Below are 113,786 nucleotides of genomic sequence, written 5' to 3' on the forward strand. Positions count from 1 at the left end.
GAACTGGTGTACGGCCGCGCGCGCATCCAGGATCGTGTGACCCTGGAGCCGCATACCCGCGTGACGTACACCACGGCTGCCACGGGCGAGCACGCCGGCGGCTCCCTGACCATGACCATCGAAACCGGCGACAACAACGCGGCGTTCATCCGGTTCGTCTACGACACCACGCTGCCCAACGCGGACGAGAGCGGCGATACGCGCTATGCCGAGATCGTCAAGTCGGCCTACCGCGAATCCGATATCGACACCGTACGCCGCATCCGCGAGATCGCCGCCACCGGCCGCCTCGGCTGACCTGCCACCCCGGCCCTGCATGGAGGATGTGCAGGTCGGGCTGATCCCTTCCTGGTCGTCTCATAGAGCATCAGAACGAGACCATGACGACATTCACGCCCACGCTCGAGGCCCTGCGCGCGCGCCACGGGGAGCACTTCAAGTGGCTCGTGCTGTTCACGCTGATGGTGGGGGCGGTGTCGTCGGTCATCTCGGCCACCATCGTCAACGTGGCCATTCCCGACCTGAGCCGTCATTTCGTGCTGGGGCAGGAGCGGGCGCAGTGGGTGTCGGCGAGCTTCATGGTTGCGATGACCTTGTCGATGCTGCTCACGCCCTGGCTGCTGCTGCGCTTCGGGTTGCGGCGCACGTTCATCGGCGCGCTGGTGCTGCTCGGTGTGGGCGGGCTGGCGGGCGGGCTGTCGCCGAACTACGGCGTGATGATCGCCATGCGTGTCGTCGAGGGGGTTGCCGCCGGCATCATGCAGCCGCTGCCCAACATCCTGATCCTGCGCGTGTTTCCGGAGCGGGAGCAGGGCAAGGCGTTCGGCCTGTTCGGTTTTGGCGTGGTGCTCGCGCCTGCGGTCGGCCCCAGCGTGGGCGGCTTTCTGGTGGAGCTGTTTGGCTGGCGCTCGATCTTCTTCGTGGTGGTGCCGTTCACGCTGCTCGGCTGGGCGATGGCGCGTCGCTTCATGGCCATCAATTCATCCATGGCGGGCGACCCGAAGCCGCTGGACTGGCGCGGCCTGCTGCTGATTGGCGCGGCGACGGTCTCGCTGCTGAACGGGCTGGTGGCACTGCACGGCGATGTGGTGCACGGCGCGGTGCTGATGCTCGTGTCGGGCGTGTGCGTGGCGGGCTTCGTGTCCTGGCAGCGGCGGGTGGAGTCGCCGTTGCTGGACCTGCGCCTCTTCAGCTACCGGCAGTTTGCGATGGGCGCGGTGGTGGCGTTCATCTACGGCGCCGGGCTGTATGGATCGACATACCTGGTGCCCGTGTACATGCAGGTGGCGCTCGCGTATGCGCCGTCGCGCGCGGGCCTCGTGCTGCTGCCCGCCGGGCTGGTGCTGGCCGTGACGATCATGCTGGCGGGGCGGCTGACCAACCGCATCGAGCCGTTCCGGCTGGTGTCGTTCGGGCTGGCAGCGCTGGCGCTGTCGTTCTTTCTCATGGCGACGAACACGCGCGACACCAGTTATCTGCTGCTGATCGCCATTGCCGTCGTCGGGCGCGTCGGGCTCGGTTTCGTGCTGCCGTCGCTGAGCCTGGGCGCGATGCGCGGCGTCGATTTCACATTGATCGCCCAAGGTTCGAGTGCGGTCAACTTTCTGCGTCAACTCGGCGGGGCGATCGGCGTGTCGGCCACGGGCATCTTCCTGCAATGGCGGCTCGCCACGCGCGGCATCGAGACCGTGCACGGCGCCGCAGTCGACCCACAGGCGCGGCTCGTCGCTTTCGACGAGACCTTCGTCCTCCTCGGTGCGCTGTGCGCACTTGCGGTGGCGGCGGCGTGGCGCATGCGCCGCAGCGGGCCGGCGGTCGCCATGTCGTCTGCGCAATGAAAAACCGGGCGCGGGGCCCGGTCCGTGCATGGCGCAGTGCCGATCACGTCGTCGCGCCGCTCTTCAGTTCTTCGACGAGGTCGATGTACTTCTGCTTGGCCTCATCCTGCGACGTGCCTTTCAGGCCTTCCCACGCCTCAAACTTGTAGCGGCCGACGATGTCGGTGAAGCCAGGCTTGTCGCCGTGCGCGTCGCCTTCGGCGCCTTGCTTGTAGAGGGCATACAGGCGCAGCAGCGTCATGTTGCTGGGGCGCTCGGAGAGGCCCTTGACGTCGATCTGGGCTTGCTCGAAACGGGCTTGCAGGTCGCTCATGATGATTCCCGGCTGAAAGACAATGGTCTGGCGATGATAGCGTCCGGGGGGCGCTCCCACGCCGTTTGAATTCGAGGATGGCTTCGGTTTCCGGCGTGCGCCGCCGCCGGTTCGCGCGTTCATGCGACACACCAGCCGTTACAATGCCGGGATGCCCTGGATTCTCGCTTTCGACACTTCCACCGAGTTCTGTTCCGTCGCCCTCGGTGACGGCACGCGCACACTGTTCCGCCACGAACACACGGGGGCGCGATCGAGCAGTCGCGTGCTGCCCGCCGCCGCCGAGTTGCTGGCCGAGGCCGGTATCGCCCTGGCCGATTGTGCGGCCATCGCGTTCGGCGCGGGGCCGGGTTCCTTTACCGGCCTGCGTACGTCGTGCGGGGTCGCGCAGGGCCTGGCCTTCGGCGCGGACCTGCCGGTCGTGCCGGTCAACTCGCTGGTGGCCTGCGCAGAACAGACGCGGGCGTCCCTGCCCGCTGGCACCGCTGTGACGGTGGCGCTGGATGCCCGCATGGACGAGTGCTACTGGGCCAGCTTCATGCCCGCCGACACGGCGCAGGAGGCCTCCGGGTGGCACGCGCTTTCCGCCATCCAGGTGAGCAGCCCGGACAGCGTGGTGGCGCCATCGCAGCCGTACTGGCTGGCCGGCAACGCCGTGACGGTGTTCGGCGACCGGTTGGCCGTGGCCTCAGGGGCTGCTGCGGTGCTGCCTGAGGTTGCGCCACACGCGCGTGAGGTTGTTGCGGTCGGCTTGCGCCTCCTGGCGGCTGGGCATACGGTCCGGCCCGAAGAGGCGGCGCCGCTCTATGTGCGTGACAAGGTCGCGCTCACCATTGAAGAACGCCAGGCTGTGCAGTTGGCCAAGGCTGCGGCAGCAGGTGCCGGCGCATGAGCCTCATCGACACCGCGCTCGCAGGCGTTGCCGCACAGACGCCGCTGCCCGCCGGGTGGCGCGCCGAGCGCATGACTGCGCTCGATGTGGCAGGCGTTGCCGCCGTCGAACAGACCGCGTTTGCGTTCCCCTGGTCGCGCGGCAATTTCGAGGATTCGCTCAAGTCTGGCCACCTTGGCATCGTGCTGCGCGACGGGGGCAACGAGGTCGCGGGCTACCTGATCCTCATGCCGGTGGTCGACGAGATGCACCTGCTCAACGTGACAGTGGCGCCGGTGTGGCAGCGCCAGGGCCTGGGCCGCTGGCTGCTTCGGCTGGCGGTGGCGCTCACACTCGCGCACGGTTTCGGCAGCCTGCTGCTGGAGGTGCGTCCGTCCAACACGGGGGCCATTGCGCTGTATCGCCGCGCCGGGTTTGCCGAGATTGGTCGTCGCAAGCGCTATTACCCGGCAGAGAACAACACGCGGGAGGATGCCCTCGTCATGCGCATCAGCTGCGAGGCAAGCGGCGTGGAGGCAGCATGAATCGTCGATCCCGGATGCTGGAAGCGCTGGGCGTTTCCACGGAATGGACCTTGCGCGGTGCGCAGCCGCCCGCCGAGCAGGTCGAGGACATTGCCGTCGTCGAGCCGCCGCTCGAGGCCGAAGCCTTTGCCGCTGCGGTGGCTGCCGAGCCCGCACCCGGGCGAGTCGAAATGCCGCCGGCCGAGATCGGGATTCCGGTGGGCGGGGGCGGGGCAGAGGCGGCGATTCCGCGCGCGCAGCGCATCGCGGCATTCGGCTGGGCCGAGCTTGAGGCCGCTGTCTCGAATTGCACGTCCTGCAAGCTGTGCGAACGGCGCACGAATACGGTGTTCGGCGTGGGCGACCGTCAGGCCGACTGGATGCTGATCGGCGAGGCGCCCGGCGAAAACGAAGACAAGCAGGGCGAACCGTTCGTCGGCCAGGCCGGCAAGCTGCTGGACAGCATGCTGCGCGCCGTCGGCCTGTCGCGTCAGCCGGGTGAGGGCAAAGGCGTGTTCATCGCCAACGTTCTCAAGTGTCGCCCGCCGGGCAACCGCGACCCGGAGCCGGACGAGGTCGCGATGTGCGACCCGTATCTCAAGCGCCAGATTGCCTTGGTCAAGCCACGCATCATCGTCGTGTTGGGGCGCGTGGCCGCACAGAACCTGCTGCAGACGCAGACGCCTGTAAGCAAGCTGCGGGGCAAGGTGCACGAGGTGGAAGGCGTGCCGGTGGTCGTGACCTACCACCCGGCGTATCTGTTGCGCACCCTGGGCGACAAGGCCCGCGCGTGGGAAGACCTGTGCCTGGCGCGCAAGGTCTACGCGGAGCACGGCGGCCACTGATGGACCGCCGCGGCGTGTGGCTTCAGTGGTGCTTGTCCTCGCCGATGAGGGCGGCGGAGTGGTACAGCTTTTCGTTGAGGCGATGCCGGCGCATGACCAGGGCCATCGTCGCGCAGACAAACAGGCCAAACGAGACGATCACCACGCCCACCGAGACGTTCAGCTTGATGAGCAGGGCGTAGAGGCACAGCATCAGCAGTACCGAAACGTTCTCGTTGAAGTTCTGCACCGCGATGGAGTGGCCGGCCGAGAGCAGCACGTGCCCCCGATGCTGCAGCAGCGCATTCATCGGCACCACGAAGAAGCCCGACATGGCGCCCACCAGCATCAGGAACAGGTAGGCGATCAGCATGTACAGCGGCAGCTTCATCGTGCCGATCTGGAAGGTGACTTCCGGAATCGTGTGCTTGGTGTAGAAGGCCATGAGCATGACGACCACGCCCATCGCCACACCCACCGGCAGCACGTCGAGCGAGCGGCGCAGCGGGATCTTCACGGCGGCGGCCATCGCGCCAGCGGCCACGCCCACGGCCACCACGGCCTGCAGGATGGCGCCCTGCGAGAGGTTCAGTTCCAGCGATTGCTCCGCCCACTTGAGCACGATGAACTGCAGCGTGGCGCCCGCGCCCCAGAACAGCGTCGTCACGGCCAGCGAGATCTGCCCGAGCTTGTCGCGCCACAGGGCGTTGAAGCAGTCGGCAAATTCGGAGATCAGGCGGACCGGGTTCTTTTCCTGCTGCGGATACCGTGCCCCGGTGTCGGGAATGCGCGTATTGAACAGGGCCGCAACGAGGTAGATCACCATGATCACCAGCATGGCCGCCTCAGCGGGGGTGTCGATGGCTTCCAGCCCGGGAATATCGAACGACAGCAGCCACGACGACACATGCTTGGAGATCAACGCCCCGCCAAGCACCGTCCCCAGGATGATGGAACCCACCGTCAGCCCTTCGATCCAGCCGTTGGCGGCGACGAGCTTCTCGGCGGGGAGCAGCTCGGTGAGGATGCCGTACTTGGCAGGCGAGTAGGCCGCCGCCCCAAAGCCGACCACGCCGTACGCGAGCAAAGGATGGATGCCGGTGAGCATGACGCCGCAGCCCACGAGTTTGATCGCATTGGTGATGAGCATCACCTTGCCCTTGGGCATGGAGTCTGCGAACGCACCCACGAAGGCGGCAAGCAGAACGTAAGAGAGCACGAAGAACAGCTTGAGCAGCGGGGTCATCCACTGCGGTGCATGCATCTCCGTCAGAAGGGCGATGGCCGCGATGAGCAGCGCATTGTCAGCCAGCGACGAGAAGAACTGCGCCGCCATGATGGTGTAAAAACCCTTCTTCATACCTTCGAATTCGTCCCCGTAGAGCGCGGTGGCATTCCGGTCTTCACGACTTGCCGGCAGCGTGCCGGCAGGCCGAAGTGTTCCCGGGGGTGACCGGCCAGGCGGTGCTCCGGCTGACCGGCCAGAGCAACGTGCAGCTGCGCGCTTGCGGCACGGGTGTCGTCACGCGCGCGGGCTCCCCAGATCGTGGCTCCCTTGGGCATGGCCGGCACGCATCGCCGGGTTGCCGCGGGAATCTTCACAGACAGGCGTCCGGGGCGTGTGTTCCGCCCGGTGCGGGTTTTCTTCTCGCCTGCGTGCATGGTCAAACCGAATGTGGCGCCATCGCGCAAAAAGAAGTGGCTATTGCCCAACTTTCCGTATGCAGCGAGCGCATCACGACTGTTTTCCCATGCCTAAATTGAACGGCTTTATATCACGAAACTTGCGGGCTTCCGGTGACGATCGGGCACTTTCTTTTCTCCCGCTCGGCCGGTGGGGGCGAACCAGTGGGCGTCCTGTGGTCAAATAGAACGCTCATCATGCAGGGCCGGGTACATCGGTCCGGTCTGCTATACAGACATATTGCAGTGCAACACCGACGCCGCGCCACGAGCGCCCATCGTCCCAACGTTTTGCAGGTTTGCCGTCATGCCTAGACCCATCCACGCCGTCATTCACGGTCCCGCACTCGCCAATAATCTCCAGGTTGCCCGTCGACACGCGCCCAACTCGCGCGTGTGGGCCGTCGTCAAGGCCAACGCCTACGGGCACGGTATCGAGCGCGTGTACGAGGGGTTGCGACAGACCGACGGCTTTGGCCTGCTCGACCTGAACGAGGCGATCCGCCTGCGGGAGCTGGGCTGGCAGGGACCCGTGCTGCTGCTCGAGGGCTTCTTCAAACCGGAGGATCTGGCGATCGTCGAGCAGTACCGCCTGACGACGACCGTCCACAACGAAGAGCAGTTGCGTATGCTGGAACTGGCCCGCCCCAAGGGGCCGATCAGCGTGCAGCTCAAGATCAACACGGGCATGAGCCGCCTCGGCTTTGCCCCGGCCGCGTATCGGGCGGCATGGGAGCGCGCCCGCGCCATCTCGGGTGTCGGCACCATCGTGCACATGACGCATTTTTCCGATGCCGACGGCCCGCGCGGGATCGAGCACCAGCTCGCGGCGTTCGAGCAGGCCACGCAGGGCTTGCCTGGGGAGGCATCGCTCTCCAACTCCGCCGCCACGCTGTGGCACCCGAAGGCGCATCGCGACTGGGTGCGCCCCGGCGTGATCATGTACGGCGCATCGCCCACCGGCGTGGCAGCCGACATCGAGGGTACGGGCCTGCTGCCCGCCATGTCGCTCAAGAGCGAGCTGATTGCCATCCAGGATCTGCAGCCCGGCGCGACCGTCGGTTACGGGTCGCGCTTTACCGCCGAGCAGCCGATGCGCATCGGCATCGTGGCGTGCGGTTATGCCGACGGCTACCCGCGCCATGCGCCGGGCTGGGGTGGCAACCACACGCCGGTGCTCGTTGACGGCGTGCGCACGCGGCTCGTGGGCCGCGTGTCGATGGACATGATCACCGTGGACCTGACCGGCGTCCCGGACGCGCGCGTCGGCACGCCGGTGACGCTTTGGGGCGAAGGCTTGCCGATCGACGATGTCGCGCACGCCGCGGGCACCGTCGGCTATGAGCTGATGTGCGCGCTGGCGCCCCGCGTGCCGGTGCTCGTCGAGCCGGTTGGCACAGCGGACACGGGCGACACGCTCGGCAAGGCGGCCTGAGGGCGGTTGCCCGCCGGTGTCATCGTCGGCATCGACATCACATCAAGATCAAGCGGCCGCCGCCCGAGCGCAGCGGCCGTCAGCAGGGGGTTGCTTGGCCAAGAGCAAGACGGTCTATACGTGCACCGAGTGCGGGGGCACGTCGCCGAAATGGGCGGGGCAGTGCCCCAATTGCCAGCAGTGGAACACGCTGGTCGAGACAGTGGCGCAGCCGGCGACCGGCGCCGGCGCGCGTTTCCAGTCGCTGGCGTCCAGTGCCACGGTACGCAAGCTGTCGGACATCGACGCGGTGGACGTGCCGCGCTTCTCCAGCGGTATCGACGAGTTCGACCGCGTGCTGGGCGGCGGCTTGGTGAGCGGCGGCGTGGTGCTGATCGGCGGCGATCCGGGCATCGGCAAATCGACGCTGCTGCTGCAGGCGCTGTCGAACCTGTCGGCCGACCGCCGTGTGCTGTATGTGAGCGGCGAAGAGTCCGGCGCGCAGATCGCATTGCGGGCGCGGCGCCTGGGCATCGAAAGCCCGAACCTCGCGCTGCTGGCGGAAATCCAGCTCGAGCGCATCCAGGCGACCATCGAGGCGGAGAAACCCGAGGTCGTCGTCATCGATTCCATCCAGACGCTGTATTCGGAGGCGCTGACCTCGGCGCCGGGCTCCGTGGCGCAGGTGCGCGAATGTGCGGCGCAACTGACGCGCATCGCCAAGCGGCTGGATGTGACGACGATCCTCGTCGGCCATGTCACCAAGGAGGGCGCACTGGCCGGGCCGCGCGTGCTCGAGCACATCGTCGACACGGTGCTGTATTTCGAGGGCGATACGCATTCGGCCTATCGGCTGGTGCGCGCCTTCAAGAACCGCTTCGGCGCCGTGAACGAGCTCGGCGTGTTCGCGATGACGGAGCGCGGCCTGCGCGGCGTGGCCAATCCGTCGGCGCTGTTTCTGTCGCAGCATGAACAGGTGGTGCCGGGCTCGTGCGTGCTCGTCACGCAGGAAGGGACGCGGCCGCTGCTGGTGGAGATCCAGGCGCTGGTGGACACGGCCAATGTGCCCAACCCGCGCCGCCTGGCGGTAGGCCTGGAGCAGAACCGGCTGGCGATGCTGCTGGCGGTGCTGCATCGCCATGCCGGCATCGCCTGCTTTGACCAGGACGTCTTCCTCAACGCCGTGGGCGGGGTGAAGATCACCGAGCCGGCGGCGGACCTGGCGGTGCTGCTGGCCATTCATTCGTCGATGCGCAACAAGCCGCTGCCGCGCGGGCTCGTGGTCTTCGGCGAGATCGGCCTGGCCGGGGAAATCCGCCCGACGCCGCGCGGGCAGGAGCGCCTGAAGGAAGCGGCCAAGCTGGGTTTCTCGATCGCCGTGATCCCCAAATCGAACGCACCGAAGCAGCCCATCGACGGGCTGGACGTGATTGCGGTCGAGCGCATCGAGCAGGCCATCGACCGCGTGCGTGCGCTCGAGGCCTGATCGTTCAACAACTTGCAACGGTCTCGGCGGGCGATCTGAAAATGCCGATGCCGTTGCAATGCGATAATCCGCCAACTTTTCCCGCTGAATCTTTCTGTCCAGACGCCGCCATGCAAGCCAATTCGCGCGCCTTTTTCCTGCTGATTGCCGTGATCGCCTTCGGGCTCGTCGGCTATGCGCTGTATCTGCAGCACGCCGAGGGGCTGCAGCCGTGTCCGCTGTGCATTCTGCAGCGGTTTGCGCTGCTCGGGATCGGGGTGTTTTCGCTGCTGGCGGCGCTGTCGTCCGCCACGCGGCTGTTGTGGCACGGTCTTGGCATGCTGTCGGGCCTGGCCGGCATTTGCGTGGCGGGGTATCACGTGTCGCTGCTGCTGAACCCGAAGTCCACGTGCGGTATCGACCCGATCGAGAACTGGGTCAACGCGCTGCCGACAGCCAAATGGCTGCCGCAGGTATTCGAGTCCGATGGCCTGTGCACGGCGCCGACGCCGCCCATTCTGGGCGTGTCAATCCCGGCATGGTCGCTGATCTGGATGGTCATCCTTGCGCTGACACTGGTGGTGGCGATGATCCGCCGCGAGCGCCGCTGAGGGAGCCAAGCGGGCCATGCAGCGCGTACTGGTCAGCGCCTGCCTGCTGGGCCAGCCTGTGCGCTACGACGGCGGTACGGTCGTCACGGAGGGCGGCATCCTCGCGCGCTGGCAGATGGAAGGCCGGGTGATCCCGGTCTGCCCGGAGATGGCAGGCGGCTTGCCGGTGCCGCGCCCGCCGGCGGAAATCCATGGCGAAGGCGGCGGCGCCGCTGTGTTGCGCGGCGCAGCCCGCGTGTTCGAGCACCACGGTCGCGATGTCACCGGCGCATTTGTTCGGGGCGCGCAACGCGCCCTGGCGGCAGCGCAGGAGGCCGGCGCGCAGGTGGCCGTGCTCACCGAGCGCAGCCCCTCCTGTGGTTCGGCGTTTCTTTACGACGGAACATTCTCCGGTCAGCTGCAGCCGGGCCAGGGCGTGACGGCGGCGCTACTGCGCCAGCACGGGATTCGCGTCTTCAGCCAGCATCAGCTGGAAGACGCGGCGCATCTGCTGGCCATACTCGATCGCGACGGTTCAGTCGGCAAACCGTAACGGCAGGGCGAGCTGTACCGGCGCGCCGTTCTCGTTGACCACGCTGTTGCGCTCGGTAAAGAGCGGATGCCGCATGGCCTCTTCCATGCGCAGCACGGGCGTAACGCAGCAGTCGGCATGGGCAAAGCGCGCTGTCCACTCGGCTTGCGTGGCGGTGCGGAACAGCGTGGCCAGTTCATCATGGATGCCGCGGGCGTCTTCACCGCCAATCGGCTGGCCGAGCGACCAATGCCGGTCTTTCCACTCCGGCCTGCCGATGACGTCGCACATCGTCTGCCAGAACTTCAATTCGAGCGCGCCCACCGCCATGAAGCGATCGTCTGCCGTGCGGTACACGCCGTAGCACGGAACCCCGCCGTTGAGCAGGTCGGTGCCGGCCGGGCTCGCCTTGCCACGGGTGCCCACCGCAAAGAACGCCATCAGGTTGTGCGCGAAGACCGAGTCGGTCATCGATACGTCGATGTAGCGGCCGCGGCCGGTGGCGCGCGCATCCACCAACGCGGCCAGGATGCCGACCACCGCCGTGAGGGCACCGCCGAGCAAGTCGCCGATCTGCACGTTGGGGACGATGGGCGCGCCGTCGGCGCCGGCGAGCTGATCGAGCATGCCCGCATAGCCCACGTAGTTGATGTCGTGGCCGGCCGCGTGCGCGAGCGGGCCGTCCTGGCCGTAACCGGTGATGGAGCACATCACCAGGGCCGGGTTGGCGGCGCGCAGCGTATCCCAGCCGAGGCCGAGGCGCGCCATCACGCCGGGGCGGAAGCTCTCGATCAGCACGTCGGCATGGCGCACGTGCTCGATGAGCGCTTCACGGCCTTCGGGGGGCTTGAGGTCGAGCCGCACCTCGGTCTTGCCGCGATTGAGCGAGCGGAAGAACAGGCTGGGGCGGCCGGTTTCGCGATCGGCGGACGAGCGCAGCATGTCGCGCGCGTAATCGCCCGGACCAGGGTCTTCGATCTTGATGACGTCCGCGCCAAGGTCGGCCAGATGGCGAGTGGCGGCCGGGCCCGGCAAGAGCCGCGTGAGGTCGAGCACGCGCACGCCGGCCAGTGGGTGCTGCGTGGCGGTGGGGGCGTCCGGCGACGAAGCGGAAACGGTCATCTGCAAGTCTCCCTGGCCGGACGTGCCGGCGTTATCCGATCTGTTCGAGTTGTTCGTGCAGTTCGAGCCAGCGTTCTTCCAGCGCGCCGAGTTCGGTGTTGATCTCGGCCTGGCGGCGCAGGCTTTCCATCATGCGTGCCTTGTTGGCTTCCTCATAGGCGGCGCTGTCGGCCAGGAACGCCTCCAGCTCGGCCTTTTCCTTCTGCAGCGGGGCCATGCGCTTTTCGATGGCGTCCACGTCCTTTTGCAGCGGCTTGCGCAGGGCGGCCAGGCGCTGGCGCTGCTCGGCTTCTTCGCGCTTCTGGTCGCGGCGATTGGCTGCGGGCGCGGCGCCGGCCTCGGTGGCCGGCGCGCTTGCCGCGGCGCGTTTGGCGGCCGCCTGCTTGAGCAGCCAGTCGCGGTAGTCGTCCAGGTCGCCGTCGAACGGTGCGACGGTGCCCTGGCCGACCAGCAGGAACTGGTCGGTCGTGGCGCGCAGCAGGTGCCGGTCGTGCGAGACGAGGATCAGCGTGCCATCGAACTGGGCGAGCGCCATCGTCAGCGCTTCACGCGTGTCGAGGTCCAGGTGGTTTGTCGGCTCGTCGAGCAGCAGCAGGTTGGGGCGCTGCCAGACGATGAGCGCGAGCGCCAGGCGCGCCTTTTCGCCGCCGGAGAATGGGGCGATGGGCGCAGTCGCCATGTCGCCGCGGAAGTTGAAGCTGCCGAGAAAGTCGCGCAGCTCCTGCTCGCGCACGTCGGGGGCCAGGCGCGCCAGGTGCAGCAGCGGCGAGGCGTTGTCGTCCAGCGTCTCAAGCTGGTGCTGGGCAAAGTAGCCGATCTGCAGGCCCTTGCCGCGACGGATCGTGCCCGACAGCGGCGCGAGCGTATCGGCCAGCGTTTTCACGAGCGTCGACTTGCCCTGGCCGTTGGCGCCCAGCAGGCCGATGCGCTGGCCGGTCTGGATCGAGAACGTCAGGTGTTTGAGGATGGTGATGGGCTCATCAACGCTCGGGCCGGGATAGCCGCAATCGACCGCCTCGAACGTCAGCATCGGGTTGGGCGCGGCATCGGGTTCGCGGAATTCGAACGAGAAGCCCGCCGCCGCATGCACGGGCGCGAGGCGCTCCATGCGCTCGAGCGCCTTGACGCGGCTTTGCGCCTGCTTGGCCTTGGTGGCCTTGGCCTTGAAGCGGGTGATGAACGATTCGAGATGCGCGATCTGCTTCTGCTGCCGTGCGTAGGCGGCTTCCTGCTGCGCCATCTGCTGCAGGCGCTGCGTCTCGAACTGCGTGTAGTTGCCGCCGTAGCGCTTGAGTTTCTGCTGCTCGATGTGCAGCGTGACGTTGCACACGGCGTCGAGGAATTCCCGGTCGTGCGAGATCGTCACCAGCGTGCCGGGATACCGCGAAAGCCAGTCTTCCAGCCAGACCACGGCGTCCAGATCCAGGTGGTTCGTCGGTTCGTCGAGCAGAAGCAGGTCGGACGGACACATCAGCGCCTGCGCGAGGTTCAGCCGCATGCGCCAGCCGCCGGAGAAGCTCGCCACCGGCTGTGTGGTCTGCGCCATCGTGAAACCGAGACCGAGCAGCAGCGCCTGCGCACGCGCCGGTGCGGTGTAGCCGTCGGCATCGGCGAAGGCGGCGTGGGCTTCGGCCTGGGCGTGGCCGTCGTGCGCAGCTTCGGCGGCGGCCAGGCGGCGTTCGATGTCGCGCAGGCGGGTGTCGCCGTCGAGCGTGTAGTCCAGCGCGCTGCGGTCAACCGCGGGCGTTTCCTGCGCCACGTGGGCAATCCGCCAGGTGGGCGGGATGGCGACCTCGCCGCCGTCGGCATGCAAGTCGCCGCGCAGCAGCGCAAACAGCGTGGATTTGCCGCTGCCGTTCACGCCGACGAGGCCCACGCGCTCACCAGGGTTGAGGGTGGCGGTGGCGTGGTCGAACAGCACCTTGGTGCCGCGCTGGAGGACGAGGTCGTCGAATCGGATCACGAAGAACTGCGCTTTTGGACAATCGGAGAAGGGTGCGATTGTAGCCTGCCGCCGCGCACGATCCTGGCGCGCCGGGAGCGGCCGATGTGGTGCATTGCACCGTTGAAGCGCGCCGCGCGCCCGGCATCTGTGCGGACGCTTTTGACCTAGGGAAAACCATAGGTCTGCATGAAAGTTTTTTTCTTTACATGCGCCATTCGTGAAAATACATTTACACAAAATTTTCACAGCCCAGGAACATGGCGAAACCCACCAGCAAGCGTACGGATGTGTCCAAGGGCGCATTCGCGGCCGATGCCTCGGTCTCCGAGCGCATCGGAGCGGCGCTTGCCACGCTCACGCCGGCGCACCAGCGCATGGCCGAATACGTGCTGGCGAACCCGTTTCGCGCCGCCACCATGCGCATCGACGAGTTTGCCGCCGCGGTGGACATGTCGATTGCCACGGCCAACCGTTTTGCGCTGGCGCTGGGCTTTGACGGCTATCCGCAGTTTCGCGCGGAGCTGCTGCGCGGCTTCGAGGCGACGCTCGCGCCGGTCGAGAAGCTGCGTCACGAGCTGGCCCGGCCGGCCACCAGCGCCGAGATTTTCGCCGCCTCGCTCAACGAAGACATTGCCAACCTCGATGCCACCCGCCGCATGGTCGATGCCGCCGCCTGCGAGCGCGCGGTGGATGCCATCCTCGGTGCGCAGCGCATCTACGTGATGGGCTTTGGCGCCAGCGGCTACCTCGCCGGGCTGCTGCGCCACGGGCTGGATCTGTACTGCAACACGGTGATTTCCGTCTCGCAGGCGGGCGGCGCATCGGACGCGGCCCGCCAGCTGCGCAAGATCGGCCCGAAGGACCTGCTGATCGCCATCGCGTTTCCGCGCTATGCCGCCGACACCATCACCCTGGCCAGGCAAGCCGGCGAGCAGGGCTGCCAGGTGCTGGCCTTGACCGATGGCCCGACTTCGCCGCTCGCGCCGCTGGCCGGCATCGCGCTGTATGCGCGCACCGAGCGGCAGTTCTCCGCGACGTCGGACACGGCCGCCGTGGCGCTGTTCGAGGCGCTCTGCGGCGCGGTGGCGCATCGCTCTGCGCATTCGCTCGAGTCTGCCGAGCGCCTGACTGCCTTCGTGCTGCCCTGGCTGCATACCGGCCAGGCATCGCGCCCAGGCACATCGGGCGCCGACGCTTCCGGCGCGTCCACCACCTCTCGCCGCGGCCGCAAGCGCGCCGCTGAAAACTGATTTTCATAGAGCCACGCATGACCACGCCCATTCTCGCCATCCATGGCGGCGCCGGCACCATCACCCGTTCGGACATGAGCGCCGACAAGGAAGCCGCCTACCAGCAGGCGCTCAACGACATCCTGGCTGCCGGCCAGCGCATCCTGGTGGACGGCGGCAGCGCCCTCGATGCAGTGACCGAGGCCGTGCGCCTGCTCGAAGAATGCCCGCTGTTCAATGCCGGCAAGGGTGCGGTGCTCACGAGCGCCGGCACGTACGAACTCGATGCGTCGATCATGGATGGCACCACGCTGGCCGCCGGCGCGGTGACGTGCGTCAAACGGCTGCGCAACCCCATCCTCGCGGCCCGTGCCGTGATGGAACACAGCGAACACGTGCTGTTCACCTCGGAGGGCGCCGAGGCATTCGCCCAGGCACAGGGCCTGGAGTTCGTCGAGCCCGGCTATTACTACACCGAGGCCCGCTACGCCCAGTGGCAGCGTGCCCGCCAGAAAGACGGCATGGCGATGTTCCTCGACCACGACGCCGCATCACTCATGGCCAAGCCGGCCGAACCCATCGACCCGGACAGCAAGTTCGGCACCGTGGGTGCCGTGGCGTGCGATGCGCAAGGCCGGCTGGCGGCGGCCACGTCCACGGGCGGCGTCACCAACAAGGAGGTCGGCCGCGTGGGCGATACGCCGATCGTCGGGGCAGGGTGTTTCGCCAACAACGTGGCGGCGGTGTCGTGCACGGGCACGGGCGAGATGTTCATCCGCGCCGTCGCGGCCTACGACGTGGCCGCGCAGATGCAGTACGCCGGCAAGTCGCTGGCCGACGCGGCGGACGATGTGGTGATGCGCAAGCTCGTCGCCATCGAGGGCCGCGGCGGGATGATCGCCGTCGACGCGCAGGGCAACGTTGCGTTGCCGTTCAACACCGAAGGGATGTACCGCGGGTTTGCGCGCGGGGCCGAAGCGCCCGTCGTGTCGATCTACCGGTAAGCACGAGCCCAGCAGAGAAGCGAGCAGGACAGCAGGAGATTTGTCGTGACAGCAAACAAACAGCCCAGTGCCAGCAGCGTCATTGCCATGCCCGATCAGCGCGTCGTGCAGGTGCAGGACCTGAGCGTGCGCTTTGCCACGTCCGAACGTGTGGTCGACGCGGTGCGCAACCTGTCGTTCCATGTCGACCGCGGCGAGACGCTGGCCGTGGTGGGCGAATCGGGGTCGGGCAAGTCGGTGACGTCGCTGGCGCTGATGCGGCTGGTGGAGCACGGCGGCGGCAAGATCGTCGGCGGGCAGATGCATTTGCGCCGCCGCAACGGCGAGGTCCTGGACCTGGCCAACGCTAGCCCGGCGGCCATGCGTGGCGTGCGCGGCGCCGATATCGCGATGATCTTCCAGGAGCCGATGACCTCGCTCAACCCGGTGTTCACCGTGGGCGAGCAGATTGCCGAATCGATCCGCCTGCACCAGGGCAAGCCCGCCAGTGAAGCCAAGGCCGAGGCACTGCGCATGCTCGAGCTGGTGCGCATTCCCGAGGCGCGCAATGTGCTGGGGCGCTATCCGCACCAATTGTCGGGCGGCATGCGCCAGCGCGTGATGATCGCAATGGCGCTGTCATGCAAACCGTCGCTGTTGATTGCGGATGAGCCGACCACCGCGCTGGACGTCACCATCCAGGCCGAAATCCTGCAACTGATCCGCGCGCTGCAGCAGGAGCTGCACATGGCCGTGGTGTTCATCACGCACGACATGGGCGTGGTGGCGGAAGTGGCCGACCGCGTGCTCGTGATGTACAAGGGCGATCGCGTGGAAGAGGGCCCGTCGGCCACGGTCTTCGCACAGCCGGCGCATCCGTATACGCGTGCGCTGCTGTCGGCGGTGCCGCGCCTTGGCTCGATGCAGGGCACCGATGGTCCGGCGCGCTTTCCGCTGTTGCGTGTGGATGGCACGGCCGCCGCGGTCGATACGACACCGCAACCGGCGGCGTCGCACGATGTGCAACCCATTTTGCGTGTGCGTGATCTCGTCACGCGCTTTGACGTGCCCACGGGCATCTTCGGCCGCGTCACGCGCCGGGTGCATGCGGTGGAGCAGGTCAGTTTTGATCTCTACCCTGGTGAGACGCTGGCGCTGGTCGGCGAATCGGGCTGCGGCAAGTCGACGACGGGACGGTCGCTCTTGCGTCTGGTGGAGTGCCAGAGCGGCAGCATCGAATTTGCCGGCCAGAACATCGGCGAGTTGAAGGGGCCCGCGCTCCAGACGCTTCGCCGAAACATCCAGTTCATCTTCCAGGACCCATTCGCCTCGCTGGACCCGCGCGTGCCGGTCGGCTACTCCATCATGGAGCCGCTGCTGGTGCACAAGGTGGCTTCCGGCAAAGAGGCGCAGCAACGCGTGGAATGGCTGCTCGACAAGGTGGGCCTGCAGGCCGCGCATGCGTCGCGCTATCCGCACGAGTTCTCGGGCGGGCAGCGCCAGCGCATCTGCATTGCGCGCGCGCTGGCATTGAACCCGAAAGTGGTGATTGCCGACGAGTCGGTGTCCGCGCTGGACGTGTCGATCCAGGCGCAGATCGTCAACCTGATGCTCGACCTGCAGAAGGAGTTTGGCGTTGCGTTCCTGTTCATCTCGCATGACATGGCGGTGGTGGAGCGCATCAGCCATCGCGTGGCCGTGATGTACCTGGGCCAGATCGTCGAGATCGGCCCGCGCCGCGCGATCTTCGAAAACCCGCAGCACCCCTATACGAAGAAGCTGATGTCGGCCGTGCCGATTGCGGACCCGGCGCGCCGTCACCTGAAGCGTGAACTTTCCACGCACGAAATTCCCAGCCCGATCCGTGCCGTTGGCGACCTGCCGGTGGTGCAGCCGTTGGTGCAAGTGGCGCCAGACCACTTTGTTGCCCGCCATTCGATTGGCGGCGCGTATTAATCGCAATACAGAACGCAGTGAGACGTCATCTTTGATGAGGAGGAAGGAAATGTTCAATCGCTTTGCCCACCGAGTCGCATTCGGCCCGCGCGCAGCCATGGTTGCCAGCGGCCTGGCCCTGGCTGCATTCACCATGCCGGCCTTTGCCGCCAAGGACGCCGTGATGGCGGTCTACTCGACCTTCACCACGATGGATCCGTACGACGCCAACGACACGCTGTCGTTCAGCGCCGCCAAGTCGTTCTATCAAGGCCTGTTCGGCTTCGACAAGGACATGAAGCTGGTCAACGTGCTGTGCGACAGCTACGACGTCAGCAAGGACGGCCTGGTCTACACGTTCAAGCTGCACAAGGGCGTGAAGTTCCACGACGGCACCACGTTTGACGCCACCGCCGTCAAGGCCAACCTGGACCGCGTGACGGACCCGGCCAACAAGCTCAAGCGTTTCGTGCTGTTTAACCGCGTGGCGAAGACCGAAGTGGTGGATCCGTACACCGCGCGCGTGACGCTCAAGGAGCCGTTCTCGCCGTTCATCAACGTGCTGGCGCACCCGTCGGCAGCCATGATTTCGCCCACGGCGCTCAAGAAGTACGGCAAGGACATCGCCTTCCACCCGGTCGGCACCGGCCCGTTCGAGTTTGTCGAATGGAAGCAGACCGACTACCTGAAGGGGAAGAAATTCGACGGCTACTGGAAGCATGGCCTGCCGAAGATCGACACCATCACCTGGAAGCCGGTGGTCGACAACAACACGCGCGCCACCGTCATGCAGACGGGCGAAGCCGACTTTGCGTTCACGATTCCGTTCGAGCAGGCCGCGGTGCTCAAGAGCAGCCCGAAGGTTGACCTGATTGCAGCGCCGTCGATCATTCAGCGCTATGTCAGCTTCAACACCAACGTGAAGCCGTTCGACAACCCCAAGGTGCGTCAGGCAATCAACTACGCCATCAACAAGGATGCGCTGACCAAGGTGGCGTTTGCGGGCTACGCCGTGCCGTCTGAAGGTGTGGTGCCGCCGGGCGTGGACTACGCCGTCAAGCTGGGTCCGTGGCCGTACAACCCGGCCAAGGCGAAAGAGCTGCTGAAGGAAGCAGGCTATCCGAACGGCTTCGAGACGCAACTGTGGTCGGCCTACAACCACACGACGGCGCAGAAGATCATCCAGTTCGTGCAGCAGCAACTGGCACAGGTCGGCATCAAGGCGTCCGTGCTGGCGCTGGAAGCCGGCCAGCGCGTCGAGCGCGTCGAAAGCGTGCCGAAGCCGGAAGACGCCGGCGTGCGCATGTACTACGCAGGCTGGTCGTCGTCGACGGGTGAATCGGATTGGGCGCTGCGTCCGCTGCTGGCATCGGAAGCCATGCCGCCCAAGTCGTTCAACACGGCGTACTACAAGAACGAGCAGGTCGATGCCGACATCGCGGGCGCGCTGCGCACGACCGATCGCGCAGAGAAGTCGAAGCTCTACACCGACGCGCAGAAGCGCATCTGGGAAGACGCACCGTGGGCCTTCCTGGTGACGGAGAAGATCGTCTACGCACGTTCGAAGCGTCTGTCGGGGGCCTACGTGGCGCCGGACGGCTCGTTCAGCTTTGATGACATCGACATCAAGCAGTAAGCCTCAACGTTGTGCCGGCCCGCGCAGGCGTTGTGCGGGCCACTGAATTTCCGCCTGCGGTGGATTTGCCATGCTGAATTACTTCGTAAAACGTGTGCTGGGCGTGATCCCGACGCTGCTGATCGTGGCAGTGCTGGTGTTCCTGTTCGTGCATCTGTTGCCCGGCGACCCGGCGCGTTTGGCCGCCGGCCCCGAAGCGGACGAGACGACGGTCGATCTCGTACGCAAGGACCTGGGCCTGGACAAGCCGATGCACGAGCAGTTCGTGCGTTTCTTCGCCAACGCCGCACGCGGTGAATTCGGCAACTCCATCCGCACCAAGCGCCCGGTGAGCGAAGAGATTGGCGAACGCTTCTGGCCGACGCTCAACCTGACGATCACCAGCATGGTGTGGGCGGTGATCTTCGGCATGGTGATCGGCATCACATCCGCCGTGTGGCGCAACAAGTGGCCCGACCGTCTGGGCATGACGCTCGCCGTGTCGGGCATTTCGTTTCCCGCGTTCGCACTGGGCATGCTGCTGATGGAGGTGTTCTCGGTGCAGCTCGGCTGGCTGCCGTCCATCGGCGCGGATAGCTGGAAGCACTACGTCCTGCCTTCGCTCACGCTGGGCGCGGCCGTGGCCGCCGTGATGGCGCGCTTCACGCGTGCATCGTTCGTGGAAGTGCTGCAGGAAGACTTCGTACGCACCGCCCGTGCCAAGGGCGTGCGCGAGACGGTGGTGGTCATCAAGCATTGCCTGCGCAACGCGATGATCCCGGTGGTGACGATGATGGGTCTGCAGTTCGGCTTTCTGCTGGGCGGCTCGATCGTCGTGGAGAAGGTGTTCAACTGGCCGGGTCTCGGGCGCCTGCTGGTAGATGCGGTGGAGATGCGCGACTACCCGGTCATCCAGGCCGAGGTGCTGCTGTTCTCCCTGGAGTTCATCCTGATCAACCTCGTGGTGGACATGCTGTACACCGTCATCAACCCCACCATCCGCTACAAGAAGTAAGGAGGCCGCCATGACCCAAGCCACAAGCCAGGCGGTCGCACCGCAAGCCGCCACCGAACCCGTCCGCACCCCGTGGACGGAGTTCTGGCGCAAGTTCCGCAAGCAGCATCTGGCGATGGGCGCCGGTGTGTTCGTGATCGCGCTGGTGTTGATCGCCATCCTCGCGCCGCACATCGTGCCGTTCGACCCGGAAAACTATTTCGACTACGACGCGCTCAACGCGGGGCCGTCGGCGCAGCATTGGTTTGGCGTCGACTCGCTGGGCCGCGATATCTTCAGCCGCATCCTGATGGGCACGCGCATCTCGCTGGAAGCGGGCTTCGTGTCGGTCATCATCGGCGCCATCGTGGGCACCATGCTGGGCCTGCTGGCCGGCTACTACGAAGGCTGGTGGGACCGCATCGTCATGCGCATCTCCGACGTGCTGTTCGCCTTCCCGGGCATCCTGCTGGCCATCGGCATCGTCGCCATCCTGGGCAACGGCATGATCAACGTGATCTTTGCCGTGGCGGTGTTCAGCATTCCGGCGTTTGCGCGGCTGGTGCGCGGCAACACGCTCATGCTCAAGCACCTGACGTATGTGGAAGCCGCACGCAGCATCGGCGCATCGGACTGGACGATCATCATGCGGCACATCCTGCCGGGCACGATTTCGTCCATCGTCGTGTACTTCTCGATGCGGATCGGCACCTCGATCATCACCGCTGCCAGCCTTTCGTTCCTGGGCCTGGGCGCACAGCCGCCTACGCCGGAGTGGGGCGCGATGCTCAACGAGGCGCGCGCCGACATGGTGACGGCGCCGCACGTGGCGATCTTCCCGAGCCTGGCCATCTTCCTGACCGTGCTGGCGTTCAACCTGCTGGGCGACGGCCTGCGCGACGCGCTGGATCCGAAGATCGACCGCCGTTGATATGCCGATCCGCCTTCCTGCCATCGGCACGCTGCCGGCCGGCACACGCAACAGCATCACCGACGTGGCCGGCGTCACGGTCGGCCACGCAACGATTGCCGGCGGCGACATCCAGACCGGCGTGACCGTGGTACGCCCGCACGCGGGCGACGTGTTTCTCGACAAGGTGCCCGCCGCCAGCGTCGTGCTCAACGGCTTCGGCAAGAGCATCGGCCTGGTGCAGGTGGACGAACTCGGCGTGCTGGAAACGCCGATTGCGCTGACCAACACGTTTGCCGTGGGCGCGGTGGCGCAGGCGCAGATCCGCCAGGCGGTTGCCGCCAACCCGCAGATCGGCCGCGCATGGTCGACCGTCAATCCGCTCGTCTTCGAATGCAATGACGGCTACCTGAACGACCTGCAGGCGTTTGCCGTGCAGGACGTCCACTACGACGCGGCCTACGCTGCGGCAGCCCAAGCGTTTGAGCAGGGCGCGGTCGGGGCAGGGCGCGGGATGTCGTCGTTTGGCGTGAAGGGCGGCATCGGCTCTGCGTCGCGCGTGGTGGCGCTTGCTGACGGCACGCAACGCACGGTGGGCGCGCTGGTGCTGTCCAACTTTGGCGTGACGGAAAACCTGACGCTTGCCGGGCGCAACGTCGGTGCGGACTTGGCAAAAGCGCTGTCTGCCGGCACACCGGCGCCGGAAAAGGGCTCGATCATCATGCTGCTCGCCACGGATGCACCGCTTGATGCACGCCAGCTGCGCCGCCTTGCCTTGCGCGCTGGCGCCGGGCTGGCGCGCACCGGCTCCGTCTTCGGCCATGGCAGCGGCGACATCGCGCTCGCGTTCTCCACTGCCTACACCGTGCCGCACGAAGGCACACGCGCCATGCCGGCCGTCGCCATGACCCACGAATCGCACCTCGACCCGCTGTTCCAGGCCGCCGCCGACAGCGTCGAACAAGCCATCGTGCACGCGCTGTTCCACGCAACGGCCGTCACCGGCCGCGACGGCAACACGCGCCGCGCACTGACCGAATTGATCTGACCTGACTCCATGCGAATCCTGATTTCCGCCGACATCGAAGGCGTGGCCAACGTGTTCCACCCCGAGCAGACGCGCCCCGGCAACGGCGAATACGAACGCGCCCGCCGCTGGATGACCGCCGAAGCCGACGCCGCCGTGCGCGGTGCCTTCGACGGCGGCGCCACGGACGTGCTCGTCAACGATTCGCACGGAGGTTTCCGCAACCTCATCCCCGATTCCATCGATCGCCGCGCACGCTTCGTCCTCGGCAAGCCGCGCTACCTGAGCATGATGGCCGGCGTGGACGGCTGCGATGCCGTCTGCATGATCGGCTACCACGCGCGCGCCGGCAGCCGTGGCGTGCTGGCACACACCATCAACAGCTTCGCGTTTGCGCGCGTCTGGTTCAACGAACAGGAACTGGGCGAAGCCGGCCTCTACGGCGCCCTGGCCGGCGAGCGCGGTGTGCCGGTGGCCGTGGCCAGCGGCGACGACGTGTTCATCAAGGAAACCAAGCCGCTGCTGCCGCACACCACGTTTGTCGAGACCAAGCAGGCCGAAGGCCAGAACGCCGGCACATCGCTCTCGCCCGAGCAGTCGTGCGAAGCCATCTACGCAGCGGTCAAAGCCACGGTACGGCGCGGCCATTTCAGCATGCCGCTGCGCCTCCAGGCACCGATCGTCTGCCGCCTGCAAACGCAAACGCCCGCATTGGCCGATCTGTTCTGCCAATGGCCCGCCCTGGAGCGCGTCGACGGCACGATGCTGCGCTTCGCCGCCGACTCCGTAGAACATGCCGTGCGCATGCTCAACAGCCTCTCCGCCATGTCCGCGATGCTGCGTTAAGCACCAGCTCGACGCGTCACGGCGGCAGCGCACGCGCCCCGACGGTTTGGCCGTTCATGCCCTAGATGGCGCCTTGAATTTCTGTAAGCAGGCGGAAAAAAGACGGGGAACTGTCTGAGCGCAGCGAGTTTTCCCCGGCTCCGCCCGGTTACAGAAATTCAAGGAGTGGGTCGCCATCTCGGGCGCGCCTGTCTTTGCCTACCTTTCTTTGGCAAGACAAAGAAAGTCGGTCGGCCCCGACAGGGGACGAAACAGGGATGGACCAAAAACGCACATCACAGCGTAAACTTCAGCACATCCAACCCCCGAAGGAGCCCCCCATGACCCGCGCACTCACACTCACCACGTTGCTGTGTGCGCTAGCAGTCGTCACGGTAACCGCCTGCGACCGCCGCCCATCTCCCAATCCGCCCGCGCCCCAAACATCCAAGGCCGAGAAAGAGGCCGCCGCGCTGGCCAAAGCCGCCGCGGAATTCAAGTGCCCGGGGCCTTCCGCCCGATTCATGGTCGACGACGGCACCAACCGCGGCCCGAAGCAGCCCGAGCGCACCAATTGCACCACCGCCTACGCCACGTGCGATGCGCAGTCCCGGGCCGTGCTCGACCGCTGCCCGAGCGGCCAGGTGTTCGACAAGCGTTTTTCCATCTGCGTCGTGAAAGACGCGTGCGATGAGGTGAGGTCCTGACGCTGTTTCGGCAGCGGCGGCCGTTGCAGCCTCGCCTGCGAGTTGCGCTTGGTGCGTCCGGTTCCGAAGCCCGCGCGTGGGCAGAACACTCGGCGCTTAAAGCGCCTCGCGCGTAATCAGGAACACCTGGTCTTCGCCCGCGCTGGTCGGCAGCCAGATGAGGTCGAGATCGGGGAACGCCGCCTCAACGTTTTCACGCTCGTTGCCGATTTCCACCACCAGCACGCCGTGCGGCTTGAGGTGGCGCGGTGCGTCGGCGAGGATGCGGCGCACGACGTCCATGCCGTCGTTGCCGCCGGCCAGCGCCATGTGCGGCTCGGCACGATACTCGGGCGGCAGCGCCTGCATCGACGCTTCGTTTACGTACGGCGGGTTCGTCAGGATCACGTCGTAATGCACGCCCGGCGGCAGCGGCGCATACAGGTCGCCCTCGTGCAGGCGGATGCGGTCTTGCAAGCGGTATTCGTCGACATTGCGATTGGCCACCACCAGTGCATCCGGTGACAGGTCCACCGCGTCGATCGTCGCATTGGGCCATTGCAGCGCCGCCAGGATCGACAGGCAGCCCGAGCCGGTGCACAGCTCCAGCACGTCGGTCGGGCCGTCTTCCTGGTCGATCCACGGTTCCAGCCCGTCTTCGAGCAATTCGCCGATGAAGCTGCGCGGCACGATCACGCGCTCGTCCACGTAGAAGCGCATGCCGTGCATGAACGCCTCGTGCGTGATGTACGCAGCGGGCACACGGTCGACGGCGCGGCGCTCGATCACCTTCAGCACGGCCGCCACTTCTTCGGGCAGCAGGCGCGCGTCCATGAACGGCTCCAGCGTGTCGATCGGCAGGTGCAGCGTGTGCAGGATCAGGTAGGCGGCTTCGTCGTAGGCGTTCTCGCTGCCGTGGCCGAAGACGAGGCCCGCCGCGGTGAAGCGCGACACGGCGTAGCGCAGCAGGTCGCGCACGGTGGTGAACGGGTGGGAAGCGGGGAGGGTAGGCGTGGTCATGGGTGACGTGAGTTGGCTCAGCGTTGGGTGGCAGCGAGCAGGTCGACGTAGGCCACGTCGAGCAGGTCGGATTCGGCAATGCCGAGGGTGCGCATCAGTTGATGGGCGGTCTTCACGCCGTCGTTTTCGGACTGCGTATCGCGCAGCACGACTTCGAGTTCGACGAAATCGCCGAGGTCTTTCACCGCATCGACATGAATGCGCGTCTGGCCGGAGAGATACAGCTGGCGCACCTTGATGACCCGGCCGGCGGTGCCGATGGCGGCGGCCAGCGTGTCGCGCAGGGCATCGGGCGCGCTGGTCGGAACGATGTGGTAGCTGGACACCCGCGGGCCGGTGCTGTCGGCACGGAAGTAGTGGATCAGCTCCCCGCGCTCGGGCGAGAACTGCCGCAGCTTCAGGCGCCCGTTCGCGCAGGCGAAGAACGTGTCGTCCTGCTCGATGCGCTCGGGGCCGGAATCCGCGATGGCGGCCGCGCGTTCAATCAGCGCAGCCACATCGCGCACACGCGCCTTGATCTCGACGTTGCGCGCCATCGGGGCAACCTCAGGCGATCAACGTTTCCAAGACGCGGCGATATACGTTTTTCAGCGGCTCGATAAACGCCACTTCGACGTGTTCGTCGATCTTGTGGATGCTCGCGTTCGGCGGGCCGAACTCGATCACCTGCGGGCAGATCTTGGCGATGAAGCGGCCGTCCGACGTGCCGCCGGTCGTCGATAGCTCGGTGGTGACGCCGCACTCGGCCTGGATGGCGGCGCTGAGCGCTTCGGACAGTTCGCCGCGCGGGGTGAGGAAGGGTTCGCCGCCGAGCGTCCAGTCCAGCGTGTAGTCCAGGCCGTGCGCATCGAGGATGCCGTGCACGCGGGCTTTCAGGCCCTCGGGCGTGCTCGCCGTCGAGAAGCGGAAGTTGAAGTCGACGGTGACGTGGCCCGGGATGATGTTGGTCGCACCCGTGCCGCCGTGGATGTTCGACATCTGCCACGTGGTTGGCGGGAAGTACTCATTGCCGTCGTCCCACTTGGCGGCGGCCAGTTCGGCAAGTGCGGGCGCGGCCAGGTGGATCGGGTTCTTCGCCAGATGCGGATACGCAATGTGACCCTGCACGCCGTTGACCGTGAGCTTGCCCGACAGCGAGCCGCGACGGCCGTTCTTGACCATGTCGCCGAGCGTGGACACCGAGGTCGGTTCCCCGACGACACAGTAATCGAGTCGTTCGCCGCGTGCGCGCAGGAGGTCGCACACCTTGACGGTGCCGTCATGCGCGGGGCCTTCTTCGTCGCTGGTGATCAGGAAGCCGATCGAGCCGGCGTGGTCCGGATGCTTCGCAACGAACTCTTCCGATGCCACCACGAAGGCGGCGATGGAGGTCTTCATGTCGGCCGCGCCGCGGCCGTACAGCTTGCCGTCGCGGTGCGTGGGTTCGAACGGGTCGGAGTGCCATTGCTCGACGGGGCCGGTGGGCACCACGTCGGTGTGGCCTGCGAAGACCAGCAGCTTGCCGCCGGTGCCGGCGCGTCCACGCTTGACCGCCCACAGGTTGGTCACGCGAAAGTGGTCCGGACCGCTGACCACGGTTTCGCATTCGAAGCCGGCGGCGCTCAGGCGTTCGATCAGCACGTCCTGGCAGCCCTTGTCTTCGGGCGTGACGGAGCGGCGGCGGATCAGGTCTTCAGTGAGGGCAAGCGTGGGCGACATGTCGGTCACGATGATGTTGTCTTGGTTAGAACAGGGCGGCGTACTGTTCGGCCGAAAAGCCCACGTTGACGGTCTTGCCGTGCACCAGCACCGGACGCTTGATGAGCGACGGGTTGGCCTGCATCAGCGCGATGGCGCCGGCTTCGTCTTCGGCGCGGGCCTTGTCGGCGTCAGACAGGGCGCGCCACGTGGTGCCCTTGCGGTTGAGCAGCGTGGTGAGCGGCACATGCCTGAGCCAGCCGGCCAGCATGTCGGCGCTCACGCCTTGCTTCTTGAAATCGTGAAACGTGTAGGCAACGCCGTTCGATTCGAGCCACGTGCGGGCTTTCTTCACGGTGTCGCAATTGGGGATGCCGTGCAGGGTCGTCATGGTGGGATTCGCAATCAGTGTCGAGAGGCTTGCAGGGCAAACGCGAGGGCCGCAACGGCCAAGGCAAGACCGATGGACGCCAGCCATGTCATGCGCTTCAGGCGGCGCTCCAGCCGCGCGGCTTCGTCGCGCAGCGCGTCGATGGTGATGGCGTGCTGCTCAGCCAGCAGCTTGACGGATTCAGCCTGCTGCAGGATCGCCGCTTCCAGCTCGGCGATGCGTGTATTCGGATCGGGCGCGGCGCCTTCTGCGCGGGCAGCTTCGGTGCCGGTTTTCTTGCGGTTCTTGAACTTGTCGATGGTCTTGTTCGCCTGCTCCAGGATGGTGGGCAGCAGCGACAGGACAGTCCCGATGGTGTTTGGATCAAGACCCATGATGCGTTGGCGCAGCTTGCCGAAGCGGGAGCCGGTGGCATTGCGTTCGGACATGGCTGCGCTTGAAGTGGTTGGCATGCCCGCAAGACTAGCAGGCATGCCTTGCGCCGGTGCTTAATCGCCGCGCAGCAGTTCGTTCAGGCCAACCTTGGCGCGCGTCTTGGCGTCGACCTTCTTGACGATCACGGCGCAGTACAGGCTGTGCGAGCCGTCCTTCGACGGCAGGTTGCCCGCCACCACCACCGAGCCCGCCGGAATGCGGCCGTAGCTGACTTCTCCGGTTTCGCGGTCGTAGATCTTGGTCGACTGGCCCAGGTACACGCCCATCGAAATCACCGAGTTCTCTTCAACGATCACGCCTTCCACGACTTCCGAGCGTGCGCCGATGAAGCAGTTGTCTTCGATGATGACCGGGTTGGCCTGCAGCGGCTCCAGCACGCCGCCGATGCCCACGCCGCCCGACAGGTGCACGTTCTTGCCGATCTGTGCGCACGAACCGACGGTGGCCCACGTGTCGACCATCGTGCCTTCGTCAACGTAAGCGCCGATGTTCACGTACGACGGCATCAGCACGGCGTTCTTGGCGATGAACGAGCCACGGCGCGCCACGGCCGGCGGCACCACGCGGAAGCCACCCGCCGCGAAGTCTTCTGCCGTGTAGTTGGCGAACTTGCTCGGCACCTTGTCGTAGAACTGCGTGAAGCCGCCGGCAGCCATCGGCGCGTTGTCTTCCAGGCGGAACGACAGCAGCACGGCCTTCTTGATCCACTGATTGACGATCCACTCGCCGTCCTTCTTCTCGGCCACACGCAGCGCGCCGCGATCGAGCTGGCCGATCACGTTGGCGACGGCTTCGCGGACATCGGCCGGAGCGGACTTGGGCGACAGGTTGGCGCGGTCTTCCCACGCTTGGTCGATCAGGGATTGCAGTTGTTGCGTCATGGTCTTGTTGGCTCTCGGAGAGGAAGCAGAAGAGAAAAATCAGGATCAGCGTTGCTGGCAGAACTCGACGATGCGGCGTGCGCCTTCCAGGCATTCGTCCACGCCGGCCACCAGCGCGATGCGCACGTAGTCCTGGCCCGGATTCGTGCCATGCGCCTCGCGCGCGAGATAGCTGCCCGGCAGCACGGCGACGTTCTTGGCGGCCAGCAGCTGGCGTGCGAATTCGGTGTCCGACAGGCCCGTGCGCTTGACGTTGGCCCACAGATAGAAGGCTGCATCGGGCAGGGCCACGTCCAGCACCTCGGCCAGCATCGGCGTGACCTGCTGGAACTTCTTGACGTACTGCGCGCGGTTGTCGCGCACATGGGTCTCGTCGTTCCACGCAGCGATGCTAGCGGATTGCACCGACGGGCTCATCGCGCTGCCGTGATACGTGCGATACAGCAGATATGCCTTGAGCAGCTTGGCGTCGCCGGCCACGAAACCGGAGCGCATGCCCGGCACGTTGGAGCGCTTGGACAGGCTCGAGAACATCACCAGGCGATCAAAGCCGCGGCCCAGCTGGTGCGCGGCCTGCAGCGCGCCGAGCGGCGGATTGGCCTCGTCGAAATAGATCTCGGAATAGCACTCGTCCGACGCGATGATGAAGCCGTATTCGTCCGACAGCGCGAAGAGCTGCTTCCAGTCTTCGAGCGTGAGCACGGCGCCGGTCGGGTTGCCGGGGCTGCATACGAAGACGAGCTGCACGTTGCGCCATTCTTCGGGCGTGATCGCGGCGAAATCGGGCGCATAGTTGCGCGCCGGGTCGCTGTTGGCGAACAGCGGCGTGGCGCCGGCCAGCAGCGCCGAGCCTTCGTAGATCTGATAGAACGGGTTCGGGCACAGCACGCGGGCGCCGGGCTTGCTGCCGTCGATCACGGTCTGCGCGAACGAGAACAGCGCCTCGCGCGAGCCGTTGACGGGAATGACCTCCGTGGCCGGATCGACCCTCGGCAGGCCGTAGCGGCGCTCCAGCCAGCCGGCGATGCACTGTCGCAGTGCATCGGAACCGATGGTCGTGGGATAATTCGCCAGCCCGCCGAGCGCGGCGACGAGCGCATCCTTGATGAGCGCCGGTGTCGGGTGCTTGGGCTCGCCGATGCCGAAGCTGATCGGCGTATGCGCGGGGCTGGGCGTCACGTCCTTGACGAGCGCTTTCAGTTTTTCGAACGGATACGGCTGCAGGGCGGACAGGCGCGGATTCACGGTGCTGGGCTGGGTTGTAGGCCAAGCCGGGCGCTTGGCGGGAAGCCGGAAATTATACGGCCAACGGGTGTTGACGATCCCAAGACATTGCAGGCTGCGGCGGTTTTCCGCCGTTTTTTTATTGGTTCCATGACAGCAATCGTTTCACCGGCAGACGCCACGACCCATCCCGAGCCGCAATGGACGGCCGCGCTCTTCATTCTGCTGGGCGCCTCAGTCTGGGGCATTTCCTGGTATCCGTACCGTCTGCTGGCGGGCTGGGGCCTGGGCAGCATGATCGCCTCGTCGATGACCGGTGCCGCGGCCGCCATACTGGCCGCCGTGTTGCTGCGTCGTCACTTCCATACGTTCCAGTGGTCGTGGCTGATCCCGGCGCTGGGGCTGGCCGCCGGTGTGACCAACGCGGGCTTCGTGTGGGGCACGGTGCATGGCACGGTGATGCGGGTGTTGCTGCTGTTCTATCTCACGCCCGTATGGACGGCGCTGCTCGCACGGCTGTGGCTGCATGAACGCCTGGGCTGGCGTGGCGGCGTGCTGCTTGCCCTGGCGCTGTCCGGCGCGGTGATGATGCTGTGGTCGGGCGACGCCGGCACGCCGTGGCCGGGTTCGGCCGCAGAGTGGGCGGGCCTGATCGCAGGCTTTGCCTTTGCTTGCAACAACGTGCTGTCGCGCCTCGTCGGGCAGCGGCATCCGACCATGCGGCCGGAGATGCGCACGGTGGTGGTGTTTACAGGCTGCGCATGGGTGGGCTTTCCGGCAGCGCTGCTGTTCGATGGCGCGCGTGCGGTGCCTGCCGCGCTGGCGCAGGGCACGACATGGATGCTGGTGGCCGCCATGGCCTGCGTGCTGGTGGGCGGCAACGCGCTGGTGCAGCGCGGCCTGCAGCGCCTGCCGGCCAACCGCGCGGCGCTGCTGATGCTGTTCGAGATCGTGGTGGCGGCGGTGTCGTCGGCGCTGCTGACGTCGGAGACGTTGTCCGCGCAGGAGATCGCCGGCGGTGCCTGCATCATCCTGGCGGGCGCGCTGTCCGGCCTGTCGCGGCGCAAGTAGGCTGCGGTATTTCCCGTATCAACCGGAGGAGCTGCCGATGTTGCTTCGTTCGATGGTCATGACAGTGGCAGTCGCCCTGTCGATGGCGGCCGCCGCCGCGCAGGCCGCGCCCGCTGAAGGCGGCCCCGCGTACGGCCCGCGCCTGGAGGGTTTCGACTATCCCGCACCGGTCAGGCTGTTCAAGTTCGAGTCGCAGGGCAACGCACTGGAAATGGCCTACCTCGATGTCGCCCCGAAGCAGCCCAACGGCCAGGTCGCGGTGCTGCTGCACGGCAAGAACTTCTGCGCGGCCACGTGGGAAGGCACGATCGCCGCGCTGGCGGGCGCCGGCTACCGCGTCATCGCGCCCGACCAGATCGGCTTCTGCAAATCGAGCAAGCCGCGTGCGTATCAGTACTCGTTCCAGCAGTTGGCAGACAACACGCACGCGCTGCTGGCTTCGCTCGGCGTCGGGCAGGCCGTCGTGGTCGGCCATTCGACGGGCGGCATGCTGGCAACCCGCTATGCGCTGATGTATCCGACCGAGGTGTCGCGGCTCGTGATGATCAACCCGATCGGCCTGGAGGACTGGAAGGTCAAGGGCGTGCCGTCGCTGACGGTCGACCAGTGGTTCTCGCGCGAGAAGCAGACCACCGCCGAGCGCATCCGCGCCTATGAGCAGTCGACGTACTACGCCGGGCAGTGGCGGCCCGACTACGAGCGCTGGGTGCAGATGCTGGCCGGCATGTACCGCGGCCCGGGGCGGGAACTGGTGGCCTGGAACTCCGCGCTGCTGTACGACATGATCTACACGCAGCCCGTGGTCTACGAATTCGGCCAGGTGCGCGCGCCGACCCTGCTGCTGATCGGCCAGAAAGACACCACGGCGATCGGCAAGGATCTCGCCCCGGCCGAGTCACGCGCGCAGCTCGGCCGTTATCCCGAACTCGGCCGGGCGACGGCAAAGGCGATTCCGCGCGCCACGCTGGTGGAGTTGCCCGATGCAGGCCATGCGCCGCAGATCCAGGATCCTGATGCGCTGCACAAAGCGCTGCTGGACTGGCTTGCCGGCCCGGAAGCGCCGCGCACGCGCCGGCCCGACTGACACGATTTGTCGAAAGGATGAAACTGCTGACAAATGAGCAGCAATTCGCCGCCGGATGCAGCAAATTTCGTCCATTTTTGTAGCGATTCGGTTGGCTGGACGGAGGGGAGCGAATGGTATGATGGCGCCATCCGCGCCCCTGGCGCGTGCCGTGTCATCCCGCCTCGTACGGCGCTTATGTGATGACGGCGGCGCGTGTCTCGGGCGCCCGCTTTATCACCCTTACTGATCCCTTCGAGACGACTCAACGTGCGCCTCTCTTCGATCAAGCTCGCAGGCTTCAAGTCTTTCGTCGATCCGACCAATTTCCATGTTCCGGGCCAGCTTGTCGGCATCGTCGGCCCGAACGGTTGCGGTAAATCCAACATCATCGACGCCGTGCGCTGGGTGCTCGGTGAATCACGCGCCGCGGAACTGCGCGGCGAGTCGATGCAGGACGTCATCTTCAATGGCTCCACGCAGCGCAAGCCGGCCGGCCGGGCCAGCGTCGAACTCGTGTTCGACAACGCGGAAGGCCGCGCCGCCGGCCAGTGGAGCCAGTACGCCGAGATCGCCGTCAAGCGTGTGCTGAGCCGCGACGGCACCTCTTCGTACTTCATCAACAACCAGCCGGTGCGCCGCCGCGACATCCAGGACATCTTCCTTGGCACGGGCCTGGGCCCGCGCGCGTACGCCATCATCGGGCAGGGGATGATCTCGCGCATCATCGAGGCCAAGCCCGACGACATGCGCATCTTCCTGGAAGAAGCCGCGGGCGTGTCCAAGTACAAGGAGCGCCGCCGCGAAACCGAAAACCGCCTGTCGGACACGCGCGAGAACCTCACCCGTGTGGAAGACATCCTGCGCGAGCTCGGCACCAACCTCGAAAAGCTCGAAGGCCAGGCCGAGGTGGCGCAGCGCTTCCAGGCACTCCAGGCGGAAGGCGAAGAGAAGCAGCACCTGCTGTGGCTGCTGCGCAAGCGTGAAGCGCAAGGCGAGCAGGAACGCCACCAGCGTGCGATCCAGCAGGCGCAGATCGATCTGGATGCGCAGACCGCGCAGCTGCGCCACATCGAGGCCGAACTCGAAACGATGCGCGCCGCACACTATGCGTCGTCCGACGCCATGCACGCGGCTCAGGGCGCGCTGTACGAGGCCAACGCCGAGGTCAGCCGCCTGGAGGCCGAGATCCGCTACGTGGTGGAATCGCGCAACCGTATCCAGCAGCAGATCGCCACGCTCACCGCGCAGCAGGAGCAATGGCACACGCAGGGCGAGCAGGCGCAGGCCGATCTCGCGGCCGCCGAAGAAGAACTGGCGATGGCCGAAGAGCGCGCCGCCCAGGCCGCCGAGGAGGTCGCCCGCAAGTCCGACGAGCTGCCGGCCCTCGAAGCGCAGTGGCGCGACGCGCAGGCCGCCCTGAACGACCAGCGTGCGGCGATCCTGCAGTCCGAACAGGCGCTCAAGCTGGAGGCCGCGCATCAGCGCAATGCCGACCAGGCCCTGCAGCAGCTCGAACAGCGCCGCGAACGCCTCACCCAGGAAGCCAGCGGCCTTGATAAGCCCGACGACACGCAGCTCGAAGCGCTGCGTGCCGAACTTGCGGAGCAGGAAGAGATCCTCGCCGAAGCGCAGGCCGCGCTCGAAGACGCCGAGACGAAACTGCCGCAACTCGACGAGGCTCGCCGCGCCGCGCAAGACCGCGTGCAATCGGAAGCCGCTGCCATTGCCAATCTCGAAGCCCGCCTTGCCGCGCTCCGGCAGTTGCAGGAAAACGTGCAGACCGACGGCAAGGTCCAGCCGTGGCTGGCCAGGCACGAGCTGAGCGAGTTGCCGCGCTTCTGGAAGAAGCTGCAGATCGAACAGGGCTGGGAGCCTGCGCTCGAGGCCGTGCTGCGTGAGAAGCTCGGCGCACTGGAGGTGTCGAACCTCGACTGGATCAGGGCGTTTGCCGCCGACGCCCCGCCCGCCAAGCTCGCCTTCTATACGCCGCCGGCTGCTGCCGTGCCGGCCGAGGCGCCCGCCGGGCTGCGTCCGCTGATGTCGCTCGTGCAGGTGACCGAACCGGGCATCCGCGCCGTGCTGCAAGACTGGCTGGCCGACGTCTACATCGCCGACGACATGCAGGCTGCGTTGAACGCGCGGCAAACGCTGCCCGAGGGTGGCACGTTTGTCGTCAAGGCCGGGCATCTGATCGGTCGATCGTCGGTGCAGCTGTACGCGCCCGATTCCGAGCAGGCCGGCATGCTGGCCCGCGCGCAGGAAATCGAAAACCTGCAGAAGCAGGTGCGTGCGCAGATGCTGCTGGCCGACGAAGCCAAGAGCGCGGCGGTGCGCGCCGAAGCCGCCTACACCCAGGCCAGCCAGACGCTCACCCAGGTGCGCGCCCGCGCCGAGCAGGCCACGCGCCGCGTGCACGTGCTCCAGATGGACGTGCTCAAGCTCTCGCAAGCCATGGAGCGCTACAACGCCCGCAGCGGCCAGATCGACAGCGAGCTCGAAGAGATCCGTGCGCAGATCGAAGAGCAGCGCGCCATCCGTGCCGAATCCGAGGCGACCTTCGAGCAGCACGACGCGGCGCTCGCCGACATGCAGGCCCGTTTCGAAGACAGCCAGCAGGCATTCGAAGCGCTGGAAGCGCGCCTGGGCGACGCCCGCAATGCGCTGCGTGAGCTGGAGCGCGGCGCCCAGGAGGCGCACTTTGCCGAGCGCAACCTGCAGAACCGCATCGCAGAGTTGAAGCGCAACATCCAGGTGGCGAACGACCAGGCGCAGCAGATCGTTCTCACGCTGGAAAATGCACGCGCCGAACTCGAAACGATCAACGAGCAGACCGCCCACACCGGCCTGCAGGAAGCGCTGGAGCGCCGCGCCGAGAAGGAAGAAAAGCTCACGATCGCGCGTACGGAGCTCGATGCGCTGTCGGCGCAACTGCGCGCCTTCGATGAGCAGCGCCTGACCGCCGAGCGTGCCCAGCAGCCGCTGCGCGACCGCATCACCGAGCTGCAATTGAAGGAACAGGCCGCACGCCTGAACCAGGAGCAGTTCTCGGAGCAGCTCGCCGCTGCCAATGTGGACGAAGCGGCGCTGGCCGAACGCCTCACGGGTGACCTCAAGCCGTCCTACCTGCAAGGCGAGGTCACGCGCATCAACAACGCGATCAACGCGCTGGGGCCGGTCAACATGGCTGCGCTGGAAGAACTCGCGGCGGCGCGCGAGCGCAAGGGCTTCCTCGATGCGCAGTCGGCAGATCTGACCGACGCCATCAATACGCTGGAAGACGCCATCCGCAAGATCGACCAGGAAACCCGCGCGCTGCTGCAAGGCACGTTCGACCAGGTCAACCATCACTTTGGCGAGCTGTTCCCGACGCTGTTCGGCGGCGGCCAGGCCAAGCTGATCATGACAGGCGAGGAGATTCTCGACGCGGGCGTCCAGGTGATGGCGCAGCCCCCGGGCAAGAAGAATTCGACCATTCACCTGCTCTCGGGCGGCGAGAAGGCGCTGACCGCCATTGCGCTGGTGTTTGCCATGTTCCAGCTGAACCCGGCGCCGTTCTGTCTGCTTGATGAGGTGGATGCGCCGCTGGACGACGCCAACACCGAGCGCTACGCCAACATGGTCAAGCGCATGTCGGACAAGACCCAATTCGTTTTTATTTCCCACAACAAGATTGCGATGGAAATGGCGCAACAGCTCATCGGTGTGACCATGCAGGAGCAGGGCGTGTCCCGGATCGTGGCGGTGGATATGGACGCCGCACTGACGATGGCGGAGGCCGCTTAAATGCAAGACAACAACCTCGTGATGGCACTGCTGGGCGCTGGCATTGTGTTCGTGCTGGTGATCGTGGCCTACAACCAGTGGCAGATCCGCAAGGCGCGTCGTCCGGAGGCGTACCAGCCGCCCGTTGACGAACCGCCGCGTACCGACGGCTGGACGGAACGCCAGGAGCCCGGCCTCGCCGCCGACCGTGACGACATCGGCCGTGTCGAGCCCCGCCTCGAGCCGGGCTTTGCGCCGCAGCCGCACGCGCATGCGACCGGCAGCGCCGAGACCGAAGCCGGCGTGATCGGCGCCGAACTCGCGCCGTCGGAGGAGCAGGCTGCGCTCGAAACCGTGCCGGCCGGCGACAGCAGCGAGCCGGCGGAACTCGCACCGGGTTCGCTGGAGCCGGCCAGCGGTGTGATCGACCCGCTCATCGATTGCATCGTGCCGCTGCACCCGGAGCGCGAGGTGTCGGGCGACCGGCTGCTGCCTGCACTGGCCAAGCTGCGCCGCGCCGGCACGAAGCAGATCCACGTGGAAGGCCTGAACCCCGCCGCCAACGCATGGGAAGCCATCCGCGCCGGGCAGCGCTACCTCGACGTGCAGGTGGCCGTGCAGCTGGCCAATCGCACGGGCCCGCTGAATGCGCTGGAGTTCTCCGAGTTCATCAACGCGATCGACCCGCTGGCTGAGGCAGCCGATGCCGTGCCGGAGCTGCCGGACATGAACGAGACGATCGCCAACGCGCGCGAGCTCGATGCGTTCGCAGCCGAATGCGACGTCCAGCTTGGCGTGAGCGTGATCTCCGACGGCGCACCGTGGTCGGCCGCCTACGTGCAGACGGTGGCCACGCAGGACGGTCTCGTGCTGTCGCGCGACGGCACGCGCTTCACCCGCTTCCACGCAGGCGCCAACGGCGTCCAGCGCGCGCTGTTCACGCTGCAATTCGGCGACACCAATTTCCTGCGCGACGACCTGACCGTCAAGGCAGGCCGCCAGATCACGTTGCTGCTGGACGTGCCGCTGGCCGAGGAGGCGTCCAAGCCCTTCAAGCTCGTCTGCGAATACGCTTACACCCTGTCGCAGCGCATGGGTGCGCAGGTCGTGGATGACAACCTGCGCCCGCTGACGGAGCAGTCGTTCGTCGCCATTCAGAAGCACTTGCGCGTGCTGTACGACAAGCTCGAATCGCGCGGCATTCCGGCCGGCTCCAGCACGGCGGTGCGCCTGTTCAGCCACTGACGGAACCCCACGATGAGCAAGACCGCAGAACCCGCGTCCGGAGCGACACCCGAGGCGCGGGCGGCCTGGCTGCGCGCCACGCTGAACCGGTACGCCCACGAGTACTACGTGCTCGATCAGCCCAGCGTGCCGGACGCCGAATACGACCGGCTCTACCGCGAACTGGAGGCGCTGGAAGCCGAACATCCCGAACTGAGGACGCCGGACTCGCCCACGCTGCGCGTCGGCGGGGCGATCCTGCCCGAGTTCGCACCGGTGCGACACGTGGTGCCGATGCTGTCGATCCGCACCGAAACGGATACCACGGCCAATGGTGCCCGCGCGTTCGATGCCAGCGTGCGCCGTGAACTGGGCCTCGATGCATCCGACCCGCCCGTCGAATACGCCGCCGAGCTGAAGTTTGACGGCCTCGCCATCAGCCTGCGCTACGAGCGCGGCTACCTGGTGCAGGCCGCCACGCGCGGCGACGGCACCACGGGGGAAGACGTCACGCAGAACATCCGCACGATCCGCCAGATTCCGCTCGGCCTTTCCGCCGTTGGCGGCGTGGTGCCGGAGGTGCTGGAAGTGCGCGGCGAGGTCTACATGCGCCGCGACGACTTCGAAAAGCTCAACGCCCGCCAGCGCGAGCGCGGCGAGAAGACCTTCGTCAACCCGCGCAATACCGCAGCAGGGGCCGTGCGGCAGCTCGACCCGAAGATGGCTGCGGAGCGCCCGCTGTCGTTCTTCGCCTATGGCCTGGGCGAAGTGGCCGGCTGGAAGGACATGCCCGACACGCATTCCGGCGTGCTCGACGCGCTGCAGGATTTCGGCTTTCCCGTCAGCAAGGAGCGCGCGGCCGTGAAGGGCGGCGAAGGGCTGGTGGAGTTTCACGCCGCCATTGGCGCCAAGCGGGACAGCCTGCCGTTCGACATCGACGGTGTGGTCTACAAGGTCAACGCGCTCGCGCTGCAGCGTGAACTGGGCTTCCGCACACGCGAGCCGCGCTGGGCGGTGGCGCACAAGTATCCGGCGCAGGAGGCGCTGACCACGGTGGAGTCGATCGGCGTGCAGGTCGGCCGCACGGGCGCCATCACGCCGGTGGCGCGCCTTGTGCCGGTGTTCGTCGGCGGCGTGACGGTGACCAACGCGACGCTGCACAACGAAGACGAAGTCCGCCGCAAGGATGTGCGCGTGGGCGACACCGTGATCGTGCGCCGCGCCGGCGACGTCATCCCCGAAGTGGTGAGCGTGGTGCTCGAGCGCCGCCCGATGGAAGATGTGCCGGGCACGGACCTGTTCAACGCGGAACAGCGCGCCAAGTATCCGCCGTTCGAGCTGCCGAAGACGTGTCCGGTGTGCGGCTCGCACGTGGTGCGCGAAGCGGGCGAAGCGGTGGCGCGCTGCTCGGGCGGCCTGTTCTGCTCGGCGCAGCGCAAGGAGGCCATCCGCCATTTTGCCGGCCGCCGCATGATGGACATCGAAGGCCTGGGCGAGCGCTACATCGACAACCTCGTCGAGCTCGACTACGTACACGGCATTGCCGACCTGTACAAGCTCACGCTCGACGATTTCCTCGAAATGAAGCGCCGCGCCGAAGAGCGCGATGGTGTCACGCCCGAGACCGTCGCCGCCGGCAAGATCGCCACCAAATGGGCTGAGAACCTGCTCGAAGGCATCCAGGCCAGCAAGACGCCGCCGCTGGCGCGCTTCCTGTTTGCGCTCGGCATTCGCCACGTGGGCGAATCGACCGCCAAGACCCTCGCCGACTGGCTCGGCAGCCTGGACGTGATCCGCCGCGCGCCGGCGCCGCTCCTGCTTGCGCTGCCCGACGTGGGCGGCACCGTGGCCGAGGCCATCGCCGATTTCTTTGCCGAGTCGAAGAACCAGCAGGCCCTGGATGCACTGCTGGAGGCGGGCGTATCGCCGCAGGGTGAACATGCGCCCAACCCCAAGCTGCGCGACAAGCTCGAAGCGGCAGCGCTGTACGCCACGCTCGGCGTGCCCAAGCTGACGGCCACCCGCGCCAGGCAACTGGCCGCGGCCGTGCCGACACTGGGGCAACTCGCAAGCGCTGATGCGGGGCAACTCGCCGGTCTGCCGGCGGACGTGTCCGCATCGCTGCTCGAATGGCTGGACGCACACGACCATCGCGCGCAGTTGGCCAGGCTCGATGCGCTGCGCGAAGAGCTGCTTGCCGCCATGCCGGCCGAGGCCGCCGAGGAGGGCGTGCTCTCCGGCAAGACTGTCGTGCTGACGGGTACGCTGCCCCACCTGACGCGCGAAGAAGCCAAGGCCATGCTCGAGGCCGCAGGGGCCAAGGTCTCGGGTTCGGTGTCGAAGAAAACCGACTACGTGGTCGCCGGTGAAGAGGCCGGCAGCAAGCTCGCCAAGGCCGAAGAGCTCGGCGTGAAGGTTCTGAACGAAGCGGGTATGCTCGCGCTGTTGAACAATCCGGGAGACGAGGCGTGATCCGAAACATTCTGAAGATGGGCGACAGCCGTCTGCTGCGCGTCGCCAAGCCGGTCGAGCGTTTTCACACGCCGGAGCTGACTGCGCTGATCGAGGACATGTTCGACACCATGGACGCGGCGCGCGGTGCCGGGCTGGCCGCGCCGCAGATCGGCGTGGACCTGCAGGTCGTCATCTTCGGGTTCGATCGCAACGAGCGTTATCCGGATGCGCCGGCGGTGCCCAAGACGGTGCTCATCAACCCGAAGCTCGAGCCGCTTTCCGACGAGATGGAAGACGGCTGGGAGGGCTGCCTCTCGGTACCCGGCCTGCGCGGCGTCGTGCCGCGCTACACGCGCCTGCGCTATACCGGTTTCGACCAGCACGGCCACACCATCGACCGCATTGCCGAAGGCTTCCACGCCCGCGTCGTACAGCACGAGTGCGACCACCTCCAGGGCGTGCTGTACCCCATGCGCGTGAAGGATTTCACCCGCTTCGGCTTTACGGAAGTGCTGTTCCCTGAATTGCCCGCCAACCACGACGACTGAGATTGCGGCGGCGGGGTGCCTTCACCCGCGTTGGCGGCGTGGGCAAGTCCATCCACCACCGAGACGATATGGAGCGCATCGTGTTCAAGCAGTGGCGCAGCCTTGTGCTGTGCGTGGCGGCGATGGCCGCGTTGGGCCTGGCGGGCTGCGCCGGTCCGCAAGCATCCGAGACGACGCCCGCCGCGCCCGCCGCCGAGCCGCCGCAAGGGCCGGCCTGGCAGCGCGTGCATCTGGGCAGCGGCGCCGATGGCTACGACTTTCCCGTCTATGCGAACCATCCGCTCGATGGCGATCTGAAGGGCATCCGTGAAGTCGTTTTCGTGCAGCACGGCCTGCAGCGCAACGGCAACGATTACTACGTCGCCGGCGCCGAGCTGCTCAAGAACAGCGGCCGCAATCCCGATGAAGTCCTGCTGATCGCCCCGAATTTTCCGGGCACGCCGGACACCGGCAAGGGTTTTGACGGCATGCCGGTGTGGTCCGTCGACGGCTGGATCGGCGGCTTCAACGCCACCAATGCTCCGTACACCGGCCTAAGCTCGCTCCAGGTGCTGGATGACCTGATCGCCTACATCACCGACCCGACGCGGGCGCCCAACGTGAAGCGCGTGACCGTGGCGGGGCACTCGGGCGGCGGCCAGATCGTGCAGCGTTATGCTGTGCTCAACAACGTGGACGAAGGCATTCGCAAGCGCGGCATCGACCTGCGCTACGTGGTGGCCAACCCGTCGTCGTATCTGTATTTCACGCCCGAGCGCCCGCGGGGAAAGGGCTTTGGACGTTACGACACCAGCGTGTGCCCCGATTACGATCACTACAAATACGGCATGGTCGACATGGTGCCGTACGCAGCCGGCAAAAGCGGGCGGATGCTGTTCAACCGATATGCCCAGCGCCGCGTGACCTACCTGGTCGGCACGAACGACAACGACCCGAACCACCGCGTGCTCGACAAGGCGTGCGGCGCTGAAGCCGAGGGGCCGACGCGGCTGGACCGGGCGCGCAACTACTGGCGCTACGAGCGCCATCTCGCAGGCCGCAAGCGCGTCAACCATCAGGCGCATGAAGTGGTGGGCGTGGGGCACGACCAGGCCAGGATGTTCGGCTCGCGCTGCGGGGCGCAGGCGGTCTTCGGCATGCCGTCATCGACCAATGCAACCGGAGCGGCCTGTCGCGCGCCACGGTTGTGACGCGGATGTAAAAAAACCGGTCGACGCAGGCGCGCTGACCGGTTTTTCATGGGCGCGATGTTCAGAACTTCTCGAACGGCCCCAGGAAGCGCCACTGGCCGACGGGCAGGTCGCCCAGCACGATGCGCCCCATGCGGATGCGCTTGAGGCCCACGACCTCCAGCCCCACCTGTTCACACATGCGGCGGATCTGGCGCTTCTTGCCTTCGCGCAGCACGAAACGCAATTGCTCTTCGTTCTGCCAGCTTACCTTGGCAGGCTTCAGTGGCTCGCCATCGAGCGAGAGCCCGAAGCGCAGCTTCTCCAGCAGCTCTTCGGGGAACACCTTGGAGATATCGCGCTCGACCCGGCCTTGCGGTGAGTTCCACACCACGCGCACGAGGTATTCCTTCTCGACCGTCGAATCCTCCCCGATCAGATGACGTGCGATGCGGCCGTCCTGCGTCAACACCAGCAGGCCCGTCGAGTCGATGTCCAGGCGCCCGGCCGGCGCCAGCGCCTTGCGCTGCCACGGTGCGAAGCGCTTGCGCGTCGGGTCCTGCTCCCACTGGTTCTCCGGCACAAACAGCGCGGCGGCCGGCTGATAGCCGTCTTCCGCCTGGCCCGATACATAGCCGACCGGCTTGTGCAGCAGCACCGTCACGCGCTCGCCCTGTTCGGACCGCGCTGCCTGGTGGATCTCGATGATCGCATCCGGGCGCACGCGCGAGCCCAGCTCGGTGACGGGCTGGCCGTCCACCAGCACCCAGCCGCGCGGGATCCACTCGTCCGCCTCGCGCCGTGAGCACAGGCCCAGTTCGGACATGCGCTTGGACAGGCGAACCAGGCCGCTGTCCTCCGCCTGGCGCGCCGGCCGCTGCGGCTGCGCCTCGACAGGGTGCGGCGCGCGCGCTTCGCGCTCGGGGCGCGGCGGACGTGCCGGGCGATCTTCGAAGCGGCGCGGCGGGCGATTGTTGTCGAACCGGCGCGGGGCGCGCTCGTCGCCGTAGCGCCGGGGTGGGCGCTGTTCGTCGTCGTAGCGGCGAGGCGGGCGCTCATCGTCAAAGCGCCTCGGGGCCGGGCGTTGGTCGTCGCCATAGCGGCGCGGCGGCCGGTTTTCGTCGAACCGGCGCGGCGGACGTTGCTCATCGCTGAACCGGCGCGGCGGACGCTGATCGCCCTCGCGGCGCTGGCCGCGTTGATCGTCGCCGTAGCGGCGTGGGCGCTCGTCGTCGAAGCGGCGAGGCGGACGTTCGTCATCAAACCGGCGCGGGGGGCGCTCGTTGTCGAATCGACGCGGCGCGCGCTGGTCTTCACCGAACTTGCGCGGTGGGCGCGCATCGTCGAATCGGCGAGGCGGGCGGTCTTCGAACCGGCGTGGCGGGTGTTGCTCGTCGCTGAACCGGCGCGGTGGGCGTTCGTCGTCAAAGCGGCGCGGCGGGCGGTCAGCCTGCATTCGGCGCGGCTGCGCTTCGCGCGTCTGGACGTCGTCGCGGCGCGGCTTGCGCGGCGGCTTGCCCGTACCGTCTTCCGGCTTGGGGCGGCGTTGCGAGGGGCGCAGCGGCAGGCGGTCGCGGTTCAGGTCGGACGCGCGCAGCGGCTTGCCCGTGCTGCGTACGGGGTTGCCTGCGTCGTCGCGGCGCACACCCAAGGTCGCCCGTTTGCCCGGGCGCGTGGCGCGTTGGGTGGGGTCGGCGCGGCGCTTGTCGTCGCCCGGAAAATCGTCGGAATCGGTCGTCATGAATCAAAACCCTGGCGCTCAGATGGCGAGCGCATCGAGCAGCTCGCTTTCGAGTTCAAGCTGCAGTTTGTTGTCCTGCGTCAGGCGGGTGCCGTCGACGAGGAAGATGTCTTCCACACGTTCGCCAAGCGTGTTGATGCGAGCGGATTGCACCGACACGCGATGCCGTGCCAGCACGCGCGCAATGGCATACAGCAGGCCCGTGCGGTCGGTGGCGGAGATGGAAAGCAGGTAGTACTGGCCGCGCTCGTCGGGGCGCAGGTCCACGCGCGGCTTGATCGGGAAGCTGCGCGACTGGCGCGAGATGCGGCCGCGCGGCGGCTCCGGCAGTGCAGCCTCGAGCGCGATCTGCTCCGCGAGTTCGTGCTCGACGAGCGTGATGATGTCGCGGTAGTGGCCGGGCTCCACCAGGCCCGTGCCGGGGTCGGCCACCTGGAACGTGTCGAGCGCGTAGCCGTGGTGGGTGGTGTGGATCTTCGCATCGAGAATCGTCAGCCCTTTGCGCTCGAAGTACCCGCAGATGCGTGCGAAGAGGTCGGGCCGGTCAGGCGAGTACACCGCCACCTGCAACCCGACGCCGGCCGGCGAAATGCGCGCCCGCACGATCGGGATGGTGGTGTCGACGCGGTTGTAGAAGTGCCGCGTGAACCAGGCGATGTCGCGCGCGTCATGGCGCAGGAATACGCCCACATCGAGTTGCTTCCACAGCGCCTCATGCGCGGTGTCGTCCAGCGCCGCGAGCCGCAGCAGGGCGCGCGCTTCTTCCTTGCGGCCCTCGAGCACGGCGTGCGGGTCGGTGGTGGCGCCGCCCAGTACGCGCAGCGTCATGCGGTAGAGGTCTTCCAGCAGCTTGCCCTTCCAGGCGTTCCACACCTTGGGGCTGGTGCCGCGAATGTCGGCCACCGTCAGCAGATACAGCGCGGTCAGGCGCCGCTCCGTGCCAACCAGGTCGGCAAAGCGGCGGATGACTTCCGGGTCGCCGAGGTCCTGCTTCTGCGCCACCTGGCTCATCGTCAGGTGGTGTTCGACCAGCCAGACGATGAGGTCGGCGTCTTCCTTGGCGATGCCGTGCTCCTTGCAGAAGCGCCGCGCGTCGGACATGCCCAGCACGGAGTGATCTCCGCCGCGGCCCTTTGCAATGTCGTGGAACAACGCAGCGATGGTCAGCACCCACGGCTTGTCGAAATTCGCCATCAACTGGCTGCAGAACGGGAACTCGTGCGTATGCTCGACAATGGCAAAGCGCCGGATGTTGCGCACCACCATCAGGATGTGCTGGTCGACCGTGTAGACGTGAAACAGGTCGTGCTGCATCTGCCCGACAATGCGGCGGAAGTTCACCAGGTAGCGGCCAAGCACGCTCGTCTGGTTCATCAGCCGCAGCGCATGCGTGATGCCCTGCGGCTGTTGCAGGATCGACAGGAAGAGCGCGCGGTTGGCCGGGTCCTTGCGCCACTTGGCGTCCATCAGCGTGCGGGCGTTGTACAGCGCGCGCAGCGTGTTGGCGGCCAGGCCCTTGATGCCGCGCACCTGCTCATACAGCAGGAACGTTTCCAGAATGGCCGTCGGCTCACGTTGGTACAGATCCGGGTCGGCGATCTCGAGCATGCCTTGCCGCTCGACAAAGCGCTCGTTGATCGTGCGCGTGATATCGAGCTCGCTTGGAAACAGCCGTGCCTCGATGTTCTGCAGCACCACGGTGTTGAGTTGCGTGACGGCCTTGGCGACCCAGTAATAGCGGCGCATGAGCTGTTCGCTGGCCCGCTTGGCGGTGGTCGGCCGGTAGCCGAAGGACTCCGCCAGTTGCGTCTGCAGGTCGAACACGAGCACGTCCTGGCGGCGCCCGGCCAGCAGATGCAGCCGCGCCCGCACGGTCTTGAGCAGGCGCTCGTTGGCGGCCAGTTCCTGCGCTTCGCGGCGCGTGAGCAGGCCGTTGCTCAGCAGCTCGCTCCAGCTGGAGCCGAAACCTGCGGCACGCGTCATCCACAGGATCACCTGCAGATCGCGCAGGCCGCCCGGGCTTTCCTTGCAGTTCGGCTCGAGCGAATACGGCGTGTCCTGATACTTGGCGTGCCGCTGGCGCATCTCCAGCAGCTTCGACTGGAAGAAATCCGCCGCGTCAAGGTGACCCTGGTAGTGCGTCTCGAACGTGCGGTACAGGCCTTCGTCGCCGGTCAGCAAGCGCGCTTCCAGCAGCGACGTGCGCACCGTCACGTCTTGCTCGGCTTCCTTGATGCATTCGTCGACCGTGCGCACCGAAGAGCCGATGTCGAGCCCCATGTCCCAGCAGCGCCCGATGAAGGCCTCCAGGCTTGCTTCCAGCGCCTTGTCGGCGGCATGCGGGAGCAGCAGCAGAATGTCGACGTCGGAATGCGGAAACAGCTCACCCCGCCCATAGCCGCCCACCGCGATCAGGGCGCAGTCGGACGGCATGTCGGCCTGCTGCCAGAGCTGCATGAGGGTGCGGTCCACCGCCCTGGCAAGGCGGGTGACGAGCTGCTGCACATTGGCGTGCTGGTCGAACTGCGCGAACAGGTGCGCGCGTTCGGCCTTCAGGGCGTCGCGCGGTGACGTTTCGGCAGGAACGGCGGCAGTGTGCATGAATGGAGCGGGAATGAAACAGCGACCGGCGTGACTGGCCGGTCGCTGTGAAAAAAAAGATGGGCGCGGCCCCTGCGGCGCGCCTGCCGTGTGAGATCAGGCCGCGGCCGGAGCGCTTTCGCGGACGAACTCGGGCGGCGGCGGCGTCAGCGCCGACACCGTCAGCACTTCATAACCGGTGTCCGTCACGAGCACCGTGTGTTCCCATTGGGCCGACAGGCTGCGGTCGCGCGTCTTGACGGTCCACTGGTCGGGCATCGTGCGGATATCGCGCTTGCCGGCGTTGATCATCGGCTCGATCGTGAAGATCATGCCGGCCTTGAGCTCCATGCCGGTGCCCGGACGGCCGTAATGCAGGATCTGCGGATCTTCATGGAACACCTTGCCGATGCCGTGCCCGCAGTATTCGCGCACGACGCTGTAGCCGGCGGCTTCCGCATGCTGCTGGATCACGTGTCCGATGTCGCCGAGGCGCGCGCCGGGGCGCACGGCGGCGATCCCCTTCCACATGCACTCGAAGGTCACCTGTGTCAGGCGCTTCGCCAGGATCGAGCCTTCGCCGACGATGAAGGTGCGGCTGGTGTCGCCGTAATAGCCTTCCTTGGTGATGACCGTGATGTCGAGGTTGACGATGTCGCCGTTCCTGAGCACCTTGTCGCCAGGAATGCCATGGCAGATGACGTCATTGACCGACGTGCAGATCGAGGCGGGGAAGGGCGGGTAGCCCGGCGGCGCATAGTTCAACGGGGCGGGCACGGTGCCTTGCACGTCACGCATGTAGGCATGGCACAGCTCGTCCAGTTTGCCCGTGGTCACACCCGGCTTGACGAACGGCGTGATGTAGTCCAGGACTTCGGAGGCAAGCCGGCAGGCCACGCGCATGTGCGCGATGTCTTCGGCGGTGTGGAGGGTAACGGCCATGCTGTGACTCTTTCTGCACGCAAACGCGCGGGCGCTGCGTCGTTGCTAAAAGGCCGATTATCGCACCAAAGCGGCCCGGACGGGGTTTTCCGGGGGGCGGGGCGAGCTTCCGCCTGTTCGCTGCAAGTGCGCGGAAGGTGTTGAGTCGATTGGGTTTTTGTCGCTATAATCGCAGGCTAAGCAGTTGCCGGCCATGTGGTTGGCGGCGCTTGAAATCGCGAGCCGCTTCACCGCGGGTGTTTCTCGTACCGCATGCGAGAGATGTCTGAGGCGGCTTCAGACCTAACCCGACTGGAGAATTTCATGTCCGTGACCATGCGCGAAATGCTGGAAGCCGGTGTCCACTTTGGCCACCAGACCCGCTTCTGGAACCCCAAGATGGCCCCCTTCATCTTCGGCCATCGCAACAAGATTCACATCATCAACCTCGAAAAGACGCTGCCGATGTACCTGGACGCACTGAAGTACGTGCGCCAACTGGCAGCCAACCGGGGCACCATCCTGTTCGTCGGCACGAAGCGCCAGTCGCGTGAGATCCTGGCTGAGGAAGCCGCTCGTGCAGGCATGCCGTACGTCGACAGCCGCTGGCTCGGCGGCATGCTGACCAACTTCAAGACGGTCAAGACCTCCATCAAGCGCCTGAAGGACATGGAAGCCGCCAAGGAAGCCGGCGCGCTGGACACCATGAGCAAGAAGGAAGCGCTGATGTTCGAGCGCGAAATGGACAAGCTGGAAAAGTCCATCGGCGGCATCAAGGACATGGGCGGCATTCCGGACGCCATCTTCGTGGTGGACGTCGGTTATCACAAGATTGCCGTGACCGAAGCTGCCAAGCTGGGCATTCCGGTGATTGGCGTGGTTGATACGAACCACTCGCCGGAAGGCATCGACTACGTCATCCCGGGTAACGACGACTCGAGCAAGGCTGTTGCACTGTACGTGCGCGGCGTGGCCGACGCGATCCTGGAAGGCCGTGCCAACGCGGTGCAGGAAGTGGTGGAAGCGGCTCGCGGCGGCGACGACTTCGTCGAAGTCCAGGAAGGCTAAAACACAAGAAGGCGCGCGCCCGTGCGTGATCGCGCGGGACGCACGCCAGGCCATGCCGGTGAGGCGGTACCCCACCGAAATCGATGGCCAAACAGGGGCGCGTAACGAACGCCCCTTTTTTTTGAATTTGTCATGCGGATGACCCGCCCGCGTCGTATTGGGTGGTGCGTCCGATGGAAACCGGACGGCAGGACGGCGCAACGCGAGGATGAAACCGCGCGCGACCGGACGACGATCTGAAACAAGGAGCATGAGAATGGCGGCAATTACCGCAAGCATGGTGGCAGAACTGCGCGCGAAGACCGACGCGCCGATGATGGAATGCAAGAAGGCCCTGACCGAAGCCGAAGGCAACATGGAAAAGGCCGAAGAGATCCTGCGCGTGAAGCTCGGCAACAAGGCTGGCAAGGCCGCCTCGCGTATCACGGCTGAAGGCGTGGTGGCCGCAGCCGTCGAAGGCACGACCGGCGCGCTGGTCGAGATCAACTGCGAAACCGACTTCGTCTCGAAGAACGATTCGTTCCTGGCCTTCGCCAACTCGGTCGCCGCACTGATTGCCAAGAACAACCCGGCTGACGTTGCGGCTGTCGGCGCGCTGCCGCTGTCGCAGGACGGCTTCGGCCCGACGGTGGAAGACGTGCGCGTGGGCCTGATCGGCAAGATCGGCGAGAACATGACGATCCGCCGCTTCCAGCGCTTCGAGGGTTCGAAGCTCGCTTCGTACCTGCACGGCACCCGCATCGGCGTGATGGTGGCCTTCGAAGGCGACGACGTGGCCGCCAAGGACGTGGCGATGCACGCGGCGGCCATGAAGCCGGTGGCACTGTCGTCGAACGACGTGCCGGCTGAGCTGATCGCCAAGGAGCGCAGCATTGCCGAGCAGAAGGCTGCCGAGTCCGGCAAGCCGGCCGAAATCGTTGCCAAGATGGTGGAAGGCAGCGTGCAGAAGTACCTGAAGGAAGTCTCGCTGCTGAATCAGCCGTTCGTGAAGAACGACAAGCAGACCGTGGAGCAGATGCTCAAGGCTGCCAACACGACCGTGAAGAGCTTCACGCTGTATGTGGTGGGCGAGGGCATCGAGAAGAAGCAGGACGACTTCGCTGCCGAAGTGGCTGCCCAGGTGGCGGCTGCCAAGCAACAGGCGTAATGCTGGTTCGATTGCTTCCGATGGCGAGTCGATCCGCCCTCCGGCGCTGGCCGGCAGGGCAACTTTTCTCCGTCGGCGCGATCGTATAATGCCGAGCAAACAGGGCACCGCAAGGTGCCCTGTTTGCAGGTGCAGCCTCCTTGCGCGGGCGTCGCCCGGGATTCCACCCGGACGGCTCCCCCGCAAGAAGGTTGCGGGATGCGCGAAGCCCGGCTTCGCCAATCGCAGCGTCGTTTCCCCCTTTCCTGTCTCCCGTCTCAGGAATCGTCACGAGGATCTCCATGCCTGCCTACAAGCGCGTTCTACTCAAACTTTCCGGCGAAGCCCTGATGGGCGACGATGCCTTCGGCATCAATCGCGGCACCATCGAAGGGATGGTCAACGACATCGCCGAAATCGTGAAGCTGGGCGTGCAGGTGGCAGTGGTGATCGGCGGCGGCAACATCTTTCGCGGTGTCGCGGGCGGCGCGGCCGGCATGGATCGCGCCACGGCCGATTACATGGGCATGCTGGCCACCATGATGAACGCGCTGGCGCTGCAGGATGCCATGCGCCACGCCAACCTCGAGGGGCGCGTGCAGTCGGCGCTGCGCCTGGACCAGGTGGTTGAGCCGTACATCCGCCCGCGCGCCATTCGCCAGCTGGAAGAGGGCAAGATCGTGATCTTCGCGGCGGGTACGGGCAACCCGTTCTTCACCACCGATACGGCGGCTGCGCTGCGCGGCTCGGAGATCGGCGCGGAAATCGTATTGAAGGCCACCAAGGTCGATGGCGTCTACACCGCGGATCCGAAGAAGGATCCAAGCGCCACCCGCTACACCACCATCAGCTTCGACGAGGCCATCTCGCGCAACCTGCAGGTGATGGATGCGACGGCATTCGCGTTGTGCCGCGATCAGAAGCTGCCCATCAAGGTGTTCTCGATCCAGAAGCCGGGCGCGCTCAAGCGCGTCATCATGGGCGAGGACGAGGGCACGCTCGTTCACGTCTAAGGCCGCCTCGCCCGCTGCCGCAAGCGTCTTTTTACCGTTCGCTGACGCCGCATCAATGGCGTTGGCGAGCGGCTTCCATGTAAAATCGCCTATTGTCTTTTCGGCCGTGCCGATGCCCTGTGTCGTGTCCCGGGGTGCGCATCTGGCCGGCCGTTATCGTTCGGAGGAAGTATGAGCGTCGCCGATATCAAGAAGAATACCGAGCAGAAAATGCAGAAGTCGATCGAGGCTCTGAAGGCGGATCTGGCCAAGATCCGCACGGGCCGCGCGCACACTGGCCTGCTCGATCACGTGCAGGTCGACTACTACGGCTCGATGGTGCCGATCAGCCAGGTCGCCAACGTGACGCTGGTGGACGCCCGTACGATCGGTGTGCAGCCGTGGGAAAAGAAGATGGTGCAAGTCGTGGAAAAGGCGATCCGTGAAGCGGACCTGGGCCTGAACCCGGCCACCATGGGCGACCTCATCCGCGTGCCGACGCCGCCGCTGACCGAAGAGCGCCGCAAGGAGTTGGCCAAGGTCGTCAAGGGCGAGGGCGAGGATGCCAAGGTCGCCGTGCGCAACCTGCGCCGCGATGCCAACGAGCAACTGAAGAAGCTCGTCAAGGACAAGGCCATCTCCGAGGACGACGAGCGTCGTGGCGGCGATGAGGTTCAGAAGCTGACCGACAAGTTCGTCGCCGAGATCGACAAGCTCGTCGCCGAGAAAGACAAGGAAATCATGACGGTGTAAGGCCGTCTCCCACTGCATGCGCACTGGGCGCGGGCGGCGGGAAATCCGATTCATGCATATCAGTTCCACACTGGCGGTACCCGATACCGCCGACACGCCTCGGCACGTGGCCATCATCATGGACGGCAACGGTCGTTGGGCGACCGAGCGTCATCTGCCGCGCGTCGCCGGGCACAGCCGCGGCCTCGAGGCCGTGCGCGCCACGGTGGAAGCCGCGGCCCGCCGCGGTGTCGGTTATCTCACGCTGTTCGCCTTCAGCTCCGAAAACTGGCGTCGCCCGGCTGAGGAAGTCACGTTCCTGATGAAGCTGTTCATGACGGCACTGCGCCGCGAAGTGAGCAAGCTACACGAAAACGGCATCCGCCTGCGCGTGGTCGGCGATCTGGCGGCGTTCAGCCCGCGTATCCAGTTGCTGATTCGCGAGGCCGAGGCCAAGACGGCCAACAACCCCGGCCTCACCGTGACGATCCTCGCCAATTACGGCGGGCGCTGGGACATTCTCCAGGCCATGCGCGCGTTGCTGGCCGCGCAGCCCGGCATTGCGCCCGAAGCGATCACCGAGGAAACGCTCGCGCCGTACATGGCACTCGCCTATGCACCGGAACCGGATCTCTTCATCCGCACGGGCGGGGAGCAGCGCATCAGCAACTTCCTGTTGTGGCAGTTGGCGTATTCCGAGCTGTACTTCACCGAGCGCTACTGGCCCGATTTCGATGCCGCCGAGCTTGACCGCGCCTTTGCGTGGTATCGCAACCGCGAGCGCCGTTTCGGCCGCACCAGCGCCCAACTCGAAACCGATGTCCCCCCCGCGCTGTCCGCCGGAGCCTGACACATGCTGCTGACCCGCGTGGTTACCGCTGTCTGCCTGCTGATTGTCATCCTTCCCATTCTGTTTTTCGCGCCGCCCGCCGGGCTGGTCGGATTGGTGACGGTGTTCGCCGCCCTGGCCGCCTGGGAATGGGGCCGCCTCGTGCGTCTGCCGGGCAGTTGGGGCCCCCTGCTGTACGCCGTGGTCGTCGTTCTGCTGACGATCGCGTGGTACGACATTCCCGCCCGCGGCGATGTCCGCCTGCTGTTTTACGCAGACGTTGTCGCATGGCTCGTGGCGTGGATGCTGCTGGCGGGCGGTATTCGCGCGTTGCAAGGCGGGCGGCAGCTGGTGTTTGCGCTCCTTGGGATGGTGATCCTGCCGGCGTTTGTCCATGCAGTGAGTACGTTGCGTGCAGAGGGCATCGCGTTCTTGCTGTCGGTGGCCGTGCTGGTCTGGGCAGCCGATGTGGGTGCATATTTTGTCGGCAAGGCGGTGGGCCGCCGCAAGCTCGCGCCGAGCATCAGCCCGGGCAAGTCCTGGGAAGGGGCGATTGGGGGCGCCGTGCTGGTCGCGCTGATTGCCGCCGTGGCGGGCCTGACCCACTGGTTTGCGCCGACCTGGTTTTCGTATGAATTTGATCGGCGCGGCACCCTGGTCGCCCTGGTGCTGACGCTGCTTCTGGTGGCCGCGAGCATCGGCGGCGACCTGTTCGAATCGCTGCTCAAGCGCCAGGTCGGCATGAAGGACAGCAGCCGCCTGCTGCCCGGCCATGGCGGCGTGCTCGACCGGATCGACGCGCTGCTGCCGGTGTTCCCGCTCGCCGCGCTGCTGATTTCCTGAGGCGTCCGGACATGATTCGCCTGACAGTTCTTGGCGCCACTGGCTCCATCGGCGACAGCACGCTCGACGTGGTGCGCCGCCATCCGGACAAGTACCGCATTCTGGCGCTCACGGCCAACGCGCAGGCCGACAAGCTTGCCGCACTGTGCCGCGAGTTTCATCCGCAAATGGCCGTGCTCGGCTCGGTGGCGGCGGCGGACGCCTTGCGCGACCACCTGGGCGCCGATGCGGCCGGTATCGATATTCGGTCCGGCGCCGATGCCCTCGAGGCCGCCGCCGCCCACCCCGATTGCGATGCGGTGATGGCCGCCATCGTCGGTGCGGCGGGGCTGCGTCCGACGCTGGCGGCCGTGCGCGCCGGCAAGCGCGTGCTTCTAGCGAACAAGGAGGCGCTTGTGATGTCGGGCGCGCTGTTCATGGAGGCGGTGCGCCAGCATGGCGCCACCGTGCTCCCGATCGACAGCGAGCACAACGCGATCTTCCAGTGTCTTCCGCCGCAGGCGCCGCAGTTTGGGCGCGGGGTGTCGCGCATCGTGCTGACCGCCTCGGGTGGTCCATTCCGCACGCGCGACGTCGATACGCTCGCCGATGTGACGCCAGACCAGGCCTGTGCGCACCCGAACTGGGTCATGGGTCGCAAGATCTCCGTCGACTCCGCCACCATGATGAACAAGGGGCTGGAAGTGATCGAGGCGTACTGGCTCTTCGGTGTGCCGGTAGAGCGCCTGGAGGTCCTGATTCACCCGCAGAGCGTGATTCACTCGATGGTCGGGTACGACGACGGCTCGGTACTCGCGCAACTGGGCAACCCCGACATGCGCACGCCGATCGCGTACGGGCTGGCCTATCCCGAGCGCATTGACGCGGGCGTGCCGCTGCTCGACCTTGCGGCCACCGGCACGCTGACGTTCGAGGCGCCGGACCTGCGCCGCTTTCCCTGTCTGGCGCTTGCCTTTGATGCGCTACGTGCCGGCGGCACGGCGCCTGCTGTGCTGAACGCAGCCAACGAGGTGGCCGTTGAGGCATTTTTGCAGCGCCGCATCCGGTTCACCGACATCGCTGCCGTGGTGGCCGATACCCTGGGCCGTGCGTCCATCGTTCCAGCCGACTCGCTGGACACCGTTTTTGCCGCCGACGCCCAGGCGCGGGCCCACGCGCAGCACTACATCGGAACTGCCCGCGTGCAACTGCCGGCCGTCTGAAAGCGGGCGGTCAGAGCGAGCGGGTAACATAGCGGCTTTGCGCGGGGCGATCCTGCGCATGTCCTTCAGTGCATCCGGAGAAGGTTCTTGCAGACTGTTTTAGCCTTTGTCTTCGCGATCGCGGTACTGATCGTCATTCATGAACTGGGCCATTACAGCGTCGCGCGCCTGTGCGGCGTCAAGGTGCTGCGTTTTTCGGTCGGCTTCGGCAAGGTGCTCTTCCGCCGTGTCGGCCGGGGGCCCGACCGTACGGAATGGACGATCTGCGCCATTCCCCTGGGCGGCTACGTCAAGATGCTCGGCGAAGGCTCGCGCGATCCGGAGAAGGATCCGCCCATCCTGCCCGAAGACTTGCCGCGGACGTTCGATCATCAGCCCGTCTATAAGCGATTCGCCATCGTTGCCGCGGGGCCGCTCGCCAATTTCCTGTTGGCGATCGTCCTGTATGCGGCGCTGGCGTGGGTCGGCGCCGTGGAGCCGCTGCCCATCCTGGGCGCGCCGCCGCCCGGCAGCATTGCCGCGCAAGCCGATCTGCGGGCCAAGGACCGCGTGATTGCGGTCGGCACGGAAAGCGAGGCGCCCACGCCGGTCCGCAGCTGGAGCGACGTCCGCATGCGGTTGTACTCGGCCGGCATTGGCGGGCATGAGGCGGTGGTCGTGGTGCGCGGAACCGACGGCGCCGAGCGCACCGTCCGGCTGCAAGGCCTGCCGAGCGCCGCGCGCACGCCGCAGGCCGACGTAATCGACCAGACCGGTCTGCGCCTGCAAGGCGGCCCCGTGACGGTTGTCGATGTGCTGCCGGCCAGTGCGGCGGCCCGTGCCGGGTTGCAGGCCGGCGACCAGATCGTTCGCTTTGCCGGCGTGCCCGCAGACCAGGCGACCGACCTGATCCGCCAGATTCGCGCCATGCCCGAGCAGAATGCGTCGATCGATATCCTGCGCAATGGTGAGCCGATGACGCTGCCGGTGCGTCCGGATGCCAGCGCAGACCCGAAGAACCCGAATGGTCCGAGGCTCGGCAAGCTTGGCGCGCAACTGAATCAGAAGGTCGAAACGGCCCTGATCCGCGACGAGCCGGGCGCCGCATTCGCGCATGCCGTGCGTGAGGTTTGGCAGACTTCCGTGCTGTCGCTGCAGGTGCTGGGCAAGATGATCGTGGGGCAGGCGTCGCTGCAGAACCTGAGTGGCCCGATTACGGTGGCCGACTTTGCAGGCAAGGCGGCAAGCCTTGGCTGGCAGACGTTTGTGAGCTTTCTGGCGTTGATCAGCGTCAGCCTCGGCGTCCTGAACTTATTGCCCGTTCCGGTATTGGATGGGGGGCATTTGCTGTATTATTGCGTGGAATTTTTGACAGGCCGACCCGTGCCGGAATCCTGGCAAGCAGTCCTTCAGAAGATCGGCGTCGCCTGCATCCTGCTTCTCACTTCGCTCGCCTTGTACAACGATCTGAGTCGGTTATTCCTGACTCGAGGCTAGACGTGTTGCAAGCCTCATCGTTGCCACAGGCGTGAGCGGGCAACCCAGCGTTTCGAAAACACTCAGAAGTGGATTCCCAACCGGATCCAATTAGGGGATTAGATTGATCAGACAACATCGCTTCCCGCTCAGCGTGCTGGCGGCTTCCGTGCTGACCGTTACTGCCGGTCAGGCTCATGCAGTGGAGCCGTTCGTCGTCAAGGACATTCGCGTGGAGGGGGTACAGCGCGTCGAGCCGGGTACCGTGTTCGGCTATCTGCCCGTGAAGGTGGGTGAGACCTTCACCGACGACAAGGGCGCAGAATCGATCCGCGCGCTCTACAACACCGGCTTCTTCAAGGATGTGCAGATCCGCGCTGAGGGCAACGTGCTCGTGGTCCGCGTGGAAGAGCGCCCGGCCATCTCGCAGCTCGAATTCATCGGCTTCAAGGAGTTCGACAAGGAAGCGCTGCGCCGCACGCTGCGCGGCGTGGGCGTGGCCGAGGCCCGCTACTACGATAAGTCCCTGATCGATCGCGCCGAGCAGGAAATCAAGCGTCAGTACGTTTCGCGCGGCTACTACGCCGCCGAAGTGTCGACCACCGTCACGCCGGTCGATGCGAACCGTGTGTCGATCACGTTCACCGTGGACGAAGGCCCGACGGCCAAGATCCGCCAGATCAACATCGTCGGCAACAAGGCCTTCTCCGAAGGGGACCTGCGCGACGAGATGCAGCTTTCCACACCGAACTGGCTGTCGTGGTACACCAAGAACGATCTGTACTCGAAGCAGAAGCTCACGGCTGACCTGGAGGCGCTGCGTTCGTTCTACCTCGATCGCGGCTATCTCGAATTCGCCATTGAGTCGACCCAGGTTTCCATCACGCCGGACAAGAAGGACATCTACCTGACGCTGAACATCCACGAGGGTGAGCAGTACAAGGTGTCCGACATCAAGCTGACCGGCGAGCTGCTGGGCAAGCAGCCCGAAATGGAGAAGCTCATCAAGCTCAAGCAGGGCGACGTGTTCTCGTCGGCCAAGCTGTCGTCGACGACCAAGGCGATCACCGACCTGCTCGGCACGTACGGCTACGCGTTTGCGACCATCAACCCGCAGCCGCAGATCAACCAGAAGGACCGCACGGTTGCGCTGACGCTGGTGGTCGATCCGGGCCGTCGCGTGTACGTGCGCCGCGTCAACGTGGTCGGCAACAGCAAGACGCGCGACGAAGTCGTGCGCCGCGAAATGCGCCAGATGGAAGCCTCGTGGTTTGACGGCGAAAAGCTGCAACTCTCGCAGAACCGCATCAACCGCACGGGGTACTTCACCGACGCGAACATCACCACCGAGGACGTGCCGGGCACGGCCGACCAGGTCGATGTGAACGTCAACGTGACCGAGAAGCCGACCGGCCAGATCAACCTGGGTGTGGGCTTCTCGTCGACCGACAAGCTGGTGCTGTCGGCAGGTATCCGCCAGGACAACGTGTTCGGCTCCGGTACCAGCCTCGGCCTGGATGTGAACACGTCCAAGTCGAACCGCACGATTGCCGTCACGCAATACGATCCGTACTTCACAGTGGATGGCATCAGCCGCTCGACCGAGCTGTACTACCGCACGTACCGCCCGCTGTACTACACGGGTGACCAGGACTACCGCGTCGTCCAGCAGGGCGGCAACGTCAAGTTTGGTGTGCCGTTCTCGGAAACCGATACGGTCTTCTTCGGTATCGGCTACGAGCGCACGACCATCGACGTGACGGCCAACACGCCGCTGGCCTATCAGAACTACGTTGCCAAGAACGGCCGCATCACGAACAACTTCCCGATCACGATCGGCTGGTCGAAGGACCAGCGCGACAGTGCCCTGGTGCCGACGCGCGGCCGCTATCAGCAGGCCAACCTGGAATTCGGCATTCCGGGCGGCGATCTGCAGTACTACCGTGCGTACTACCAGCACCAGTACTTCTATCCGCTGTCGAAGTCGTTCACGATGGCGTTCAACAACGAAATCGGTTACGGCCACGGCTACGGCAAGAGCGACTTCCCGGTCTTCAAGAACTACTACGCCGGCGGTATCGGCTCGGTGCGCGGCTATGAAACCAGCACGCTCGGCCCGCGCGACGCCAACGGCGTGGCCATCGGTGGCGCGAGCAAGTTCGTCGGCAACATCGAGTTCATCTTCCCGCTGCCGGGTTCGGGCGTTGACCGTACCGTTCGCCTGTTCACGTTCTTCGACTACGGTAACGTGTTTGCAGAAGGCCAACCGTACAAGTTCAGCGAGATGCGGTATTCGACAGGCTTCGGGTTGTCGTGGCTCTCGCCGATCGGTCCGCTGAAGATCAGCATGGGCTTCCCGCTCAAGCGCAAGACCGAAGATCAAACGCAACGCTTCCAGTTCCAGATCGGGACTGCATTCTAATGACCGCATTCATCATGAAATCCACGCGCATCACGTTGTCCCGCATGGGCGTGTCCGCTGCATTTGTCGCGCTGGCTGCTGCCGGTGTTGCGTCGCCTGCCGCGGCGCAGGAAGCCCGCATCGCTGCCGTCAATTCGGAGCGCATCCTGCGCGATTCGCAGCCGGCCAAGGCGGCCCAGTCCAAGCTGGAAGCCGAGTTCGCCAAGCGCGACCGCGAACTGCAGGACATGGCCTCCAAACTCAAGGCCATGTCGGACAAGCTCGACAAGGATTCCGCCGTGCTGGCCGATTCCGACCGGACGCGCCGTCAGCGTGAGCTGTCGGACCTCGACCGTGACTTCCAGCGCAAGCAGCGCGAGTTCCGTGAAGACCTGAACCAGCGTCGCAACGAAGAGCTGGCCCAGGTGCTCGAGCGCGCCAACCGCGTCATCCGGTCGATCGCTGAACAGCGCAAGTACGACCTGATCGTGCAGGAAGCCGTGTACGTCAATCCCCGCATCGACATCACCGACGATGTGCTGAAGGCCCTGAACACTTCGCAATCGGCGAAATGAGGTTGTTCCCATGTCGTTTTCGCTTGGTGAGCTTGCCGCGTCGCTCGGCGCGACCGTCCAGGGTGACGCTGGCCTGATCGTCAAGTCGATCGCGCCGCTCGATCAGGCGGGCGCCGATCAGCTCGCTTTTCTTTCCAATCCGCTGTACCTCAACCAGGCCGTGAGTTCGGGCGCGGGCGCGATCATTGTGTCGGCCCGTGATCTGGAGACGCTCGAAAGCCAGGGGCACGTTGCCGGCCGGAACTGGCTGGTGGCCGCCAACCCGTATGCTGCATTTGCGCGCGTGGCGCAGCGCTTTGTTGCGCTGTCGGCGCGGCCCGTTGCGCCCGGCATTCACCCGAGCGCGAGCGTGGGCGAGGGTGCTGTGGTGCCTGCGTCGTGCTCGATCGGGCCGAACGTCATCATCGAAGCCGGCGCGGTGCTGGGCGAACGCGTGCGAATCGTCGGCAACAGCTTTGTGGGTGCGGGTGCGTGCATCGGCGATGACTCGCTCATTTACGCCAACGTTTCGATCTACCACGGCTGCGTGATCGGCGCGCGATGCATCGTGCATAGCGGCGCCGTGATCGGCGCAGACGGCTTTGGCTTTGCACCGGACTTTGGGCCGCAGGGCGGCGAGTGGGTGAAGATTCCGCAGATGGGCCGGGCCGTCATTGGAGACGACGTCGAGATCGGCGCGAACACCGCCATCGACCGCGGCGCCATGGCCGACACGGTGGTCGAACAGGGCTGCAAGATCGATAACCAGGTGCAGATCGCGCACAACGTGCATGTGGGCGCCTATACCGTCATCGCCGGTTGTGCCGCCATCTCGGGCAGCACCAAGATCGGGCGCTACTGCATCATCGGCGGCGCGGCCAATTTTGCCGGCCACCTGACGATTGCCGATCGCGTGACGGTGTCGGGCGGCACGTCCATCACCAAGTCCATCACCAAACCCGGTGGCCACTTCACCAGCGTCTTCCCGTTCATGCCGCATGGCGACTGGGAGCGCAACGCGGCCATCGTTCGAGGCCTGACGCGCATGCGCGAACGGTTGCAACAACTGGAACAGCAGGTCAAGGACCTGCGACAAGAATCATGACCGAAGCATCTAACGCGACGACGAGCCTCGTCAGCGATTTCAACATCAAGAAAATTCTGGACCTGCTGCCGCATCGTTATCCGATGCTGCTGGTGGATCGCGTGGTGGAGCTCGAGGCCGGCAAGCGCATCAAGGCCATCAAGAACGTGACGTTCAACGAGCCGTTCTTCAATGGCCACTTTCCGGGGCATCCGGTCATGCCAGGCGTGCTGATCCTGGAAGCGCTCGCGCAGACCGCTGCGCTGCTGACGTTTGGCGATCCGGATCATAAGCGCCAGGAGAACGATCTGTACCTGTTCACGGCCATCGACGCCGCCCGCTTCAAGCGTCAGGTTGTGCCGGGCGACCAGCTTTCCCTGAACGCCGAAGTGCTGCGCGGCAAGCGCGGCTTCTGGAAGTTCAAGGTGTTCGCCATGGTGGACGGTGAGCTTGCGGCGGAGGCCGAGATCATGTGCGCCATCATCAAGGACGAACCGAAGGGTGAGGCATGAGCGCCACCAAGATCCATCCGACCGCGCAGATCGACCCCAAGGCTGAGCTCGACTCGAGCGTGGAAGTCGGGGCCTTCACGGTCGTGGGGCCGAACGTGCGTATCGGCGCGGGCACGCGCATCGGCCACCACACGGTGGTGGAGGGGTACACGACGCTCGGCCGCGACAACAGCATCGGGCACTTCGCGTCCGTGGGCGGCCGCCCGCAGGACATGAAATATCGCGATGAGCCGACGCAGCTCATCGTGGGCGATCGCAACACCATCCGCGAGTTCACCACGATCCACACTGGCACTGCGCAGGATGCGGGCATCACGTCCATCGGCGATGACAACTGGATCATGGCCTACGTGCACATCGCACACGATTGCCGCGTCGGCAACCACACCGTGTTCTCCAGCAACGCGCAGATTGCCGGCCACGTGGAAGTGGGCGACTGGGCGATCCTGGGCGGCATGTCCGGCGTGCACCAGTTCGTGCGGATTGGCGCCCACGCCATGCTCGGTGGCGCCTCTGCGCTCGTGCAGGACGTCCCGCCATTCGTGATCGCCGCGAGCGACAAGGGCGGCAACAAGGCCGCCCCGCACGGCATCAACGTGGAAGGCCTGCGTCGCCGCGGCTTCACGGCGGAACAGATCACCGGCCTGCGCCAGGCGTACAAGCTGCTCTACAAGAGCGATCTGAGCTTCGACCAGGCCAAGGCCGAAATTGCCGCGCAGATGGCCCAGGCAAGCGATGCCCCGACCCGCGAGGCGCTCAGCACGTTTGCCGACTTCATTGCCGCGACCAAGCGCGGCATCGTGCGTTGACCGAGCCGACCGCGCCGGTGCGCCGCATCGGCATGGTGGCCGGCGAAGCGTCCGGCGATCTGCTGGCCTCGCTGCTGCTCAAGGGGCTGCATGCGCAGCTGCCCGCCGACATCGCCTACCGCGGCATCGGCGGGGCACGCATGGCCGAGCAGGGCTTTCAGTCGAACTGGCCGATGCACAAGCTGTCGGTCAACGGCTATGTGGAGGTGCTCGGCCAGTTGCGCGAGATCCTGGCGATCCGCAAGGAGCTCAAGCAGGACCTGCTGGCCAAGCCGCCGCTGGCCTTCATCGGCGTCGACGCGCCGGACTTCAATTTCAACGTCGAGATCGCGATGCGGCAGGCGGGTGTGCCGGTGGTGCACTTCGTGAGCCCGTCGATCTGGGCGTGGCGCGCGGGCCGCATCAAGACGATCGCCAAGGCGGTCGACCACATCCTGTGCCTGTTCCCGTTCGAGCCAGAGATCTATGCCAAGGCCGGGATTCCGGCCACCTATGTCGGGCATCCGCTGGCCGACGAGATCCCGCTTGTGCCGGACGTGGAAGGCGCCCGCACGCGCCTGGGGCTGCCGCTGGGCCGCAAGGTCGTTGCCGTGCTTCCGGGCAGCCGCAATTCCGAGGTGAAGCATCTCGGGCCGACCCTGTTTGCCGCCATGGCCCGCATGCAGCTGGTGGAGCCGGACCTCGCATTCGTGCTGCCGGCGGCCAATGCCATGCTGCGGGAGCGCATCGATGCGTTGCGTGCCCAGCATCCGGGCCTGCACCTGTGGGTGGTGGACGGCCAGTCACATGCAGCGATGGAGGCGGCCGATGTCATCCTGCTGGCCAGCGGCACGGCCACGCTCGAAGCCGCGCTGTACAAGAAGCCCATGGTCATCACTTACAAGGTGCCCTGGCTCACGGCGCAGATCATGAAGCGCAAGGGCTATCTGCCCTACGTGGGCCTGCCGAACATTCTCTCGGGCCGCTTCGTCGTGCCGGAGTTGCTGCAGGATGACGCGACGCCCCAGGCGCTCGCGCGCGAGACGCTGCTGCAGCTGAGCGACCACGCCAACGCCACGTTCCTGCGCGAGCACTTCACGCAGATGCACCTGACGCTCAAGCAGAACATGGCGGAGATCGGCGCGAAGGTCGTGGTCGATCTGCTGCGCAGCCGCGGCAGGCTCTGACACCATGGCTGGACGCAATCCCGATCCTGCGCAACTGGGTCTGCCGCTCGTGCAAGCGCCGGCGGGCAAGCGCGTGCGCCGCATCCTCTGCGGCGTGGACGAGGCCGGGCGCGGGCCGCTCGCCGGGCCCGTGACGGCCGCTGCGGTGATCCTCAACCCCCGCAAGCCCATCAAGGGCCTGGCCGATTCCAAGATCCTCACCGCCAAGAAGCGCGAGGCGCTGTACGAAGAGATCGTCGAGAAAGCCGTGGCCTGGCACGTCGCCGAAGCCACCGTTGAAGAAATCGACCGCATCAACATCCTGCACGCCACGATGCTCGCGATGCAGCGCGCCGTGCAGGGCGTGGCCGCTCAAGGCGCGCTGCCCGACCTCGTGCAGGTGGACGGTAACCGCTGCCCTCAGGTGGCGTTTGCCGTGGAGGCCGTCGTCAAGGGCGATGCGCTGGTGCCGGCCATCTCGGCGGCGTCCATCCTGGCCAAGGTCACGCGCGACCGGCAACTGGCCGCGCTGCATGTCGAATTCCCGCACTATGGTTTCGACGTCCATGCCGGCTACGGCACTCCACAACACCTCGCGGCAATCGACTTGCATGGCGTGACGCCGCATCATCGCCGCTCGTTCGCACCTGTGCGCCGCGCGCTGGAAGGCCTCACGGTGATGACCGCCGAAGCCGCCGCGGCCCAAAGCGCATGGGACGACTGACATTGGGCCCGATCATTCCGTGAAGCACATCACCTCCCGCGACAACGCGGTGTTCAAGCACCTCAAGGCGCTGTCGGGTTCCACGCAGCAGCGCCGGCGCGCCGGGCAGTCCATGCTCGATGGCGTGCATCTCGTCGCGGCCTATCTCGATGCCGGGTTCATACCGCAGCAGTGCCTCGTCTCTGAACGGCACCTGGCCCATCCCGAGGTCGCGCCACTGCTGGATCGCGTCGATCCGCAGACGATCATTCTGCTGGCCGACCCGTTGTTCAGCCAACTCACGACGGTCGTGAACGGGGTCGACGTGATGGCCCTGATCGACACCCCGGAAGGGCGCCTGCCGCATGTCATCGATGCCGACTGCGTGATCCTCGATGGCATCCAGGACGCCGGTAACGTGGGCTCGATCCTGCGCTGCGCCGCCGCCTCGGGTGTGCGCGACGTCTTCATGACGGCAGGCTGTGCCTTTGCGTGGTCCGCCAAGACGCTGCGCGCGGCAATGGGCGCGCATTTCCATCTCAATATCGTTGAGCACTGCACGTTCGAGAGCGTGAAGTCGCGCCTGCAAGTGCCGTTGCTGGCGACGTCCTCGCACGCCAGGCAGGCGGTGTTCGATGTACGGCTCGATACGCCCGTTGGCTGGGTGTTCGGCAATGAAGGCGCAGGCGTGTCGGACGTCTGGCTTTCCGCGGTGACCACTCCCGTCGTGATTCCTCAGCCGGGCGGGATGGAATCCCTGAACGTGGCTGCCGCGGCAGCCATCTGCCTGTTCGAGGCTGTGCGCCAACGTCGGGCGCGTTAGGGCGCCATTTTTCTGCCGACTGTCCATCACACGGTGTTTTCAAACGCCAAAACCTGCATTGACTTTGCCATTGAGTAATGGAACATTGGTGGCGGCACCGTTGAGCGCCCCAGATAACCAGACTCAAGGAGACCGCCATGCCGACCCCCACGCTGGCGCACGTCAATATGGACGAACTGGCGCAATTCCGCGAAATCCAGCAGCTTGCCTACCAGTGCGTCGAGGCCGTCGGAGCCATGCTTCGCCCGGGCATGACGGAAAAGGATGCTGCCAAGCTGCTCACCGAATGGCTTGGCGATCGCGGCGTACACGACTGGCTGCACAAGCCGTTTGCCTGGTTTGGTGATCGCACGGCGTTCCAGGGTTTTTCGGGCCTTGCTCACTTGGGCGGTTTCAATCTGGCGTTCTTTCCATCGTCGCGGCGGCTGGAAGAGAACATGCCCGTCATCCTCGACGTGGCGCCGGTGCGCAATGGCGTGATTGCCGATGTCGGCTACGCCATGTGCCTCGGGGAGAACGCCATCCTCGAGCAACTGCAGGACGACCTGATGGCGCACCGCGAACGCATCGTGCGGCTGGTCCGCGAGCGGCGCTCGATGGCGGATGTGGCACGTGCGGTGGACCAGCTCTGCATGAAGCAGGGCGTGGAACCGCGCCACAAGGCGTATCCGTTCAAGGTGCTCGCGCATCGCGTGGCAAAGCTGCAGAGGCCGTCCACGCCGCGCTTCGTGGCGCGGTTCGGGCTGAACGCCACGCGCAACCTGATGCTCGAGCAGGTGCGCAGCGGCAAGCAGGAGGGGTGGTCGCCGCTGTGGTCGATCGACCGGCGCTCGGAACATGCACCGGTGCCCGGCCTGTGGGCGGTCGAGCCTCACCTGGGCTTCCACGGCGTTGGCGCCAAGTTCGAGGAGCTGCTCGTCATTACGGAGGACGATGCGTATTGGCTCGACGACGACCTGCCGCACGTGCGCCGCTGGCAGCAGCGCCAGATGACACAACAGCGCGCGGCCTGACGGCGCCGGAGGTTTCCGATGCAGACGCTTCTCGAAGAGGCCCCGCTGGCGCTGTTCGAGCCGGCCGCGGCGTTCCCGCGCGCCGAGCGCACCGTGCACTCCGGCGACGTCACGCTGGCCGTCAAAACGTGGGGCGACCCGGCGCGCCCGACCGTCGTGCTCGTCCACGGCTATCCCGACAACAGCGAGGTCTGGCACGACATGGCACCGCTGCTCGCGCGCGACTACTACGTCATCGCCTACGACGTGCGCGGCGCAGGGCGATCGAGCGCACCCAGGGGGATGCGCCACTACACCTTCGCGCGGCTCACCGGGGACTTCATCGCTGTCATCGATACACTGAGCCCGGGCAAGGCCGTCCACCTCATCGCGCATGACTGGGGCTCGATCCAGTCGTGGGAATTCGTGACGGAGGAACGCCTGCGCGGGCGCATCGCGTCGTACACGTCGTGCTCGGGACCGTGCCTCGACCACGTCGGGCATTGGATGCGCGCGCGGCTGCTGCGGCCGACGCCGGCGTCGCTGGGCAAGATGCTGGGGCAGCTCGTGCGCTCGTGGTACGTGCTGCTGTTCCACCTGCCGATCGTGCCGGAGCTGAGCTGGCGCCTGTGGCTGGGCCGCGCCTGGCCACGCGTGCTTCGCCGCGTGGAGAAGACCGCCATCACGCCGCGCGCGACACAGACGGCAGACGGCGTGAACGGAGTGTCGCTGTATCGCGCCAACTTCATCCGCAGCCTGTTTGCGCCGCGCAAGCGTGTCGCACACGCGCCGGTGCAGGTCATCGTGCCGACGCTGGACAAGTACGTCAGCCCAGCGTTGTCGGAAGACCTGTCGCGCTGGGCGCCGCAGTATTGGCGGCGGGAGGTCGTTGCGGGGCACTGGCTGCCCGTTACGCACGCGGGGCGCATGGCCGAGCTGGCGCGCGAGCTGATCGACCACATCGAAGGCGCGCCGGAGCCCGAAGCGCTGCAGCGCGCCCGCCAACATGGCGACCGCAGGCCACTCGCGGGCAAGCTGGCCGTCATCACGGGGGCGGGCAGCGGCATCGGCCGGTGTGCGGCGCTCGAGTTTGCCGAGCAGGGCGCAGCCATTGTCGCCGTCGACATCCGGGCCGAAGACGCCGAGCGCACCGCCACGCTGGTCCGGCTCAGCGGCGGCGTGGCGTGGGCGCGCGCCGCCGACGTCGGCAGCGCGGAGCAGATGGAGGCGCTGGTCGAGTGGGTCGGCAAGGCGCTTGGCGGCGCGGACATCGTCGTCAACAACGCGGGCATCGGCATGGCCGGCGGCATTGTCGACACCACCGAGGGCGATTGGCAACGCGTCCTGCATGTGAACGTGTGGGGCGTGATCCACGGCGCACGGCTGTTCGCGCGGCAGATGGTCGAGCGTGGGCAGGGCGGGCACATCCTGAATACCGCCTCGGCCGCGTCGTTTGCTCCGTCGCGCGATCTCGCGGCCTATGCGACGACGAAAGCCGCAGTGCTGATGCTGTCCGAATGCATGCGGGGCGAGCTCGCCGGGCACGGCATCGGCGTTTCGGCCATCTGCCCGGGTTTTGCGCAGACCGGGATCATGGCCTCGACCGTCTATGCCGGTGCCACCGTGGCGCGGCAGGCGCAATTGCGCGCCCGCGCAACCCGGCTCTACCAGCTGCGCGGCCTGAAACCCGAAATGGTCGCCAAAGCGATGCTGCGCGCGGTGCTGCGCAACCAGCCCGTCGTCACGATCGGCATCGAGGCGCATGCATCGCGCTTGATCTCCCGCTATGCGCCATGGCTCGGCAGGCTGATCGCGCGTGTGAGCATCACCGGTGATTGAGTGCGGCGAACGAGAACGACAGGAGACCCGCCATGACCGCGCCCGACTATTACATCAAGGCCCGCCACGTCCGCTTCGACTGGGCGAACACGCCCATCCAGTGGATTCCCGGCGACCCGTCCAGCACGCACATCATCAACATCCTCAACCTGCTGTTTCCCGCTGGGGAGTTGTGGTTCTGCCGCGTCTACAACAAGGCCCTGCCGTTGATTGCCGACACGAAGCTGCGCGCCGACGCGGAGGGCTTCCTGCGGCCGGAGGCCGTCCATTCGCGCTCGCATGGCGGTGTGCTTGCGCATTACTACAAGGACCACGGCATTGACACGCAACCCTTCACGCAACGGCTGGACTGGCTGTTCTCGAAGGTGCTCGGCGAACGGCCGCTCGGCCTGAGGATCGGCCACACCCGTTTCTGGTTGCGACAGCAGCTCGGCATCATCGCCGCGCTGGAGCACTTCTTCGGCTATCTCGGTAACTGGGTGCTCAACGCAAAGGGGCTGGATGCCGCCCACGCCGATCCGGTCATGCTCGACCTCCTGCGCTGGCACGGCGCCGAGGAAGTCGAGCACCGCACCGTGGCGTTCGACATCTTCCGCCACATGGGTGGGACGTACGCCGAGCGCTGCTTCCACATGCTGACCACGATCCTGCTGTTGCTGTATTTCCTCGTCACGGGCTTCCGCTTCATGTACAAGCGCGATCCGGGCGCGGGGCGCTTTCCCGGCTTCATCCGCGGATGGTGGCACGGCTCGCGGCGAGGCTGCCTGCCGTCGTTCTGGAAGATGCTGGGGGCGGCGCTGCGCTATTTCCGGCCGAGCTACACGCCGCATCACGAGGGCTCCACCGAGCAGGCACTGGCATATCTGGCGAGCTCGCCCGCGGCGCAAGCCGCTGCCCACGGTGGCAACTGGGTGCGCAACGGAGCCTGACCGGGCGCCGCAAAAGCAAAACGGCCGGTGCAATGCCGGCCGTCTTCCTCGGGAACGTCGCGTTCAGTAGTTGTTGTGCTCCATCTTGATGTCCTGCAGGATCGTCGTGGCAATTTCCTCGATGGACTTGTGCGTCGACGACAGCCACTTGATCCCCTCGCGCCGCATCAACGATTCCGCCTCGTTCACTTCATAGCGGCAGTTTTCCAGGGCCGCATATTTGCTGCCTGGGCGACGTTCGTTCCGGATTTCGGACAGGCGCTGCGGATCGATGGACAGGCCGAAGATCTTGCTCTTGTAGTCGTACAGCACCGAGGGCAGCTTGCCGCGCTCGAAATCGTCCGGGATGAGCGGGTAGTTGGCCGACTTCACGCCGTATTGCATCGCCAGGTAGAGGCTCGTCGGCGTCTTGCCGCTGCGCGAGACCCCCACCAGGATCACATCGGCCTCCGCCAGGTTCTTGTGTGACTGACCGTCATCGTGCGCAAGTGAAAAGTTGATTGCCTCGATGCGGTTCTTGTACGCCTCGGTATCGGCGTTCTGGTGGAAGCGGCCGATGGCGTGGGTCGACTTCAGGCCGAGTTCCTTCTCGAGCGGCTCGATGAAGGTCTGGAACATGTCCAGGATGGTGGCCTTGGCCCGATGGACGATCTCGTTGGCCTCCGCATCCACCAGCGTGGTGAAGACGATCGGCTTCACCCCTTCGGCGTGGAACGCCTCGTTGATCTTGGCGACTGCAACATGCGCCTTGTCGATCGTGTCGACAAACGGAATCCGCACCTGGCGGAACTTCATTTCAAACTGGGCCAGGATCGAATGGCTGAAGGTCTCAGCGGTGATCCCGGTGCCATCCGACACGATGAACACGGTGCGGACGGGCGCGCGGGCGGCAGCGGGGGTGCCAGATGAGGCGGCGAGGTCAGTCATTGAAAACGAGGGGTTTTTCCAGCACGCCGGCAGGAATTCGTGCTGCGGCACGGTAGAATAGCGGCGATCGTTTAGCTAAGCAATTCGGGTCCATCGGGCGCCAGACAATGCCAGAGCGGCCGTCGCGGCGTCGCTGCGGATGGCTTAGCCAAGCGATTCGTGCGGCCAGACGACAAGAACAAAGCCCGCGCGCATCCGACCGGTTTTTCACTTAGTTTAGGGGCTTGTATGACTAACCTGTCGCAAGACGGCGCCTATGTGCTGCCGTTCGAGCAATTGCGGATGACCGATGTCGAGGTCGTTGGCGGTAAGAACGCTTCGCTGGGCGAGATGATCTCCCAGCTGGACAGCGCCGGTGTGCGCGTTCCGGGCGGTTTTGCCACCACGGCGCTGGCGTTCCGCGATTTCCTTGCACACAACAACCTGACCGAGCGCATCTCCCAGCGCCTGGCCAGCCTCGACGTCGATGACGTCAAGGCGCTGGCCGCCGCCGGCAAGGAGATCCGCGAGTGGGTCGCCACCGCGCCGTTCCAGCCGCGCCTGGAGCAGGAGATCCGCGAGCACTACGAGCGCGTGTCCAAGCGCGAAGGTGCCGAGGCCTCCTTCGCGGTGCGTTCGTCCGCCACCGCCGAGGACTTGCCCGACGCGTCGTTCGCTGGCCAGCAGGAGAGCTATCTCAACGTGCTCGGTATCGACGATGTGCTCGACAAGATCAAGCACGTCTTCGCCTCGCTGTACAACGATCGCGCGATTTCGTACCGCGTCCACAAGGGCTTCGCCCACGACGTGGTGGCACTGTCGGCCGGTATCCAGCGCATGGTGCGTTCCGATTGCGGCGCTTCGGGCGTGATGTTCACGATCGATACCGAATCGGGTTTCCAGGATGTCGTTTTCATCACCTCCAGCTACGGCCTGGGCGAAACGGTGGTGCAGGGCGCCGTGAACCCGGACGAGTTCTACGTCTTCAAGCCGACGCTGGCGGCGGGCAAGTACCCGATCATCCGCCGCTCGATCGGCTCCAAGCTGATCAAGATGGAATTCACCGCGCCAGGCGAAGCCGGTCGTGTGAAGACCGTCGACGTGCCGGGTGAGCTGCGCAACCGCTACTCGATCACCGACGACGACGTAACGGAGCTGGCCAAGTACGCCGTCATCATCGAGAAGCACTACGGCCGCCCGATGGACATCGAGTGGGGCAAGGACGGCAAGGACGGCAAGATCTACATTCTGCAGGCCCGCCCCGAGACCGTGAAGAGCCAGGCTGCCGGCAAGGTCGAGCAGCGCTTCCGCCTAAAGGGTTCGGCACCGGTGCTCACCACCGGCCGCGCCATTGGCCAGAAGATCGGCACGGGCCCGGTGCGCGTGATCAACGATCCGGCCGAGATGGAACGCGTGCAGCCGGGCGACGTGCTCGTCGCCGACATGACCGACCCGAACTGGGAGCCGGTGATGAAGCGCGCCTCCGCCATCGTCACGAACCGTGGCGGCCGTACGTGCCACGCAGCCATCATCGCGCGTGAACTCGGCGTGCCGGCCGTGGTCGGCTGCGGCGATGCCACCGACGTGCTGAAGGACGGCACGCTGGTGACCGTTTCCTGCGCCGAAGGCGACGAAGGCAAGATCTACGACGGCCTGCTGGAAACCGAAGTGACCGAAGTGCAGCGGGGCGAAATGCCCACGATCAGCACGAAGATCATGATGAACGTCGGCAACCCGCAGCTGGCGTTCGATTTTTGCCAGATCCCGAATGGCGGCGTGGGCCTGGCCCGTCTGGAATTCATCATCAACAACAACATCGGCGTCCACCCGAAGGCGATTCTCGACTATCCCCAGGTCGACAGCGACCTGAAGAAGGCCGTGGAAAGCGTGGCCCGCGGCCATGCCAGCCCGCGCGCGTTCTACGTCGACAAGCTGGCCGAGGGCGTGGCGACGATTGCCGCCGCGTTCTATCCGAAGCCCGTCATCGTGCGCCTGTCGGACTTCAAGTCCAATGAGTACAAGAAGCTGATCGGCGGTTCGCGCTACGAGCCGGACGAAGAAAACCCGATGCTGGGCTTCCGTGGCGCCTCGCGCTACATCGCCGAGGACTTTGCCGAAGCGTTCGAGATGGAATGCCGCGCCATGAAGCGCGTGCGCGACGAGATGGGCCTGACCAACGTCGAGGTGATGGTCCCGTTTGTGCGCACGCTCGGCCAGGCCGAGAAGGTTGTCGAGCTGCTGGCCAAGTACGGCCTGAAGCGCGGCGAGAACGGCCTGCGCCTGATCATGATGTGCGAAGTGCCGTCCAACGCGATCCTGGCCGAGCAGTTCCTGCAGTACTTCGACGGCTTCTCGATCGGTTCGAACGACCTGACGCAGCTCACGCTGGGCCTGGACCGGGACTCCGGCATGGAGCTGCTGGCCAAGGATTTCGATGAGCGCGATCCGGCGGTCAAGTTCATGCTGCAGCGCGCGATCTCCACGGCGCTGTCGATGAACAAGTACGTCGGCATCTGCGGTCAGGGCCCGTCCGATCATCCGGATTTTGCCGAGTGGCTGGCCAAGGAAGGCATCTCGTCGATCTCGCTGAACCCGGATTCGGTGATCGAAACCTGGCAGAAGCTGGGCTCGGCCTGAGCTAGAGTGTTGTAAGACAAGGTGCGTATCCTTCGGGGTGCGCGCCAACAAGAACGCGAAGTGCCCGGCAGCGCGAGATGCTGGCGGGGGCCGAGCGACATGCCCCCGCAGACGTGCAGCGTCGCGGGGGCTTTTTTCTGGGATTCAGGGAGAGGGAGTATGTCGGCTCAGACCGTCTGGTTCGTGCTTGCCGTGCTGCTCGTCATCGGCGAGCTGATGACGGGGACGTTCTATCTGCTGATGGTCGCGATGGGCCTGGTGGCTGGCGGCCTGGCGGCGCTGTCCGGCCTGGCATTCCCCGCCCAGGCCGTGGTCGCGGCAATCGTCGCGGTGTTCGGCATCGTGGCGTTGCGGCGGTCCCGCTACGGCCGCATCCCGCGCGAAGATGCCGCTCGCAACCGCAACGTCAATCTGGATATCGGCGAGCTGCTGCGGGTCGATGCGTGGTCGCCCGAGCGCCGCGCGCGCGTGCAATACCGCGGTGCCGCCTGGGACGTTGAGTTGGCACCCGATGCAGCGGCGTCGGCCGGTGAATTCCGCATTGTTGAAGTCCGCGGCAACGTGCTTGTCGTTGCCCCCAAATAACAACCCACACGCCCAACCACGGAGGTTCTATGTTCGAGCTGGGGACTCGCGATCATCGTCCTGTTTGCGGCCATTGTGCTCATCGCGCAGGGCATCAAGATCGTGCCGCAGCAGCACGCCTGGATTCTGGAGCGCCTGGGCAAGTACCACGCAACGCTGTCGCCGGGGCTCAATATCGTGCTGCCGTTTGTCGACCGGGTCGCCTACAAGCACGTGCTCAAGGAAATCCCGCTCGACGTGCCGAGCCAGATCTGCATCACCAAGGACAACACGCAACTGCAGGTGGACGGCATCCTGTACTTCCAGGTGACCGACCCGATGCGGGCCTCGTACGGTTCGAGCAATTTCGTGATCGCTATCACGCAGCTCGCGCAGACGACCCTGCGCTCCGTGGTCGGCAAGCTCGAGCTCGACAAGACGTTCGAGGAGCGCGATTTCATCAATCACAGCGTGGTCAACGCGCTGGACGAGGCGGCCTCGAACTGGGGCGTGAAGGTGCTGCGCTATGAGATCAAGGATCTGACGCCGCCGAAGGAGATCCTGCACGCCATGCAGGCGCAGATCACGGCGGAGCGCGAAAAGCGTGCGCTGATCGCGGCATCGGAAGGGAAGCGCCAGGAGCAGATCAACCTGGCGTCCGGCGCGCGCGAGGCCGCGATCCAGAAGTCGGAAGGCGAGAAGCAGGCGGCCATCAACAAGGCGCAGGGCGAGGCGGCAGCCATTCTTGCCGTGGCCGAGGCCAACGCGCAGGCCATCCAGAAGATCGGTCAGGCGATCCGCACCGAAGGCGGTATCGACGCGGTCAACCTGAAGGTGGCGGAGGAGTATGTGAGCGCGTTCGGCAACCTGGCCAAGCAGGGCAACACGCTCATCGTGCCGGGCAACATGGGCGACCTGAGCACGATGATTGCGTCAGCATTGACGATCGTGAAGCAGCAGCGGCCCAGCGCCTGAAGCGCAGTGAAGGGAATGCGCGGGGCGGCTCAGGCCTTTTCGCGCATGAGGCGCGCCTTTTCGCGCTGCCAGTCGCGGTTCTTTTCGGTTTCGCGCTTGTCGAAGAGCTTTTTGCCCTTGGCCAGACCGATTTCGCACTTCACGCGGCCGCGCGTGTAGTGCAGGTTGAGCGGCACGAGCGTGTATCCGCGCTGCTCGACCTTGCCGATGAGCTTCTTGATCTCCTCGGCATGCAGCAGCAGCTTGCGGGTGCGCACGGGATCAGGCTTGACGTGGGTGGAGGCCGATTGCAAGGGGCTGATGTGGGCGCCGATCAGGAACAGCTCCGCATTGCGGATCACGACGTAGCCTTCCTTGATCTGCGCGCGGTTGGCGCGGATGGCCTTCACCTCCCAGCCCTCGAGTACGATGCCCGCCTCGTAGCGCTCTTCGATGAAGTAATCGAAAAAGGCTTTCTTGTTGTCGGCGATGGTCATACGTTGGAATGTGCGGTGGGCGCATCAGGAAAGCGGCTTCCATGTGCGCTGCGATAAAATGGCGAGTTTAACAAATCCGCCGCAAGTCCCGATCAGCAAGGGGCAAGCGGCGCGTAAAGCTTCCGGATGACGCATGGCAGACGTTGAAAAAACCGTGTTGATCGGCTACTCGGCCGAACAGATGTTCGACCTGGTGACCAACGTCAAGGACTATCCGAACTTCCTGCCGTGGTGCGGCGGGGTGGAAATCTACGAGCAGACCGAAACGTCGCTCGACGCGCGCGTGGACATCGCTTTCAAGGGCATCCACCAGTTCTTCCGCACGCGCAACACGCAAACACGGCCGACACGCATCGATATGACGTTCGCCGACGGGCCTTTCAAGGCCTTCACCGGTTTCTGGATTTTTACGCCGCTGCGCGCCGATGCCTGCAAGATCAACTTCCACCTGCATTACGAATTTTCCAGCGTGATCCTGGAAAAGCTGATCGGCCCGGTGTTCAGCATGATCGCCAACACCTTTGTCGATTCGTTCGTCAAGCGCGCCGAGACGGTCTATGGCGAATCCTGATTGCATCGACGTGATGGTCTGCCTGGCGACGGTCGTGCCGCCGAGGCTCGTCCATGTGCGGGTGCCTGCCCGCGCGACGGTGGCCGACGCGGTGCGCGCGTCCGGCCTGCTCAACGAATCGGAACTCGCATCGGACGCGTGCCGGCTGGCGGTCTACGGCAAGCGCACGACGCCCGATGCGCCGTTGCACGCGCGCGACCGCGTGGAAATCCTCGGGCCGCTGATTGCCGACCCGAAGACCGCGCGTCGCCGCCGCGTGCAGAAGGTGCGTGCCACGGGCACGCGCGAAGGACTGAAATGGCTGCGCAACGAGGCGCCCAAGGGCGACGTCGTGGAATGACGCGCGCTCAGCTGCAGTTCGCGCTGATCGCGGCCTGGTTGCGCTGAACCGCGGCGGCGCGCTGGTTGTCGTCCATGTACGCGATCGAGCCATCGGCCTGCGCGGTGCCGACGCGGCGACCTTCCTGCATATAGGCCGTCTCGTTGCGCAGCCGCTGGCATTCTGCCTGTTTGCGTTGTGCGGCTTCGGCCTGCCTGGCTTCCTCCTGTTCCTTCTTGGCCCGATCGGCCAGCCGCTTGCGCAGTTCTTCGTCGGGGTTGGGCGCGGCCACGGCAGAAGCCGGCTGGCCCGCCTTCGCCGTGGCGGTGTCGGCGGCCTTGGCGCTCGACGCCGCGGCGGGAAGTGCCTCATACGCCGTCGCCGTGCGGCTGTTCGGGTTGCGGATGATGCGGCTGGGTGGAACGGAGGGCGGCGGCGCGGCGTCGCTGTAGACCATCTGTCCCTTCTCGTCGCGCCATTGCCACGCCCACTGGGCAGAGGCGGCCGGGCAGGCGATGGCGATCAGGGTGGCAGCGGCAGGCAGCAAGACGTGCAGTCGTTTCATGGAGTTCTCGTTCGATGGACTGCCGGCGGCGCGCTGGCCGACCCGACGACGGCCCCACGGCGCGCACGGAGGCCGGTGGCGTGATCGCCACTCGATGATCCAGGCCGACGGCATGGCCCCGCCTGTTGACTCGCCCCCCGGCAAGGCGCCCAGTTTATGCAGACTTGTCTTCGGCGTGCAAGCGCACCGACCAGCCGACACCCACGATCAGCAGCGCGATGGCGGCAATCTCGAGCGGGCGCGGCCAGCGGCCGTCGTACACGAAGCCGTATGCCAGGGCGAACAGCGTCTCGAACACGATCATCTGGCCCGACAGCGTGAGCGGCAGGCGCCGTGACGCGACGTTCCACAGGTTGTTGCCGATCAGCGACGCCCCCAGGGCGACAGCCGCATTGACTACCCAGAACGTGGTCCAGACGCGCCCGCCGCCGCTGGCCCAGGCTGTGCCGGCCACCAGCAGCGCGATCACCGTCAATGCGGCCGACAGCACGCCGGTCGACATGCCGTACAGCGCCGACCATTCGTTGCCCGAGAAATGCGGATTGCGCTGCAGGTACCGGGCGTTGTCCACGGCGTACCACGTCCAACTGCACAGCGCGCCGACCGCGCACGCGATACCGGCAATGCGCTGCCATACCGGGCGGGCAGGATCGGCTGCCGCGGCCGCCTGCCCGAACACGTCGACATTGATGCAGACGATGCCGGCGGCCACCACGGCCAGCGGCCAGATCAGCCGGGAGAGGGGCGCGGCGCCGTGGTCGCCGCGGCCCAGCACCGTCACGGTAATGGGCAGGACGCCGATGATGAGCGATGCAGGCGCGACGCCGGCCAGTTGGACGGCAAAGGCTAGGAGGACGTAATAGACGAGGTTGCCTGCGCAGGACTGGCGCACCAGCGCGAGGCAATCGGCGCGGGTGAGTTTGCGGGCAATGCGCGCAAGCTGCGGCGCGGTGGCAATGATTGCGATGGCGCCGTAGGCGAGGTAGCGGCCGAGGGTCAGTTCCCACGGCGAGAACGCCGGCAGCGCCCGGGGCGCAATGAAGACCATGCCCCACATGGCCCCTGCCAGAAGGGCGCACAATACGCCAATTCCCATTTCGAAGACGCGCGGAGCCGGCACCCTCGCCATACGGGGCCTCCCCACAAGAGCGGCCACTGGCGGCGCAGGGCACCAATCGGTGCGTGCGCGAAGAAAAATTTATCGAGCATAGCACGGGTCTCTACAATCGTGGGGCGAATTCCCGTATAATCCGATTTTGCGCCTAGAGGAAATTGCTATGCGTCTTGTCCAGAAAGCACTCACGTTCGATGATGTGCTGCTCGTCCCGGCCTACTCGGCCGTCCTGCCCCGCGATACGTCTCTTCGCACCAAGCTCACCCGTTCAATCGAACTCGCCATTCCGCTCGTGTCCGCCGCCATGGATACGGTCACGGAAGCCCGGCTCGCCATCGCCATGGCGCAGCAAGGTGGCATCGGTATCGTCCACAAGAACCTGAAGCCGGAAGAACAGGCGCGCGAAGTCGCCAAGGTCAAGCGCTTTGAATCGGGCGTGCTGCGCGACCCGATCACCATCGGTCCGGACATGAAGATCCGCGACGTGATGGCGCTGTCGGCCCAGCACGGCATCTCGGGCTTCCCGGTGCTGGAAGGCAAGAAGGTGGTGGGCATCATCACCAACCGCGACCTGCGTTTCGAAGAGGAGCTGGACGCCCCGGTGCGCGCCAAGATGACGCCGGGCGAGAAGCTCGTCACCGTCAAGGAAGGCGCCTCGCTGGAAGAAGCCAAGCGCCTGATGAACAAGCACCGCCTGGAGCGTGTGCTGGTGGTGGGCGACGCTTTCGAGCTGCGCGGCCTCATCACCGTCAAGGATATCCAGAAGGCCACCGAATACCCGCTTGCCTCGAAGGACGAGCGGGGCTCGCTGCGTGTGGGCGCCGCGGTGGGCGTCGGGCCGGACAATGATCTGCGCGTCGAACTGCTGGTCAAGGCCGGCGTGGACGTGATTGTCGTCGACACGGCGCACGGCCACAGCCAGGGCGTGCTCAACCGCGTGCGCTGGATCAAGGACAACTACCCGCAAGTGCAGGTGATCGGCGGCAACATCGCCACGGCTGAAGCCGCCAAGGCGCTGGTCGACCACGGCGCGGATGGCGTCAAGGTGGGTATTGGCCCGGGCTCGATCTGCACGACCCGGATCGTTGCCGGCGTCGGCGTGCCGCAGATTACGGCGGTCTCCAACGTGGCCGAGGCGCTGAAGAACACCGGCGTGCCGCTCGTTGCCGACGGCGGGATCCGCTACTCGGGCGACGTCGCCAAGGCGCTCGCGGCCGGTGCGCACACCGTGATGATGGGCGGCATGTTCGCCGGCACGGAAGAAGCCCCGGGCGAGGTGTTCCTGTACCAGGGCCGCTCGTACAAGAGCTACCGCGGCATGGGCTCGGTGGGCGCCATGAAGGATGGCGCGGCCGACCGCTACTTCCAGGAAGACAACACCGCCAACGTCGACAAGCTCGTGCCGGAAGGCATCGAAGGCCGTGTGCCGTTCAAGGGTTCGGTGCTGCCGATCGTGCACCAGCTCACGGGCGGCATCCGCTCGTCGATGGGCTACTGCGGCTGCGCGTCGATTGCCGAATGGCACGAGAAGAGCCAGTTTGTCGAGATCACCGCCGCCGGCATGCGCGAATCGCACGTGCACGACGTGCAGATCACGAAGGAAGCGCCGAACTATCACCGCGACTGATCCGGTCGTCCACAAGATAGATGGCAAGCAGTACTGCCGCCGGGGCGCGCGGGCGCTCCGGCTGATCCATGGAATCAACCGGTGGCCGAGGCACGGGCGGCCGCCCGCAACTGGAGAGGATGATGAAAGCGCTTCTGCGAATCGTTCTGTTTCTGGATGCGGCTGTCGCACTGTGCGTCGGTCTCGTCCTGCTGGCCTCGCCGATGACATCGATCTTCGGCGCGCTGCAACTGCCGCAGCCGGATCCGGCCATGTATGGCCAGCTCCTCGGCGTTGTGCTGGTCGGCCTGGCATGGCTGCTGTGGTACGCCACCGTCAACGGGCAGCTCACCAGTGCCGTGGCGCAGGTGATCGGCCATGTGAACCTGGCCGTGGCCGTGCTCGTGATCGCGTGGCTGCTGTTCTTCCACCTGCCGGTGGAAGGTGCAGGACGCATCTGGCTGCCCACGTTTGCTGCCGTGCTGGCCGCATTCTCCGCCGTGCAGATTCCTGCGTCGCGCCGCGTGCGCACCAACGAGCGCGTGCGCGCGCAGAAGGCCAAGGAAGAGGCCTTTGCCGCCCGCGAACGAGAACGCGCAGAGAAAGTCCAGCGCAAAGAACCCGCTTACATGCCGCCGCCCGGCTACGGCCCCGGCACTGAAGTCGACACGATCGCCGATTCCCTCCCTCCACAACATGCACGACAAAGTCCTCATCCTTGATTTCGGCTCGCAGGTCACGCAACTGATCGCGCGGCGTGTGCGCGAAGCCCACGTCTACTGCGAAATCCATCCGAACGACGTGTCCGACGCCTTTGTGCGCGAGTTCGCGCCCAAGGCCATCATCCTGTCCGGCAGCCATGCCAGTACCTATGAAGACCACCAGCTGCGCGCGCCGCAAGCGGTGTGGGACCTGGGCGTGCCGGTGCTCGGCATCTGCTACGGCATGCAGACCATGGCCGTGCAACTGGGCGGCAAGGTGGAGTGGAGCGACCATCGCGAATTCGGCTATGCCGAGGTGCGCGCGCACGGCCACACCCGCCTGCTCAAGGACATCCAGGATTTCTCCACGCCCGAAGGCCACGGCATGCTCAAGGTGTGGATGAGCCACGGCGACAAGGTCACCGAACTGCCGCCGGGCTTCAAGCTGATGGCGTCCACGCCGAGTTGCCCGGTCGCCGGCATGGCTGACGAGGCGCGCGGCTACTACGCCGTGCAGTTCCACCCGGAAGTCACGCACACCGTGCAGGGCCGCGCGATGCTAGAGCGGTTCGTGCTGGAGATCGCCGGAGCAAAGCCCGACTGGATCATGCGCGACCACATCGAGGAAGCCGTCAAGGCGATCCGCGAACAGGTCGGCGATGAAGAGGTCATCCTGGGCCTGTCGGGCGGTGTGGATTCGTCGGTGGCGGCAGCCCTGATTCACCGCGCCATCGGCGATCAGCTGACCTGCGTGTTCGTCGACCACGGCCTGCTGCGGCTGGACGAAGGCAAGATGGTCATGGACATGTTCGCCGGCCGCCTGCACGCGAAGGTCGTGCACGTCGACGCGTCGGAGCAGTTCCTCGGCCATCTGGCCGGCGTGACCGATCCGGAAGCCAAGCGCAAGATCATCGGCCGCGAGTTCGTCGAGGTGTTCCAGGCCGAGGCCAAGAAGCTGACGAATGCCAAGTGGCTCGCCCAAGGCACGATCTACCCCGACGTGATCGAATCGGGCGGCGCCAAGACCAAGAAGGCCACGACCATCAAGAGCCACCACAACGTGGGCGGCCTGCCGGAAACGCTGGGTCTGAAGCTGCTCGAACCGCTGCGCGACCTGTTCAAGGACGAGGTGCGCGAGCTGGGCGTGGCGCTCGGCCTGCCGCACGAAATGGTGTATCGCCATCCGTTCCCGGGCCCGGGCCTGGGCGTGCGGATCCTGGGCGAGGTCAAGCGCGAATACGCCGACCTGCTGCGCCGTGCCGATGCGATCTTCATCGAAGAACTGCGCGGCACCAAGGCGACGGCGCAAGACGCCGCAGCGGGCCTGTGCGGCGAGGGCGATGTCGGCAAGAGCTGGTACGACCTGACGAGCCAGGCGTTTGCGGTGTTCCTGCCCGTCAAGTCCGTCGGCGTGATGGGCGATGGCCGCACGTACGACTATGTGACCGCGCTGCGCGCCGTGCAGACGACCGACTTCATGACCGCCCACTGGGCGCACCTGCCGTACGCGTTGCTGGGCCGGGTGTCGAACCGCATCATCAATGAAGTGCGCGGGCTGAACCGGGTCGTGTATGACGTGTCGGGCAAGCCGCCTGCGACGATCGAGTGGGAGTGAAACGAGTCCGTCGTGGACTGTCGCGAAACTGTCGTGACGTGTCGATTCGAGCGACGTTGCGTCACGACTGCCGTCAGCCGCTATCGCCGGCCAGCAGGATAGCCCGGCGGTAGCGCTCGCGGTAAGCATCGAGAGCCGGATGAAGGTCGTCCGGCTCACTGTCTTGCAAATCCATCTTCGACGGTAAAGGTCTCTGCGCAAGACCTCTTTTCTGCAATCTCAGCCCGGGTTACCGGGCCCGTCGGCTTCCGCTGCGGCGCCCTTCATCGACAGCCGCCGGGAGCGTTGACGCCAAGCCGATCTGCGATGCGATTTTCTCCGCATCCGCTGGCGTCGCGGGGTTGTAGACGCACATGCTGAGATCCGTCCGGCCGTCGACCGAGAAGGTCGAGTATTCAAAAGCGAGCGGCCCCAGCACCGGATGGCGGATGCGCTTGATGGCCTCGCCGTGGACCTCGCGGACAACGTTGTCACGCCACATCGCCCTGAACTCCGGACTGAGCCGGGACAACTCGTCGACGAGAGGTTCCACCTCCGTTGCCGCGCCCGCGCGTGCGGCATCCACGCGGAAGGCACCGATGACGTGGCGCGCGACGCTCTCCCAGTCGTACTGCACGGCACGGGCACGCGGGTCAAGGAAGATCGTGCGCAGCACATTGCGCTGGTGCGGCGGCAGCGCGCCATAGTCGCCCAGCATCACGGTGGCCGCCCGATTCCACGCGAGGACGTTCCAGGTCGCCGTACGAATGAGGGCAGGGCTCGGATCCAACGCGTCGAGGACGCGCTGCAGACGCGGCGTGACACCGTCTTTCTCCTGGTAGCGCGCCACGGGCGGTCGCCCAAGGCCGAGCAGGAAGAGGTGTTCGCGCTCGACGTCCGTCAGCATCAGCGCCTGCGAGATCCGGTCCAGCACATCGGCCGAAGGCGCGCCGCCGCGACCTTGTTCGAGCCACGTATACCAGGTCGTACTGATATTCGCGCGCTGTGCCACTTCCTCGCGGCGAAGGCCCGGCGTGCGCCGGCGCCCCGGAGGAAATCCGAGCGCCGCGGGGTCGAGCTTCATGCGCCGGTCCCGCAGATACGTCCCGAGGAGGTTTTCGTTGGGCTGTTGTCGGTCGATCCTGGTAGCCATTTTAATATGATAACGTCACTACTTTACCAGGATAGTCGCGGCGCCTAGATTTGTCTCCCAGGAAAAAACCTGGAGACCAGATCATGCGTGTTTTCGTCACCGGCGCGACCGGATTTGTTGGCATGCCGACCGTCAAGGAGCTGATCGCCGCCGGACATCAGGTTCTCGGCATGGCGCGTTCGGATGAAGGGGAGGAATCCCTGGCGGCCATTGGAGCAGACGTCCATCGCGGTTCGCTCGAAGATCTCGACAGCCTGCGGGCAGGCGCAGCCGCCGCCGACGCCGTTATTCACCTGGGCTTTGTCCACGACTGGGAGAACTTTGCGCGGTCCTGCGAAATCGATCGCCGGGCGATCGAAGCGTTGGGTTCCGTCCTCGCAGGTTCGGACAAACTACTCATCGCGACGGCGGGCACGGCGGGATTAGCCGCGCCGGGCCGGATTGCGACCGAGGACGACGACGTGCCGCCCGATTTCCCGTTTCCCCGCGTCTCCGAGCAGACGGCGCGATCACTGAAGGGCGTGCGCGCCGCGATCGTCAGGCTTCCCCAGGTTCACAACACGATGCGGCAAGGGCTGCTGACCTACGCGGTTGCCATGGCGCGCGAGAAGGGCGTGTCCGCGTATGTGGAAGAAGGGCGCAACCGCTGGGCAGCGGCGCACATCTCGGATGTCGCGCGCCTTTACAGACTGGTGCTGGAAAAGAACGAAGCCGGTGCGAAATATCATGCAGTGGCCGAAGAAGGCGTGCTGATGCGAGATATTGCCGAAGCGATCGGCCGCGGCCTGAACGTGCCTGTCAAATCCGTCTCCGCGGAAGAGGCGCCTGCGCATTTCGGTTGGTTGGCGCGATTTGCCGGCCGCGACCTGGTGGCGTCAAGCGAAAAGACGCGGAAGGCGCTCGGCTGGAACCCGACCGGGCCAGGGCTGATCGCCGATCTTGAAAGGGCTGATGTCTCGTGATCAATCGCGGCTAAGCGAGTGGGCATTGGCCTCACGGCACTGAAGAACGCAGGCAAAGAGATGACGTCGTCGCTATGAATGACTGAGTGAGAGGGAGCGCAACGCGCCACTCAAACGAAAAAGCCCGCATGACCGCGGGCTTCTTTCATTGGCGGGAAAGGCGCGCCATTACGCCGCCCCGCCGAGTCGCGCCTTCAGCGGCCCGCGTGATGGCCGCAAGCTGGACAGCGCGTGGCGCGCTGCATTGGCGCGGTTGGGATCGGCGCTGGGTTGCTCTTGATGCTGCGGGCCGCGTCGCCCGGCGGGGTGCCGGGTACACGTCTTGCATCACCGCGCCAAGCTGCCAGGGCACGAACTGGTTGGCGCCCAAACCATCCAGTCCGCTCTTGATGCGCGTGCCGGAGGCCGTGGCCAACACCAGTTGGAACAGCGCCTCTGCGCCAGGCGGAGCCGCAGCTGCGATGCGTTTCGTGCCTCGGCAACCTTTGTGCAACTGGCGTAAGATGCCCGCTCGATTTTTGATCGCTGCGTGCGACCCACAAGCAACATGAACCTTCCGCTCTTACTCAATCTCGCGACGTTCGTCGTCATCCTGATTGCCCTCGGCCGTGTGAACGCGAGCTGGAGTCTGGCCAAGCGTGTGCTGCTGGGCATGGTGCTGGGCATCGTGTTCGGACTGGCGCTGCACCTGATCTATGGCGACGACAGCGCGACGCTCAAGCAGTCGATCTCGTGGTTCGGCATCGTTGGCGGCGGCTATATCCAGCTGCTGCAGATGATCGTCATGCCGCTCGTGCTGGTGTCAGTGCTGAACTCGGTCGCCAGGCTCAACAGCACGGCGTCGCTGGGCAAGATCAGTGTGCTGACGATCGGTACGCTGCTGCTCACGACGCTGATCTCGGCGCTGGTCGGCGTGTTCGTCACCCACCTGTTTGGCCTGACGGCGCAAGGGCTGGTGCAGGGCGCGCAGGAAACCGCCCGGCTGACCGCCATCCAGGACAACTATGTCGGCAAGGTGGCCGACCTGTCGGTGCCGCAGCTGGTGCAGTCCTTCATTCCGAAGAACCCGTTTGCCGAGCTGACCGGTGCCAAGCCGACGTCCATCATCGGCGTGGTGATCTTTGCGGCGTTCCTCGGCGTGGCTGCCTTGAACCTGCTCAAGGATGATGCGGTGAAGGGCGAGCGCGTGCTGACCGCCATCGACACCGCGCAGGCCTGGGTGATGAAGCTCGTGCGGCTCGTCATTCGCCTGACCCCTTACGGCGTGCTGGCGCTGATGACGAACGTGGTGGCTGTGTCCAACGTGCAGGACATCATCAAGCTCGGCGGTTTCGTCGTGGCGTCTTACCTGGGCCTGGCGATCATGTTCGGCGTGCATGCCGTGCTGCTCACGCTCAACGGCATCAATCCGCTTCGCTTCTTCCGCAAGGTCTGGCCGGCGCTGTCGTTCGCGTTCACGAGCCGGTCGAGTGCAGCCACCATTCCGCTGAGCATCGAGGCGCAGACCCGGCGCATCGGCGTGCCGGAGTCGATCGCCAGCTTCGCCGCATCGTTTGGCACGACCATTGGCCAGAACGGCTGCGCAGGCCTGTATCCCGCCATGCTGGCAGTGATGGTGGCGCCCACCGTGGGCATCAACCCGTTCGATCCTGTATGGATTGCAACGCTCGTGGCGGTGGTCACGCTCAGCTCGGTCGGCGTGGCGGGTGTGGGCGGCGGCGCCACATTTGCAGCGTTGATCGTGCTGCCGGCGATGGGCTTGCCGGTGACGCTCGTGGCACTGCTGATCTCCATCGAACCGCTGATCGACATGGGCCGTACCGCGCTCAACGTCAACGGCTCGATGACCGCCGGGACGATCACCAGCCAGTTGCTGGGGCAGACCGATCGCAGTGTCTTCGATGCTGCCGATGACGTGGAGATGGCACACCGCTGATCTGCGCGTCGAAACGAAAAATGCCGGCCATGGGGTCGGCATTTTTTTGAGCGCAGGGCGGCTCAGCCGGGCGTCTGCGCCAGCTCCGTCAGCAGTTCCATGAAGGCGCTGGCCAGTTCGCTGGGCGTGGCGGCGCTTCTGCGCAGCAGGCCGACGGGCTCCTGGGTGCCCGACGTGACGATGTCCAGACGGGCGAGTTGACCATGCGCCAGGTCGTCGGCGGCGGCGCGCTCGGGGGTGATCCACACCGCATCGGATCGGCACGCCAGCAACCGTGCGACGGACACCGAAAGCGTTTCCGTCACGCCCGCCGGCAAGCGCAGCCCGTGCGTCTGGAACAGCGCTTCGGTGTGATGGCGCGGCACCGTGCCCGGCGTGGCGATCACCAGCGGGTAATCCAGCACCGCCTGCAGCGAGGCCGACGCGCCTGCCTGCGTCAGGAGCGGATGCCCCGGCCGCACGACCAGCGCCAGCGGCTCGGCATACAGCAATTCGAACGACAGCCCCTGCATGCGGTCGGGCTCGGCCATGCGGCCGACGATGAAATCGAGTTCGCCGGCCTTGAGCGCAGTCAGCAGCTCGACATTGGTGCCGGTGCGCAACCGCACGCCGGCATGCGGGCGCTGCGCGTGCAAATGTGCAATCGCCTGGGGCAGCAGGCTGCTGGCCACCGTCGGCAGGGCGCCCACATGTACCACCGGCGCGGATGCGTCCGTCGATCCCATCAGCGCGGCGGTAGCCGACTCCAGCGCTTGCGTTACGCCCACCGCATGCCGCAGGAATTGCTCGCCGGCAGCGGTGAGCCGCGCGCCCTGCCGGCCGCGCTCCACAAGCTGCACACCCGCCAGCGCCTCCAGTTCACCGAGCGTTTTCGACACCGCCGGCTGGCTCAGATGCAACCGCTCGGCGGCGCGCCGCAGGTTGCGCTCCTGCGCGATGGCGACAAAGCAGCTCAGATGGCGAAACCGGATGCGGGACCGCAAATCCGCTGAGAAGGCGCTTTCCATAACTTGGGGTTATCGATTTTCCGATAATAAGTCAATTTACTTCACTTTTTGTCAGCGATACAGTCTCTGCACGATTTCATAAGGAGACGCCCCATGACCCTGCCGCTTTCCTGCACCGGCGAATTCGCCCAGCGCAACACTGCGCTGCATCCGCCCGCACTGACCCCCGGCTACAAGACCAGCGTGCTGCGCTCGCCGCGCAACGCGCTCATCTCCACGCTCAATACGCTGTCGGAAACCACCGCGCCTGTGTTCCACCCAAGCGATCTGGGCCCGCTCGACAACGACCTGATCCTCAACTACGCCAAGGAAGGCCTGCCGATCGGCGAGCGCATCATCGTCCACGGCTACGTGCGCGACGAGTTCGGCCGCCCCGTGCCGAACGCGCTGGTGGAGGTGTGGCAGGCCAACGCCGGCGGCCGCTACCGCCACAAGAAAGACCAGTACATCGCGCCGATCGACCCGAACTTTGGCGGCTGCGGCCGCATGCTGACGGATGCCAACGGCTACTACGTCTATCGCACCATCAAGCCCGGCCCGTATCCGTGGCGCAATCGCATCAACGACTGGCGCCCGTCGCACATCCATTACTCGCTCTCGGGCGATGGCTGGGCGCAGCGCCTGATCACGCAGATGTACTTCGAGGGCGACCCGATGATCGCGCAGTGCCCCATCATCAAGACCATCCCGAGCGAAGAGCAGGTGCGCGGTCTGATCGCGCTGCACGACACGGCGAACCACGTGCCGCTCGACAGTCGCTGCTACCGCTTCGATATCACGCTGCGCGGCCGCCGTGCCACGCATTTCGAAAACGCCGTGCCCGCCCTGCAAGGAGCCAAGTGATGACCACGACCACACTGCGTGAATCGCTCGAACGTGCCCAGGCAACGGCCATGACGACAACGCCGCCGTTCGCGCATTTCAACGAGACCGCATCGCAGACGGGCGGCCCATACGTGCACATCGGTCTTGCACCGCGCCAGGCCGGCTTCGACATCTACGACAAGGAATTCGGCAGCGTCCTGACGACGCCCGCCACACGCGGCGAACGCATCGCGCTGGAAGGCCGCGTCTACGATGGCTCGGGCTCGCTCGTGCGCGACGTGCTGATCGAGATCTGGCAAGCCAACGCGGACGGCAAGTACGCCCATCCGGCCGATCGGCAAGACAAACCTGTCGACCCGGCATTCCGCGGCTGGGGCCGCGCCGGCGCCGATTTCGATACGGGCGTCTATCGCTTCGACACGATCAAGCCGGGCGCCGTGGCCGGCCGCAGCGGAACCACGCAGGCACCGCATATCTGCATGATCCTGTTTGCCCGCGGCATCAACCTCGGCCTGCACACACGCGTGTACTTCAGCGATGAGGCCGCGGCCAACGGCACGGACCCGGTGCTGAACGGCATCGAGTGGGAAGTGCGCCGCAAGACGCTGATTGCCCAGCGCAGCGAGCGCAACGGCGAGGTGGTCTACACCTTCGACGTGCGCCTGCAAGACACGCCGGATGGCGGCGCGGAGACGGTGTTCTTCGATATCTGATCGCCGCATCACATCCGAGAGGCCACGCCCGGCAGGTTCACACCGCCGGGCGTTGTTTTTGATGCGAGCAACAGGACTTTCAGCGGGACGTCATGCGGGCGTCGATAATGGGTGGATCGCCAGCCCGGCGTTTGACGACCCTGCCGTGACCCAGCTCACTCTTCCCGGATTCGAAGCCACTCCGCAATTGCCCGCGCATCGCCTGTTTCTGGCGATCAAGCCTGACGTGGATACCGCCGAGCGCATCGCGCGGCTGATCCAGCAATTGCGGCCCGTCGTGGGCTTCAAGGGCAAGGCGCTGCGTACGGAGCGCCTGCATGTCACGCTGCATCACCTTGGCGATTTCGTTCATCCGCCGCCTGACGATGTCGTGGCGCGTGTGCGTGCAGCAGCGGCCGGCCTCGCATTGCCGGCATTCGACGCCACGTTCAACCAGGTGGTGAGCTTTCATGGCCGGCGCGACCATCGGCCGTTCGTGCTGCTGGGCGATGAGGGTGTGGGCGGCCTGATGGCGTTTCAGGCGGCGCTGGGCGAGGCGCTCCAGCATGCCGCCGTGCCGGTGCCGCGTGGGCATTTCAAGCCGCACATCACGCTGTTGTATGACCGCGGCGGCTTTGCGCCGAAAGCGGTCGAGCCCATCACGTGGACCGTGCGCGAGTTCGTTCTCATCCATAGCTGGCTAGGCAAAACGCGCTACGACGAACTTGGCCGCTGGGCGCTCAAAGGCTGAGCGCCACGTTGTTATGCACAGCCGTCCGGCCCGCAGACAGGGCCATCGGCCTGGTTCATTGGGGAAGGCGCGCCGATGTGCTGCGTCAGCGCCTGAGCCCAGGGTTCCGGTTTGCCGAGCCACGGGCCAACGTCGATGATGCCCAGTTGGCCATCGGCATCTTCCAGCGCAAACGTCGGAAACCCCTGACCGCCCACTCGATCGAGCCACTGTCGGCTTTGGGCGATGTGCTGCTGCGTGAGCGCACCGGCTTGCCGCGCGTATTCCGCATCGAATGCTTCGGGCGATAGGCCGATCTCGGCTGCCAGCGCGCGCAGTACCGGCACATCTGCAATGCGACGGCCTTGTTCGTAATGCGCGCGCTGGATGCGATGGATCATGTCCAGCCCGCGGCGGCCGAGCGCCTGGGCTGCCAGCACGGCGGTAATGGGCGGCTCCGAATCCATCACGGTCGTGGTGTCGCGCAACAGGCCTTCAAAGTAGGGCTCGCCGAAGGGTTGGCCGGTCAACTCGGCAATCCGGTGGTCGTGCGGCATCACGTAGTCGCGCCATTGGGGCGTGACCGTACGGCGGTTCGGGCCTGCAAGCATGCCGCCGCCGTGGAAGGCGATCGTGAGGCCGGGCACCGTGCGCGCGGCTTCCACCAGCGGCGCGGCGCCGTAGCACCAGCCGCACAGCGGGTCGTAGATGTAATGCAACGTCGTCATGTTGTTTCCTCGGTGGCAGGCCGGCTTACTGCGGCCACTTCATTTCGCCCTTGATGACCTTGGCGCTCAGCTCCAGCGATGCCTCGCCGGCCAGCGTCGGATAGGCCGCCTTCATCGCCTTGATCAGCTCCGCCGAGTTGTTGGCCTTGGCGGCCTGTACCTCGAAGGTCTTCAGGTAATCCGCGGTAAAACGTACCGCGTCCAGCCCCGTTGGCATTGCACCCGTGAAGTGACCGGGCACCACGGTCGTCGGCTTGAGCGCTGTGATGTTGTCCAGCGTCTGCAACCAGCCCAGGCGCGATTCGCGCGTCTGCGTGTCGGCCACCCAAACGTGGTCGCCGCTGTTGACGACCACGCCGCCGGCCACGGTCTTGATCGATGGGATCCACAGATACGTGCGTGCCGCGTCGGGGCCGTTCAGTCCCTTGATCTCGATGGTGCGGCCTTCCAGCGTGAGGTGGTCGGCGTTCAGCACGTCGGGCAGCACGAGTGTCTTGGGCGCGTTGTCCTTGAGGATCGGGCCCCAGTAGGCGAGCTTGCCGTTCATTGATGCCTTGATGGCGGCCACGGTTTGCGGTGTTGCCACGATTTTCGCGTTCGGGAAGGCAGCGCGGATGACGTCGAGGCCGAAGTAGTAATCCGGATCGCTCTGGCTGATGTAGACCGTGGTGAGCGTCTTGCCGCTGGCCTTGAGTTTCTGCGCGAGCGCCTCTGCATCGCTGCGCTGGAATTGCGCGTCGATCAGGATCGCCTCGTGCGCGCCGCTGATGATTTCCGACGACACCGGGAAGATGCCCTTGGCGCCGGGGTTGTAGACCTCGAGATGCAAGGGGGCGGGCGGGGCAGCGTGAGCAGCAAGGCCGGCGCTGACCAGGCCGGCGGCAAGCAGGGTGCGGAGCAGGGACATCGGGTTTCTCCAGTCGGATGAAATGCGTGCAATGCCGTCACTGTAGGTTGCTTGATCCGATCGAAAAACCCCTAAGATGCGCATATTTGTTTCTCCAATCGATCAAATATGGATCGCATCACGTCGGCCGAAGTATTTGTGGCGATTGTCGAGCGCGGCAGCTTGAGCGCCGCCGCCGAAGCGCTCGACATGTCGCGCGCGATGGTCACACGCTATCTGGCGCAGATGGAGGCGTGGTCCGGCGCGCGGCTGCTGCACCGGACCACGCGCCGCATCGGCCTGACACCCGCCGGCGAGGCCACGCTTGCGCGCTGCCGCCAGATGCTGGAAATCGCTTCGCAGATGGCCGTGGCAGATGGCCCCGAAGCCGACACGCCGCGCGGGCTCCTGCGCATTGCCTGCGCGCAGTCCCTGGCGCAGCAGACGTTGAGCGCGGCGGTGACGGCCTACCTGCGGCGCTATCCGCAAACGGCCGTCGATCTGGTGGTCGACAACCGCACCATCAACCTCGTGGAAGAACGCATCGACCTGGCCGTGCGCATTACCAACGATCTGGATCCGAACCTGATTGCGCGGCCGCTGGGCATGTGCGAATCCGTCGTGGTGGCGGCACCGTCTTACCTGGCCGCGCACGGTACGCCGCGCCGCGTGCAAGATCTGGCCGTTCACAACTGCCTGACGTATTCGTACTTCGGCAAGAGCCTGTGGAAGTTCACCGAGGCGAAGACGGGCGCGCCATCAGACGTGCCGGTGGGCGGCAATCTGAGTGCGAATGAATCGATGGTCCTGCTGGCAGCGGCGCGGGAGGGCGCGGGGATTGCGTTGCAGCCGGTGTTTGCCGCCGCGCCGCTGATCGCCAGCGGGCAACTCGTGCGTTTGTTGCCCGACCACGTGCCGCAGGCGCTGGGCATTCACGGCGTGTACAGCTCGCGCAGGCAGATGCCGGCGGCGCTGCGGGCGATGCTGGATTTTCTGGTGGACTGGTTCGGCGTGCAGCCGAACGTCACGTGATTGGCCCGAAAGACTTACCTCGCATGGCCAACAGGCCCAACGCCAGCACGCAGAACACCGCCCCCGCGTGGAATGTCGCGGCTGCGCCGAGCTTGTCCCACAACAAGCCCGCCAGAACGCTCGCAGCCAACATCGCCAGCCCGCTTACGAGGTTGAACATGCCGTAAGCGGTGCCGCGCAAGTCGGCCGGTGCGGTGTCGGCGACCATGGTTGCCAGCAAGCCCTGCGTGATGCCCATGTTCACGCCCCACAGCGCCACGCCTGCGATGACCACGCTCCAGTGAGCGGACAGGCCGAGCACCACATCGGCGGCAATCAGAACCACCAGCCCAAGCGCGAGCAGCTTCGTGTGGCTCATGCGGTCAGAGAGCTTGCCGAATGGATACGCCGCCAGCGCATAGACGACGTTCATCGCCACCATGACCAGCGGCACCAGCGCCAGCGGAATGCCGCCTTGCTGTGCCCGCAGCACCAGGAACGCTTCGGAAAACCGCGCGAGCGTGAAGACCGCGCCGATCATCACCACCCACCAGTACGCGCTGTTCAGCCGCTGCAGGTTGTCGCGGCGGATCGGGTTGTCGCGGCGGGCGCCGTTGTGGGTTTTGGGCTCCCGCAGGCCGAACATCAGCAGCGCAACAGAGAGCAGTCCCGGCACCACGGCCACCCAGAACACGGCGCGAAAATCATCTGCCCACAGCAGCATCAGACCCACCGCCAGCAGCGGCCCCAGAAACGCGCCCACGGTATCGAGCGACTGCCGCAGCCCAAAGGCCGCGCCGCGCAGTGCAGGCGGGGCAATGTCGGCGACCAGCGCATCGCGCGGCGCCCCGCGGATGCCCTTGCCGACGCGGTCCAGCAGGCGCGCCGTCAGCACGATGCCCGCGGTGGGCGCAATGGCGAACAACGGTTTGGACAGCGCGCCCAGCGCATAGCCGAACACCGCCAGGCCCTTGCGCTTGCCGAGGTAGTCGCTCAGCGTGCCGGAGAAGATCTTGACGATGAGCGCAGTCGACTCGCCCAGACCCTCGATCAGCCCGACCGACAGGGCACTGGCGCCCAGCGCCGACACCATGAACAGCGGCAGCAGGCTGTGGATCATCTCGGAGGCAATGTCCATCAGCAGGCTGACGCAGCCGAGCACCCAGATGCCGGCGGGCATCTGCCGCAGGCCGCCGGGCGGTTTGGTGTCGGTGGGAGGGCGCGCCAAGGTGGGTCGCGTTCGCTGTGGGGCGAGCGTCAGGCGAACGGCGCGAAGAGGCTGTTGAGCTTGGCCCCACTGGCAGCGTCGCGCGCGAAGGCGAACGTGCCGGCGGTGCGCAGCTCTTCCGCCGCCCGCAGGAAGGCTCCCATGGCAACGCGTGCGAGTGTCGCGCCCACGCTGATGCGCTTGACGCCCAGTTCCGTCAACTCGGCCACGCTGAGGTTGCCGTCGGCGAAGCCCATCAGCACGTTGAGCGGCCGATCGATCTCGCGCAGCACGGTGGCGATTTCGTCGCGCGTTTTCAGGCCGGGGGCGTAGAGCACGTCGGCGCCGGCGTCCTGGAAGGCCTGCAGGCGGCGGATCGTGTCGGCCAGGTCGTTGCGACCGTGCAGGTGGTTCTCGGCGCGCGCGGTGAGCGTGAACGGAAACGGCAACGCGCGCGCAGCCTCCACCGCAGCGCGTACGCGGTCGACCGAAGCCTCCAGCGAGTAGATGGGCGCATCTGCGCGACCCGTCGCGTCTTCAATCGAGCCGCCGACGATGCCCGTGGCGCCCGCCAGGCGGATGGTCTCGGCGACGGCTTCCGGCGCATCGCCAAAGCCGTTTTCCAGGTCGGCAGCCATGGGCACGTCCGTGGCGGCCGCCAGATCGGCCACGTGCGCGAGGATGGTGTCGCGGCCGACGCCATAGTCGGGCAACCCGCGCGAGAACGCGAAGCCGGCGCTGGTGCTGGTCAATGCTTCGAAGCCCAGCGATGCCAGCAGCCGGGCCGAGCCCGGGTCCCACGGATTGGGAATCACAAAGGTGCCGCTGCGTTCGTGCAGCGCGCGGAAGGCGTGGGCTTTTTCGATCTGGGTCGGCATGGGCTATCCGGTGTGAAGTGGATGAAGGTTGGACTGCACTGCTGCGGCACGGGCGAGCGCATCGTCCAGGCGGTCATTGCCCCAGAACACCGCGTCGCCGACAAAGAACATGGGAGCGCCAAAGATGCCACGAATCTGCGCGGCGTGCGCTTGCTTGCGCAGGGCGGTAAAACGAGCGTTGTCAGTACTCGCCTCAAGCGCCTTTCATGCAGCGTGCGTGGCCGCTTCCGAACAGATCCAGGCAGCCACATCGCGCACGTCGCGGCGCGGGTTCGGCTCGGATTGGATCAACCAGTACGCATGCGTATTGCGCACCCCCGGGGCGATGGTGGGTACGGTGACCAGGCGGCCGTCCGCCAGCAGCGGCGCAATCAACTCCAGACGGCCCAGCGCGATGCCCTGGCCGGCCACCGCTGCATGGATGATCTGGTCGTGCTGGTTGAAACGCAGGACGGTGCGGGGTTTGGCGTGGCTCCAGCCGGCGGCGGCCAGCCAGTCGGTCCATTGGAGCCAGGGGCGGCGCAGGTCGCGGTCGTCAAAGTCGAGCAGCGTCAGGCCGGCAAGCGCCTCGGCGGAATCCAGCGAGCGCAGTCCCAGCGACGGATGCGCGACCGGCGCCACGGTCTCACCAAACAGCCGGATGGCGCCGGGCGGTGCATCGCCCGGTGCGCAATAGCGGATGGCGAGCTCGATGCCTTCGTTCTTCAGGTCGACGAGGCGGTTGTTGGTGGCCACGCGCACGTCGATGTCGGGGTATTGCTGCTGGAAGCGAGCGAGGCGCGGCAGCAGCCACAGGCCGGTGACGCCGATGCTGGCGGTGATCGTGACCGGCCGCCGTTCGGCCGCCACGCGAATGGCGCCGATGGCGTCCTGCAACTGCTGCACGGCGCTGTCGGCGCTGCGGAACAGGCGTTCGCCCTCGGGCGTGAACGCAATCGAGCGGTGCCCGCGTACCAGCAGCTTCACACCCAGCGCCTCTTCCAATGCAGACACCTGCCGGCTCACCGCCGATTGCGTCAGGCACAGATCATCGGCCGCGAGCGTGATGCTCATGCGCCGGCCTACCGCCACGAAGCCGCGCAGCAAGTCCAGGGAGGCCAATCGAACCAGGGGAGTCGACATGCGCTTTCCTCATGCAAGGCGTTCTCAAAGATCAATTGAGAAGCCGGATAGGGCGAAGTTTAATAAGCCATCGGACGACATTCCAGTCTCATGCACGCTCCCCACGCTTGCGAAGCCGGAATGTCAGTCACATCGGAGAAAAACGCTCATGACCTCGAAATCTCTCACGCAATCGCCCTGGTTGCCGGTATTGGCCGGCGGCGCGGTGATCGGCGTGGCGCTGGGCATTCGGCACGTGCAAGGGCTCTTCCTCGTGCCCGTCACGATGGGCCATGGCTGGACACGCGAAACCTTCGGCCTGGCGATCGCGTTGCAAAACCTCATCTGGGGCGCGGCACAGCCTTTTTCGGGCATGCTGGCCGACCGCTACGGGGCCGCCAAGGTGGTGGTGGCCGGCATCGTCGTCTATGCGCTCGGTTTGCTGCTGATGGCACATGCGGGCACGCCGCTGGGGTTCACGCTCTCGGCCGGCGGGCTGATCGGGCTGGGGCTCTCGGGCACGTCGTTCGGCGTGGTGTATGGCGCGATCAGCCGGTTGACGCCGCCCGAGCGGCGCAGCTGGGCGCTGGGCGTGGCGGGCGCAGTGGGCGGTGTCGGCCAGTTCGTGATGGTGCCGACGGCGCAGGGCTTGCTGAGCACGGTCGGCTGGGTGACGGCGCTGGTCGTCATGGCGGTGGTCATGGCGATCTTCCTGCCGCTGGCCGCGCCGCTGCGCGAAAAGGCATCGAGTGCCGCCGTGCAGGAGGCGCATCAAAGCATGGGGGCGGCCATCCGCGAAGCCTTCGGCCACCGCGGTTTTTGGCTGCTGAATCTCGGGTTCCTCACGTGCGGATTCCAGCTCGCCTTTATCGGTGCGCACATGCCGGCGTATCTGCTCGACAAGGGGCTCACCGGCCGCCACGGCATGGTCGCGCTGGCGCTGATTGCCGCCGCCAACATCGTCGGCACGTATTACTGCGGCGCGCTGGGCGGGCTGTTCCGGCGCAAGTATCTGCTCTCGTTGCTGTACCTGATTCGCACGGCGGCAATTGCGCTGTTTATCCTGCTGCCGCTGTCGCCGGCAACGCTGTATGCGTTTGCCATCGTGATGGGCCTGCTGTGGCTCGGCACGGTGCCGCTGACGAACGGGCTGCTGTCGCAGGTGTTTGGGGTGCGCTACATCGGCAGGCTGTTCGGCTTCGTGTTCCTCGGTCACCAGATCGGCGCGTTCCTGGGCGTGTGGCTGGGCGGCGTGGTGTACGACCACCTGCATTCCTACGATGCAATCTGGTTTGGTGCGATGGTGCTCGGCGTGGTGGCCGCGCTCCTGCACTGGCCGATCGACGATCGCCAACTCGCGCGCACGCCGATGGCGCTGCCGGCATGAAGGATCGGCTCAATCGATGGGCGGCGTGGGCGCTGGCGGCGGCCGGCGCTGCCCTCGTCTTTGCGGCGTGGCTGACGCCGGAAGGTGCATTTTCTTTTGTGACGTTGGCGTCCTTCTGCGGGTAGGGCGACGCACGATCCCGATTTGTGAAACAATATCGGGTTAATCACTAGTGGGCACTGGTACGGTTTGCGCGGGAATTACGTCGCTTTTGCGTCGTTCTCCTGTGAATGCCACCGTTCAGACATGACTTACGCCGTCAAGGAAATCTTCTACACGCTGCAAGGCGAGGGTGCCAACACCGGCCGCGCAGCTGTCTTCTGCCGCTTTGCCGGCTGCAATCTCTGGAGTGGGCGCGAAGCCGATCGCGCCACCGCCGTCTGCCAGTTCTGTGACACCGACTTCGTCGGCACGGACGGCACGCAAGGCGGCAAATACGCCACCGCCGACGCACTCGCCGATACCGTTGCCGCCGAATGGCCGGCCAGCGCCACGGGCGGCAAGCCGCTCGTCATCTGCACCGGCGGCGAGCCGCTGCTGCAACTCGACACGCCGCTGATCGACGCGCTGCACGCACGCGGCTTCGAAATCGCCATCGAGACCAACGGCACCATCGCCGTGCCGGAGGGCATCGATTGGGTGTGCGTGAGCCCCAAGATGGGCTCTGAACTTGTCGTCACGCGCGGCGACGAGCTGAAGGTGGTGATCCCGCAAGACGGGCAAGACCTCGACGCATACGAACGGCTGGATTTCCAGCATTTCTTCCTGCAGGCCATGGACGGCCCGCTCGCCCGGCAAAATACGGCGGCTGCCGTTGAGCTGTGCCAGCGCCGGCCGCGCTGGCGCCTGTCGCTGCAAACCCATAAGATGCTGGGCATCCGCTAAGGCGGGCCGCAGCACTTTGTCCCCGGTTTTCTGCCGGTTCCAGCCGTTTCGCGGCGCCCGCTGCCGCCACCTTGCTCCATGACCAAGACCGTTTCCATTACGCGCCGGCTCGAATTCGACGCCGGCCACCGCATCCCGGGCCATGCCGGCCAGTGCCGCAACCTGCACGGCCATCGCTATCAGCTCGAACTCACGCTGACCGGCGAAGTTCTGCACAACGACAAAGCCGCCGACGACGGCATGATCCTCGACTTCGGCGACGTCAAGCAGCTCGCCAACAAGCATCTCGTCGACCTGTGGGATCACGCTTTCCTCGTCTATCGCGGCGACACCAAGCTCGTTGAATTCCTGAACGACATGGAAGGCGGTCATAAGACCGTCGTGCTGAATGACGTGCCCACCGTCGAGAACCTCGCGCAGGTGGCCTTCGACATTCTCGAGCCGGTGTTCCGCAACACGTTCGGGCACCATCTGCGCCTGTCCAAGCTCGTGCTGTACGAAACCCCGAACTGCTGGGCCGACGTGAAGCTCGCGCGCCCGCACGAGCAGGATTGATTCGACAGCGCCGGATCGCATGACCACACCGCACGTCCTGACCCCGCCCGCCGACATGTCAGCCCACGAGCGCGACGGTTACTGGATGCAGCAGGCGCTCGTGCAGGCCAAGTTCGCATGGGGGCAGGGCGAGGTGCCCGTGGGCGCAGTGGTCGTGCGCGGCAACGAGATCGTCGGCGTTGGCTACAACGCGCCGATCGGCACGCATGACCCATCGGCGCATGCAGAGATGCGCGCCCTGCGCCAGGCCGCCGAGAAGCTGGGCAACTACCGCCTGCCCGACTGCGAAGTCTTCGTGACGCTGGAGCCGTGCGTGATGTGCGCCGGCGCCATGCTGCATGCCCGTGTGGCGCGCGTCGTCTACGGCGCGCCGGACCCCAAAACGGGCGCCGCGGGCAGCATCCTCGACCTGTTTGCCGAGACGCGGCTGAACCACCAGACCGCCATCACCGGCAGCGTGCTCGCGCAGGAATGCGGCGACATGCTGCGCGCCTTCTTTGCCGAGCGCCGCGCGAGCCAAAAGGCTGCGCGACTGGCCTCCATTGAGCCCAACGACCCCACGACATGACTACCGTTCGCCTGATTGCGCCTTCCGGCTACCCGAACGATGCGGCCGTCGCCGAGCGCGGCGTGGCGTTTCTTGAAGGCCAGGGCTGCACGATCGTCAACCGTGAATGCCTGCATCGCCGCCATCAGCGCTTTGCCGGCGGCGAACTTGCGCGTCTGGCCGACCTGCACCAGATCGGCGCCGGCAGCGGCCAGGAAATCGCCATGGCTATCCGCGGCGGCTACGGCCTCACGCGGCTGCTGGACCGCATCGATTTCATCGACATCGGCCGCCGCGCGCAGGCCACCAACGCGATCATCGTTGGGCACAGCGATTTCACCGTGTTTTCGCTCGCGTACCTCGCGGCCACGGGCGGCGTGACGTTTGCCGGCCCGCACGTGTGCTCCGATTTCGGGCCGGAAACGGTTGATCCGTTCATGCTCGAGCACTTCTGGGGCGTCCTGCGCAGCCCGACGTACACGCTGCGCGTGGATGTGCCGCAGCCAAAGGAATGCGCGCATCCGGGGCGCTATGCCGGCACGCTGTGGGGCGGCAACCTGGCGATGCTGTCCAGCCTGGTCGGTACGCCGTATCTGCCCGACATCCGTGACGGCATTCTCTTCGTTGAGGACATCAACGAGCACCCGTACCGCATCGAGCGCATGCTGCTGCAGCTGCAGCAGGCTGGCGTGCTCGATACCCAGCAGGCGCTGGTGCTGGGCGATTTCTCCGGCTATCGCACCACGCCGTATGATGCCGGCTACGACTTCGACGCCATGCGGGCCTACCTGGCCGAGCATCTGTCGATTCCGGTGCTGACGGGCTTGCCGTTCGGACATTGCCCGACCAAGGCGACGCTGCCGATTGGCGCGCAGGCGACGCTCGACGTGGACGCCACGGGCTTTACGCTGCACCTGTCGGGCTATCCGACGCTCAGGGCCTGACCACACGGCCATCCGCATCACCGGCGGGTGGTAAAATCTCCGGTTTCCCAAACGGTGTCCGCAATGTGTGCGCGGCGCCGGCTCACCGCTTTCCAATCAAGGTCTTCACGTGCTTTCCACCGCCAACATCACCATGCAGTTCGGGCCCAAGCCCTTGTTCGAGAACATCTCGGTCAAGTTTGGCGAGGGCAATCGCTATGGCCTGATCGGCGCCAACGGCTGTGGCAAGTCGACCTTCATGAAGATCCTGGGTGGCGATCTGGAGCCGAGCTCGGGCACCGTGATGCTGGAACCGGGCGTCCGCCTGGGCAAGCTGCGCCAGGACCAGTTCGCCTACGAAGACATGCGCGTGCTGGACGTGGTGATGATGGGCCACACCGAGATGTGGGCCGCCGCGCAAGAGCGCGACGCCATCTACGCCAACCCGGAAGCGACCGACGAAGACTACATGAAGGCCGCCGAACTGGAGGCGAAGTACGCCGAATACGACGGGTACACGGCCGAAGCCCGCGCCGGCGAACTGCTGCTGGGCGTCGGCATCCCGACCGACCAGCACAACGGCCCGATGAGCGCGGTCGCCCCGGGCTGGAAGCTGCGCGTGCTGCTGGCGCAGGCGCTGTTTTCGAACCCCGATGTCCTGCTGCTGGACGAACCGACCAACAACCTCGACATCAACACGATCCGCTGGCTGGAATCGGTGCTCAACGAGCGCAATTCCACCATGATCATCATTTCCCACGATCGCCACTTCCTGAACTCGGTCTGCACGCACATGGCCGACATGGACTACGGCACGCTGAAGGTCTACCCGGGCAACTACGACGACTACATGGAAGCCTCCATGCAGGCGCGCGAACGCCAGATGGCGGCCAACGCCCGCGCCAAGGAGCGCATTGCCGACCTGCAGGACTTCGTGCGCCGCTTCTCGGCCAACAAGTCCAAGGCACGCCAGGCCACGTCGCGCCTCAAGCAGATCGACAAGATCAAGGTGGAAGACATCAAGCCGTCGTCGCGCCAGAACCCGTTCATCCGCTTCGAGTTCGAGAAGAAGCTGCACAACCTGGCCGTGGAAACCGAGAACGCACGCAAGCGGTACGACCGCACGATCTTCGACGGCCTGACCATGGCCGTGCGCGCCGGCGAAAAGATCGCCATCATCGGCGAGAACGGCGCGGGCAAGACGACGCTGCTGCGTTGCCTGCTCAACGGCGCCGTCAAGACCGGCGTGCAGCGCGGCATCGAGTTGGACGGCGGTACCGTCAAGTGGGCCGAGCACGCCAACGTCGGCTACATGCCGCAGGACACCTACGAAGAATTCCCCGAAGACCGCGACCTGATGGACTGGATGAGCCAGTGGACGCAGGCCGGCGATGACGACCAGTCGCTGCGCGGCACGCTCGGACGTCTGCTGTTCTCGGCCGACGACATCAAGAAGAGCGTCAAGGTGCTCTCGGGCGGCGAGAAGGGCCGCATGATCTGGGGCAAGCTGATGCTGGGCCGCCACAACGTGTTGGCGCTGGACGAGCCGACCAACCACATGGACATGGAGTCGATCGAATCGCTGCAGATCGCGCTCGACAAGTTCGACGGCACGCTGATCTTCGTATCGCATGACCGCGAATTCGTCAGCGGGCTGGCAACACGCATCATCGAAGTGCGTACCGACGGCACGCTGACCGACTACCTTGGCACGTACGACGAGTACCTGCAGAGCCAGGGCGTGGAAGTCTGATTCTCAGTCGGCGGGCAAGAAGATAGGCGGCCAATGTGCCGCCTTTTTTTTGTTCACGGTGTCTTGCGCACCGTGGCGCTCAGGCCTTGCCGGAGACGGCCGAAGAGGGCCGCGCATCCCCCTGAGCCCCTGCAGGCGCATCTGCCGCCTCGGCCGCCAGGTGCGCAGTGCTGAACTGCATCTGCGCATACGGCACAAACCGCGTCTTGAACTTCCAGCGGTATACGAGCCAGATCGCCACGAATACGAACACACCGCAATACGTCGACAGGAACGCGCCAAGGTTCTCCACCGGCGCAAGCAGCGCCTTGGTGTTCTGCCCGAGGATGATCACCACGCAAAGGATCGCCACCATGATCGGCCCGAACGGAAAGAACGGCGACCGATAGGCCAGCTGCCTCGCCGAATGGCCCTGGCTCACGAAACCCTTGCGGAAGCGGTAGTGCGCCAGGGCGATGCCGAACCAGGCGATGAAGCACGTGACCGCAGACGTGTTCAGCAGCCACAGGTAGACGACCTGGTCGCCAAACAGTGAACTGAAGAAGCACAGCGCGCCCACGGCCGACGTGACGACCAGCGCCCGATGCGGCACGCCGTTGCCCGACACCTTCGCAAACCAGCGCGGCGCCTGGCCTTCGAGCGCGAGGTCGTAGAGGATCCGCGTCGATACATAAAGGCTCGAGGTGCCCGACGACAGCAGCGCAGTCAGCACCACCGCGTTCATCATCCCGGCGGCAAACGCGAGGCCGGCATGCTGGAACACCAGCGTGAACGGGCTCACACCGATGTCGGTGGCTTCATTGCGCAGCAGGTTCGGATCGGTGTACGGCAGCAGCACGCCGATGATGAGAATCGCCAGCACATAGAACAGCAGGATGCGCCAGAACGTCTGGCGGATCGCGCGCGGGATCGTGCGCGAAGGGTTCTCCGCCTCGCCGGCCGCCACGCCCACGGTCTCCACGCCCTGGAACGAGAACCCGGCGATCATCGCCACGCCCACCATGGCCGGTACGCCGCCCACGAACGGCGCGTCGCCGACGGTGAAGTTGTGCCAGCCGGAAGCCGGCCCGCCGTGCATGATGCCGAAGACCATGGCCAGCCCGATCAGCAGGAACACGACAATGGTCACTACCTTCACCATCGAGAACCAGTATTCCGCTTCACCAAAGCCGCGCACCGAGAAGGCGTTGAGCATGAACATGAGCAGCAGGAACGCTGCGCTCCACACGATGCCCGACACCCCCGGAAACCAGTACTTCATCACCAGCTGGGCCGCCGCCAGCTCAACCGCCACCGTCACGGCCAATGAGAACCAGTAGTTCCACCCGAGCGCAAAGCCAAAGCCTTCTTCCACATACAGCCGGCTGTAGGTCACAAACGAGCCGGACACCGGCAGATGCACCGCCAGCTCGCCGAGGCTCGTCATCAGGCAATAGACCATGACGCCGATGAGCGTGTAGGTGAGCAGGGCGCCGCCCGGGCCGGCCTGCGCAATCGACGCGCCGGACGCGACGAACAGGCCCGTGCCGATGGCGCCGCTCAGGGCGATCATCATGATGTGGCGCGAGCGCAGGCGGCGGCGCAGTTGGGATTGAGCCTCGAGCCCGGTGGGGGTGATGGGTGTATGCATGACAGTGAAGCCGTGGTCGGGCGTCCAACAATCAAAACGCCCGCCGGCGCAAAGCGATCGGCAGGCGGGCAGGGTTATTGCGGCGCGCGGGTGGAGACGGTCGGAAGTTCGGGGCCGGCATCCTGGCCGGCCAGCGGGTCGCGCGTGACGGGCGGGCGCGGGAAGTGCATGTCCTGGTAGCGCACGATGCCGCCGCCGCGCACGAGCCGGTAACCGAACCAGATCGCAAAGAAGATCGGGATGCCGATATAGGTGGCGATCACCGCCGGCCAGTCGATCGTGCCGCTGGTGAACGCCTGATAGTTCTGGCCCAGCGTGATGACCAGGCACAGCGCAAACGCGAACAGCGGTCCGTACGGGAAGAATTTGGAGCGATACGGCAGTTGCGACGAATCATGCCCCTGCGCCACCAGCCCCTTGCGAAAGCGGTAGTGGCTGACGGCAATGCCGAGCCACGCCACAAAGCCGGTCATGCCGGACGTGTTGAGCAACCACAGGTAGACCGTCTTGTCGCCGTACAGCGAGCTCAGGAAGCACAGCGCGCCCACGGCCGTTGTGGCCAGCAGTGCATTGCGCGGCACACCGTTCCGGGAGAGCTGCGCAAAGATGCGCGGCGCCCGGCCTTCCGTCGCCAGGTTGTAGAGCATCCGCGTGGATGCATACATGCCCGAGTTGCCCGCCGACAGCACGGCCGTCAGGATCACCGCATTCATCAACCCCGCCGCAAACGCCAGGCCGGCATGCTTGAACACCAGCGTGAACGGGCTCACGCCAATGTTGGTGACTTCCGTCGACAGCAGATTCGGATCGGTGTACGGCACCAGCACGCCGATGATGAAGATGGCCAGTACATAAAACAGCAGGATGCGCCAGAACACCTGCTTGACCGCACGCGGAATGGTGCGTGCCGGGTCGGCCGATTCGCCAGCCGCCACGCCGATCAGCTCCGTCCCCTGAAACGAGAACCCCGCGATCATCGCCACGCCGATCATCGCCGGCAGTCCGCCCACAAACGGCGCATCACCGATCGTCAGATTCTGCAGGCCCGATTGCGGACCGCCCTTCATGATCCCGAAGATCATCGCCAGGCCAATGCCGATGAAGAAGATGACCGTGACGACCTTGATGAGCGCGAACCAGTATTCCGCCTCGCCAAAGCCGCGCACCGAGATGGCGTTGAGCAGGAACATGACGGCGAGGAACACGGCGCTCCACAGCACGCCCGGCACATCGGGAAACCAGTAATGCATGACGAGCTGCGCGGCCGCCAGCTCCACGGCAATCGTCACGGCCCAGTTGTACCAATAGTTCCAGCCGAGCGCGAAGCCGAAGCCTTCGTCCACGTACAGCGCACCGTAGGTGGCAAACGACCCCGAAACCGGCATATAGGCGGCAAGCTCGCCTAGGCTGGTCATCAGGAAATAGACCATCGCCCCGATCAGGATGTAGGCGGCGAGGGCGCCTCCGGGGCCGGCCTGCGAGACCGACGCGCCCGAGGCCACGAAGAGCCCGGTGCCGATCGACCCGCCGATGGCGATCATGGTGAGATGGCGCGCGCGCAATGTGCGGCGCAAGCCCGGCGTCTCTGAGGACGGGGTAGCGTGTTCTGACATGGATACAGAGTGGTCGATTTTGCTCGGATCGCGAATCAAATCGACGAAATGTGACGAGACGTCCCCGTGCCTGATGGGCACCTGGCGAACGAAATGCGCGACTCTATCAAAACCGTCACGTAGCGGGCAAAAAATCCGTGCTGCAGCACACGGTTTGAACCCGCCGAGGCGTGCCGCATCGCCCTCCAGACGGCGCCGTGCAGCGCAAAAATAAAAATTGAACGACCGTGCTATTTTGTGTATTCTGTGTCGAGTCGCGGCCTTACCGCGCGTTAAAAAAACGACATTCGAGAGACAGTTCAACCGCGAGGCACGGTGCGCCTGATCTGCCGGCCCTCGCATCACCAAAGGAACCAGCATGACTGCGGAGTACAAGGTCCAGGACGGCGTTGCCGTCATCACGCTCAGCAACCCGCCCGTCAACGGCCTTGGCCATTCCACGCGGCTGGGCATCGTTGAAGGTATGGTCAAGGCGGGCGACGACCCGAGCGTCAAGGCCATCGTGATCACCGGCGCTGGCAAGGCCTTCTCGGGCGGCGCCGACATCCGCGAGTTCAACACCCCCAAGGCAACCCAGGAGCCGACGCTGCACGCTGTCATCAAGGCGGTCGAGTCGAGCACCAAGCCGGTCGTCGCGGCCATCCACTCGGTGGCGATGGGCGGTGGACTGGAACTGGCGATGGGCTGCCACTTCCGCGTGGCCGCACCCGGCGCGCAGATCGCGCTGCCCGAAGTGAAGCTGGGCATCCTGCCGGGCGCAGGCGGCACGCAACGTCTGCCGCGCGCCATCGGCCTGGAGCCGGCGCTGAACATGATCGTGTCCGGCAACGCCATCCCGTCGGAAAAGCTCGCCAAGAGCGGCCTGTTCGACCAGATGATCGAAGGCGACCTGATGGCCGGCGCCATCGAGTTCGCGCTGAAGGCCGCGGCCGAGGGCAAGCTGCCCAAGCTGCGCGATCGCAAGGTCGAGCACGACAATCCGCAAGGCTTCCTGCAATTCGCGCGCAACACGGTCGCAGCCGTTGCAAAGAACTTCCCCGCGCCGGGCAAGTGCGTGGACGCCGTGCAGGCCGCCGTCGAAAAACGCTTCGACGACGGCATCAAGTTCGAGCGCGAGTTGTTCATCGAGCTGGTGAACACGCCTGAATCGCGCGCGCTGCGCCATGCGTTCTTCGGCGAGCGCGCTGCGAGCAAGATCCCCGACGTGCCGGAAGACACGCCAGTGCGCAAGGTCGAGAAGGTGGCCGTGATCGGCGCCGGCACGATGGGCGGCGGCATCTCGATGAACTTCCTGAACGCCGGCATTCCGGTGACGATCCTGGAAACCAAGCAGGAAGCGCTGGACCGCGGCGTCGCGACCATCCGCAAGAACTACGAGAACAGCGCCAAGAAGGGCAAGCTCACGCAAGAGAAGGTCGAGCAGCGCATGGCCCTGCTCAAGCCGACGCTGTCCTACGACGACATCAAGGACGCCGACCTCGTCATCGAGGCCGTCTTTGAAGAAATGGGCGTCAAGGAGGTCGTGTTCAAGAAGCTCGACGAAGTCGTCAAGCAGGGCGCGATCCTGGCGTCGAACACCTCCACGCTGGACGTCGACAAGATCGCCAGCTTCACCAAGCGTCCGCAGGACGTGGTCGGCATGCACTTCTTCAGCCCGGCCAACGTGATGAAGCTGCTGGAAGTCGTGCGCGGCAAGGAAACGGCCAAGGACGTGCTGGCCACGGTCATGAAGCTGGCCAAGGTCATCAAGAAGACGGCGGTCGTCTCGGGCGTGTGCGACGGCTTCATCGGCAACCGCATGATCGAGCAATACAGCCGCCAGGCCGGCTACCTGCTGGACGAAGGCGCGCTGCCCGAGCAGGTCGACAAGGCGATCGAAAAATTCGGCTTTGCCATGGGCCCGTTCCGCATGGGCGACCTGGCCGGCAACGACATCGGCTGGGCCATCCGCAAGCGCCGCGCCGTGGACAAGCCGGACATCGTCTATTCGAAGACGGCCGATCTGCTGTGCGAGATGGGCCGCTTCGGCCAGAAGACGGGCGGCGGCTGGTACGACTACAAGGCAGGTGACCGCAAGCCGTATCCGAACCAGCAGGTCAATGACATGATCGTCCAGCACTCGAAGGATCTGGGCATCACGCGCCGCAAGATTTCGGACGAGGAAATCGTGGAGCGCCTGGTGTTCGCGCTGGTCAACGAAGGCGCGAAGATCCTGGAAGAGGGCATTGCCTCCAAGGCTTCCGATATCGACATGGTGTACCTGACCGGCTACGGCTTCCCGCTGTTCCGTGGCGGCCCGATGCTCTACGCAGACACCGTCGGGTTGTACAACGTCGTGCAAGCCATGCGGCGCTACAGCAAGGGCTACCACGGCGAAGCATGGCAGGTCGCCCCGCTGCTGCAGAAGCTGGCCGACGAGGGCAAGGCCTTCAATGGCTGAATAAGCGGCCAATTCATCGACGCGATCACCGCCATGCAACTCACGCCCACCGACTGCCTGCTGATCATCGACGTGCAGAACGACTTTCTGCCCGGCGGTGCGCTGGCCGTGCCGGACGGCGACCAGGTCATCCCGGTCGTCAACCGGCTCGCCAAGGCCTTCGGGCCCGCTGCGCGCACGGTGCTGACGCAGGACTGGCACCCGCGCGAGCACGTGTCGTTCTCGGCCAACCATGCGGGCACGCAGCCGTTCGGCACGATCGACCTGCCGTACGGCCAGCAGGTGCTGTGGCCCGTGCACTGTGTGCAGCACAGCACGGGCGCCGCGCTCGCTGAGGGGCTGGACGTGCCGCATGCGCAGTTGATCGTCCGCAAGGGCTATCACCCGCACATCGACAGCTACTCGGCATTCTTTGAAGCGGATCGGAAGACGCCGACCGGCCTGCTGGGCTACCTGCGCGAGCTTGGGGTCCAGCGCGTGTTCTGCGTCGGGCTCGCCACGGATTTCTGCGTGGCATGGTCGGCACTGGATGCGCGTGCTGCGGGGCTGGAAGTCGCCGTCATCGAAGATGCCTGCCGCGCGATCGACCTCAACGGTTCGCTGGCGCAGGCGTGGCAGCGCATGACGGATGCGGGCATCGCGCGGTTGCAGTCGCACGCGATCTTGAACGGATAACGGAATACCACGGGCGCAGCCGAAGCTGCGCCCCCACCAGATACGAGGAGCAACACCATGACCGAAGCAGTCATCGTTTCCACCGCACGTACGGGCCTGGCCAAGAGCTGGAAGGGCGCCTTCAACATGACGCACGGCGCCACGCTCGGCGGCCACGCAGTGCAGCACGCCATCGCCCGCGCCAAGATCGAGCCGGGCGAGGTGGAAGACGTCCTGATGGGCTGCGCGAACCCGGAAGGCGCGACGGGCGCCAACATCGCGCGCCAGATCGCCCTGCGCGCCGGCTGCCCCGTGACCGTGCCGGGTGCGACCGTCAATCGCTTCTGCTCGTCGGGCCTGCAGACCATCGCGATGGCCGCGCAGCGCGTGATCGCCGATGAGGGCGACATCTTCGTGGCCGGCGGGGTGGAGTCCATCTCGTGCGTGCAGCAGGAGATGAACCGCCACATGCTGCAGGAAGGCTGGCTGAACAAGCACAAGCCTGAAATCTACTGGAGCATGCTGCAGACCGCCGAGAACGTCGCCAAGCGCTACAACATCAGCAAGGAGCGCCAGGACGAATACGGCGTGCAGAGCCAGCAACGCGCCGCCGCCGCTGCGGCCGCCGGCAAGTTCAACGACGAGATCGTCCCGATGACGACCGTCATGGGCGTGGCCGATGCCAAGACCGGGCAGATCATGACGCGCGAAGTCACGATCTCGGCTGATGAAGGCATTCGTCCGGACACGACGCTCGAAGGGGTGACGAAGATCCGCACCGCCATGCCCGGCGGCGTGATCTCGGCCGGCAACGCCAGCCAGTTCTCCGACGGCGCATCGGCCGCGGTGGTGATGAACGGCAAGGTGGCAGCCGCCAAGGGCCTGCAGCCGCTGGGCGTGTTCCGCGGCTTTGCCGTGGCCGGCTGCGAGCCGGACGAAATGGGCATCGGCCCCGTCTTTGCCGTGCCCAAGCTGCTGAAGAAGGCGGGTCTGAAGGTGGAAGACATCGGCCTGTGGGAACTGAACGAAGCGTTCGCCGTGCAGGTGCTGTACTGCGCAGACAAGCTTGGCATCCCGATGGACCGCCTGAACGTCAACGGCGGCGCCATCGCCGTGGGCCACCCGTACGGCGTGTCGGGTGCACGCCTGGTCGGCCACGCGCTGATCGAAGGCAAGCGCCGCGGCGTCAAGTACGTGGTCGTGACCATGTGCATCGGCGGCGGCCAAGGCGCAGCCGGCCTGTTCGAGGTGCTCTGAACAGACAGGCTCCCGCGCAAAACGGGAGCCTGTTTTGTTTCTGGTAGCGCTGGCCTGATCGCCATCTCGCGCGCGCCTTTCTTTGCTTGCTTTCTTTGGCAAGACGAAGAGGGTGAGTCGGGCCCGGCACGGCACGAAACAAGGGGTTGACCCAAAGCCCTCGCCCGGGCAGGGCACGAAACACAGGATGCACCACCAACATCATGTCCTCGAAACTGCTATCCCGCCGCGACCTCAGCTTCCTGCTCTACGAATGGCTCAACGTCGAATCGCTCACACGCATTCCGCGTTATGCCGACCATTCCCGCGAAACGTTCGATGCCGCCCTCGACACCTGCGAGCGCATCGCCACCGACCTTTTCGCCCCGCATAACAAGAAGAACGATCAGCAGGAACCGCATTTCGACGGCACCCGGGTCCACATCATCCCCGAGGTGAAGGCCGCGCTGGACGCTTTCAACAAGGCCGGCCTGATGGCCGCGGGGCAGGATTTCCAGCTCGGCGGCATGCAACTGCCCACCGTGGTCGAGAAAGCGGGTTTCGGCTTCTTCAAGGCCGCCAACGTCGGCACCAGCTCGTATCCGTTCCTCACCATCGGCAATGCGAACCTGCTGCTCGCGCACGGCACGCCGGAGCAGATCGAAACGTTCGTGCAGCCCGAGATGGAAGGCCGCTTCTACGGCACGATGTGCCTGTCGGAGCCGCAGGCCGGGTCGTCGCTGTCGGACATCGTCACGCGCGCGGAGTACGAAGGCGAATCGCGGCTCGGCCCCCAGTACCGCCTGACCGGCAACAAGATGTGGATCTCCGCCGGCGAGCATGAGCTGTCGGAGAACATCATCCACCTCGTGCTGGCAAAGATCCCTGGCCCGGACGGCAAGCTGATTCCCGGCGTGAAGGGCATTTCGCTGTTCATCGTGCCGAAGTTCCTCGTCAACGAAGACGGCTCGCTCGGCGAGCGCAACGACGTGGTGCTCGCCGGCCTGAATCACAAGATGGGCTATCGCGGCACGACCAACTGTCTGCTGAACTTTGGCGAAGGCACGCAGTTCCGTCCGAAGGGTGCTGACGGCCAGCCGCGCGCCGGTGCCGTCGGCTACCTCGTCGGCGAGCCGCACAAGGGGCTCGCCTGCATGTTCCACATGATGAACGAGGCGCGCATCGGCGTCGGCATGGGCGCGACGATGCTCGGCTACACGGGCTACCTGCACGCACTGGACTACGCGCGCAACCGCCCGCAGGGGCGTCCGGTGGGGCCGTCGGGCAAGAACCCCGCGTCCCCGCAGATCCGCATCATCGACCACGCCGATGTCCGCCGCATGCTGCTCGCGCAGAAGGCGTACGTGGAAGGCGCGCTCGGCCTGAACCTGTATTGCGCCAAGCTGGTCGACGAAGAGCGCGGCGAGACGGATGCCGCCAAGCGCGCCAAGCTTGGCCTGCTGCTGGACATCCTCACCCCGATCGCGAAGAGCTGGCCGTCGCAGTGGTGCCTGGAGGCCAACAGCCTGGCGATCCAGGTGCACGGCGGTTACGGCTACACGCGCGAATACAACGTCGAGCAGTTCTACCGCGACAATCGCCTGAACCCGATCCACGAAGGCACGCACGGCATCCAGGGCCTGGACCTGCTCGGCCGCAAGGTCGTCATGCACGACGGCGCCGCGTTCACGGCCCTTGGCGAGCGCGTGCAGGCCACCGTCGGGCGCGCGCTGGAAACCGACGACGAAACGCTGGTCGGCCACGGCCGTGCACTCGGCATGGCTGCGCAGAAGCTCGCCAAGGTCACCCAGACGCTGTGGGCCGCCGGCGATCCGCGCGTCACGCTGGCCAACGCATCGGTGTATCTGGAAGCGTTCGGCCACGTCGTCATCGCGTGGATCTGGCTGGAGCAGGCGCTGTCCGCCGCCAGGGCCTTGCCGGATGCCCATGGCGAGAACGCTGACTTCTACCGCGGCAAGCTGCAGGCCGCACGCTACTTCTTCCAGTGGGAACTGCCGAAGATCGACCCGCAGATCGCGCTGCTGGGCTCGCTCGACACGACCACGCTGGATATGCAGGACGCCTGGTTCTAGGCCATCGCAAACAACAACGAGACAGGAGACACCATGGGTACGCTGAAATCGCTGTTCGATCTCTCGGGCAAGACCGCGCTGGTCACGGGCGGCTCGCGCGGGCTTGGCCTGCAGATTGCCGAAGCGTTGGGCGAGCAGGGCGCACGCATCGTCTTGTCGGCCCGCAAGGCCGATGAGCTGAAGGAAGCGCAGGCGCACCTGAAGTCGCTCGGCATCGAGGCCGACTGGATTGCCGCCGATGGCGCCGTCGAAGCCGACATCCAGCGCCTGGCCGACGGGGCGCTTGCCAAGCTCGGCCACGTCGACATCCTCGTCAACAACGCTGGCGCCACGTGGGGCGCACCGGCCGAAGACCACCCGGTGGAGGCGTGGGACAAGGTGATGAATCTGAACATCCGCGGCCTGTTCCTGCTCTCGCAGCAGATCGGCAAGCGATCGATGATCCCGCGCAAGTACGGCAAGATCATCAACGTGGCGTCGATCGCCGGCCTGAAGGGCAATGCGCCGGGCACGCTCGACACGATCGCCTACAACACCAGCAAGGGCGCGGTGGTCAACTTCACCCGTGCGCTGGCGGGCGAATGGGGCGAGTACAACATCACTGTCAATGCCATCGCGCCGGGCTTCTTCCCTTCGAAGATGACGCGCGGTTCGCTGGAAAAGCTGGGCGTCGACACGCTCGCCGCGCGCACGCCGCTGCGTCGCATTGGCGATGACGAAGACCTCAAGGGGGTGGCGGCGCTCTTCGCGTCAGACGCTTCGAAGCACATCACGGGCCAGATCCTGGCCGTCGACGGCGGCGTGAGCGTGGTCTAATTTCGGCTGCTTTCCACTCTCTTGAACGCAGCATGAGCGCAGACAACAACGGTTTTCCGATCGACATTCCCTTCCTGAAGCTTCTCGGCATGCGCTGCCTGAAGGCCGAGGGCGGCGAGGGCATCGTCGAACTCGCCCTTGAAGCCCAGCACATGAACAGTTGGGAAATGGCCCACGGCGGCGTGACCATGACGATGCTCGACGTGGCGATGGCCATGGCGGGCCGCTCGGCGGACACACACGGCCGCGGCGTGGTGACGATCGAGATGAAGACGGCGTTCATGCAGCCCGGACGCGGCACGCTCACGGCGAGCGCGCGCTGCGTGCACCAGTCGACCACCATGGCCTTCTGCGAAGGCGAGGTGCGCGATTGCGACGGCAAGCTGGTGGCACGCGGCTCAGGCACGTTCAAGTTCGTCAAGCGGATGCCGCCGCCGCGCACACCTGAGCCGGGCGCGGACGGCTGATCTGCCTGCAATGAAGTCCGCAGTACAGCCATGCCGGGTGGCAGGCCGAATCCGGTTCGGCTCATAAGAAGAACCATCTAGGAGATGACGATGCAACAACCTGCGCGGCGGGCCGTGTCCGCCCTTGCCATCACGCTGCTTTGCGCCACCGGACTGACCATGACCCTCGAAGGATGCGCTTCCCATCCGGCCCCGGCGGCCGATGCGCCGGCCACCGTGCAAGCACCCCCTGCACCGAACCCGCCGGCGCAGAAGCCGCTGACGGCCGACGAATCCGACCCGAACAAGATGGGCTGGATGCAGGGCTTCCCGCCGCCGCCCGATCGCATCATCCGCTTTGACCTGGCGGGCAACATGTTCCCGCGCACGCGCTACGGCTACAGCCACGTGCGCGAGTTCGTGCCGACGCGCGCGGTCTGGCGCGGTGACGGCCCCGTCAGCAAGCTGCCGCGCGCCGAGCGCGACATCAGCGGCGTGCTGTTTACCGATCCGAACGGCACGCGCCGCACGTTTGCCGAGGCGCTCAAGCTGACCTACACCGACGGCATCCTCGTCATGCACAAGGGCAAGGTGGTCTACGAGCGTTACTTTGGCGCGCTCGATGCGCATACGCCGCACATCGCCATGTCGGTCACAAAATCGTTTGTTGGCACGCTGGCCGCCATGCTCGTGGCGGACGGCAAGCTCGATCCGGCTGCGCCGGTGACGCAGTACGTGCCGGAGTTGAAGGACACCGCCTATGGCGACGCCACCGTGCGCCAGGTCATGGACATGACCGTGGGCGTGCGTTACTCCGAGAACTATGCCGACCCGAACGCCGATGTCTGGGCCTACGCCCGCGCCGGCGGCATGCTGCCGCGCCCGCCGGGCTACAAGGGCCCCGACAACTTCTACGACTACCTCACGACGCTGCGCAAGGAAGGCGAGCACGACGCGGAATTCGCGTACAAGACCGTCAACGCCGAAACGCTGGCGTGGATCGTGCGCCGTGCGTCGAACAAATCGCTGGCGGCGCTGCTGTCCGAGCGCATCTGGCAGCCGATGGGCGCACAGGACGATGCGTACTTCTCGGTCGACAGCATCGGTACGGAATCGGGCGGCGGTGGCCTGAACACCACGCTGCGCGACCTGGCGCGCTTTGGCGAGATGATCCGCAACGATGGCCGCTTCAATGGCAGGCAGATCCTGCCCAAGAGCGTGATCGACGACATCCGCCGCGGCGGCGACCCGGCCAAGTTTGCCAAGGCAGGCTACACGACGCTGCCCGGCTACTCGTATCGCAACATGTGGTGGGTTTCGAGCAATGATCATCACACGTTCGAAGCGCGCGGCATCCACGGCCAGCGCATCTATATTGATCCGGTGGCCCAGATGACGATCGTGCGCTATGCCTCGCACCCGGTCGCTGCCAATGCGGCCAATGATCCGGTCACGCATCGGGCATTTGCGGCGCTGGCCGAGTACTTCATGCAACACAAGTAACACCCCGACCCAACACCGATATCCGATATTCAGGAGCGTTTTTCATGTCGAAGACCTATCAGCGCATCGTTCTGGCTTCGCGCCCCCAGGGGGCCGTGACGCCCGAGAACTTCCGCCTGGAGACGGTGGATCTGCCGGAACTGCAGGACGGCCAGGTGCTGGTGCGCAACCATTTCCTGTCGCTCGACCCGTACATGCGCGGTCGCATGAACGACAGCAAGTCGTATGCGCAGCCGCAGCCGCTCGATGAAGTGATGATCGGCGGCACGGTGGGCGTGGTGGAGGCGTCCAGGAACCCGTCGTTTGCCGTCGGCGACAGCGTGGTCGGCATGTTCGGCTGGCAGGAGGTCGGCATCTCCGATGGCCGCGGCATCCAGAAGGTCGACACGCGTCACATTCCGCTGTCGGCATACCTGGGCGCGGTGGGCATGCCCGGTGTGACGGCGTGGTACGGCCTGAACAAGATCATGCACCCGAAGCCTGGCCAGACCGTGGCGGTGAGCGCCGCTTCGGGCGCCGTGGGCAGCGTGGTCGGCCAGCTGGCCAAGCTCAAGGGTTGCCGCGCCGTGGGTTTTGCCGGCGGCAAGGACAAGTGCGACTACGTGGTCAACGAACTCGGCTTTGACGCCTGTATCGACTACAAGGCCGCCAAGGACCCGAAAGAGCTCTACAGGATGCTCAAGGAGGCCACGCCGGACGGCATCGACGCGTACTTCGAGAACGTCGGCGGCACGATCCTCGACGCCGTGCTCTCGCGCATGAACCCGTTCGGGCGCATCGCCATGTGCGGCATGATCGCCGGCTACGACGGCCAGCCGCTGCCGATGCAGAACCCGCAGCTGATCCTGGTGTCGCGCCTGACGATCGAAGGCTTCATCGTCTCCGAACACATGGACGTGTGGCCGGAAGCACTGCGCGAACTCGGCGGCTACGTGGCACAGGGCAAGCTCAAGTTCCGCGAGAGCGTGGCGCAGGGCCTGGCGAGCGCGCCGGAAGCCTTCATGGGCCTGCTCAAGGGCAAGAACTTCGGCAAGCAGCTCGTCAAGCTGGTCTGACGTTTTGATGTGGCTGCACGGACTGTCAAGCCATTGACAGTCCGCCGGGCAGGGGCCGCCACAGAATGGCCCCACCCACAATGACTGCGTGAAGGAGACACCATGAATGCACCTGAAACCGCACACGCCAAGCGGCCCGACAGCATGAGCGCCAGCCTCAGCCCCGAGGCCGCCGCCCGCTATCGCAACCTGCCGCGTCCGCCGCAATTCGCCACCGTTGAAGAAGAGCGCCTGCACCGCAAGCAGCGGCTGGCTGCAGCGTTCCGGTTGTTCTCCAGATTCGGTTTCGATGAAGGTGTGGCCGGCCACATCACCGCGCGCGACCCCGAGCACCAGGACAGCTTCTGGGTGAACCCGTTCGGCGTGCACTTCAGCCAGGTCAAGGTGTCGAACCTGATCCGCTGCGATCACCACGGCAACGTGGTCGAAGGCGATTACCCGGTCAATGCCGCAGCGTTTGCGATCCACTCCCGCGTGCACCAGGCACGGCCCGACGCGGTGGCCGCGGCGCATTCCCACAGCACATACGGTCGCGCGTGGTCGACACTCGGGCGCAAGCTCGATCCGCTCACGCAGGACGTCTGCGCGTTCTACGAAGACCACGCCGTGTACGACGATTTCGGCGGCGTGGTAGTCGAGCTGGACGAAGGTCAGCGCATTGCCGAGGCGCTCGGCGACAACAAGGCCGCGATCCTGCAGAACCACGGCCTGCTGACAGTCGGCAAGACCGTCGACGAGGCGGCGTGGTGGTTCATCACGATGGAGCGCTCGTGCCAGGTGCAGCTGCTGGCCGAAGCCGCTGCCGCGCGCACGGGCGAGGCACCGCGCACGATTTCCGATGCGGCTGCGCGCCAGGCGTATTCCATCGTGGGCTCGGCGCAGGCGGGGTGGTTCCAGTTCCAGCCGCTCTATGCGCGCATCGTCAAAGAGCAACCCGATCTGCTCGATTGATCGGCGCCCACGAAACCACCAGGAATGCCCATGACGGATCTGATCCTGCATCACTACGCCACCTCGCCGTTTTCGGAGAAGGTGCGGCTGATCCTCGGCTACAAGGACCAGCCGTGGAAGTCCGTCACGGTGCCCTCCATCCTGCCCAAGCCCGACGTGATGCCGCTCACGGGCGGCTACCGGCGCACGCCGTTCCTGCAGATCGGCGCGGATATCTACTGCGATACGGCGCTGATCGCGCAGGTGCTCGAATCGATCCACCCGCTGCCGAAGCTGGTGCCGTCGGAGCATGCGGCGGCCGTGTTCGCCATGGCGCAATGGGCGGACACGACGCTGTTCTGGGCGACGGCCACCTACGTCACGCAGCCGGCCGGTTTCCAGAGCCTGTTCGGCGGCGCGCCCGAGGCATTCGTCAAGGCGTTCGTGGAAGACCGCAAGGCGATGCGCGCCGGCGGCACAGGCCTGCGCACGCCGCTGCCGGAAGCGACGTCGACCCTGCACGTCTTCCTGGCGCAGCTCGAGCGCCAGCTCGCGACCGGCGAGCACATCTTCCTGTTCGGAGAGCAGCCGACCGTGGCCGATTTCTCCGTCTACCACTGCCTGTGGTTCATTCGCCGCGCCGCGGCGGTGGCGGGCATTCTGGATGCCCATCCCGACGTGGTGGCATGGATGCACCGGGTCGCGGCGCTGGGCCATTCGCAGGCGCAGCCGATGACGCCCGCCGAAGCGCTCGATATTGCAAAGGCCGCCACGCCGCGCGCATTGACGGACACGAAGGCGGCCTTCGACGACCGCTACGGCCTGCCCAAGGGCACACGCGTGACGGTGGCCGCTGTCGATTACGGCGTGGACCCGGTCGAAGGCGAGCTGATCGTCTCCACGCGCGACGCCGTGGGCGTGCTGCGTGAAGATGCGCGTGTCGGGCAGGTGGTGGTGCATTTCCCGCGCGTGGGTTACGCCGTGCGCAAGGTCGAGACGGCAGACTGACGGCGTTGCCAACGCCATCGCATTTCATGCCAACAACACGAGAGAGACACGTATGAAGCAATTCGCAGGCGGTGTGGCCGTCATCACGGGCGGTGCGTCGGGTTTCGGCAAGGAGTTCGCCAAGAACGCGGCCGGGTTGGGCATGAAGCTGGTGCTGGCCGATATCCAGCAGGATGCGCTGGATGCCGCCGTGGCCGAGTTCACGGCGCAGGGCGTGGAAGTGATCGGGCTGCGCGTCGACGTGTCGAAGGTGGAAGACGTGCAGGCGCTGGCCGATGCGGCCATGAAGACGTTCGGCAAGGTGAACCTGCTGTTCAACAACGCGGGCGTGGGCGCGGGCGGTCTGATCTGGGAGAACACCGAGCGCGACTGGGACTGGGTGCTTGGTGTGAACCTGCATGGCGTGATCCACGGCGTGCGCATCTTCACGCCGCTCATGCTCGAAGCCGCCAGGAAGGATCCGTCGTACGAGGGCCATATCGTCAATACGGCGTCGATGGCGGGGCTGCTGAATGCGCCGGCCATGGGCATCTACAACGTGTCCAAGCATGCGGTGGTGGCGCTGTCCGAATCGCTGTACCAGGATCTGAGCCTGGTGACCGAGCAGATTCATTGCTCGGTGCTGTGCCCGTATTTCGTGCCGACCGGCATCACGCAGTCGGACCGCAACCGCCCGCAGGATCTCGCCAATACGGCGCCGCCGACCAAGTCGCAGCTCGTCTCGCGCGCCATGTCGGAGAAGGCTGTCAGTTCCGGCAAGGTGACGGCCGAGCAGGTCGGCAAGATGACCTTCGACGCCATCCGCAACGCGGGCTTCTACATCTATTCGCACCCGCACGCGCTGGCACCGGTGCAGCGCCGCTTTGAAGACATCATCTCGCAGCGCAACCCGTCGGACCCGTTCGATGGCAAGCCCGACGTGCGTGCGCGTCTGGTCGATGCCCTGCGCGGGTGATCACACCTCCAAGACTTCCGGGACTGCCATGACCGCCGCACCCACTGCCGCCATCACCGAATCGCAATTCGCCGACCTGCCCAACGGCACGCGGCTGCATTACGCCAGCGCCGGCCAGCGCGGTGCGCCGCTCATGCTGTTTGTCCATGGCTTCCCGGAGTTCTGGTACGAGTGGGAGGCGCAGCTCGCCGCGTTTGGTGACACGCACTTTGCGGTGGCCCCCGACATGCGCGGCTTCAACCTGTCGAGCAAGCCGGCCGCGGTCGATGCGTACCGCCCGAAGATGCTCGTGCAGGATCTGGAGCAGTTCATCGCGGCGCTGGGCTATGAGCGCGCGATCGTGGTCGCGCACGACTGGGGCGGGGCGATCTGCTGGAACCTTGCCATCCAGCATCCGGAGCGGGTGGAGCGGCTGGTCATCATCAACTCGCCGCACCCTTGGGTGTTTGCGAATGCGCTGCTGAGCGATCCGGCACAGCAGGCTTCGTCGGCGTATATGAACTGGCTGCGCAAGCCGGGCTCGGAAGAGGCGCTGGCCGCCAACGACTTCGAAAAGCTCGAAGGCTTCTTCAGCGGCATGGGCCAGCCCGTGGCCGAATGGTTCACGCCCGAGGTGCGGGCGCGCTATCACGCGGCCTGGAGCCGGCCGGGCGAAGGCGGCTCGCATGGCCTGACAGGCGGCGTGA

103 protein-coding genes and 2 pseudogenes (1 of these 105 running past the window's edge) are annotated in these 113,786 nt (G+C 65.8%); 76 read left to right on the top strand and 29 right to left on the bottom strand.

Translation table 11 applies throughout. The features are described 5' to 3' along the window. Together A6M56_RS13685 and A6M56_RS13690 are read left to right on the top strand one after the other, a co-directional pair. Positions 1-297, top strand: a 297-nt coding sequence (locus A6M56_RS13685) for an AtaL-like protein (RefSeq protein ID WP_286758188.1), incomplete at its 5' end; no start/stop codon positions are given. Positions 298-380: 83 nt separating this feature from the next. Continuing rightward, the gene (locus A6M56_RS13690) at positions 381-1,838 is read left to right on the top strand and encodes a DHA2 family efflux MFS transporter permease subunit (RefSeq protein WP_286758189.1); all 1,458 of its coding nucleotides are present in this window, start codon (positions 381-383) and stop codon (positions 1,836-1,838) included. A 43-nt stretch (positions 1,839-1,881) separates the two neighbouring features. Here A6M56_RS13690 and A6M56_RS13695 read toward each other — a convergent pair whose 3' ends face one another. Further along, positions 1,882-2,151, bottom strand: coding sequence for an acyl-CoA-binding protein (locus A6M56_RS13695; protein ID WP_062739132.1), 270 nt, complete (start codon positions 2,149-2,151; stop codon positions 1,882-1,884). Between the two features lie 151 nt (positions 2,152-2,302). On the opposite strand from A6M56_RS13695, the gene tsaB reads away from it, so the two are divergent. Genes tsaB through A6M56_RS13710 form a run of 3 tightly spaced genes read left to right on the top strand, consistent with a single transcriptional unit; the run spans position 2,303 to position 4,391 of the window. After that, on the top strand, positions 2,303-3,043 hold the full coding sequence (tsaB, locus tag A6M56_RS13700) for a tRNA (adenosine(37)-N6)-threonylcarbamoyltransferase complex dimerization subunit type 1 TsaB (RefSeq protein ID WP_045787854.1): 741 nt from the start codon (positions 2,303-2,305) through the stop codon (positions 3,041-3,043). After that, entirely contained in the window at positions 3,040-3,567 is a 528-nt protein-coding gene (gene rimI / locus A6M56_RS13705; RefSeq protein ID WP_045786716.1) for a ribosomal protein S18-alanine N-acetyltransferase, read from the top strand. The genes tsaB and rimI overlap by 4 nt, the downstream gene beginning before the upstream one ends. Further along, positions 3,564-4,391 carry a uracil-DNA glycosylase gene (locus A6M56_RS13710; protein ID WP_045786717.1) on the top strand — a complete coding sequence of 276 codons (828 nt, stop codon included), beginning with the start codon at positions 3,564-3,566 and terminating at the stop codon, positions 4,389-4,391. Before rimI ends, A6M56_RS13710 begins: the two co-directional genes overlap by 4 nt. Before the next feature lie 22 nt (positions 4,392-4,413). On the opposite strand, the gene lplT is transcribed toward A6M56_RS13710, so the two are convergent. Then, the gene (gene lplT / locus A6M56_RS13715) at positions 4,414-5,730 is read right to left on the bottom strand and encodes a lysophospholipid transporter LplT (RefSeq protein ID WP_045786718.1); all 1,317 of its coding nucleotides are present in this window, start codon (positions 5,728-5,730) and stop codon (positions 4,414-4,416) included. Positions 5,731-6,360: 630 nt separating this feature from the next. Here lplT and alr point away from each other — a divergent pair. From alr to A6M56_RS13735, 4 genes are all read left to right on the top strand, one after another. Continuing rightward, the gene (gene alr / locus A6M56_RS13720) at positions 6,361-7,488 is read left to right on the top strand and encodes an alanine racemase (RefSeq protein ID WP_045786719.1); all 1,128 of its coding nucleotides are present in this window, start codon (positions 6,361-6,363) and stop codon (positions 7,486-7,488) included. 94 nt (positions 7,489-7,582) lie between these two features. Beyond that, on the top strand, positions 7,583-8,953 hold the full coding sequence (gene radA, locus A6M56_RS13725; protein WP_045786720.1) for a DNA repair protein RadA: 1,371 nt from the start codon (positions 7,583-7,585) through the stop codon (positions 8,951-8,953). Between the two features lie 110 nt (positions 8,954-9,063). After that, positions 9,064-9,543, top strand: a complete 480-nt coding sequence (locus A6M56_RS13730; protein WP_045786721.1) for a disulfide bond formation protein B — start codon at positions 9,064-9,066, stop codon at positions 9,541-9,543. 16 nt (positions 9,544-9,559) lie between these two features. After that, positions 9,560-10,075: a 2-thiouracil desulfurase family protein gene (locus tag A6M56_RS13735; RefSeq protein ID WP_045786722.1), complete on the top strand. Its 516-nt coding sequence runs from the start codon at positions 9,560-9,562 to the stop codon at positions 10,073-10,075. On the opposite strand, the gene A6M56_RS13740 is transcribed toward A6M56_RS13735, so the two are convergent. Further along, positions 10,058-11,176 carry a CaiB/BaiF CoA transferase family protein gene (locus A6M56_RS13740; protein WP_062739134.1) on the bottom strand — a complete coding sequence of 373 codons (1,119 nt, stop codon included), beginning with the start codon at positions 11,174-11,176 and terminating at the stop codon, positions 10,058-10,060. The two genes, A6M56_RS13735 and A6M56_RS13740, sit on opposite strands and share 18 nt — an antisense overlap. Positions 11,177-11,207: 31 nt before the next feature. Further along, positions 11,208-13,139: an ATP-binding cassette domain-containing protein gene (locus tag A6M56_RS13745; RefSeq protein ID WP_045786724.1), complete on the bottom strand. Its 1,932-nt coding sequence runs from the start codon at positions 13,137-13,139 to the stop codon at positions 11,208-11,210. A gap of 239 nt (positions 13,140-13,378) precedes the next feature. Between A6M56_RS13745 and A6M56_RS13750 the strand changes: the two genes are divergently transcribed. The 9 genes from A6M56_RS13750 (at position 13,379) to A6M56_RS13790 (ending at position 23,346) form a co-directional block, all read left to right on the top strand. Then, positions 13,379-14,371, top strand: a complete 993-nt coding sequence (locus A6M56_RS13750; RefSeq protein WP_045786725.1) for a MurR/RpiR family transcriptional regulator — start codon at positions 13,379-13,381, stop codon at positions 14,369-14,371. A gap of 17 nt (positions 14,372-14,388) precedes the next feature. Then, positions 14,389-15,354, top strand: coding sequence for an isoaspartyl peptidase/L-asparaginase family protein (locus A6M56_RS13755; RefSeq protein ID WP_102079754.1), 966 nt, complete (start codon positions 14,389-14,391; stop codon positions 15,352-15,354). Between the two features lie 87 nt (positions 15,355-15,441). Further along, a complete protein-coding gene (locus A6M56_RS13760) occupies positions 15,442-17,289 on the top strand; it encodes a dipeptide ABC transporter ATP-binding protein (protein WP_373271738.1) in 1,848 nt (615 codons plus the stop codon). 49 nt (positions 17,290-17,338) lie between these two features. After that, positions 17,339-18,904 carry a glutathione ABC transporter substrate-binding protein GsiB gene (gene gsiB / locus A6M56_RS13765; RefSeq protein WP_102079756.1) on the top strand — a complete coding sequence of 522 codons (1,566 nt, stop codon included), beginning with the start codon at positions 17,339-17,341 and terminating at the stop codon, positions 18,902-18,904. 70 nt (positions 18,905-18,974) lie between these two features. Further along, positions 18,975-19,898 carry a glutathione ABC transporter permease GsiC gene (gene gsiC / locus A6M56_RS13770; protein ID WP_102079757.1) on the top strand — a complete coding sequence of 308 codons (924 nt, stop codon included), beginning with the start codon at positions 18,975-18,977 and terminating at the stop codon, positions 19,896-19,898. Positions 19,899-19,908: 10 nt separating this feature from the next. After that, positions 19,909-20,808 carry a glutathione ABC transporter permease GsiD gene (gsiD, locus tag A6M56_RS13775; protein WP_045786730.1) on the top strand — a complete coding sequence of 300 codons (900 nt, stop codon included), beginning with the start codon at positions 19,909-19,911 and terminating at the stop codon, positions 20,806-20,808. Position 20,809: 1 nt separating this feature from the next. Then, positions 20,810-21,835: a DmpA family aminopeptidase gene (locus tag A6M56_RS13780; protein WP_062739140.1), complete on the top strand. Its 1,026-nt coding sequence runs from the start codon at positions 20,810-20,812 to the stop codon at positions 21,833-21,835. Positions 21,836-21,844: 9 nt separating this feature from the next. After that, positions 21,845-22,660: a M55 family metallopeptidase gene (locus A6M56_RS13785; protein ID WP_045786732.1), complete on the top strand. Its 816-nt coding sequence runs from the start codon at positions 21,845-21,847 to the stop codon at positions 22,658-22,660. Positions 22,661-22,980: 320 nt separating this feature from the next. Then, positions 22,981-23,346: a chitin-binding domain-containing protein gene (locus tag A6M56_RS13790; protein ID WP_062739142.1), complete on the top strand. Its 366-nt coding sequence runs from the start codon at positions 22,981-22,983 to the stop codon at positions 23,344-23,346. A 96-nt stretch (positions 23,347-23,442) separates the two neighbouring features. Here A6M56_RS13790 and prmB read toward each other — a convergent pair whose 3' ends face one another. From prmB to dapC, 7 genes are read right to left on the bottom strand one after another with little or no spacing between them, the layout of a single operon-like run. Continuing rightward, the gene (gene prmB, locus A6M56_RS13795) at positions 23,443-24,345 is read right to left on the bottom strand and encodes a 50S ribosomal protein L3 N(5)-glutamine methyltransferase (protein ID WP_102079759.1); all 903 of its coding nucleotides are present in this window, start codon (positions 24,343-24,345) and stop codon (positions 23,443-23,445) included. A 17-nt stretch (positions 24,346-24,362) separates the two neighbouring features. Next, complete coding sequence (locus tag A6M56_RS13800; protein ID WP_102079760.1) at positions 24,363-24,881, bottom strand: class IV adenylate cyclase; 519 nt, start codon at positions 24,879-24,881, stop codon at positions 24,363-24,365. A 10-nt stretch (positions 24,882-24,891) separates the two neighbouring features. Further along, complete coding sequence (gene dapE, locus A6M56_RS13805) at positions 24,892-26,043, bottom strand: succinyl-diaminopimelate desuccinylase (protein ID WP_102079761.1); 1,152 nt, start codon at positions 26,041-26,043, stop codon at positions 24,892-24,894. A gap of 25 nt (positions 26,044-26,068) precedes the next feature. After that, positions 26,069-26,413, bottom strand: a complete 345-nt coding sequence (locus A6M56_RS13810) for an arsenate reductase (RefSeq protein WP_102079762.1) — start codon at positions 26,411-26,413, stop codon at positions 26,069-26,071. A 14-nt stretch (positions 26,414-26,427) separates the two neighbouring features. After that, positions 26,428-26,841: a membrane protein gene (locus A6M56_RS13815; protein WP_045786737.1), complete on the bottom strand. Its 414-nt coding sequence runs from the start codon at positions 26,839-26,841 to the stop codon at positions 26,428-26,430. 60 nt (positions 26,842-26,901) lie between these two features. After that, positions 26,902-27,729 carry a 2,3,4,5-tetrahydropyridine-2,6-dicarboxylate N-succinyltransferase gene (gene dapD / locus A6M56_RS13820; RefSeq protein ID WP_004626643.1) on the bottom strand — a complete coding sequence of 276 codons (828 nt, stop codon included), beginning with the start codon at positions 27,727-27,729 and terminating at the stop codon, positions 26,902-26,904. Positions 27,730-27,774: 45 nt separating this feature from the next. Then, positions 27,775-28,974 (bottom strand): succinyldiaminopimelate transaminase, encoded by a 1,200-nt coding sequence (gene dapC / locus A6M56_RS13825; RefSeq protein ID WP_062739144.1) that lies wholly within the window; start codon positions 28,972-28,974, stop codon positions 27,775-27,777. Positions 28,975-29,103: 129 nt separating this feature from the next. Between dapC and A6M56_RS13830 the strand changes: the two genes are divergently transcribed. The 7 genes from A6M56_RS13830 to A6M56_RS13860 all read left to right on the top strand — a co-directional run bounded on the left by A6M56_RS13830 (position 29,104) and on the right by A6M56_RS13860 (position 40,268). After that, positions 29,104-30,024 (top strand): DMT family transporter, encoded by a 921-nt coding sequence (locus tag A6M56_RS13830; RefSeq protein ID WP_102079763.1) that lies wholly within the window; start codon positions 29,104-29,106, stop codon positions 30,022-30,024. A gap of 37 nt (positions 30,025-30,061) precedes the next feature. Further along, a complete protein-coding gene (locus A6M56_RS13835; RefSeq protein WP_102079764.1) occupies positions 30,062-31,108 on the top strand; it encodes an alpha/beta fold hydrolase in 1,047 nt (348 codons plus the stop codon). A gap of 249 nt (positions 31,109-31,357) precedes the next feature. Beyond that, a complete protein-coding gene (gene smc, locus A6M56_RS13840) occupies positions 31,358-34,873 on the top strand; it encodes a chromosome segregation protein SMC (RefSeq protein WP_102079765.1) in 3,516 nt (1,171 codons plus the stop codon). Then, positions 34,874-36,097 (top strand): cell division protein ZipA C-terminal FtsZ-binding domain-containing protein, encoded by a 1,224-nt coding sequence (locus tag A6M56_RS13845; RefSeq protein WP_045786742.1) that lies wholly within the window; start codon positions 34,874-34,876, stop codon positions 36,095-36,097. Positions 36,098-36,109: 12 nt separating this feature from the next. After that, positions 36,110-38,548 carry an NAD-dependent DNA ligase LigA gene (gene ligA / locus A6M56_RS13850; protein ID WP_286758190.1) on the top strand — a complete coding sequence of 813 codons (2,439 nt, stop codon included), beginning with the start codon at positions 36,110-36,112 and terminating at the stop codon, positions 38,546-38,548. Continuing rightward, on the top strand, positions 38,545-39,078 hold the full coding sequence (gene def / locus A6M56_RS13855; protein ID WP_045786744.1) for a peptide deformylase: 534 nt from the start codon (positions 38,545-38,547) through the stop codon (positions 39,076-39,078). Before ligA ends, def begins: the two co-directional genes overlap by 4 nt. Before the next feature lie 68 nt (positions 39,079-39,146). After that, a complete protein-coding gene (locus A6M56_RS13860) occupies positions 39,147-40,268 on the top strand; it encodes an alpha/beta fold hydrolase (protein WP_062739149.1) in 1,122 nt (373 codons plus the stop codon). A 61-nt stretch (positions 40,269-40,329) separates the two neighbouring features. On the opposite strand, the gene A6M56_RS13865 is transcribed toward A6M56_RS13860, so the two are convergent. From A6M56_RS13865 to map, 3 genes are all read right to left on the bottom strand, one after another. Then, positions 40,330-41,988 carry a pseudouridine synthase gene (locus A6M56_RS13865; RefSeq protein ID WP_045786746.1) on the bottom strand — a complete coding sequence of 553 codons (1,659 nt, stop codon included), beginning with the start codon at positions 41,986-41,988 and terminating at the stop codon, positions 40,330-40,332. An 18-nt stretch (positions 41,989-42,006) separates the two neighbouring features. Then, positions 42,007-44,589, bottom strand: a complete 2,583-nt coding sequence (locus tag A6M56_RS13870; RefSeq protein WP_102079767.1) for a [protein-PII] uridylyltransferase — start codon at positions 44,587-44,589, stop codon at positions 42,007-42,009. A 96-nt stretch (positions 44,590-44,685) separates the two neighbouring features. After that, complete coding sequence (gene map, locus A6M56_RS13875; RefSeq protein WP_045786748.1) at positions 44,686-45,510, bottom strand: type I methionyl aminopeptidase; 825 nt, start codon at positions 45,508-45,510, stop codon at positions 44,686-44,688. Between the two features lie 303 nt (positions 45,511-45,813). Here map and rpsB point away from each other — a divergent pair, with 303 nt between their 5' ends. From rpsB to A6M56_RS13970, 19 genes are all read left to right on the top strand, one after another. Beyond that, the gene (rpsB, locus tag A6M56_RS13880; protein WP_045786749.1) at positions 45,814-46,557 is read left to right on the top strand and encodes a 30S ribosomal protein S2; all 744 of its coding nucleotides are present in this window, start codon (positions 45,814-45,816) and stop codon (positions 46,555-46,557) included. Positions 46,558-46,813: 256 nt separating this feature from the next. Then, positions 46,814-47,704 carry a translation elongation factor Ts gene (gene tsf / locus A6M56_RS13885; protein ID WP_062739152.1) on the top strand — a complete coding sequence of 297 codons (891 nt, stop codon included), beginning with the start codon at positions 46,814-46,816 and terminating at the stop codon, positions 47,702-47,704. Between the two features lie 281 nt (positions 47,705-47,985). Continuing rightward, positions 47,986-48,696 carry a UMP kinase gene (gene pyrH, locus A6M56_RS13890; RefSeq protein ID WP_045786751.1) on the top strand — a complete coding sequence of 237 codons (711 nt, stop codon included), beginning with the start codon at positions 47,986-47,988 and terminating at the stop codon, positions 48,694-48,696. Positions 48,697-48,867: 171 nt separating this feature from the next. Further along, on the top strand, positions 48,868-49,428 hold the full coding sequence (gene frr / locus A6M56_RS13895; protein WP_045786752.1) for a ribosome recycling factor: 561 nt from the start codon (positions 48,868-48,870) through the stop codon (positions 49,426-49,428). Positions 49,429-49,480: 52 nt separating this feature from the next. After that, complete coding sequence (uppS, locus tag A6M56_RS13900) at positions 49,481-50,257, top strand: polyprenyl diphosphate synthase (RefSeq protein ID WP_045786753.1); 777 nt, start codon at positions 49,481-49,483, stop codon at positions 50,255-50,257. A 3-nt stretch (positions 50,258-50,260) separates the two neighbouring features. Then, positions 50,261-51,079 carry a phosphatidate cytidylyltransferase gene (locus A6M56_RS13905; protein WP_045786754.1) on the top strand — a complete coding sequence of 273 codons (819 nt, stop codon included), beginning with the start codon at positions 50,261-50,263 and terminating at the stop codon, positions 51,077-51,079. A gap of 11 nt (positions 51,080-51,090) precedes the next feature. Then, entirely contained in the window at positions 51,091-52,281 is a 1,191-nt protein-coding gene (ispC, locus tag A6M56_RS13910) for a 1-deoxy-D-xylulose-5-phosphate reductoisomerase (RefSeq protein WP_102079768.1), read from the top strand. 87 nt (positions 52,282-52,368) lie between these two features. After that, positions 52,369-53,757 (top strand): RIP metalloprotease RseP, encoded by a 1,389-nt coding sequence (gene rseP, locus A6M56_RS13915; protein ID WP_045786756.1) that lies wholly within the window; start codon positions 52,369-52,371, stop codon positions 53,755-53,757. A gap of 103 nt (positions 53,758-53,860) precedes the next feature. Beyond that, complete coding sequence (gene bamA, locus A6M56_RS13920; RefSeq protein ID WP_045786757.1) at positions 53,861-56,158, top strand: outer membrane protein assembly factor BamA; 2,298 nt, start codon at positions 53,861-53,863, stop codon at positions 56,156-56,158. Further along, a complete protein-coding gene (locus tag A6M56_RS13925) occupies positions 56,158-56,712 on the top strand; it encodes an OmpH/Skp family outer membrane protein (RefSeq protein WP_045786758.1) in 555 nt (184 codons plus the stop codon). The genes bamA and A6M56_RS13925 overlap by 1 nt, the downstream gene beginning before the upstream one ends. 10 nt (positions 56,713-56,722) lie before the next feature. After that, a complete protein-coding gene (gene lpxD / locus A6M56_RS13930; RefSeq protein ID WP_045786759.1) occupies positions 56,723-57,796 on the top strand; it encodes a UDP-3-O-(3-hydroxymyristoyl)glucosamine N-acyltransferase in 1,074 nt (357 codons plus the stop codon). Beyond that, a complete protein-coding gene (fabZ, locus tag A6M56_RS13935; RefSeq protein ID WP_045786760.1) occupies positions 57,793-58,287 on the top strand; it encodes a 3-hydroxyacyl-ACP dehydratase FabZ in 495 nt (164 codons plus the stop codon). Before lpxD ends, fabZ begins: the two co-directional genes overlap by 4 nt. Continuing rightward, positions 58,284-59,096, top strand: coding sequence for an acyl-ACP--UDP-N-acetylglucosamine O-acyltransferase (lpxA, locus tag A6M56_RS13940; RefSeq protein ID WP_045786761.1), 813 nt, complete (start codon positions 58,284-58,286; stop codon positions 59,094-59,096). The genes fabZ and lpxA overlap by 4 nt, the downstream gene beginning before the upstream one ends. Positions 59,097-59,128: 32 nt before the next feature. After that, on the top strand, positions 59,129-60,262 hold the full coding sequence (lpxB, locus tag A6M56_RS13945) for a lipid-A-disaccharide synthase (RefSeq protein ID WP_373271739.1): 1,134 nt from the start codon (positions 59,129-59,131) through the stop codon (positions 60,260-60,262). 4 nt (positions 60,263-60,266) lie between these two features. Further along, the gene (rnhB, locus tag A6M56_RS13950) at positions 60,267-60,965 is read left to right on the top strand and encodes a ribonuclease HII (RefSeq protein ID WP_045786763.1); all 699 of its coding nucleotides are present in this window, start codon (positions 60,267-60,269) and stop codon (positions 60,963-60,965) included. Between the two features lie 19 nt (positions 60,966-60,984). Further along, a complete protein-coding gene (locus A6M56_RS13955) occupies positions 60,985-61,767 on the top strand; it encodes a TrmH family RNA methyltransferase (protein WP_045786764.1) in 783 nt (260 codons plus the stop codon). A 137-nt stretch (positions 61,768-61,904) separates the two neighbouring features. Next, positions 61,905-62,780 (top strand): M24 family metallopeptidase, encoded by an 876-nt coding sequence (locus A6M56_RS13960; RefSeq protein WP_045786765.1) that lies wholly within the window; start codon positions 61,905-61,907, stop codon positions 62,778-62,780. Between the two features lie 18 nt (positions 62,781-62,798). Beyond that, positions 62,799-64,598, top strand: coding sequence for an SDR family oxidoreductase (locus A6M56_RS13965; protein WP_045786766.1), 1,800 nt, complete (start codon positions 62,799-62,801; stop codon positions 64,596-64,598). Between the two features lie 32 nt (positions 64,599-64,630). After that, positions 64,631-65,527, top strand: a complete 897-nt coding sequence (locus tag A6M56_RS13970) for a metal-dependent hydrolase (protein ID WP_102079769.1) — start codon at positions 64,631-64,633, stop codon at positions 65,525-65,527. Between the two features lie 63 nt (positions 65,528-65,590). Here A6M56_RS13970 and ppsR read toward each other — a convergent pair whose 3' ends face one another. Beyond that, positions 65,591-66,454: a posphoenolpyruvate synthetase regulatory kinase/phosphorylase PpsR gene (gene ppsR, locus A6M56_RS13975; protein ID WP_045786768.1), complete on the bottom strand. Its 864-nt coding sequence runs from the start codon at positions 66,452-66,454 to the stop codon at positions 65,591-65,593. A gap of 228 nt (positions 66,455-66,682) precedes the next feature. Between ppsR and ppsA the strand changes: the two genes are divergently transcribed. From ppsA to A6M56_RS13990, 3 genes are all read left to right on the top strand, one after another. After that, complete coding sequence (ppsA, locus tag A6M56_RS13980; protein WP_045786769.1) at positions 66,683-69,070, top strand: phosphoenolpyruvate synthase; 2,388 nt, start codon at positions 66,683-66,685, stop codon at positions 69,068-69,070. 159 nt (positions 69,071-69,229) lie between these two features. Continuing rightward, on the top strand, positions 69,230-69,655 hold the full coding sequence (locus tag A6M56_RS13985; protein ID WP_045786770.1) for an NfeD family protein: 426 nt from the start codon (positions 69,230-69,232) through the stop codon (positions 69,653-69,655). A 75-nt stretch (positions 69,656-69,730) separates the two neighbouring features. Next, positions 69,731-70,609, top strand: coding sequence for an SPFH domain-containing protein (locus tag A6M56_RS13990; RefSeq protein WP_373271732.1), 879 nt, complete (start codon positions 69,731-69,733; stop codon positions 70,607-70,609). 29 nt (positions 70,610-70,638) lie between these two features. Here the strand turns inward: A6M56_RS13990 and smpB are convergent, their stop codons facing one another. Beyond that, on the bottom strand, positions 70,639-71,085 hold the full coding sequence (gene smpB, locus A6M56_RS13995; RefSeq protein ID WP_045786772.1) for an SsrA-binding protein SmpB: 447 nt from the start codon (positions 71,083-71,085) through the stop codon (positions 70,639-70,641). A gap of 133 nt (positions 71,086-71,218) precedes the next feature. Between smpB and A6M56_RS14000 the strand changes: the two genes are divergently transcribed. Both A6M56_RS14000 and A6M56_RS14005 read left to right on the top strand, forming a co-directional pair. Next, positions 71,219-71,656: a type II toxin-antitoxin system RatA family toxin gene (locus A6M56_RS14000; protein ID WP_045786773.1), complete on the top strand. Its 438-nt coding sequence runs from the start codon at positions 71,219-71,221 to the stop codon at positions 71,654-71,656. Then, positions 71,643-71,996: an RnfH family protein gene (locus A6M56_RS14005; RefSeq protein ID WP_102079771.1), complete on the top strand. Its 354-nt coding sequence runs from the start codon at positions 71,643-71,645 to the stop codon at positions 71,994-71,996. Before A6M56_RS14000 ends, A6M56_RS14005 begins: the two co-directional genes overlap by 14 nt. Positions 71,997-72,003: 7 nt before the next feature. Here A6M56_RS14005 and A6M56_RS14010 read toward each other — a convergent pair whose 3' ends face one another. Next, a complete protein-coding gene (locus tag A6M56_RS14010) occupies positions 72,004-72,540 on the bottom strand; it encodes a DUF4124 domain-containing protein (protein ID WP_045786775.1) in 537 nt (178 codons plus the stop codon). Positions 72,541-72,694: 154 nt separating this feature from the next. Beyond that, a complete protein-coding gene (locus tag A6M56_RS14015; protein ID WP_045786776.1) occupies positions 72,695-73,636 on the bottom strand; it encodes a DMT family transporter in 942 nt (313 codons plus the stop codon). A 181-nt stretch (positions 73,637-73,817) separates the two neighbouring features. On the opposite strand from A6M56_RS14015, the gene guaB reads away from it, so the two are divergent. The 3 genes from guaB (at position 73,818) to guaA (ending at position 77,576) form a co-directional block, all read left to right on the top strand. Next, positions 73,818-75,281, top strand: a complete 1,464-nt coding sequence (gene guaB, locus A6M56_RS14020) for an IMP dehydrogenase (protein ID WP_045786777.1) — start codon at positions 73,818-73,820, stop codon at positions 75,279-75,281. 122 nt (positions 75,282-75,403) lie between these two features. Continuing rightward, positions 75,404-75,982: a hypothetical protein gene (locus A6M56_RS14025; protein ID WP_045786778.1), complete on the top strand. Its 579-nt coding sequence runs from the start codon at positions 75,404-75,406 to the stop codon at positions 75,980-75,982. Further along, positions 75,957-77,576: a glutamine-hydrolyzing GMP synthase gene (gene guaA / locus A6M56_RS14030; RefSeq protein ID WP_045786779.1), complete on the top strand. Its 1,620-nt coding sequence runs from the start codon at positions 75,957-75,959 to the stop codon at positions 77,574-77,576. Before A6M56_RS14025 ends, guaA begins: the two co-directional genes overlap by 26 nt. Before the next feature lie 229 nt (positions 77,577-77,805). On the opposite strand, the gene A6M56_RS14035 is transcribed toward guaA, so the two are convergent. Beyond that, complete coding sequence (locus tag A6M56_RS14035) at positions 77,806-78,639, bottom strand: helix-turn-helix transcriptional regulator (protein WP_373271733.1); 834 nt, start codon at positions 78,637-78,639, stop codon at positions 77,806-77,808. 152 nt (positions 78,640-78,791) lie between these two features. Between A6M56_RS14035 and A6M56_RS14040 the strand changes: the two genes are divergently transcribed. After that, complete coding sequence (locus A6M56_RS14040) at positions 78,792-79,670, top strand: SDR family oxidoreductase (protein WP_045786781.1); 879 nt, start codon at positions 78,792-78,794, stop codon at positions 79,668-79,670. A 328-nt stretch (positions 79,671-79,998) separates the two neighbouring features. Here the strand turns inward: A6M56_RS14040 and A6M56_RS24295 are convergent. Continuing rightward, positions 79,999-80,106, bottom strand: a pseudogene (locus tag A6M56_RS24295) (altronate hydrolase); the annotation flags it as partial. A 111-nt stretch (positions 80,107-80,217) separates the two neighbouring features. On the opposite strand from A6M56_RS24295, the gene A6M56_RS14045 reads away from it, so the two are divergent. Then, the gene (locus A6M56_RS14045) at positions 80,218-81,606 is read left to right on the top strand and encodes an L-cystine transporter (protein WP_045786782.1); all 1,389 of its coding nucleotides are present in this window, start codon (positions 80,218-80,220) and stop codon (positions 81,604-81,606) included. A 62-nt stretch (positions 81,607-81,668) separates the two neighbouring features. Here the strand turns inward: A6M56_RS14045 and pcaQ are convergent, their stop codons facing one another. Continuing rightward, positions 81,669-82,613: a pca operon transcription factor PcaQ gene (pcaQ, locus tag A6M56_RS14050; RefSeq protein ID WP_102079772.1), complete on the bottom strand. Its 945-nt coding sequence runs from the start codon at positions 82,611-82,613 to the stop codon at positions 81,669-81,671. Positions 82,614-82,706: 93 nt separating this feature from the next. Here pcaQ and pcaH point away from each other — a divergent pair, with 93 nt between their 5' ends. The 3 genes from pcaH to thpR all read left to right on the top strand — a co-directional run bounded on the left by pcaH (position 82,707) and on the right by thpR (position 84,881). Next, the gene (gene pcaH, locus A6M56_RS14055; protein ID WP_102079773.1) at positions 82,707-83,456 is read left to right on the top strand and encodes a protocatechuate 3,4-dioxygenase subunit beta; all 750 of its coding nucleotides are present in this window, start codon (positions 82,707-82,709) and stop codon (positions 83,454-83,456) included. Then, positions 83,456-84,151, top strand: a complete 696-nt coding sequence (gene pcaG / locus A6M56_RS14060) for a protocatechuate 3,4-dioxygenase subunit alpha (protein ID WP_004626744.1) — start codon at positions 83,456-83,458, stop codon at positions 84,149-84,151. The genes pcaH and pcaG overlap by 1 nt, the downstream gene beginning before the upstream one ends. A 61-nt stretch (positions 84,152-84,212) precedes the next feature. Next, complete coding sequence (gene thpR / locus A6M56_RS14065; protein ID WP_102080256.1) at positions 84,213-84,881, top strand: RNA 2',3'-cyclic phosphodiesterase; 669 nt, start codon at positions 84,213-84,215, stop codon at positions 84,879-84,881. A gap of 11 nt (positions 84,882-84,892) precedes the next feature. Here the strand turns inward: thpR and A6M56_RS14070 are convergent, their stop codons facing one another. Together A6M56_RS14070 and A6M56_RS14075 are read right to left on the bottom strand one after the other, a co-directional pair. After that, positions 84,893-85,588: a DsbA family protein gene (locus A6M56_RS14070; protein ID WP_102079774.1), complete on the bottom strand. Its 696-nt coding sequence runs from the start codon at positions 85,586-85,588 to the stop codon at positions 84,893-84,895. A gap of 25 nt (positions 85,589-85,613) precedes the next feature. After that, positions 85,614-86,495, bottom strand: a complete 882-nt coding sequence (locus A6M56_RS14075; RefSeq protein WP_102079775.1) for an MBL fold metallo-hydrolase — start codon at positions 86,493-86,495, stop codon at positions 85,614-85,616. Positions 86,496-86,603: 108 nt separating this feature from the next. Between A6M56_RS14075 and A6M56_RS14080 the strand changes: the two genes are divergently transcribed. Then, positions 86,604-87,506, top strand: a complete 903-nt coding sequence (locus tag A6M56_RS14080) for a LysR family transcriptional regulator (protein ID WP_102079776.1) — start codon at positions 86,604-86,606, stop codon at positions 87,504-87,506. Here A6M56_RS14080 and A6M56_RS14085 read toward each other — a convergent pair. The 4 genes and pseudogenes from A6M56_RS14085 to A6M56_RS14100 all read right to left on the bottom strand — a co-directional run bounded on the left by A6M56_RS14085 (position 87,499) and on the right by A6M56_RS14100 (position 90,692). Continuing rightward, on the bottom strand, positions 87,499-88,665 hold the full coding sequence (locus A6M56_RS14085) for an MFS transporter (RefSeq protein WP_102080257.1): 1,167 nt from the start codon (positions 88,663-88,665) through the stop codon (positions 87,499-87,501). The genes A6M56_RS14080 and A6M56_RS14085 overlap by 8 nt on opposite strands. A 77-nt stretch (positions 88,666-88,742) precedes the next feature. Beyond that, positions 88,743-89,570: an isocitrate lyase/PEP mutase family protein gene (locus A6M56_RS14090; RefSeq protein ID WP_045786790.1), complete on the bottom strand. Its 828-nt coding sequence runs from the start codon at positions 89,568-89,570 to the stop codon at positions 88,743-88,745. A 3-nt stretch (positions 89,571-89,573) separates the two neighbouring features. Continuing rightward, a pseudogene (locus A6M56_RS14095) lies at positions 89,574-89,765 on the bottom strand (DsbA family protein); the annotation flags it as partial. Between the two features lie 9 nt (positions 89,766-89,774). Further along, entirely contained in the window at positions 89,775-90,692 is a 918-nt protein-coding gene (locus A6M56_RS14100; RefSeq protein WP_102079778.1) for a LysR substrate-binding domain-containing protein, read from the bottom strand. A gap of 148 nt (positions 90,693-90,840) precedes the next feature. Here A6M56_RS14100 and A6M56_RS14105 point away from each other — a divergent pair, with 148 nt between their 5' ends. The 6 genes from A6M56_RS14105 (at position 90,841) to A6M56_RS14130 (ending at position 96,721) form a co-directional block, all read left to right on the top strand. Beyond that, complete coding sequence (locus A6M56_RS14105) at positions 90,841-92,058, top strand: MFS transporter (protein WP_286758196.1); 1,218 nt, start codon at positions 90,841-90,843, stop codon at positions 92,056-92,058. A gap of 246 nt (positions 92,059-92,304) precedes the next feature. Continuing rightward, positions 92,305-92,943: a 7-carboxy-7-deazaguanine synthase gene (gene queE / locus A6M56_RS14110; RefSeq protein WP_027681500.1), complete on the top strand. Its 639-nt coding sequence runs from the start codon at positions 92,305-92,307 to the stop codon at positions 92,941-92,943. 78 nt (positions 92,944-93,021) lie between these two features. Beyond that, positions 93,022-93,498, top strand: coding sequence for a 6-carboxytetrahydropterin synthase QueD (gene queD / locus A6M56_RS14115; RefSeq protein WP_009238193.1), 477 nt, complete (start codon positions 93,022-93,024; stop codon positions 93,496-93,498). Positions 93,499-93,517: 19 nt separating this feature from the next. Next, positions 93,518-94,066 carry a tRNA adenosine(34) deaminase TadA gene (tadA, locus tag A6M56_RS14120; protein ID WP_045786793.1) on the top strand — a complete coding sequence of 183 codons (549 nt, stop codon included), beginning with the start codon at positions 93,518-93,520 and terminating at the stop codon, positions 94,064-94,066. Further along, positions 94,063-94,989 (top strand): muramoyltetrapeptide carboxypeptidase, encoded by a 927-nt coding sequence (gene ldcA, locus A6M56_RS14125; RefSeq protein WP_102079780.1) that lies wholly within the window; start codon positions 94,063-94,065, stop codon positions 94,987-94,989. Before tadA ends, ldcA begins: the two co-directional genes overlap by 4 nt. Before the next feature lie 109 nt (positions 94,990-95,098). Further along, positions 95,099-96,721 carry an ABC-F family ATPase gene (locus A6M56_RS14130; protein ID WP_102079781.1) on the top strand — a complete coding sequence of 541 codons (1,623 nt, stop codon included), beginning with the start codon at positions 95,099-95,101 and terminating at the stop codon, positions 96,719-96,721. Positions 96,722-96,800: 79 nt separating this feature from the next. On the opposite strand, the gene A6M56_RS14135 is transcribed toward A6M56_RS14130, so the two are convergent. Together A6M56_RS14135 and A6M56_RS14140 are read right to left on the bottom strand one after the other, a co-directional pair. Continuing rightward, positions 96,801-98,351 (bottom strand): amino acid permease, encoded by a 1,551-nt coding sequence (locus A6M56_RS14135; protein WP_102079782.1) that lies wholly within the window; start codon positions 98,349-98,351, stop codon positions 96,801-96,803. Positions 98,352-98,425: 74 nt separating this feature from the next. Then, the gene (locus tag A6M56_RS14140) at positions 98,426-99,964 is read right to left on the bottom strand and encodes an amino acid permease (protein WP_045786797.1); all 1,539 of its coding nucleotides are present in this window, start codon (positions 99,962-99,964) and stop codon (positions 98,426-98,428) included. 358 nt (positions 99,965-100,322) lie between these two features. Here A6M56_RS14140 and A6M56_RS14145 point away from each other — a divergent pair, with 358 nt between their 5' ends. From A6M56_RS14145 to A6M56_RS14200, 12 genes are all read left to right on the top strand, one after another. Next, on the top strand, positions 100,323-102,404 hold the full coding sequence (locus A6M56_RS14145; protein ID WP_102079783.1) for a 3-hydroxyacyl-CoA dehydrogenase NAD-binding domain-containing protein: 2,082 nt from the start codon (positions 100,323-100,325) through the stop codon (positions 102,402-102,404). 33 nt (positions 102,405-102,437) lie between these two features. Then, entirely contained in the window at positions 102,438-103,079 is a 642-nt protein-coding gene (gene pncA / locus A6M56_RS14150) for a bifunctional nicotinamidase/pyrazinamidase (protein ID WP_045786799.1), read from the top strand. 57 nt (positions 103,080-103,136) lie between these two features. Next, entirely contained in the window at positions 103,137-104,315 is a 1,179-nt protein-coding gene (locus A6M56_RS14155; protein WP_045786800.1) for an acetyl-CoA C-acyltransferase, read from the top strand. Between the two features lie 203 nt (positions 104,316-104,518). Further along, a complete protein-coding gene (locus A6M56_RS14160) occupies positions 104,519-106,387 on the top strand; it encodes an acyl-CoA dehydrogenase (protein WP_102079784.1) in 1,869 nt (622 codons plus the stop codon). Between the two features lie 33 nt (positions 106,388-106,420). After that, positions 106,421-107,203, top strand: a complete 783-nt coding sequence (locus tag A6M56_RS14165) for an SDR family oxidoreductase (protein WP_102079785.1) — start codon at positions 106,421-106,423, stop codon at positions 107,201-107,203. Positions 107,204-107,235: 32 nt separating this feature from the next. Continuing rightward, positions 107,236-107,670, top strand: coding sequence for a PaaI family thioesterase (locus A6M56_RS14170; RefSeq protein ID WP_102079786.1), 435 nt, complete (start codon positions 107,236-107,238; stop codon positions 107,668-107,670). A 90-nt stretch (positions 107,671-107,760) separates the two neighbouring features. Beyond that, positions 107,761-109,152: a serine hydrolase domain-containing protein gene (locus tag A6M56_RS14175; protein ID WP_045786804.1), complete on the top strand. Its 1,392-nt coding sequence runs from the start codon at positions 107,761-107,763 to the stop codon at positions 109,150-109,152. Between the two features lie 44 nt (positions 109,153-109,196). Next, positions 109,197-110,207 carry an NADP-dependent oxidoreductase gene (locus A6M56_RS14180; protein WP_062739193.1) on the top strand — a complete coding sequence of 337 codons (1,011 nt, stop codon included), beginning with the start codon at positions 109,197-109,199 and terminating at the stop codon, positions 110,205-110,207. A gap of 102 nt (positions 110,208-110,309) precedes the next feature. Next, positions 110,310-111,158, top strand: a complete 849-nt coding sequence (locus A6M56_RS14185; RefSeq protein ID WP_045786806.1) for a class II aldolase/adducin family protein — start codon at positions 110,310-110,312, stop codon at positions 111,156-111,158. A gap of 30 nt (positions 111,159-111,188) precedes the next feature. Beyond that, positions 111,189-112,145, top strand: coding sequence for a glutathione S-transferase family protein (locus A6M56_RS14190; protein WP_062739194.1), 957 nt, complete (start codon positions 111,189-111,191; stop codon positions 112,143-112,145). Between the two features lie 52 nt (positions 112,146-112,197). Beyond that, the gene (locus tag A6M56_RS14195) at positions 112,198-113,100 is read left to right on the top strand and encodes an SDR family oxidoreductase (RefSeq protein WP_045786808.1); all 903 of its coding nucleotides are present in this window, start codon (positions 112,198-112,200) and stop codon (positions 113,098-113,100) included. Positions 113,101-113,128: 28 nt separating this feature from the next. Continuing rightward, a protein-coding gene (locus A6M56_RS14200) for an alpha/beta fold hydrolase (protein ID WP_045786809.1) crosses the window boundary here: on the top strand, positions 113,129-113,786 show its 5' portion. It continues 269 nt past the right edge of the window; only the first 658 of its 927 coding nucleotides appear in the window; the start codon lies at positions 113,129-113,131; the stop codon falls past the right edge of the window.

Origin of the sequence: Ralstonia sp. RL (genome assembly GCF_001683835.1) — a bacterium.
Classification (GTDB): domain Bacteria; phylum Pseudomonadota; class Gammaproteobacteria; order Burkholderiales; family Burkholderiaceae; genus Ralstonia; species Ralstonia mannitolilytica.

Bases quoted from the DNA above. Each gene is read 5' to 3' on its own strand.
- A6M56_RS13690 (WP_286758189.1), top strand. From the start codon at position 381: ATGACGACATTCACGCCCACGCTCGAGGCCCTGCGCGCGCGCCACGGG.
- A6M56_RS13695 (WP_062739132.1), bottom strand. From the start codon at position 2,151: ATGAGCGACCTGCAAGCCCGTTTCGAGCAAGCCCAGATCGACGTCAAG.
- tsaB (WP_045787854.1), top strand. From the start codon at position 2,303: ATGCCCTGGATTCTCGCTTTCGACACTTCCACCGAGTTCTGTTCCGTC.
- rimI (WP_045786716.1), top strand. From the start codon at position 3,040: ATGAGCCTCATCGACACCGCGCTCGCAGGCGTTGCCGCACAGACGCCG.
- A6M56_RS13710 (WP_045786717.1), top strand. From the start codon at position 3,564: ATGAATCGTCGATCCCGGATGCTGGAAGCGCTGGGCGTTTCCACGGAA.
- lplT (WP_045786718.1), bottom strand. From the start codon at position 5,730: ATGAAGAAGGGTTTTTACACCATCATGGCGGCGCAGTTCTTCTCGTCG.
- alr (WP_045786719.1), top strand. From the start codon at position 6,361: ATGCCTAGACCCATCCACGCCGTCATTCACGGTCCCGCACTCGCCAAT.
- A6M56_RS13730 (WP_045786721.1), top strand. From the start codon at position 9,064: ATGCAAGCCAATTCGCGCGCCTTTTTCCTGCTGATTGCCGTGATCGCC.
- A6M56_RS13735 (WP_045786722.1), top strand. From the start codon at position 9,560: ATGCAGCGCGTACTGGTCAGCGCCTGCCTGCTGGGCCAGCCTGTGCGC.
- A6M56_RS13740 (WP_062739134.1), bottom strand. From the start codon at position 11,176: ATGACCGTTTCCGCTTCGTCGCCGGACGCCCCCACCGCCACGCAGCAC.
- A6M56_RS13750 (WP_045786725.1), top strand. From the start codon at position 13,379: ATGGCGAAACCCACCAGCAAGCGTACGGATGTGTCCAAGGGCGCATTC.
- A6M56_RS13755 (WP_102079754.1), top strand. From the start codon at position 14,389: ATGACCACGCCCATTCTCGCCATCCATGGCGGCGCCGGCACCATCACC.
- A6M56_RS13760 (WP_373271738.1), top strand. From the start codon at position 15,442: ATGCCCGATCAGCGCGTCGTGCAGGTGCAGGACCTGAGCGTGCGCTTT.
- gsiB (WP_102079756.1), top strand. From the start codon at position 17,339: ATGTTCAATCGCTTTGCCCACCGAGTCGCATTCGGCCCGCGCGCAGCC.
- gsiC (WP_102079757.1), top strand. From the start codon at position 18,975: ATGCTGAATTACTTCGTAAAACGTGTGCTGGGCGTGATCCCGACGCTG.
- gsiD (WP_045786730.1), top strand. From the start codon at position 19,909: ATGACCCAAGCCACAAGCCAGGCGGTCGCACCGCAAGCCGCCACCGAA.
- A6M56_RS13780 (WP_062739140.1), top strand. From the start codon at position 20,810: ATGCCGATCCGCCTTCCTGCCATCGGCACGCTGCCGGCCGGCACACGC.
- A6M56_RS13785 (WP_045786732.1), top strand. From the start codon at position 21,845: ATGCGAATCCTGATTTCCGCCGACATCGAAGGCGTGGCCAACGTGTTC.
- A6M56_RS13790 (WP_062739142.1), top strand. From the start codon at position 22,981: ATGACCCGCGCACTCACACTCACCACGTTGCTGTGTGCGCTAGCAGTC.
- prmB (WP_102079759.1), bottom strand. From the start codon at position 24,345: ATGACCACGCCTACCCTCCCCGCTTCCCACCCGTTCACCACCGTGCGC.
- A6M56_RS13800 (WP_102079760.1), bottom strand. From the start codon at position 24,881: ATGGCGCGCAACGTCGAGATCAAGGCGCGTGTGCGCGATGTGGCTGCG.
- dapE (WP_102079761.1), bottom strand. From the start codon at position 26,043: ATGTCGCCCACGCTTGCCCTCACTGAAGACCTGATCCGCCGCCGCTCC.
- A6M56_RS13810 (WP_102079762.1), bottom strand. From the start codon at position 26,413: ATGACGACCCTGCACGGCATCCCCAATTGCGACACCGTGAAGAAAGCC.
- A6M56_RS13815 (WP_045786737.1), bottom strand. From the start codon at position 26,841: ATGTCCGAACGCAATGCCACCGGCTCCCGCTTCGGCAAGCTGCGCCAA.
- dapD (WP_004626643.1), bottom strand. From the start codon at position 27,729: ATGACGCAACAACTGCAATCCCTGATCGACCAAGCGTGGGAAGACCGC.
- A6M56_RS13830 (WP_102079763.1), top strand. From the start codon at position 29,104: ATGACAGCAATCGTTTCACCGGCAGACGCCACGACCCATCCCGAGCCG.
- A6M56_RS13835 (WP_102079764.1), top strand. From the start codon at position 30,062: ATGTTGCTTCGTTCGATGGTCATGACAGTGGCAGTCGCCCTGTCGATG.
- A6M56_RS13845 (WP_045786742.1), top strand. From the start codon at position 34,874: ATGCAAGACAACAACCTCGTGATGGCACTGCTGGGCGCTGGCATTGTG.
- ligA (WP_286758190.1), top strand. From the start codon at position 36,110: ATGAGCAAGACCGCAGAACCCGCGTCCGGAGCGACACCCGAGGCGCGG.
- A6M56_RS13860 (WP_062739149.1), top strand. From the start codon at position 39,147: ATGGAGCGCATCGTGTTCAAGCAGTGGCGCAGCCTTGTGCTGTGCGTG.
- A6M56_RS13865 (WP_045786746.1), bottom strand. From the start codon at position 41,988: ATGACGACCGATTCCGACGATTTTCCGGGCGACGACAAGCGCCGCGCC.
- A6M56_RS13870 (WP_102079767.1), bottom strand. From the start codon at position 44,589: ATGCACACTGCCGCCGTTCCTGCCGAAACGTCACCGCGCGACGCCCTG.
- map (WP_045786748.1), bottom strand. From the start codon at position 45,510: ATGGCCGTTACCCTCCACACCGCCGAAGACATCGCGCACATGCGCGTG.
- rpsB (WP_045786749.1), top strand. From the start codon at position 45,814: ATGTCCGTGACCATGCGCGAAATGCTGGAAGCCGGTGTCCACTTTGGC.
- tsf (WP_062739152.1), top strand. From the start codon at position 46,814: ATGGCGGCAATTACCGCAAGCATGGTGGCAGAACTGCGCGCGAAGACC.
- pyrH (WP_045786751.1), top strand. From the start codon at position 47,986: ATGCCTGCCTACAAGCGCGTTCTACTCAAACTTTCCGGCGAAGCCCTG.
- frr (WP_045786752.1), top strand. From the start codon at position 48,868: ATGAGCGTCGCCGATATCAAGAAGAATACCGAGCAGAAAATGCAGAAG.
- uppS (WP_045786753.1), top strand. From the start codon at position 49,481: ATGCATATCAGTTCCACACTGGCGGTACCCGATACCGCCGACACGCCT.
- A6M56_RS13905 (WP_045786754.1), top strand. From the start codon at position 50,261: ATGCTGCTGACCCGCGTGGTTACCGCTGTCTGCCTGCTGATTGTCATC.
- ispC (WP_102079768.1), top strand. From the start codon at position 51,091: ATGATTCGCCTGACAGTTCTTGGCGCCACTGGCTCCATCGGCGACAGC.
- A6M56_RS13925 (WP_045786758.1), top strand. From the start codon at position 56,158: ATGACCGCATTCATCATGAAATCCACGCGCATCACGTTGTCCCGCATG.
- lpxD (WP_045786759.1), top strand. From the start codon at position 56,723: ATGTCGTTTTCGCTTGGTGAGCTTGCCGCGTCGCTCGGCGCGACCGTC.
- fabZ (WP_045786760.1), top strand. From the start codon at position 57,793: ATGACCGAAGCATCTAACGCGACGACGAGCCTCGTCAGCGATTTCAAC.
- lpxA (WP_045786761.1), top strand. From the start codon at position 58,284: ATGAGCGCCACCAAGATCCATCCGACCGCGCAGATCGACCCCAAGGCT.
- lpxB (WP_373271739.1), top strand. From the start codon at position 59,129: ATGGTGGCCGGCGAAGCGTCCGGCGATCTGCTGGCCTCGCTGCTGCTC.
- rnhB (WP_045786763.1), top strand. From the start codon at position 60,267: ATGGCTGGACGCAATCCCGATCCTGCGCAACTGGGTCTGCCGCTCGTG.
- A6M56_RS13960 (WP_045786765.1), top strand. From the start codon at position 61,905: ATGCCGACCCCCACGCTGGCGCACGTCAATATGGACGAACTGGCGCAA.
- A6M56_RS13965 (WP_045786766.1), top strand. From the start codon at position 62,799: ATGCAGACGCTTCTCGAAGAGGCCCCGCTGGCGCTGTTCGAGCCGGCC.
- A6M56_RS13970 (WP_102079769.1), top strand. From the start codon at position 64,631: ATGACCGCGCCCGACTATTACATCAAGGCCCGCCACGTCCGCTTCGAC.
- ppsR (WP_045786768.1), bottom strand. From the start codon at position 66,454: ATGACTGACCTCGCCGCCTCATCTGGCACCCCCGCTGCCGCCCGCGCG.
- ppsA (WP_045786769.1), top strand. From the start codon at position 66,683: ATGACTAACCTGTCGCAAGACGGCGCCTATGTGCTGCCGTTCGAGCAA.
- A6M56_RS13985 (WP_045786770.1), top strand. From the start codon at position 69,230: ATGTCGGCTCAGACCGTCTGGTTCGTGCTTGCCGTGCTGCTCGTCATC.
- smpB (WP_045786772.1), bottom strand. From the start codon at position 71,085: ATGACCATCGCCGACAACAAGAAAGCCTTTTTCGATTACTTCATCGAA.
- A6M56_RS14000 (WP_045786773.1), top strand. From the start codon at position 71,219: ATGGCAGACGTTGAAAAAACCGTGTTGATCGGCTACTCGGCCGAACAG.
- A6M56_RS14005 (WP_102079771.1), top strand. From the start codon at position 71,643: ATGGCGAATCCTGATTGCATCGACGTGATGGTCTGCCTGGCGACGGTC.
- A6M56_RS14010 (WP_045786775.1), bottom strand. From the start codon at position 72,540: ATGAAACGACTGCACGTCTTGCTGCCTGCCGCTGCCACCCTGATCGCC.
- A6M56_RS14015 (WP_045786776.1), bottom strand. From the start codon at position 73,636: ATGGGAATTGGCGTATTGTGCGCCCTTCTGGCAGGGGCCATGTGGGGC.
- guaB (WP_045786777.1), top strand. From the start codon at position 73,818: ATGCGTCTTGTCCAGAAAGCACTCACGTTCGATGATGTGCTGCTCGTC.
- A6M56_RS14025 (WP_045786778.1), top strand. From the start codon at position 75,404: ATGAAAGCGCTTCTGCGAATCGTTCTGTTTCTGGATGCGGCTGTCGCA.
- guaA (WP_045786779.1), top strand. From the start codon at position 75,957: ATGCACGACAAAGTCCTCATCCTTGATTTCGGCTCGCAGGTCACGCAA.
- A6M56_RS14035 (WP_373271733.1), bottom strand. From the start codon at position 78,639: ATGAAGCTCGACCCCGCGGCGCTCGGATTTCCTCCGGGGCGCCGGCGC.
- A6M56_RS14040 (WP_045786781.1), top strand. From the start codon at position 78,792: ATGCGTGTTTTCGTCACCGGCGCGACCGGATTTGTTGGCATGCCGACC.
- A6M56_RS14045 (WP_045786782.1), top strand. From the start codon at position 80,218: ATGAACCTTCCGCTCTTACTCAATCTCGCGACGTTCGTCGTCATCCTG.
- pcaQ (WP_102079772.1), bottom strand. From the start codon at position 82,613: ATGGAAAGCGCCTTCTCAGCGGATTTGCGGTCCCGCATCCGGTTTCGC.
- pcaH (WP_102079773.1), top strand. From the start codon at position 82,707: ATGACCCTGCCGCTTTCCTGCACCGGCGAATTCGCCCAGCGCAACACT.
- pcaG (WP_004626744.1), top strand. From the start codon at position 83,456: ATGACCACGACCACACTGCGTGAATCGCTCGAACGTGCCCAGGCAACG.
- thpR (WP_102080256.1), top strand. From the start codon at position 84,213: ATGCGAGCAACAGGACTTTCAGCGGGACGTCATGCGGGCGTCGATAAT.
- A6M56_RS14070 (WP_102079774.1), bottom strand. From the start codon at position 85,588: ATGACGACGTTGCATTACATCTACGACCCGCTGTGCGGCTGGTGCTAC.
- A6M56_RS14075 (WP_102079775.1), bottom strand. From the start codon at position 86,495: ATGTCCCTGCTCCGCACCCTGCTTGCCGCCGGCCTGGTCAGCGCCGGC.
- A6M56_RS14080 (WP_102079776.1), top strand. From the start codon at position 86,604: ATGGATCGCATCACGTCGGCCGAAGTATTTGTGGCGATTGTCGAGCGC.
- A6M56_RS14085 (WP_102080257.1), bottom strand. From the start codon at position 88,665: ATGCCCGCCGGCATCTGGGTGCTCGGCTGCGTCAGCCTGCTGATGGAC.
- A6M56_RS14090 (WP_045786790.1), bottom strand. From the start codon at position 89,570: ATGCCGACCCAGATCGAAAAAGCCCACGCCTTCCGCGCGCTGCACGAA.
- A6M56_RS14100 (WP_102079778.1), bottom strand. From the start codon at position 90,692: ATGTCGACTCCCCTGGTTCGATTGGCCTCCCTGGACTTGCTGCGCGGC.
- A6M56_RS14105 (WP_286758196.1), top strand. From the start codon at position 90,841: ATGACCTCGAAATCTCTCACGCAATCGCCCTGGTTGCCGGTATTGGCC.
- queE (WP_027681500.1), top strand. From the start codon at position 92,305: ATGACTTACGCCGTCAAGGAAATCTTCTACACGCTGCAAGGCGAGGGT.
- queD (WP_009238193.1), top strand. From the start codon at position 93,022: ATGACCAAGACCGTTTCCATTACGCGCCGGCTCGAATTCGACGCCGGC.
- tadA (WP_045786793.1), top strand. From the start codon at position 93,518: ATGACCACACCGCACGTCCTGACCCCGCCCGCCGACATGTCAGCCCAC.
- ldcA (WP_102079780.1), top strand. From the start codon at position 94,063: ATGACTACCGTTCGCCTGATTGCGCCTTCCGGCTACCCGAACGATGCG.
- A6M56_RS14135 (WP_102079782.1), bottom strand. From the start codon at position 98,351: ATGCATACACCCATCACCCCCACCGGGCTCGAGGCTCAATCCCAACTG.
- A6M56_RS14140 (WP_045786797.1), bottom strand. From the start codon at position 99,964: ATGTCAGAACACGCTACCCCGTCCTCAGAGACGCCGGGCTTGCGCCGC.
- A6M56_RS14145 (WP_102079783.1), top strand. From the start codon at position 100,323: ATGACTGCGGAGTACAAGGTCCAGGACGGCGTTGCCGTCATCACGCTC.
- pncA (WP_045786799.1), top strand. From the start codon at position 102,438: ATGCAACTCACGCCCACCGACTGCCTGCTGATCATCGACGTGCAGAAC.
- A6M56_RS14155 (WP_045786800.1), top strand. From the start codon at position 103,137: ATGACCGAAGCAGTCATCGTTTCCACCGCACGTACGGGCCTGGCCAAG.
- A6M56_RS14160 (WP_102079784.1), top strand. From the start codon at position 104,519: ATGTCCTCGAAACTGCTATCCCGCCGCGACCTCAGCTTCCTGCTCTAC.
- A6M56_RS14165 (WP_102079785.1), top strand. From the start codon at position 106,421: ATGGGTACGCTGAAATCGCTGTTCGATCTCTCGGGCAAGACCGCGCTG.
- A6M56_RS14170 (WP_102079786.1), top strand. From the start codon at position 107,236: ATGAGCGCAGACAACAACGGTTTTCCGATCGACATTCCCTTCCTGAAG.
- A6M56_RS14175 (WP_045786804.1), top strand. From the start codon at position 107,761: ATGCAACAACCTGCGCGGCGGGCCGTGTCCGCCCTTGCCATCACGCTG.
- A6M56_RS14180 (WP_062739193.1), top strand. From the start codon at position 109,197: ATGTCGAAGACCTATCAGCGCATCGTTCTGGCTTCGCGCCCCCAGGGG.
- A6M56_RS14185 (WP_045786806.1), top strand. From the start codon at position 110,310: ATGAATGCACCTGAAACCGCACACGCCAAGCGGCCCGACAGCATGAGC.
- A6M56_RS14190 (WP_062739194.1), top strand. From the start codon at position 111,189: ATGACGGATCTGATCCTGCATCACTACGCCACCTCGCCGTTTTCGGAG.
- A6M56_RS14195 (WP_045786808.1), top strand. From the start codon at position 112,198: ATGAAGCAATTCGCAGGCGGTGTGGCCGTCATCACGGGCGGTGCGTCG.